Source organism: Corallococcus sp. NCSPR001, assembly GCF_017309135.1.
Taxonomy (GTDB): domain Bacteria; phylum Myxococcota; class Myxococcia; order Myxococcales; family Myxococcaceae; genus Corallococcus.
Genome location: NZ_JAFIMS010000002.1, coordinates 6343255 through 6453526 on the forward strand (window position 1 = coordinate 6343255; position 110272 = coordinate 6453526).

Genomic DNA, 110272 nt, shown 5'->3' on the forward strand with positions numbered 1-110272 from the left:
GGCGCGCTTCCTCCAGATGGATGCAGGTGTGGGATTCACCTGGCATTCAGGACGCCCTTTGGACCGTTTTGTTACCTTGCTTCATTCAAATAAAAGAATGCCATCAAGCCAACTCCTGTCGCGCCCATCCTGGCGCCAGGCCTCACGCTCATCGCGGAGGGCAATCGCCGCGGGCTGTCCCGCGCGCAGCCGCTCCCGGACCTGGTTGAAGAATGCGTTGACCTCCTTGTCCAACAGGTCAATGGGCGCGGCCAGGACACCTCGTGCTCCTGCGTCAAGGAATGCCGCGGGAATGCTCAGGGGCTCATGGACGGCGTAGGTGGTATGGGCGGCCTTGCACGCGGCCAGCACGACGAATGGCGCGTTTCGGAGCGTCGCTGTTCGGACCTGGGCGGCGTGCAGTTCAGGTCCGTCCGAGTCCTGTGCCAGGAGAAGAAAGGAAGCACTGGACCCGGCGTGGATGTCACCGTGAGTCACCACATCGACCTCCGACGCATCTTCCATCATGGCGAGCACTCGGGCCGGTGTGGCTTGAGCACCCGAAAGAAGGACCTGTTCCTCCATGGGGCCGAAACCGGGTTGCCAGTCATTCAGTCTGGGCAGGTCTCGGCCTGGAGGGAGGGAGACTCCCGCAACCACCAGATGCCGGGCCATGCCGGAGGGGGGCTGGCGCCGGGTTTCGGTGGTCCGCGTGAGGTAACTCCATGCGAACGTGGAAGGAAGGAGCCCTGCACGGCCATGCAGGGGTGCGCGCGCGAGCACGTCCACCTGGGCACATTCGCGCAGCGGGGCGAGCACGGACGCAGGCACCAGGCCATCGAGCCTTGCCGCCAGGGGCTGGCGCCGGCTCGCGTCGTAGTAGCCGGCGAGCGTGCCCTGCGAGTCCAGGGAGAGAACCAGCGTGCGTTCGGAGTCAACGGTGGCCGCGACGAGGCAGCGAGTGGGAAGAGGGGTGCCGCGCTCCCTTGCCATCAATGCGAGTGCTTCCGTGAAGGCACTCCGATGCCCCGCTTCCATGATCAGGGAGGTGAACCCATAGGCCCGCACCCGCCTGGCCGCCGGAAGTCCTTGCATCGCGGCGGGTCCCACCTGGCTCAGGAGGTCGTTCAACAATGCACGCCCACGCGCCGGGTCCTGCTCGATGACGAACCGCCCCATGGCGTGGGCAGTGACCCAACGCTCCCCCTGCTTCACAGGGGGAATCGCGTTTGAGGCCTTTTGAAGTTGTTCTTCATCCCCGGGGCTGCCGCGAAGCCGGGCGACATCCGCCAGGGTGAAGGCGCCACTGGCGGAGAGTGGGAGGCCCGTGGCAAGCGCCGAGTCCAGCTCATTCCTGGCTTCGTCCACGTTCAATTGGTGCCACGCCACGTCCGCGAGCGCCTGGTGGACCCGGCGCCGGGTGTCAGGATCCTCCGGGTCACGTTCCAGGATCTCGCCGTAGTACGCGCGCGAGAGCGGAGCGTCATTCACGAGGCGGGAAATCTGGGCGACGTTCAACAGCAGGTCTCTTTCCAGGTACCAGTCACCGTTTCTGCGGGTGAGGACCAGCCCCTGCTGGGCATGTCGCCGTGCATCATCGAGCCGGTGGAGCTGGGTGTAGAGGGTGGACAGGTCGATGTCGATCTGGATGCAGCGGTAATCCAGACCGGGCGAGGTGCACAATCGCTGGGCTTCCAGCAGCGTCTGGACGGCCTGGTTCCAGTGGGCCGCGGTGGTCCACTCGGTGGTCCCCACTCCATCCTCCGCCGCGCGGCTTCGCTCCTCCGTCGCGCGAGCCCTGGCCGCGGTCAGGGTGAACCAGGGGTCCCCGCTCGCGGTGGCCTTTTGCTCGAAGAGGGACAGGTGCTGGGGGACGGCTCCCATGAAGACGAGTGCGCCAAGGAGCAGGTCATCCTCTCCCGCGGTCTGGAGCCGGGTCAGGAACTGCTCTTGCTGGGCCTGGGTCAGCCGGTCGTGAACCAGGTCCGCGTATGTCTTCGCCAAGGGACCTCGGTGCTGAAAGTCCGATCCAGCAATCCGGGCGACATAGTCCTGAAGCACCCGTCCGCCCGCGCGAGCATCCAGCTTCCTCGCCAGGGGTTCGAACTCCAGGACCCGGGCTCGGCTGGTCGCGGACCGGACCGCGTCGTAGAAGTAGATGCGGGCGCTGGGCCAGAGGCTGAAGTCACCGGGCAGCGCCGCGGGGTCCAGGTCCACGAGTGACCTGCCCAGGGCATCCTGCGCGTCGCGCTGCGTCCTGTCAGGCATCATGTGCCGCAAGGTCCGCGACTTCTGCAGGGCTTCTTCCGACCAACCGGGTTCCTTCAGATTGGCGATGTCCGTGAAGGCCCTGGCCGCCATCCATGGCAGCTGGAGCTCCCGAAGAGCCAGGGCCCGGTTCCAGAGGGCCTGAGGCATCTGGGGGCGTTGCGACAGTGCCTTGTCCGCCGCATTCAAGGCTTCTTCGAAGGAGCCTTGGATGAGCAGGACCGCAGCCCGGTCGGCTTCGCGTTCCGGGGACGGGTGGAGCTTGTCCAGGACGGAAAGGACCTGCTTCGTGGCAGAGGGACCCTCCCGAAGGAGCATGGCCGTGGCCAGTCCCTGGTAGTCCTTCTCCCGTTGAAGCTCACTCAGGACGTCATATGCCGGAGGGCTGGAGGAAGGGCCGGCCTGCGCCGCCATGGGTCTGCTGGTCAGGGGGCGATAGCGGACCATGGACGGATGGCTGAGCCTGGGCTCCAGCGGACGCTCCGGGCCTTCCACAAGGAGCGTGGAATGGGCGGATGGAGGCCCAGAAGGCGTCCATACCAGGAGCAGCAGCACCACGACCACGAGCGCGGATGACGTCGCGGCGAGGATTCTGGGCTGCTTCCACCAGACGGCAGGAGCCTCCGGGGACGGTGGCCGCGGAGCCTTTGATTCCTCGGATGTGCCGACGTGCTCCCTCGCCAGGAACTTGAACTGGAGCAGGGCCGGAATCTCCCGCTGACAGGTCACGCAGTCCGGCAGGTGTTGGCGGAAGTCCTCGGCCTCCTCGGGCGAAAGCTCACCATCGACGAAGAGAGCCACATGCTCGCAGGGGCTGGCCATCAATTCACCTTGTGGCGCGGGCGAAGGAGCGCACCCAGCTTCGCGCGGATGTCATGGAGTCGCTTGGAGACGGTGCCCACCGGGATGTTCAGCGCCAGGCCGATGTCGCGGTACTTCATCCCTTGCGCATACAGGTCGTAGGTGGCCCGCATCGCAGGGCTCAGGGTTTCGACGGCCTTGGCGAGCTGGTCCGGAGTCACGTCATCGAGGTCCGGTAGGGCCACATACTTCGAGGTCGCCTCGGGCTGTCCCTGCCGGGTCGGATCCGGGAGGTGCTTCTTCTGGACCTGCTGTTTGCGGCACTGGCTGAAGAAGAGGTTGCTGAGGGTCGTGTTGAGCCAGACTCCGCAGGTCTTCCTGTCAGGAAGAGACTCGCTACGGCTGAATGCGTCGATGAAGCGCAGGATCGTCTCCTGCACGAGATCCTCGGCGTCCGTTTCGTTCCTGCAGAGGTTCCTCGCCTGGCTCAACAGCCAGTCGCGATGCTGCATGGCGAGTTCGCCCAGGCGCTGGGCACTGGCTTCTGTCCTCATGTTGGGCGGAAGCCTCGCCATCCCCTTTCGGGCAGAAGGAAGGGAGGTGGCAGTACCTCGTGCCTGCCCCCGTGGCTCGGGAGTATGCATTTCCTGGGGCGGATCCGCGTCGGATGGAGGGGCATCGGGTAGGGACATGGGAGCTTGCCTGCGCACCAGACTCCCAGCGGCCGTTTTTGTTACCTCCCCTGATGACTCCAGACATCAGGCCCCCGACTCCAGTCACCAGGGCCGCGGCCTTCGCTTGACGCAACCTCCTGGAATCAGGAGGGGCATGGGCCACCTGGGGCCGTGAAATGGTGGGCACGCGGGGTGCAGTAGGGGTGGTCCGTCGCTGCACTCCGCTCCCGAGGCCCTCCCATGAAGCTGCGCTCCTCTTCGTTCTCCAAGCCCTCTTCGTCGTTCGGCTCCAGCGCCACGTCCCGCCCCCGCGCCGACAGCCTGCCGGCGAAGCCGGAGACCGCGAAGCCGAGGCCGGTGGCGACGCCCGCGCAGCTGCAGGAAGGCAAGAACAACCTCAAGCCCACCGACTACGGCGTGGTGGACCCCAACCTCCAGGGCATCCGGACGCGCCGTGACAGCCGCCAGTCCGGCGCGCAGTTCGCGGACTTCACGCAGGACGTGCGCACCTCCACCAACCGCCTCACGAGCAAGCCCGTGGGCAACCAGATGCTGAACGACATCAACGGCCGCACCCAGGCCGTGAACCCTGGCGCCACGGGCACGCAGCGCAAGCCGCTGACGGCGATGGACATCTACTCGGGCCGCGACTCGGCGATGCCCAACTCGCACGTGCCGCGCAACGACGGCACCCTGTCGTCCACGCGCCCGGCGTACCGCTACGACGGCCAGCCCGGCGCCGGCACCGCCAGCGACGTGAAGTACAACGAGAACGGCGGCGGCCAGCGCTTCAACAGCCTGGGCCACGAGTCGGTCCACGCCTGGCGCGCGTCCAATGGCCTCCAGGTGAGCCCCCTGGCCGCCAGCAAGCACAGCGACGCGGACGTGTTCAAGCAGCACCCGTCGCACTCGGCCAACATGAAGGACACGGTCGACAACCGCCTCCGCCTCACGGAGGAGTTCGAGACCATCGGCCTGCGCCCCACGCCGCACACGAAGAACACTGGGTCCCCGTCCGAGAACGCCATCCGCGCCGAGCACGGCCTGCCCTCCCGCCAGGACTACTCGGGCCTGAAGCCCGACGGGAAGAACAGCAACGACCAGGCCTTCAAGAACTACGACGAAGGCACCGACGCCCGGAACTTCTTCCAGAAGCTGTCCGGCCAGCCGTCGCCCTTCCAGAAGATCGTCGGCGACCTGGAGAAGTGAGGCACAACGGTGAGCCATTCGGCCCTGGAGAAGTTCTCAGGGGCCGTCCCGAGCTAGCATGAGCGCTCCCGAACACGCCCATGCAGGCAGGAGGGCCGCGTGGCCTCCGTTGAGCGCATCAACCCGAAGTCGCAGGCCCTGGAGCTCCAGACATCCATCACGGACGTGATGGATGCCCTCGCGGTCCTGCCGTCCACCCAGAAGGCCCGCCGCTTCCGAAGCCGCGTGGGGTACCGGCTGGCCTCCCTGGCGAGGATCGGGGTCTTCCTCCTCCTCCTGTGGATTGCTGGCACCGCCGACGGCCCGCTGGACGTCGTGGCGGGAGTCCTGGCGTTCGTGATGGGCGTGGTGCTGTGGTTTCGCAACCTGCTGCCCCGCCGCTTTCACGCGGAGGGACATCCGGGCGATGCGCTGGACCGCCGGCCGGAGCTGGTCCGCCGGGTGCTCCTGCGCCTCAAGCCGGACCTCGCCCCCAACACGCCCGTGCGCCTGCGGCTTCGTCCCGACCCGCGTCCGGAGGGCCCGGGTTCGAGCTTCTATGACTTGAAGCTCACCCGGAAGGTCGTGCCGGATGTGCTGGACCCATGGCTCACGCTGGAGACGCGGCTGGCGGATGGCGCGCACCTGCGGCTGAGCGCGGTGGAGCGCCGCAGGGTCAAGGAGCGCGTCCCGGGACCCAACTCGACCTCGCGTCGCAGGAAGACCAAGGAGTACGACACCCTGTTCCTGGAGGCCCGGCTGCGCGTGAAGGCGAAGCGGCACCCGCGGCTCGCGACGCTGTCACTGGACCAAGCCCGGGAGGCGGTGCTCCTTCCGCCCGGTGCGAAGCTTCAGCGGCTGCGCATCACCGGAGAACAACTCCGGCTCCGGATCCGGCTGGAGGAGTCCTGGCTCCCCCATGTCCCGAAGGACGCGGCGGCCGGAACGTCCCCTGCCCCGGACGCGTCCCGCGCGGTGACGATGATGCTGCTGAGCCTCTACCAGGTGCTCCACCTCGCCCGGACGCCCAAGGCCGTCAAGCGCCGCCGCTCCGGTTGAGCCTTCAGAACCCCGGGGGCCCTTGAGGGTTGGGGGTTGGTGACCGCTGAAACACTCCACGTCCCGCGTGTCACCGCCTCGGCTTTGCGCTGGCCCGCCGGACCGCCTTGTCGCGGCGGGACGCCATCCCCACGTTCGGAAGCCCGGTCAGGGGGTCGCGAATGGTGGTGTTCCTCATGGACGGGCATTGCGCGCCATCAAGGGTGGTGCGCCACTCGACCGCGGCGCGCAGGCTGCGCCTCGAGGTCCCCGACCTGCGATGGAACACCTTCCTCGGCAAGCGACTGGAGCGGACCTTCGCCACCTGGCCCGGCGTCGAGGAGGTGAGCGCGCACCCCCGCACCGGACGGCTGCTGGTGCACTACGCCCCGCGGGCCCCGCTGCTGGCCCGCCTGCGAGAGGAGCCTGACGCCCGGCCCGCTCCCACGCCACGCAAGGCACACCCGGCGCAAGGCGCGCGGCGCGGGCCGCGGGAGCCTTGGCACGCGATGACCGTGGACGCGGTGCTGGCCCGGCTGGACGTGAGGGAGCAGGGCCTCGCTTCAGAAGAGGCGGCCCGGCGGCTCAAGCGCTTTGGCCCCAATGTCGTGCAAGAGGAGGCACCGCGCTCGCGTCTGGCCATGATGGGCTCGCAGTTGGCCACCGTGCCCACGATGCTGCTGTTGGGTTCGGCGGGAGCCTCGGCGCTGGCGGGAGACGGGCTGGAGGCGTCCGCCATCCTCACCGTGGTGGGGCTCAACGCGGGCATCGGCTACCGCATCGAGCGCCGCAACCAGGAGCTGCTCGCGTCGTGGCAGAAGCTGGAGGCGGGCGCGGCGCAGGTGCTGCGCGGCGGCGTCCTCCTCACGGTGCCCGCGGCGGAGCTCGTGCCCGGGGACGTGGTGCTGCTGCGCGCGGGCGACGTGTTGCCCGCGGACATGCGCGTGCTGGAGGCGCACCGGCTCTGCGCTGACGAAGCGCCCCTCACCGGCGAGAGCGAACCGCAACCCAAGCAGGCCGCGCCGGTGGATGCGCGGGCGCCGCTGGCCGAGCGGACGTCGCTGTTGTTCGCGGGGAGCTCGGTGGCCTCGGGACATGGGCGCGCCCTGGTGGTGGCCACGGGCGCGGACACGGAGATGGCGCGCGTGCGGGAGCTGGTGGCGCAGGAGTCCGCGCCGTCCACGCCGCTGACGCGCAAGATGGGCCAGTTGGACCGGCGCGTGGCGGCGGTCTCCGTGGGCGCGGCGGCGCTCTCCGCGGTGGCGGGCCTGGCCCACGGCCGCTCCGGGCCCCAGGTGCTGCGCGGCGCGGTGGCGCTGGGCGTGGCGGCGCTTCCCGAAGGCCTGCCCCTGGTGGCGACCGCGGCGCTGTTGCGCGCCATGCAGCGGCTGCATGCGCGCGGCATGGTGGTGCGGCGCGTGGTGGCCGCCGAGGCGCTCGGAGGCGTCACCGTCATCTGCGCGGACAAGACGGGCACCCTCACGCGCAACGAGATGCGGCTGGAGGTGCTGGACCTGGGGGATGGCCCCCTGGAGCTGTCCTCGTTGCGTGCGCGCCCCCAGGCCGTGCTGGAGGATCCACCCACGCTGGCGCTGGCGCTGGCGCTGCTCAACAGCGACGTGGACATCCACCACCGCGGCAAGACGCTGGAGATGTCCGGCAGCGCCACGGAGAAGGCGCTGGTGGCCGCCGCGCACGCCGCAGGGCTGGACGAGACCGCGCTGCGCCACGCCTTTCCTCGCCGGCACCTCCGCGAGCGCTCCGAGGCCGTCCACTACGTGCTGAGCGTCCACCATGCTCCCTGCGATGGCAGGGTGGCCTTCATCAAGGGCGCTCCCGAGCAGGTGCTGGGCATGTGCGAGCGGGACTGGAAAGGGCCGCTGGACGCGGGGGCCCGGGAGCGGCTGGCGAGGCGCAACGACGCGCTGGCGGCGGACGGACTGCGGGTGCTGGCGCTGGCATGGCGGCGGCTTGTCCGGGACGAAGGTCGCGTGCCGGAGGACGGGTACACATTCGCCGGCTTCGTGGGGCTGAGGGACCCGCTCCGCGAGGGCGCGGCGGACTCGGTGCGCCAGGCGCGACGCGCGGGCATCCGCACGGTGGTGTTGACGGGAGACCAGCCCCGCACGGCCGAGTCCGTCGCCCGGCAGGTGGGTCTGGAGGGCGACACCCTCACCCCGCATGAACTGGCGGAGTTGCTCGAGCTGTCGGGCGACGTGCTTTCGGACCGGCTCGCCCGCACCGCGGTGCTGGCGCGCGTGACACCGGAGGACAAGCGGAAGCTGGTGAAGGCCCTGCGCGCGCAGGGCGCCATCGTCGCCATGGCGGGAGACGGCATCAACGACGCCCCGGCGCTCCGGGCCGCGGACGTGGGCGTGGCGGTGGGCGTGCGCTCCAGCGACATGGCGCGCGCGGTGGCGGACGTGGTGATGGCCAGCGAGGACCTGCGCAGCATCATGTCCGCGGTGGGCGAGGGCCGCATCGTCCAGGACAACCTGCGCCGGGCGCTGCGCTTCCTCTTCGCGACCAACCTCTCGGAGATGACACTGGTGTTGGGCGCGAGCCTGCTGGGGCTGAGGGAGCCGCTCTCACCGCTGCAGTTGCTGTGGATCAACCTCCTCACGGACACGTTGCCGGGGATCGCCCTGGCGCTGGAGCCGGGAGACCCGGCCATCCTCGACCGGCCTCCGGCGCCACCGGCGATGCCGCTGCTCACGAGACCGGCGGTGTGGCGGGTGGCGCGGGACGGCGCGCTGATGGCGGGCGTCGGAGCCCTGGGAATGGCCCTGGGCGGCCCACCGCTGGCGTTCGGGACGCTCACCGCGGTGCAGCTCGGCTATTCGGCCGTGTGCCGCGCCCCCCGGGAGGCGCGGCGGCATGTCCCCGCGGATGGCGAGTGGCGCATCTACGCCTTCGTTGGCGGTGCCACGGCCCTGCACGCGGCGGCGCTCACCCTCCCCCCGCTGCGGCGGGTGTTGCACCTTCCAGCGCCCACGCCGCTGACGTTCGGCGGGCTGGCCGTGGGCCTGTTCCTACCGGTCCTGGTGGGCGCAACGCCCGCGTGGGGCGCTCAGGTGGTGCGCCGTGCGCGGCGGGTGACGGACTCAACCCCTTCCCTGGAGACACCCTCATGAAGTTCGACCTCCCCTCCTTTCTCATGGGCTACGGCGCGGGCGCGGGCACCGTGCTGGTGACCCGGCATCTGCGGCCGCTCCTCTTGGAGGTGGCCACCTCGGCCTACCACTTCGTCGACATGGTGATGGCGCGTGCCGCGATGAAGCACGAGGACCTCGAGGATCTGCTGGCGGAGGCGAAAGCGAGGGCACGCGGCGGCGACCGCAAGCGGCCCGCGGACGAGGCCCGGGCCTAGGGAGCGCACATGGTGAAGAGCATCCACGTCATCCACACGTCGCCGGGGCGCACGCGCCTGCGGCTGCCGTGGTTGCGGCGCGCCGGGAAGGCGGCCGCGTCGCTGGCGGACGACCTGCTGCGGGTGGAGGGCCTCAACGAAGTGCAGGTGCGGCCCTTCACCGGCAGCGTGCTGTGCATGCACGACCCGGAGGAATTGGACGTCGAGCGCCTGCTGGAGGAGGTGTGCCGGATCACCGGCGTGGACACGGTGGTGCGCCCCGGAGAGGAACTGCCCGACGGGGACGCCCTGCTGCGGTCCTTGAAGGAGGGCAGCGGCCTGGCGCGAGCGGCCACCTCGTTCATCAAGGGACTCAACGTGGACCTGCTCCGAGCCACCGAGGGCCACGTGGACCTGGGCGCGCTGACGGCGATGGGCTTCGCGGCGGCGGGCGTGATGAACGTGGCCGTCAAAGGCAAGCTCGAAGCCCCGCCGTGGTTCAGCCTGGGCTGGTGGGCCTTCCGCACCTTCGCCACCATGGAGGAACAGGCCATCCAGAACACTCCGGCCCAGGTGCGTCACGACAACGGCAATGGCAACGCGGCCCCGGCTGAAGCCGGTCCGCGGTGACGGCCCATTGCAAGGCACCAGACAGCGCGGCGGTTGAACCGGTGAGCCTTTGAGCCCCACGGCCATGTCCCCAAAGTCCTGGGGTCAGGAGGGGTTCATGACAGACATAGGAAGCAGCGCAAGGTGGAGGAAGAGGTGGTGCGGGCCCATGCTCGCCCTGTTCCTCGGAGCGACTCCCCTGCTCGTGGGCGCACAACCGGAACCAGCCGCCGCCGAGCGCACCGGGGCCGATGCCCAAATCGATCCCAAGGCCCAGCGCATCCTGCGCCAGATGAGCGACTTCCTGGCGGAGCAGCGTGAGTTCTCCGTCCGCACCGAGGGGACGCTCGATGAAGTGCTCGACTCGGGGCAGAAGATCCAATTGCAGCGCGCGGGCGACGTGCGTTTGCAGCGGCCCAACCGGCTGCGCGTGGACCGCGCTGGAGACCTGGCCAGGCTCCACCTCTACTACGACGGCCAGCGCCTCACGGTCCACGGCGAGCAGGCCAACGCCTATGCGACGACGCCTGCTCCCCCCACCCTGGATGCCACGCTGGACATGGCCTCACAGCGGCTCGGATTGGATGCGCCCGGCGGTGACCTGCTCGTCAGCAATCCTTACACCGCCCTCACCGAGGACGTGCGCTCCGGGAAGTACCTTGGCCAGGCCAAGGTGAACGGCGTGTCCACGCACCATCTGGCGTTCCGCAACCGCGATGGCGTGGATTGGGAGGTGTGGGTCGAGGACGGCCCGCGGCCCCTGCCGCTCAAGTACGTCATCACCTCGCGGGACCTGCCAGGAGCACCGCAGTACTCGGTGACGCTGTCGGAATGGAACCTGTCGCCCCAGCTCACCCCGGATCAGTTCCAGTTCACGCCCCCACGCGACGCCACGCGGGTGTCGTTCCTCGCACCGGGCTCGCAGGGCGGAGCGCAGCAGCAAGGAGGCTCGAAATGACGACGCATTCGCGCAGGCCCCGCCAGCGGGCGGCGGCGATGTTGCTGGGGCTCTTCTTCCTGGGAGAGGTGGTCCCGGAGGTGGCCCTGGCCCAGTACTACGGCACGTCGCGCCGGGTGGCGCGGCGCACTTCAAGGCGCACGGCCGCACGTCAAGATGCCTACTACGGCAACAACACGACCGTGGTGGCGGCGCCGGTGGGAGCGACCACCGTCACGGCGCTCCCGGCGGGCTGCGTGGCCTCCACGGTGGGAGGGGTCGTCTACCAGCAGTGCGGCAGCGTCCGCTACCGCCCCTTCTACCAGGGGGACACCCTCGTGTACGTGGCCGAGTAACCGCTTTGCGGGCCGGGGCGGCGGCGTGAGAGCCTCGGACGACGGCTGGCAAGGCCGCAATCCCGGAGGCAGAAGCGTTGGGCTTTGGAAATCGGTCAGCGTTGGGTTCGGTGGTCCTCATGTTTCTGGGCATGGCCATTCCTGGGGTGGCCAGCGCCGTGCCTCCGGCCCGGGACGGTCTTGAGCTCAAGCGCTTCAAGGCCAGCGAAACGACCGGGACGATGTTCATCCTGCGCGCCACCGGCTGTCACAAGGCGGGCGACATCTGTCAACTGGAGCTTGAGCTGAGCGATGGGGCGGGCGAGAAGCGCAAGGCGAAGCTCCCCGCCGGCATGGCGTACGGGATCAAGCGCGACCCCGAAGAGCCTGATTCCATCGATAGCTGGTCATCCGGCGACGAGGAGCATGAGGTCTCGACCTGGGTCGAGCCGGTACGGCTGGAGGCCACGGGGTGGGGACTCCTCTTCACCCAGCAGACCGGGTTCGAACATCTCCATCGCCACCACCGCCTCTTCGTGGTCAAGGACGGTGGCGTGGCGGAAGCCTGGAACGGAGATGAGAACTTCGCGGGTCCGGAGGGCTCCACGGTCAGGCCGTACCGGCTGACGCCGGGCTCACCGGTCGAAGGCTTCTTGAGGACGTATCTGCTTCTTTCCGCCGAGCCCGACCAGTGGACGATCGATGCCTACCGCTGGGATGCCGCTGATAAGAAGGTGGTGAAGGAGCTCCGGAACCGGCCGCCGTATTACGCGGCCATCATCGGGAGCTTCAAGACGGTCCAGGAAGCCGTCGCATCCCGCGACGCCGCGCAGTTGGAGAAGGCCTGCGCGAAGAACTTCCTGGTCCTCGAGACCACGCCGCACAAGCGCCTGACGCCAGGGCTGTTCATCGTGGCGAGCATCCAGCCGGAGAAGAAGGCAGCCGAGGCCGAGCTGAAGACGGTGGCCGCCTGCAATCCCAAGGTCTCCGGCTACGTCAAGGCGCTCTGAGCAGCCTCAAAGATGAGGGAAGGGAGCGTCGCTGCTGCCGCCCAACAGCACGGGGAGCTTCAGGCTCAGGACGACGGCCCCTTCAAAGCCATACCGGGGCCGGTGGTCCTCCGTGCCTGCGATTGGAATGCTCAGGCGGAGGCCCACCGAGCCGAAGATGAAGGAGAAGTAGGGCGCGACGTGGAGCCCTGTCGTGGCCACATTCGTCCGGGTCTGTGTTTCGTGCATCACGCCCAGCTCCAGCCCCAGCAGGATGAGGCTGCCCTGGATGCCCGCGCTCAGCCGGTTGTGCGAATCCTCGATGCGCTGCGCCTGGCCGAACACGCCCAGGGCATGGATGTCATCCACGAGATTGAGGGACGCCTCCAGGCCCACCCCGGCCCCCCGCGACGAGCTGCTGAACAAGGGGCCAATCATGAGCCACGTCTCGTCCTTGGGCAGGGAGGGATCCGCCCGGGCCACGGACGCGGTGAGGACGCACAGAAGAAGCAGGAGGCGGTTGGACATCCCCGCACGCGTTAGCAACCGGCATGCCCCAGGCCGCCTCCTCTGGGAGCCATGCCGTGTCGTGTGCAGCGGGCTGCACGGTGTGCACCGCAGGGCACGTCTTCGCTCAGGTCGCGCGCTGCTTCAACGTGGACGCGGAGCGCAGCAGGCCCGCGCCGCTCACGATGAGGATCCCGGTGAGGACCAGCACCGCGCCCACCGCGAAGGAGAGGTCCGCCTGTTCATTCAGCACGAGGATGCCCGCGCTGATGCCGAACAGGGGCGTCATGAACGAGAACACCGACAGGTTGGAGGCGAGATAGCGGCGCAAGAGCCAGAACCACGCGAGGTAGCTGGCGAAGCAGACGATGACGCACTGGAAGAACAGGCTCGCCCAGGCCACGGGGACCATCGTGATGGGGCCGGCCTGGCCCGTGAGCAGGGCCACGGGGAGCAGCAGCGCGGCGCCGCCCACCAACTGATACAGCAGGGTCTGCGTGGGCGGAGCGTCGGACAGTGACGAGTTGCGAATGACCACCGTGGTGGCGCCCCAGGACAGGCCCGCGAGCAGCCCCATCGCGTCGCCCCGGAGCACGCCCGGGCCGAGGCCGCCTCGCAGCCAGCCGCCGCCGAACGCCAGCGCGATGCCCGCGAACGCCACGCCAATCCCCAGCCACTGCGTCCGCTTCAGCCGCTCGGAGGGCACGAGCCAGTGCAGGCCCAGCGCGGAGAAGACGGGCGCGGTGTAGAGGAAGACGCCCATGTGCGAGGCGTTCGTGTGCCGCAGCCCCTCCGCCACGAAGAGGAACTCCAGGGAGAAGAGCACCCCCACGAGCATGCCGGCGCGCCACGGCCCGCGGCGCAAGAGCCCCCGCTCGCCTCGCACCCAGCACAGCAGCGCCACCAGCAGCGCGGCCACGGCCGAGCGCAGCGCCATCTGCATCAGGTTGGGGACGTAGGGCGCGGCCAGTTTTACGGCCACCTGCTGGAGGCCCCAGATGGCGCACAGCACGACCATGGTCGCGAGCGCGAAGCCATCCGCGGGTTTTCGTTGGGAGCTCATGACTTCATCCTGCGGCTGACGGGGCGGATGGATATAGCGAGATTCCGACAACCCATCCCGAGAAGCCGCCATGGCGAAGCAGCTGCCAGTTCCCTTCACCTCAAAGCTTCCACACCCCGTGTATTTCCGCGCGGCGAACCTGCCCGCGGCGGCGGCGTATCCGCGTCACCGCCACCCCTGGGGTGAGTTCGTCTACGCGTACAGCGGGGTGATGGAGCTCAAGCTGGCGGGCAGCCACTACCTCGCCCCACCGCAATACGGCATCTGGCTGCCGCCCGACCTGGAGCACCGGGGCATGAACCGGTTCGAGGCGAGCCACTGCTCGCTCTACCTGGACCCCGCGTGGTGCCGGGGCCTGCCCAGGACGGCGTGCGCGATGGCGGTCAGCCCGCTGATGAAGTCCCTGATGGAGCACCTGCGCACCCACGGGCTGGCGCAGCCACGCACCAGCGCCGAGCGGAGGTTGTTCCGGGTGCTCATCGACCAGTTGGCGCTGGCCCCCGCCCATGGAAGCTACCTGCCCATGTCCGATGATCCGCTCCTGCGGCCGGTCCTCACGGCGCTCGAGCAACACCCGGAGGATGAGCGCTCCCTGGCGGAGTGGGCCAGGGAGCTGCACACCACCGAGCGCACGCTGGAGCGGCGCTGCCAGCAGCGCCTGGGGCTGTCGTTCAGTGAATGGCGCCAGCGGCTGCGCGTGGTGAAGGCGCTGGCGATGCTGGAGCAGGGGCACGCGGTCGAAGCCATCGCGCTCGACCTGGGCTACAGCAGCGCCTCCGCCTTCATCGCGATGTTCCGGCGGATGACAGGCACCACGCCGGACAAGGTCCGCGGCCACGGCTTCGTGGCGTCGTGAGAAGCCGGCTCAGGGGACGGCGCTCACGTCCACGTCGATGACGCGCGGCTCCTCGGTGCTCGTCGTGCTGGTGACGGCGGGCATCGCGGCGGAGACCTTGAGCGTCAGCGCCCATGCGCCCGTGGCGAGCCGGGTGGGCACGTACTTCCAGGAGAGGCGCACGGGGCCCGTGGTCTCCCCCTCGGCCTGGAGCGCCGCGCGCGCCCGCTCTTCAATCTGCGCCGTCGTCAGCCGCGTCCGGAGCAGGTGGCCCGAAGTGCCCAGGGCGGGCCAGCTGATGAGCGCGCGCTGGAAGCCGCCATCCGGCCCGTGGGAGACCACCGCGCGGTGGCCCTCCACGCGAATGCCGTTGATGGCGCGCATCACGAAGGTCTTGTGGCGGTGGAGCGCGGGCGTTTCGAGGCCCGCGGGGTCCTCGCTCTGGGTGAACGACTTCACCTGCCGCACCGCCCCGATCTCCGACGTGGGGATGCCCCAGCGCTGCAGGCGGGCCAGGGCGGTGCGCTGCAGGATGGCGGGCTCCTGCGGCGTCTCCGGGCCACTGGCGACCTTGTTCAGCACCAGCACCTGGCCTTCGGACGGGTCGCGCTCCAGCTTCCAGGACTGGGACTCCAGGTCCGCGCGGGGGCCCAGCGTCCCCGTCTGGGTGAAGGGCTCCGTCGTCCCCACCAGGGAGCCCTGCAACGCGGCGTCACCGAAGGCGGTGCTGGGAAGCAGCGTGGTGGGGAGGCCTCCGGTGGGCGGCGTGGCGATCCGCGAGGAGTCGAAGATGAAGCCGAGGGTCGCCCGGGAGGACTGGGTGGTGACGGCGGCGGGATCCATGAAGGCGCCTTCATCGCAGCCAGACATGGCGGCGAGCGGCAGGACGGTCAGGAATCGGATGAGCAGATGGCTTTTCATGGCGGTTCGTTCTTTCGGTTCGAAGTCGTGGGTGGCGTGGGTCACTCGGGCAGCTTCTGCCCGCCGGAGGGGTCGCAGCCCCCCACGTAGAAGATGGTGGAGGCGACCTTGCGCCCGGTGCTCTTGCGGTCGCGCCAGCCACCGGCCTCGAACATCGCCACGCGCTGCGCCTTGGTCTCACCGAAGACGATGGACACCGGGCAGTCGTCGTTGTCGGTGCCCTTGTCCCAGTCGTAGGCCTCGTCGAGCCAGTTCTCGCCCGCGCCGTCGCCCCGCGAGTTCGCCACGTAGCGCTGCACGTAGCTCGTCACGAAACTGCCGCATGACGAGTCGCCGTGAAACGCATTCCACATGCTGAAGCCGCTGGTGGGCGTCACGAGCGCCGTCCGGTACCCGCCCTGCTTCCACACCTGGTAGTCGCCGGACTGGCAGGCCTTCACGACGGCGATGTTCAGCTTGCCGTTGCCCAGGCTCATATGGGTGTCCGTGACGGCGGAGCACGCATCCGCGTTGGTCCCCATCACGAGCCAGCTGCGGAGGTTCGCCTCGCTGTGGCCGCCGTGGGTGTGCACGAAGAGGACGTCCGCGTCGTCCACGCCGGCGTTGAGCTGGGTGTCCTTCGCGTCGGCCAGAGCCCCCTTCGAGGCGTCGGTCCAGAGGTCCGTGCGCGCGCTCGAGTTGTTGATCGCGCGGACATCCGTCCAGAGGCCGGCGCTGACGAGCTGGTTGAAGTAGTTCGCGAACGCCCCCGCCGTCGTCGTATGCACGGAGTGCGATTCGGCATTGCACTGACCCGCGCCGCCGAAGTTGGCGATGCCGTAGACATGGGTTTCGTTCGCCAGCGCCGCCGCGGGCAGGAGCAGCGCGAGCGCCGCGCCCGTCCACAGGTGAGTCTGCATCCGGAGTTTCATGGTCCGTCTTTCCCCCCGTCTGGGGTGTGGGTGACGGCCCATCAACGAAATCCGGGCGGAATTTCCCTCACCCCCTTCGCGCGAAAGTTCCGCGGGGACTCTGCGCGAATCCACACACGAAAATACGGCGGACGGTCTTGTATGCCCGGTCCAATGGTTGTTCCGTCATTTCGCATCTATCCATTCTCCCAGCTCTCAGGGAGACCACATGCAGACACCCCCGATGCAGCCTCACGACGTGCGGGCCGCCATCCGCGCTGCTGTCCTGGAACTGTGGTGGGTCGCGGATTGTGTCGTGTTTCCGGCGTCGGTTGACGCGGCGCGCGCGGCGGAAGGCTTCCGGGTCTACGTGGCCACCCGGGGCCACCTGACCGAGCCGATGATCGTCCAGCACATCCGCACCCACTGTCCCCACAAGGTGGGACCGCTGCACGTGGTCCTGGTCCCGACCCTTCCTCTTTCGGACACGGAGGCGGCCCTGCGGACCTCCGGGATGGGGACGCTGGATGAGGCGGTGGTCGACACCTGGCAGAAGGTCGTCGACGGCCTCCTCGGCGCCGAAGCGTGGCAGGTGTCCGTCGAGGACCGGGCATTCCCGCCCGGAGCCCTCCGGCTGCGGCGGCCGCCCCAGGCGTCACCGGTGACCGGGGGCCGCACGACGTCCGCGAGGAGGCCTGACGCCAGCACCCGGCGGGCCTTCACCGACGGAGGGCCCGCGCTGACAGGTCCGGAGAAGACGCTGGTGGACGTCCTCCTGTCCGCGGTGGAACAGGCCCCCGGTCAACGGATGATCCACCTCGAGGGTGACGGCCTGGAGCTGCCTGACACCTACCAGGAGCTGCTCCAACGGGCCCGGAGGGTCGCGGGCGGCCTGCGTGCCGCGGGGCTGCGTCCTGGCCAGACGGTGCTGCTCCAGCTCGCGGGCACCTTCGACTTCATCACCGCGCTCTGGGGGGCGCTGCTCGCGGGCGTGGTACCCGCCCCCGTGGCGGTCCCCGCCGAATACGTGGACGGCGTTCCCGGCATCAGCAAGCTGGTCGCCGCCTGGACCGCGCTCCACCGGCCGCTCGTCATCACCCAGCTGTCGCGGCTGGACTCCCTTCGCTCGTTCGCCCGGGACGCCGGCCATGCGCTGAAGGCCACCCCCATCGAGGAGCTCACGCGCCAGGTCCCGGTCGAGCCCTACCGCGACGCGGACCCCGACTCCGTCGCGCTGCTGTTGTTCACGTCGGGCAGCACGGGGATGCCGAAGACGGTGCCGTTGACCCACCGGGCCATCCTCACCGAGGCCCGGGGCAGCGCCCACGTGAAGAAGATGGGACCCGAGGACGTGTCCTTCAGCTGGATGCCGCTGGAGCACGGCGGCAGCATCGCGATGATGCACACGCGCAACCTGCTCTCACGCTGCGCGGAGGTCCACGTCCCCACGCAGCTCATCCTGGGGGAGCCGCTGCGCTGGCTCGACTGGATGGAGCGCTACCGCGCGAGCCTGAGCTGGGCGCCGCACTTCGCGTTCGGCCTGATTGTCGGCGAGCTGTCCCGGATGACCGGCGAACGGAGGTGGGACCTGTCCCGCGTCCGGATCCTGATCAACGGCGGCGAGGCCATCTCCGCCCGGGTCGCCCGTCAGTTCCTGAAGGCCCTGGCGCCCCATGGCCTGCGGGGATCCGCGCTCTGCCCCGCGTGGGGCATGTCCGAGACGTCCTCGGGCGTCACCTATGGCCTCGACTTCCGCCTCGACACCACGTCCGACGAGGACGAGGTCGTCTCGCTCGGGCCGCCCATCCCCGGCGTGCGGCTGCGCATCGTCGATGACAGCGACGCGGTGGTCGCCGAGGGTGAGGTGGGCTCCTTGCAGATCCACGGGGACACGCTGCTGCGGGGATACGTCGAGAACGACGTGGCCAACCGGGAGTCCTTCACGTCCGAGGGGTGGTTTCGCACCGGAGACCAGGGCTACCTGCTCGACGGCCGGCTCACGCTGACGGGGCGCTCGCGCGACACCATCATCATCAACGGCGCCAACCACTTCGGCCACGAAATCGAGGCCACCGTCGAGTCGCTCCCCTTCATCGACCGCTCCTTCACCGCGGCGTGCGCGGTTCGCGTGGAAGGCGCGGTGACGGATGAGCTCGCCCTCTTCTTCCACCTGCTGCCGGGCACGAGCGAACAGGAGGCCCTGCCACGCATCCGCTCCGCCGTGGCGCGTGTCCATGGCGTCAACCCCGCCTACCTGCTCCCCGTGGAGCGCGCGGACATTCCCAAGACGGACCTGGGGAAGATCCAGCGGCCCGCGCTCGCCCGGCGCTTCGCCTCGAGGTTCGCGGCCCGGAATCCGGAGGCCGGGCATGACACCCTGCCCGCCTGGTTCTTCCACCGCGTCTGGCGCGCCTCGCCCCTGGCGCCCGCCCTGCCCGCGAATGAGCCCGTGCTGCTCGTCGCGGACAGCGGGGGGCTCGCCGAGGCCGTGCGGCGCGAGCTGTCCCGCCGTGGGCAACCCTGCGTCACCGTCCTCCCGACCGTGGGGCCCGACGTCATCCGCGAGGGCCCGCACCGCTTCCGGATGGACGTGGAGAACCCGGCCCACCACCGCGACCTGCTCCAGGCCCTGCGGACGGCGGGCTTCACTCCCAGACATGTCCTCCACCTGGCAGGCTCCGCCACGCCGGACCTGCCTCGAACGCCCGAGGCCCACCGCGACGCCTGCCTTCGTGTCTGCGGCGGGATCGTCCCCATGCTCAAGGCGCTGGACGCGCTCGCGCCCCGGCAGGTCCTGCTGAAGGTCATCACCCTCCAGGGACAGCGCGTCAACGACGAGGAGCCGCTCTACCTGCCTCACGCGGTAGCGCGCGGCCTGCTAGCGGGGGCCTCGCTGGAGCTGCGCTGGCTGCGCGTCACCCACCTGGACCTGCCTCGCGAGCGCCCCGAGGCGAACGCACGGCGCATCCTGTCGGAGGTCGATGCCCTCACCGTCGAACCGGAGGTGGCCTGGCGGGGGGATCAGCGGTTCGTCACGAGAATGGTCCCCAGCTTCCCCGAGGGGTCGGTCCTCGATGCCTCCATGAATGAGCAGGGAGGGCTCGTCGTCCTCACGGGCGGCCTGGGCACCGTGGGACGGCAGGTCGCGGATTGGCTCATCCGCCAGAAGCCCTCTCGCATGCTCATCCTGGGCCGCACGCAGGAGGCGGCGCTGTCCGATGAACAGCAGGCGGCCCTGACCGCGCTGCGTGAGCAGGGCCGCGTCGATTACCAGGCCGTCGACGTGCTCGACGCGCAGAGCGTCCTGGCCGCCATCGAGCAGGCGGAGTTCCTTGCGTCCCAGCCGGTGAGCCGGGTGTTCCATCTGGCGGGCCACTACGAGGAGCGGCCCCTCCTCGAGACCACGCCCCAGACCCTGGCCACCGCGCTGGGACCCAAGCTCGCGGGGGCGTGGAACCTCTGGCAGGTGGTGCGCCAGCGGCCGGACGCGCAGCTCGTGCTCTTCTCCTCCGCGGTCGCGACCCTGGGTGGCGCGTTCCAGGCGGCCTACGCCGCCAGCAACGCCGCGCTCGACGCCTTCGCCGAGCAGTGTCAGCAGGAGGTCCAGGGGGAGCCGTGTGCCCCGGTGTGCCGGAGCATCGGCTGGAGCTACTGGCGTGGCGACGGCACCCGGGAGCTGGAGGTGACGGGCCAGGCCACGGCGCGCGGCTATGCCCTCATGGAGCCCGCGCAGGCCCTGGCATCCCTCCCCTTCGCGGTCCGCGCGCCTCGGGCCTCCGGGCTCGTCGGGGTGCTTCCTGGCGGGCACCTCCTGCGCTCCCGCGTGGAGCGCCCGCCCGCTCCGCTGCGAGACGTGGTCGCCCGGGGGCCCGGGCGGCTCAAGGACGCGGCGCGGGCCACGGTCGCGCCCATCCGCGTCACGGATGCCCTGGGTGTGGCCGTGCCCCTCTCGGTCGAGGAGACCACCGGCGCCGCGCGGCCCGCCTCCGACCCGACCGCGTCGACGCGGCGGCTGCGCCAGCTTTTCGCGGACGTGCTCGGACAACCGGACGTCGGAGACGAGGACGACTTCTTCGACCGCGGTGGCAACTCCATCCAGCTCGCGCGGCTGCATCGCGGCATGGAGGCCCTCTTCCAGCGCGAGATCCGCTGGGCGGACGTGCTGCGCTGCCGCACCGTGAAGGCGCTCGCGGACCTGCTCGCGGGTGGAACGGCCCAGGAGACCCGCTTCCTGACGAAGGACGGCCTGCGCTTCGCCTACCGCGTCGTGGCGGGCCCCGCGCGGCCGTTGATTGGCTCGCCCATCATCATCGCCAGCGGCGCCTTCCAGGACATGTACGCCATGCCCAAGCTCGAGCGGCTGCTGCATCCGCTGGGCGAGTTGATCATGGTCGACCTGCCCGGCTCGGGCGTGGCGGACGACCTGCCCCCGGAGCGGGGCTTCGATTTCCTGGCGGACTGCATCGAACACCTGCGCGAGCATCTGGAGGTCCCCAGGGTCCACCTCGTCGGCATCTCCTACGGGGGCTCGACCGCGTATGAGTTCGCCCACCGCTACCCGGACCGTGTCGACCACCTGGTCATCGTCGGCGCCTCGACGGAGCTTCCCGAGGATTCCCTTGCCCGCTTCGACGTCAACGCGGAGGTGATCCTCGAAGGTCAACTGGAGTCGTTCGTCCAGAAGCTGGTGGCCGCGACGATGACCCAGGATCCCTCGCACCATGTCCGGGAGGCGGAGTCCACCCGGCAACTCGTCGAGAAGGCCTTCCACCAGGTCACACCGAGAGAGGCGCGCCGCTACACCCACGTGCAGAACCGGCTGCTGGCCAGGGCGCGCGATCCCGAGGACAGCCCCATGCACCGCCCCGCCCTGGTGTTCACCGGCGAGTACGACCCCATCACGCCGCCGGGCTACGTCCGGAGGCTGGCGCAGACCCTGCCCGGAGCCCTGTTCACCACGGTGCGGGAGGCCGACCACCTGGTCCTCATGGAACGTCCCGAGGAGATGGCCGACCTCATCCGCCGCTTCCTCCAGGACCAGGACCTGGGAGGGCTCGACTACACCACCGCCATCGAGCACCCTACGCCCCCCAGGGCCGCGCTCACTTCACGCGACAAGCCTCGCGGCGGGATCGCTGTCTGAACAATGGGGAGGGGCAGAAGGATGCCGCGCAAGCAGCAGGAGCACGGTCTCAGTCACGCGGACCGCGTCGCTGAGATCGAGCGGAAGTTCGGACGCGCCCAGGTGGAACCCGTGCTCCAGCAGTTGAGCCGGGTCTCGAACCCCACGGAGAAGCTGCTGGGCGCCATCGTCTTCCTCGCGCGGGAGGGCCACGTCGAGGACATCGCCCTCACGGTGGCGGACGCCAACACGAACCCTTCCAGGATCCTGAACGCCGCGACGGTGAAGGACGAGCGCGGTTAGGGGTTCCATCGTGCACGACGGGCAGTGACGGTCGTGTTCCACTGCTCGACCATCAGGTCGATGAAGCGCCGCACCTTCGCCGGCAGGTGACGCTTGCTCGGATAGAGCGCCATGATCGGGACGTGCTCGGTCTCACAGGACGGGAGCAGCGCCTTGAGCCGCCCGCTCGCCAGGTCTTCGTCGACCAGGAAGCCGGGGAGATAGGCGATGCCCAACCCCGCGACGGCCGCGTCGCGGATCGCCTCGCCGCTGTCGAGCCGCAGGCGGCCTCGTCCTTCCACCTTCACCGTGGCGCCGCCCTTCTGGCGCAGGTGCCAGGGCTGCCGCCGGGTCCGGCTGCTGAAGACCAGACACTCATGCGCTGACAGGTCCTCCGGCGTGCGGGGCTCTCCGCGCGCCTTGAGGTAGGCGGGCGCCGCGCAGACGTACACCGGGTAGCGGGCCACGGTCCGCGAGACCAGGCGCGTATCGGTGCTGGAGGCGTTGATGCGCACCGCCAGGTCGTAGCCCTCCTCGATGATGTCCGAGACGCGATCGGAGAAGCTCACCTCCGCCTGCACCTCGGGCCAGGTCCGCAGGTAGTCCCGCAGCAGGGGAAGGACATGCAGCCTGCCGAACGCGGCGGGCAGCGTGAGCCGCAGCACGCCCCGTGGAGTGCCCGTGCGCTGTCCGACGCTGGCCTCCGCGTCGTCCAGGGCCGCGAGGACCTGCAGGCAGTGCTCGTGGAAGACACGGCCCTCGTCGGTGAGGCTCAGTTGGCGTGTCGTGCGATTGAGCAGGCGCACCCCCAGACGGGACTCCAACCGGGCCAGGGCCTTGCCCGCCGCCGAGCGCGTCAGGCCGAGCGCCTCTCCGCCGCCCACGAAGCTGCCCGCGTCCACGACGGACATGAAGGCGAAGATCTCATCCAGGTGGGCGCGTTTCATCGAGAGGGCTCGATTGTAGCGACCGCGTCGCTGGAGAGGGGAACGCCGTTCGTCAATGGGCCCGGTATACGAGCCCGGCACTCACCTCCCCTCTGGAGATCCTCCATGCCCGTGACCCTGCTCAACCCCGACGGAATCATGAAGCCCGACGTCTACCGGCAGGTGGCTATCGCCACCGGCACCCGGCAGGTGCACATCGCGGGACAGGTCGCGTACGACGCGGACGGCAAGCTCGTCGCGCGCGGAGACCTGGCCGGACAGGTGGCGCAGGCCTACCGCAACGTCGCCATCGCCCTCGCTGCGGCGGGCGCAACGTTCGACGACGTCGTCCGTCTGACCCTCTACGTGGTCGACTGGAAGCACGAGCGAATGCCTGAGTTCCTCGCCGGCATCGAGCAGGCCGCCAGGGAGCTGAAGCTCACTCCGGCGCCAGCATCGCTGATCGGGGTCTCCGTGCTCTTCGAGCCGGACGTCCTGGTCGAGATCGAGGCCACGGCCGTCGTGGGCTGAGCCGCGACGCAGGGCATATGCTGGGGCCCATGAGCCCCTCTCCCCTCCCGGATGAAGCCGCGCCCCACCGCGACGGCTACGCTCGACGCGTCGGCTTGTTCTCGGGGGTGATGCTCGTCATTGGCGGCATCATCGGCTCGGGCATCTTCCTCAACCCGGCCATCGTCGCGCAGCGCGTGCACACGCCCGCGCTCACCCTGGCCGTGTGGATGCTCGGCGGCGTGGTGGCGCTCATTGGCGCCTTCATCTACGGGGAGCTGGGACAGCGCACCCCCAAGGCGGGCGGCAGCTATGTCTACCTGCGCGATGCCTTCGGCCCGCTGCCCGCGTTCCTCAACGCGTGGGGCCTGATGCTGATGATCGCCACCGGGGCCATCGCCGCGGTGGCCGTCACGTTCGCCAACTACACGCTCGCGCTCACCGGCCTGGGGCCCGGGTTCCGCTTCCCCCTCGCCGTCGGCGCCATCCTCCTGCTCTCCGGGGTGAACTACTTCGGCGTGCGGCCCGGGGCGCTCACGCAGAACATCTTCACCGTGCTGAAGCTGCTGGCGCTCGCCGTGCTCGTGGGCGCGGGGCTCCTGCTCGAAGGCGTCCGGCCCGCCGCGGTGGAGGCCGTGGCCGCTCCGGTGGCGCCTGACTCCCTCGTGCTCGCGCTGGGAGCGGCGCTCGTCCCGGTGCTGTTCAGCTATGGCGGGTGGCAGCAGACGAACTTCGTGGCCGAGGAGCTGGTCAACCCCGAGCGCAACCTGCCACGCGCTCTGTTGCTCGGCGTCATCGGCGTGGTGACGGTGTACCTGCTCGCGAACCTCACCTACCTGCGCACGCTCGGCGCGGCGGGGCTCGCGGCGAGCAGCGCTCCGGCGGCGGACGCGCTGGACCAGCTCATCGGGCCTGCGGGCCGCACGTTCATCACCCTGGGGGTCGCCCTCTCCACCTTCGGGTTCCTCAACCTCGTCATCCTCGTGTCGCCGCGCGTCTACCAGGCCATGGCCGCGGATGGACTGTTCTTCCCGTGGATGGCCCGGCTGCACCCGCGCTTCCGCACGCCCTCCAACGCCATCCTCTTCCAGGCGGCCTGGGCCATCCTGCTCACGGGCACGGGCACGTACGGCGAGCTGCTCGATTACGTCGTCTTCGCCGACTGGCTCATCTTCGGCGCCACGGCCGCGACGCTGTTCGTCTACCGCGCGCGCGAACGGCAGGGCCTGGTGCCCCGCGCCGCGTACCGGGTGCCCGGATATCCCGTCACCCCGCTCCTCTTCATCGCGGCGGCGCTCTACGTGATCCTGGGCTCGACGGCCTCCAACCCGCTCAACGCGCTCAAGGGAACGTTGCTGTTTGGCGCCGGCGTCCCCGTGTTCCTGTTCTGGCGCCGGCGCACCCGGCGTCCCGAGACCCCGCCCGCCCTGGGCACGCCTTGAAGCTCCGAGCGCGACTGCCAGCGATTGAAGCCATACACAGTCACGTATGCCTTTGGCCTGCTCGCCCGCCTACCCGGCGAGCGGGGGTGCTCCGGCCCCAGGCGGCGTGTATGGGCAGACCCGTGGAAACCCCCTAGCCACCACCCCCAACGCGATGTGCAACACGGCCCGGATGCAATCATCCGTGCTCACAGGAATCACACGTTTTGCTCGTTCTGATTTGCAGTTAAATCAAGACCAGTGTTAGGAATGCCTCGGCTTCGGCCAACCCCACACAAATCAACTCAGGAGTAGTCCATGACGAGGAACGTGAAGCGTTTCCTGGCCGCCTCCCTGTTGTCCCTCGCGCCGTCGGTTGCCTTTGCCGCTCCGGCCGATCTCGGGTTCCCCGACTTCCTCTCCCAGCGCAACGAGTACGTCAGCGTTCGCGAGGGCGCGTTCGAAGTTCCGCAGGTGAAGGGCGGCGCGGCCATTGGCCCGGCCCTGGAGAACTTCTTCGTCTCCAACCAGAGCGGCGCCAACATCTACCTGGGCCTCCAGACCATCAACGGCACGTTCAACGGCGTGTACTCGCCCTATCCCGTGCCCACCGCCAACCTGGGCGGCTTCCAGGTCAGCGCCCCCGCGCCGGCCCCGTCGTTCTCCCAGCAGTACTACTGGACGGTCGACCCGGCGAACCCGGCCGGCGCGAAGACGTGCATCTGGCGCGTGGACATCGCGGACAACGCCGGGGCCTGCAGCGCGACGGTCTATTACGGGACCTACGGCGGCGCCATCTGCACCCTCGACGCCGTCAACTCCTACATCGACATCAACACCTGCGAGGCGCAGATCGTCACCAACATGCAGTGACGTGAGCCTCACGCCGCCCGGGGCCCTCGAATGAGGCCTCGGGCGGTGCCCGCCCCCGGGAGACGACCCATGAGGCGCAAGCATTGGCATTGGCGTGTCGCCACCACCCAACGTGAGTTGGATGACGCGGCTCGCATCCGCTGGGCTGTCTTTGGCGGAGAGATGGGATTGCTGTCCGAGCAGTCAGCGGTGTCCCGGCGGGAGATGACCTGCATCGACACGCTCGACACCACCGTGCACGTGTTGGTCCATGACGGCGCCGAGCCGGTGGCGACGATGCGGATTGCATTGCCCAACGCGGAGGTGGCGGCGAACCTGGGCGTGCGGGTGGGCCTGGAGATGGAGCAGCGGATGGACCTCTCCGCCTTGCTCCGGCCGGGGATGGTGTTCGCCGAGCCCTCGCGCTTCTGCGTGCTGCCGGAGTGGCGGCGCTCGGAGGCCGTGACCTGGCTGCAGGCGGGCATGTACGCGGAGAGCCGGCGGCGGGGAGTGACCCACTGGATTGCATCCGCGAACCTGGAGACGGATTCGCCCGAGGACGCCCTGCTGTCATGGCAGGTGGTGGCGAGCCGGGGATGGCGCAGCCCGTGCTTCCAGGTGGCGGTGCCGGATCCACGGGAGGCCGCGGCGCAGTCCCGGACCCCCTACTACACGCCGGAGGAGCGGGCGCGGGCGAAGCAGGGGTTGTTGGACGGACTGCGGGTCCCCAGGTCGCCCTCGCTCTTCGCCAGGACGATGGGCGCGCGCTTCATCGCGGAGCCGCTCTACGACGCGTATTTCCAGTGGTTCACGCTGCCGTTGATCATGGCGCTCGACGAGATCCCAGCGGAGACGCTGGCGCGCTTCCATGCGTTGGAGAGCGGTGTGAGCTCCGCCGCCTAGCCTGGGGTTCATCTTCAAAACAGACATCCACCGGGCGCCCGGAATGGCCCCGGACAGGAGACGCACGTGCAAACACAGACGGAGCAGCAGGGAACGGGCTGGTTGGCGGCGCTGGACGCGGAGGCGCGAGCGCTGGTGGCGGCGGTGGATGCGCAGCCCGACGCCCGCCGCATGCTGGAGGGCACCCTCGACGCGGAGGGCTACATCCACTACCTCGTCCAGACGTTCCACTACGCCCGCTGGAGCACGGCGCTTCTGGGCGAAGCGGGCCTGCGGCTGAGGAAGCTGGGGCGGCATCCGGAGCTGGCGGAGCTCCTGGTGCAGAAGGGCGAGGAGGAGCGGGGGCATGACCTGTGGTTGCTGTCCGACCTGAAGAACCTGGGGTGGTCGCAGGAGCAGGTGGAGGCGGCGGCGAAGAGCCCGGCGGTGGATGCCTACACGGGGTGGAACTTCTTCACGTCGCGCGCGGGCGTACCGACGGCCGTGCTGGGGACCGCGTACGTGCTGGAGTACCTGTCGCAGACGCGGGCAGGCCAGTGGGCGGAGCGGATGCGGGCGGCGTCCGCCATCCCCAACATCCACAAGTCGGTGACGTTCCTGCGCAGCCATGGGGCGCTGGACGGAGACCACGTGGCGGAGATGGTGAAGCTTTTGGGGAAGCTGACGGACCCCGAGGATCAGGAGGCCATCCTCTTCTCGGCGCGCGTCGCCCGGAGCGTCTACCCGCGCATCTTCCGTGAGGCTGGCGCCTCCAGCCTTCCCCTCGCGGCATAGGAGCGCCGGAATCGGCTACGCTCACGGAGCGCGGCCGGGAGCATGGGGCCCTGACCGCGACGGGATGGGGGCATCCAGGATGAGCGCGGTCGTCGCCGGAGTGTGTCTGCTGGTGGAGCTGGGGCTGGGCGTGGCGCTGCTGGTGGGCACCTTCTTCACCCTGGCCTTCAGCAGCGAGTCCTACCGGCACTCCGCCACGCCGCTGCATCAGTCGTTGAACGGCCTGGCCTTCGTGCTCGCGGTGCTCCCGCTGCTCCTCACGCTCTGGGTCGGCTGGCGGCGCTTCCTGTCGGACCGCCCGTTCGACGCGGTCCCGCTGGGGATGGGCCTGCCCATGGTGGCGCTGGTCGCATGCGCCGTCACCGCCGCCCTGTCCATCATGGGTGGCGAGTGGTCGACGTCACGTCACCGCGCGCGGCAGGAGCAGGAGGCGCGCTTCGCGCTGCGCGCCGCGGTGGAGGGCGGCGCGGTGGACAAGGCGTGTGACCTGGTGGCCTCGGACCCGCGCGCTTCGGCCGAGGACATGCGCCGTTGCCGCGAACTCATCGAGTCCCGCCCCGACGTCGAGACCCGCTGGGCCGAGCTCTCGAAGTTCGCCGACTCGCGAGGCGGCTTCAACTCCTGGCACCTGGGGCAGACGGGGCTCGCGCCGGACTGGGAATGGGGCAGGACGGTGCCGGTCATCCGGCATGAGCAGGAGTGGTTCCTGCGCACGTTCTATGAGACGTGGCTGGCCCGGACCCAGGACCTGCCGACCCTGGACGACCTGAACGGTCTGCACCAGGCCCTGGTGAGCAGCACCCGCTACCTGGGCTGGGACGCCCGGGCCGTGGAGACCCTCCGCACCCAGGTGCTCCCCACGCTGCGCGCACGGTTGGAGGCCCAGGACGCCCGCCTGCGCGCCACGCCGGGCATGGACCCCTGGGTGCTGGACGCGATCCGGGACCGGATGCAGAGCCTGGAGACGAAGCCTGACGAGGGCGTGGAGCCGCTGCCCCCGTTGCCGGGGACGCCGTCGCCCCGAGACATCGGCGTGGCGCGGCTGGACGACACGGGCGCGCTGGACCTGTGGCTGCGTGCCACGCCCACCTCGGGGAGCTTCGGTGACGTCTATGTGCGCCGGGCCTCGTACGACAGCGAGTACGAGAAGTGGCTGAAGTACCTGGGGCCCCTGCGTCCCGGGGAGCCGCAGTTCATCCCCGCGCCCTGAGCAGCTTCCCGGCGAGCAACTCGCGCATGCTCACCGGCTCACGCTCGAGCAACCGCCGCAGCGTGGGGTCGACGGCGGCGAACTCGCCATCGCGGCTCGCGCGATAGAGGCCGAGCGAGATGCCGACCACCGGCGCGGGCATGCCGCTCGCCACGAGCTTCGCGCGCATCTCATCCTCCGACACGGTGCTTCGACGGATGGGCCGTCCGAGGAGGTCCGACGCGATGTCGCACAGCTCACCGAAGTCGAGTGCCTGCGAGGCCGTGAGCGGCGGCGTCGGCCCGTCGAACCGCCCCTCGTTCGTCAGGACCACCGCCGCCGCCTCCGCGAGGTCGGCGTGCGTGGTCCAGGAGACCTTTCCATCCGCCGGGGCCTCGAAGACTCCCGCTTGCAGGGCTCGCTCCAGCAGGAACGCCGCGCTCGACGCGTAGAACCCATTGCGAAGCGAGGTCCACGCCAGACCGGACCCGGCCAGCATCTGCTCCGTCGCCGCGTGGTCGAGCATGGGAGGAAACGCCGACGTGGGGCTCGCGCCCATGTGGCTCGTGTAGACGATGCGCCGCGCTCCAGCGGACCGAGCGGCGTCGATGGCGGAGCGATGCTGGGCCAGGGGATCGCCCCCGTGCGCGGCCGCGTTCGACGAGACCATCAGCACCTGGGTCGCGCCCTCGAAGGCCTGCGCGAGGCTCGCCGGCTCCGCGAAGTCCCCCCTCCGCACCCGGACGCCCCGTGCCGCCAGGTCCTGGGCCTTCTGGACGTCCCGGACGCTGACGGCGACCCGGTCCACGGGGACGCGGGCGATGAGCTTCTCCACGATGAGGCGGCCAAGCTGCCCGGTTGCTCCGGTCACGACGATCATTGAACGACCCCTGTCCAGTACCATCGGAAACACAATTCCGATACCGGCGATAACGTAGCGACTGCTATCGCCGTTATCAAGTCTTCGTTACCGACGTTCCGGCAGCCGCGTGCTAAGTCGGTCGCATGAAGGATCGCGAGAAGGCCGCCGCCGAAGACGCCGAGGGCCCCGATACGCGCGCGCGCATCCTGGTCGCCGCAGCGGAGCTCATCGCGTCAGGAGGGCCCGACGCCGCGACGACGCGCGCGGTGGCCGCCGCCGCCGGGGTGCAGGCGCCGACGCTCTACCGGCTCTTCGGGGACAAGCGCGGCCTCCTGTCGGCCGTGGTCGAGCACGAGTTGACGAGCTACGTGGCGAAGAAGGCCGCGCGCAAGCCGCACCCGGATCCGCTTCAGGACCTGCGGATGGGCTGGGACATGCACGTCGCGTTCGGGCTCAGCCACCCAGGGCTGTTCGCGCTCATGTGCAGCGACCTGGAGCCGGCTCCCGAGTCCTCCGTGGTCAGCACCGGCAACGACGTGCTGAGGCGCCGCATCCGGAACATCGCGCTCGCGGGCCGCCTGCGGGTCAGTGAGGAGCGGGCGCTCGGCCTCGTGTCGTCGATGTGCAACGGCGCGGTGCTCACGCTCCTGCGCCAGCCCGAAGGGCAACGCGACCCCGGCCTGTCCGATGCCGCGAGGGAGACGGTCATCGCCGCGATCACCAGCGAAGCAGCGCGTCCAGCGAACACGGAGGCCCGCTCAGCGGCCACCACGCTGCGCGCCTCCCTGGACCGGATCACCGTCCTGACCCCGGGCGAAAGCGCGCTGTTGAGCGAGCTGCTGGCGCGCATCACGGACGCCGGGTGACAGCGCGTCGTCAGGCAGGGGCCGGAAGCCGCCGGTCCCCTGCTTGAAGCGAACCGCTACGGCATGGGCCGAGAACCGGAGGAAGGCGCTTCCGGAACCGCGGGCCAGCCGTTGGGCCAGGTGATGGCATCCACGAGCATCACCCGCGCCGTGTGGGCGCTGTTCCACGCGTGGTAGACCATGATGGTGTCCCCGCCGGGGCCGGTGACCACCGAGTTGTGGCCGGGCCCCACCCAACCGCCGCCCGTCTTGAGGATGGGATTGCCCAGCTTCGTGTACGGCCCCAGCGGGCTCGTGGCCCGGGCCACTCCCACGGCGTAGGTGCTGTTGGCGTACGAGTTACCGCTGTAGAAGAGGTAGTAGTAGCCGCCCCGCGCGACGACCCACGGCGCCTCGACGACGCCGCCCTCCCAGCCGAGCGTGTTGCTCATCAGCGTGCGGCGCGTGCCGGTGAGCGACAGCCCATCCGCCGACAGCGTCTGGCCATAGATGGGCGTGGTCTGCCCCACCGCGTTCCCGTCCGCCTTCCACACCAGGTACGGCACGCCCGCGGTGTCGTAGAAGAACGTGGCATCGATCATCCCCATGCCCGTGTCATGCACCAGGGGATGGCCCAGGTCCGTGAAGGGGCCCAGGGCGCTGGTGGCCGTCGCGGCGCCGATGGACAGCTTCCCGTCCTGGTGGCGCGCGGTGAAGTACGCGATGTACCGGCTGCCCACCTTGTGGATCTCCGGCGCCCAGAAGTCACCCGTGGCCCACGTCGGCTTGCGCGTGGAGGGGAAGATGGTGCCGGCGGACGTCCAGGTGACCAGGTCCTTGGACGTGCGCAGCGGGAACGCGTTGGCCGCGCCTCCGGACGTGCAGGCCGCGACGTACTGCGTGCCGTCGAAGATGACGCCCGGGTCCGCGCAGTCCACGGGCACCACGGGGTTCTGGTAGAGCCCGCCACAGCCCGTGTAGCGCAGCGAGATGCCGCACGCGTTGGTGCCGCTGAAGTACGGCGCCCAGTCGTTCGACAGCACCGTGTACGAGTTGGGGGACGCGTTGGTGCAGCCCCGGTCCCACGTCACCCGGCCGCCCACGTCGTCGTACTGGGCCGGGTGCCCCGCCGGATGCAGCCACGCCGGACCGTAGGTGACGCGCGTCGCGCAGGCCGCGGCGCCACCACAGTCCGTCGTGTCGAGCGCCATCACACAGGCGTTGTTGCCGGTGAAGTACGGCTTCCAGCCGTTGGACAACACGGCGTAGGAGTTGGTGCCTTCGTTGACGCAGCTGCCGTCCCACGTCACCAGGCCGCTCGCGATGTCGTACTGCTCCGGGTGCCCGGGGTGGATCCACCGGTCCCCGTAGGTGATGCGCGTGGAGCACGCGAGCGCCCCGCTGGACGTGGCCAGTTCGGGGCCTTCGGGGCGCTCCTCACCACAGCCCGCCGCGAGCGCGGCGAGGACGACAGCGGACAACAAAGGGGGGTTCTTCATCGATGGACCTCCAGGCCTGCGAAGACTTGGAAGTCCTATTTATCAGTTTTTACTTGTTGTCGAGTCCCCATCGCGCCCGCGCGTGGGAAGGGTCGGTCAGCGAACCTCGAGCTCGTAGATGCGCGTCGCCGGGTCGCCGTTCTGGCTGGGGGTGGTGATGTTGAGCCGGACATAGCGCGCGGAGGTGGCGCTGATGGCGTGGGTGGTGGTGTTGGCGGTGTTGTTGGTCACCGTCACCGGGGTGCTCCAGTTGGTGCCGTTGGTGGAGGTCTGGAGGGTGAAGGCCCGGGTGTTCCAGGTGCTCGCCTCGCCGCCCGCGCCGGCATGCTGGACCGTGAAGCGGCTGACCGTCTGCACCGAGCCGAGATCCACCTGCAGCCAGGCGCCCGAGGCCAGCGAGCAGAACTTGTCGGTGGTGCCGCCGGAGACGCTTCCGTTGACCGCCTTGGCCGGTGACTCACTGCTGTTGCAGGCCGTGGATCCGGTCGCCGGTTTGTTGAGCGCCAGGTTGGCGTAGCCCGCGCCGACGGAGACGGCCTGGGTCTTCGTGTGGCTTGCGCCTCCGTTGTCCGTCACGGTCAGGCTGACGTTGTAGTTGCCGGCGGTGGCATAGACGCGGCTGGGATTCGTCGCCGTCGAACCGCTGCCGTCGCCGAAGCTCCAGCTGCGCGAGGTGATGGTGCCGTCGCTGTCGCTGGAGGCGTCGCTGAAGGTCGCGGTGAGTCCGCTCACGGTGACGCCGAAGTGGGCCACCGGCGGGGTGTTGCCGCTGACGGCGGTGTTGATGGCCGCCGCGTACTGCGCGCTCGTGCCCTGCGCCGAGCACTTCTGGATGTCGTCGTACAGCCACATGAAGCCGCCGTGGATGCCGGCGGTGCTCTTCCAGTTGCTCATCTTGCTCTGCACCGTGGCCGGGCTGTCGCCGCTGGCGCAGTTGGTGCCGTGGCGCGACCACAGGCCGGGGTCCACGGTCATGCCCATGGCGGTGTTCCAGCTCGCGGGGTTGTTGCCTGCGCCGCCGTCGTAGACCTGGAGGTAGATGCCGTCGACCGCGCTGCCCAGGTTGTCCTTGAGGCCGCGCCAGAAGGCCTGCTGGGTGTAGGGCGCGAAGGTGATCTTGAAGCCCTGGCCGATGAGCATCTGTCCGAACTGCGTGGTCGGAGCGAGGTCGTAGGCGCTCTCGTCGTCGAAGTTGACCGCGTCCGCGCCGGTGACGGCCTTCAGCGCCTGGAAGTTGCGGTACAGGATGCTGTTGGTGCCGGTGCCGCAGACGAGCGTGCTGCCGCAGCCCGCGGCGGTGCCGTTGACCAGCCGGGCCATGCGCTCGAAGTCAGGCACGCTCCACGCGCCGATGGACACCTCGATGCGATTGACGGAGGTCGGCGCCGTCTTCAGCGTGGCCAGCCGCGTGGGCCAAGCCGGGTCGCCGATATAGGCGCCGTTCCGGACGACCGGGATGTCGTTGTAGACGAGGTCGCCGTTGTCCTCGATGTGGAAGCTCCAGAGGATGACGGTCGTGAAGCCCGAGCCGCGCAGGTCGTTCATCACCGCGGTGCCGCCCGAATAGAACGGGCCGCCGCCGTAGATGGCCGAATCAGCGAGGGCCACTGGCGAGACCGTGGCCAGCGCGAGGGCAAGGCAGGACGCGAGGTGCTTCGACTTCGGCATGGTGTGCTCCCCCTGTCGCCATCGTGGCGACGGCGAGACATTGCGAGCACCAAAACCAGCAAGTCAATTCTATTAAGAAAAACTAGAATATAACGAAATCACCATCACGGCGCGTCGCGGGTTCCTAATCGCGGAAGTGCGGCTCCGCGATGGAGGCCCCCCAACAGCAGGCGTCTTCTCCCGCCTCGCCGGTGGGCAGCGTCGTGTGGAGCGAGGCGCCAGGCTTCACGTCCTCGAAGTAGAAGAGGTTCTTGGGGAGGAGGATGAGGGCGCGGTCCGCCTTGCGCGTGTGCAGGGTGAGTTGCGCCAACGCCGGGTCGGCCACGTCCGCGGGGCCCTTCGGGAAGAACGCCTCCTGTCTCTTTGGAGCACGCTCCCCCTGCGGGCGGCAGCCGCCATCCTCCGTGGAGACTTTCACCTCGCGCACCTGGCAGCCTTCGCCTTCCGCGAAGTGGAACACCGCGCGCACCCGGGTGAAATAGCAGTCGGGGGCGCCGCAATCCTCGCTGTGGACGTCCGCCACCGCCGTCAGGCGCACCTTGTTTCCAGGCAGGGACTCCACCATGCCGCTGCGCGCGTAGCGCTGGAACAGGGGGGCCTGGGCGCACGGAGAGGCCACCGGAGCCGCCGCCCGGGGCGCTTCGCCGGGCACGGACAGCAGGAGCGCGAGGAGAGGCGAGACGTGCTTCAGGAACATGGCTGAAGTCATACCAGACGCCGGGTCCGGCCTGTCGCGCGACACGCCGCGCGTAGCGGGTAGCCACGATTTCCCGCGCCGCGTGTCCCGGGTGAGCATCCGCACTCCACGTCACCACCGGAGTTCCGCATGCGCCTCCCCACTCCGTTCGCCGCTGCCCTCCTCCTGCTCACCTCCGCGCCGGCGCTCGCCGCGGAGCCCCCGTGCAGCACCGTCTGCGCGAGGTATCCGCTCTGCGTCGATGTCTGCAGCGTCAACGGCCAGGACACGAACTGCGGTGACGCAGGCTATCGCTGCGTCGAGTCACTCGGAGTGGGCGCTGAAGCCACGGCCTCGGAGCTGTCCGCCGATGAAGACGCCCGGGTGTGCCGCGAGGGTCACCCGGACGGCGAGCAGCCCCAGACCGTCGAGGGTTGAGCGACCTTCAGGCAAGGGGCTACCTCTTCCCCTTCCCCTTGCCCCCCTTGTGGTGATCATCGTGGTGGTCGTCGTGGTCGTGGCGCCGGTCGTCCGGGCCGCGTTCACGGTACGACGCGGGCACGGCGGCCTTCTTCCCGTGCTTCCACCGCTTGTAGCGCCCGGGGGGCAGCTTGACGACGGTGACGGGGACCCGCCGCTCCTCCACGACCACCCAGCCACCGCGGTAGTCGCGCGCCCGGAACCACCGGCCATCGCGGCGCACCCAGTACGCATCGTCCACGACGTAGAGATCCTCGTCGTAGTCCTCCACCACCTGCACGCCAGGCTGCACGACGACCAGCGGCGGCGGGGTCGTGAAGACGATGTCGGGGAGCTTCACATCGATGTCGACACGCACCTGCCCGAAGGCCATCGCGGGGAGAAGGATCAACGCTGCCAGGAGTCGGTTCATCCGGCGAGCCTAGGGGCGCGCGTGCGCGTCAGACAACCTCCATGACCTGTCGAGCAGATCGCTCGCACCGTGTGTCATTGCGCTCAAAGTCATTGAGCGAATCCAGATTTCATAACACCTGGAAACATGCAGCCGGGGACCGCCCGGCCTCGCCCTCTAGTCGCGGACCACCGCCACGTCATCCACCTGCAGCCAGGTGTCGCCCGCGTTCGCCCAGGTTCCGGCGTACACCTCCACGCTGTGGTTGTTGCCGGAGTTGAAGGTGACGGACTGGAGCGTGTAGCCGCTCAACGGCTGCGTCAGGTGCACCTCGTTGAGGATGGGACCGGCGTTGAGCACGCGCGCGCCGAAGTAGCCGTCGTTCTGGTTGGAGGACGTCTTCACCCAACCCGTCAGCGTGTAGACGGTGTTGGGCATCACCGCGACCTCCTGCTTGAGGGCGTTCCAGCCGGTGTTGTTGCGCACGAAGCCGTTGTTGGCGCCGGTGCGCGCGAAGCCCAGCCCCCGGTCGACGCCGCCGTTACCCTGGACGTACCAGGGTGAGGTGGCGGTGGAGGACGGCTGCTGTTCGAAGCCGCCCTGCGCCACCAGGTTCGCGCCTCGGGTGAGGCTCACGTCATCCAGCTGCGCCCAGGTGTCGCCCGCGTCCGCCCACACACCGCTGTAGACCTCCACGATGGAGTTCGCGCCGGAGTTGAAGGTGACGGTGCGCTCCGTCCACGACGGCAGCGAGCCGTACTGCGTCTCTCCCAGGACGGCGCCGTTGCCCGCGACGCGCGCACCGAAGAAGCCCCGGCTGGAGTTGGACGAGGAGCGCAGCCAGCCCTTGAGCGTGTAGTCCGTGTAGGGCTGAACCACGACGCTCTGCTTGAGCGCGTTCCAGCCGCTGCTCCCCCGCACGAAGCCGTTGTCCTGGCCGGAGTGTGCATTGCCCAGCGCCCGGTCGATGCCGCCCGCGCCCGCCAGGTACCAGGGCGCCATCGTCGGCGTCGCGGCCTGCGTCTCGAAGCCCGGCTCGGACAGCAGGTTGTTTCCGTCCGCGTCGGCCGTGAGCGTCGCGCGCATCAGGAACGTGTTGTAGGGCGTCCACTGCGAGGTGATGAAGTACAGCTCGCTGGCGCTGTTGCCCCACGGGTGGATGAAGCCGTTGTAGATGCCGGGAAACGCGGCACCGGTGGCCAGCGGCTTCTCCCCGCTCCACGGCCCGGTGGGTGTGCCCGCGTCGCGCATCACCACGGCCTGCCGGTGCTCGTTGAGGTACGTCATCAGGAAGCGGCCCAGCGCGGCGTTGTACGCGACGGACAACTCCCCCGCGGCGCCGATGACCACCGGCCGTGCCGCCGCCTGGGACGCGGACCAGCCGTTGCCGTCCCAGTACCGGTACGCGTTGATGTCCAGCAGCGCGCCCTCCGGCACGCGCGCCAGGTGCACGTTGCCGAAGCGCCCGTTGGGCGTGGCGTACAGGTAGACGAAGCCGCCGTTCTTCACGAAGGCGCCCATCTGGAAGGGATTCGTGAACGACGCGTTGTTCACCCAGCGCGCCGTGGGGTGCTTCACCCAGTTCTGTCCGTTGTCATCCGAGTACGCGATGCCCGAGTAATTCGTCGTCCACTGTCCCGGGTCGCCCCAGTGCTTCACGGACATGTAGTGGATGTAGTGGCGCGTCCCCACGCTGACGCCCGCGGTGGGGATGACGGTCATCTCGTCGTTGTCCACCTTCCGGGACGCGAGCACCTCCTTCGCGTGGCGGGTGCGGTCCTGGATCATCGTGGTGAAGGTCAGGCCATTGGACAGCGAGGTGTCCGCCGAGCGCGCCAGCACATTGCTGCGCCAGCCGCCGCCGCACCCGCCGTTGCCGCACCAGCCCACGCCGAAGGTGTCCCCGAACAGGACGAACACCTCACCGCCGCCCTTGTCCCAGACGATGCCCAGGTCCGTGCCGTACACCTCATGGTTGGTGTGCGTCTGGTTCGGATTGGGCAGCGTCTCCCCCGCGGGCGTGGCGCCCGTCACCCGCGCCACCTTCGTCACGTTCGTGGGCGTCACCGCCCCGGCCGTGCCCGCGCTCCCCAACAGACACACCGCCTGCAACACCACCGCGCGCCTCATCATCTGGACTCCTCCGGCAAGGAAATTTGCATTCACCGCGAAAGCTCTAAATCAAGAAATACTCAACCTTGAGTTGAGGACTCCAGTGTCCGGTGGATCAGCGGTAGCGTGGGGGCGCCCAAGGAGACGTGGATGCTCGCCTGCGTGGACGTGGACTACCGCCCCGACGTCACCGTGGCCGCGTGCGTCCTCTTTCGCGCGTGGACGGACGCCAAGGAGGCCGGGCACCTGGTGGACCGGGGGCCCATCGCGGCCCCCTACGAGCCCGGCCAGTTCTACCGCCGCGAGCTGCCGCACCTGCTGCGGGTGCTCGCCGACGTGCAGGAGCCGCTGGAGGCCATCGTCGTGGATGGCTACGTGTGGCTCGGAGAGGGCGTGCCCGGCCTGGGCGCCCACCTGTACGAGGCGCTCTGCCGCACGGTGCCCGTCATCGGCGTGGCCAAGACGCCGTATGTCACCACGGGGTCCGCACTCCCCATCGTGCGGGGGCAGAGCCTGCGTCCCCTGCTCATCACCGCCATTGGGATGGAGACCGCGACCGCCGCGGAGCACATCCGGCGGATGCACGGCGCATCACGCCTGCCAACGATGTTGAAGTTCGTGGACCGGTTGTGCCGTGAGTCCTGACGGAGGGACGAGGACATGCTACCCCAGGGCCATGGATCGTCCCCGCCGCCCCACCGCCTCTCCTTTCGAGTTTCCGCCCGGCGCCGCCTTCACCTGGCACTCGGAGAGTGACGAGCCCGCCCCCACGCGCCTGTCGCCCGTGGATGACGGGCTCAGCGCTGACACCGCGCTCAAGCGCGTCCGCCGGGGCGAGTTCCTGCGCTACACCGGCGACTTCCACAACGCGAAGCAGCTGTTGGGCGCGTTGGGCCGGCGGCTCGAACGGCCCTGGCAGGCCCGCTCACCGCTGGAGGCGTTCCGGGCCGAACGCCGCGCGCGGCAGCAGGAGCACGCGACGCTGTCGCGCATCGTCGTCGCGCTGGACCGTGGCTACCGCATGGAGCTCTCACGCGCGCCGGACGTCGCGGAAGCATGCCGGCAGGTCTGGGGCGAGCCGACGGAGGACTTCACGGTCGTGCCGCTCAAGCAGTTGCTGGGCATGCTCGGGGCCGCGGAGTGGCGGCGCAAGGGTTTGGAGGTCCCGGGGCTGAAGGGCCTGCTGCATCCGCACTACGGCGTCTACCTGCCCACGCGCACGGACTACGTGGAGCTGCTGGCGGCCGTGCCGGACGTGAAGGGCAAGCGCGTGTTCGACGTGGGCACCGGCACCGGCGTGCTGGCCTTCCTCCTCCTGCAGCGAGGAGCGGCGTCCGCGCAGGCCACGGACTGCGACTCCCGCGCGGTGGCGTGCGCACGGGAGAACGCGGAGCGGCTCGGCCTCTCGCAGCGCTTCCAGGTGACGGAGGCGGACCTCTTCCCGGAAGGAAGGGCGGACGTTGTCGTCTGCAATCCGCCATGGATTCCCGAGCCGCCCAAGAACCGGGTGGACCGCGCGGTGTTCGACGAGGACAGCCAGTTCCTGCGCCGCTTCCTGGAAGGGCTCCCCGCCGCGCTGAACCCCGGGGGAGAGGGGCTGCTCATCCTCTCGGACCTGGCGGTGCTGCTGGGCCTGCGTCCGGCCGGGTGGCTGGAGGAGCAGTTCGAGCGCTGCGGCCTGAAGGTGACGTGGCGGAAGTCCATCCCGGCGCGGCACTCCAAGGCGAAGGACAAGGCGGACCCGCTGCACGCCGCGCGCTCCCAGGAGATCACCACCCTCTACGGCCTCGCGCCCACCGGCGGATAGCCAGGGCGCTCCGTTGGAAGGAAGGGCCGTCCCTCCGGGGTGATGGCCGCGGGCTTTCGCGCGTCCCACCCTTGCCTCGACAGGAGGCAGGTTCATGGAGACTTCTCCCTCGGCCCCCGGCTCGCGTCCACGCTTCGCGGTCATCACTCCCAGCATGGACGGGCGCGCGGAGTACCTGGCGGAAGCCAGGGGCAGCGTGCGCGCCACAGTTTGCGCTCCGCTCGGGTTCGACGTGGAGCACCGGGTGCATGTCCAGCAACAGCGCCTGAGCCCGGGCGCGGCGCGCAACGCGCTCATCCGCGAGTCGGATCCGGACGCGTGGATTGTTCCGCTCGATGATGACGACCTGCTGTTGCAGCGGACACTGCACCACTACGCCGAGCTCATCCTCCAGCATCACGCCCGGCGCTGGTTCGTCGCGGACTTCGTGCGCGTGGACGAAGAGAGGCGCTACCTGCCAGGCCAGGACTACGCGGCCTGGACGTTCCCGACGCCCGTGCGGATGCTGATCGCCATCTTCCGGGCGGAGCACTTCCTCCAGGGCAACGTCTGCTTCCACCGGAGCCTCTTCGAACAGGTCGGCGGCTACGACGAGTCGCTCTGGATGGCGGAGGACCTGGACCTCTATGTGCGCTTCCTGCTCGCGGGACACCTGCCCGTGAGAGGCGCCCACCTGAGCCACCTGCACCGCGTCCACCCTGGCAACAGCAGCCGGGGAGTCGACGTGGGGCGGCACCACGCGGACCTGGAACAGCTCTACCAGCGGTATGCCCCACGCCTCCTCGCGCTGGGCGTGCCACCTCCGGCGCCACCCGCGGTCCCAGGCCGTTGATACGCCCGCGGCCCGGCTCATCCCGTGCGCGTGGCCACCGCGAGGGCCGCCGGAATCCTCTCGCGCATCCATGCCACGAACCTGCGCAGCCTCGCCGGATGGAAGCGCGCGGAGGGGTAGAGCAGGTACATGGGCAGCGGCGCGGCCTGCCATCGCGGCACCAGGTGCAGGAGCCGGCCGCGCCGGAGTTCCTCCTGGAGCACCCAGGACGAGCCCACGCAGACGCCCAGGCCCTTCACCGCGGCGCTGCGCAGGGCGTAGAGGCTGTCCGTGCTCACGCGCGGCTGGAAGGCGATGGGCTGGACCTCGCCGGTGGCCACGTGGGTGAGTGAGATTTCGTTGCGATAGAACGTGCGCAGGGACAGCCAGGGCAGCCTCGCGAGCTCGTCGGGATGCGCCGGTGCGGGCCTTCCCGCCAGCACCGAGGGCGCGGCCACGACGATGCGCGGCACCTCCGCCACGCGGATCGCCACCACGCTGGGGTCCTGCACCTCGCCCACGTGGATGGCGCAATCGATGCCGTCCGCGATGAAGTCCACCGCCCGGTCATGCAGCAACCATTCGACGGAGACCCGAGGGTGACGGCCCAGGTACTCCGTCAGCGGGTCCACCAGCAGCTTCTGCCCGAACGCGTGAGGCACCACGACGCGCAACGTGCCCTCCGGTTCGTCGCTCGCGCCGCGCAGGTCGGACTCGAACAGGGCCCAACTGGCCAGCAGCTCCTTCGCCCGCTCGTAGCAGCGCGTCCCGTCCTCGGTGAGCTTCATGGCGTGGGTGGAGCGCTGGAGCAGCCGCAGCCCCAGGGAACGCTCCAGCGCCTGGAGCCTGCGGCTCACCGTCGGCTGCGTGGTGCCCAGCTGCGCGGCGGCGGAGGACAGGCTCCCGGCGTCGACGATGCGAATGAACGTCTGCATCAGCTCCAGCCGGTCGGCATTGGCGGACGCGGGGATTCCCGGCGGGGACCCGCGCCGCCGGGCCGGCTTCGAAGCGTTGGGCATGTGAGCCTGCTCCCAGAGGAGTGATACGCCACGCGTATAACCGCTGTACGGAGCGCGCGTCTACCGTCTCCCCTTCCTCTGACGCACTGTCACCTCGTCGCGCAGCACCCGAGGTGAACATCATGTCCTTCATTCGCGCCGTACATGGAACCGCCGGAACCGGCGTCCTCCCCTCACCCGCCTCCGCCACCCGGGCCTCCCTGTCGCACGGCCTGCGGCTGCTGCTGGCCACGAGCGCCGGCCTGTCGGTGGCGTCCATCTATTACAGCCAGCCGATGCTGGGGGTCATGGGGGGCACGCTCGGCGCCTCCGACACCGCGGTGGGCCTGGTGCCCATGCTCACGCAGTTGGGCTACGCGCTGGGCATCCTGCTGCTGACGCCGCTGGGCGACCGCTTCGACCGGCGCCGCATCATCCTCATCAAGGCCGCGCTGTTGAGCGTGGCCCTGCTGCTGGGCGGCCTGGCCCCGGGCATCCAATTGCTGCTGGGGGTGAGCTTCGCCGTGGGCCTGACGGCCACGGTGGCGCAGGACATCGTCCCCGCCGCCGCGACCCTGGCCTCCGAGCACGAGCGCGGCAAGGTGGTGGGCACGGTGATGACGGGCCTGCTGCTCGGCATCCTCCTGTCCCGCGTCATCAGCGGCGTGGTGGCCGAGCGCTTCGGCTGGCGCGCCATGTACGGGGTCGCCGCCGCCAGCGTGGCCTTCGTCGGCGTGGCGGCCTGGCGCGGCCTGCCCCGCTTCCATCCGACGAACACGCTCTCCTACGGCGCCCTGCTCGGCTCGCTGGCGGGCCTGTGGCGCAAGCATGGCGCCCTGCGCCGGGCGGCGCTGGCGCAGGGGCTCATCTCCATTGGCTTCAGCGCGTTCTGGTCCACCCTCGCCGTGATGCTGCATGGCGCCCCGTTCCACCTGGGGAGCGCCGCGGCCGGTGCCTTCGGGCTGGCGGGCGCGGCGGGGGCGCTGGGTGCTCCGGTGGCGGGCCGCATCGCGGATCGCTACGGGCCGGAGGTCGTCACGCGCCTGGGCGCCGGCCTGACCGTCCTGTCCTTCGCCACGATGTTCGCGGCGCCGTGGCTCGAACCCCATCACCGGCTGTGGCTGATTGGCGCCAGCGCGATTGGCTTCGACCTGGGGGCGCAGGTGACGCTCGTGGCGCACCAGACGCTCGTCTTCGGCATCGAGCCCGCCGCCCGCAGCCGCCTCAACGCGGTGCTGTTCGTCGGCGTGTTCGCCGGCATGTCCGTGGGCGCTGCGAGCGGCAGCCTGGTGCTCGCCTCGTGGGGCTGGATGGGCGTGACGCTGCTGGCGACGGTCTCCGCGCTGGCGGGCCTGCTGGTCCGCCTGCTCCCCGCGGCCCGCTGACCGGGTGCGGACACCGCGCCCCGTCCCCAATACGGGGACGGGGCGCCCCTGCCCCATCTACTGCACAGCGTGTTCGGACAGCATCCGCACGTTGAGCGCGCCGTTGGCGAAGAACTGGCTGTTCTGGCCCACGCGATGCTGCTCCAGCCGGCGCTGGAGGTTGACGTCGTAGCGGCCCAGCTTCATCAGGCCGTCGTTGAACCAGCCATCCCCCTGCCCGGTGCCATCCACGTACTCCGCATACGCCTTGGGCGCGGGCCAGATGACGGTGTTGAGCGTGGCGACGAACCGGCGCATGTCCGCGTCCGTCCACTCCATGCCCGCGTCGTGGGCCTCCACGATGAAGGCCAGCACGTTGTTCGCGTGCGCCACGTCCTGGCCGGGCTGATCATTCGTGTCCCACTTGTCGTTCCAGAACCAGGCCGCCGGTTGGTCGGGGTTGGGCGACAGCTTGTCGCGCAGCGAGGACGGGAAGTTCGGCATGCCGTGGTTGATGTTGTCGAAGACCTCCAGGTAGCGGGCCCTCCGCGCGGGGTCGTTGGTCATCCGCGACAGGTCCATGGCGATGAAGGCCCAGTGCGCGGCCATGTGCGTGCGGTTGCGGTAGACGAAGTCGTTCGCCCCGCGCTGGTACCACTTGTCGAAGATGTTCCGCTCCGTGAACGTCAGCAGCCGGTCGTACTGCCTGCGGTAGCTGGTGGAATTGTAGAGGTCCGGCGTCTCGCGGATGACGCGCAGCATGCGCGTGACGTAGCGCCAGCAATAGCTCTCATAGAGCGGCACCTCCTGCCCGGCCGGTGACGACAGGGCCGAGGACCAGCCCAGGTACGCGTCCTTGAACTGGCTGTAGGGCAGCGACGAGGAGACGCGGGCGGAGGCCACCAGGTTGTTGACGTAGAGCAGGGCCCGGTCCAGGTACGCCCGCTTCCCGGTGGCGCGGTACATGGCCGTGTTGGCGTCCAGGCCATAGGCGAGGTTGTAGAAGTCCCAGCTGTCGCGTGAGTTGCTCCAGGGCAGGAAGGTCTGCATGTGCTCACGGCCCCACGCGTCCACGAACATCCCCTCCCAGGCCGCGACGGGACGAAGCCCCGCGGGGGCCGGAGGCAGCGCGGGGGGAGCCGGAGCCTGCGCATCGTCTCCGGACGCGGAGGATGGCTCCATGGGAAGGGCCTGCATCTCAGGGGACTCGATCCGTCCCACGGCCTCACATGCACTGCACAGCAACAGTGACAGCATCAAGATGGGGACACGCATCCAGCGAGAGCGGCACGAGCAGCGGGGGTTTGACATCGGGGGTCCTCGCTTCAGGTCGATGTGGCCTGAAAGGGTATGGACGCGAACGGACGCGCCCAATGCCCCCCAGGGAATGGCCGCCCTTCCAGGAGCCGACTCCCGCGTGCCCCGGACGCTTGCCTCCCCTGGCCGTGGCGTCTGGGTCTGGACAGATGAAGCGTCCAGCACCGGCCGCGCACGCCAGGGCAGGTTCGAAAGTCGAGACGGCCTCTTGCGCGGCGGTGATGTCGCGGCACCGAAATGTTTCGAGCCGGCTGTCGCCGCGAGGCACGTAGCGCACCTCCACGGACACACCGGACGCGGGCCACGCGCCTGGATGTGATCGCCCCGGGGTGGTCCGGGTCAGGGAGAGGCTGGAGCGTGCCCGCCTCCAGGGAGAAACTCACCATGTCACACAGGAATCTGGCCGCTCTGGCCACGGCGCTGCTGCTCATGGCCGCAGGCGCGGCCGAGGCGAAGCAGTGGCGGTACGCGGGAATGCACCCGCGCACCGGGCAGCCCGGGGACGGGCTGTGCCACCTCGAATCCATGCACGTGCACTCCGCCGCGCCGTTGTACGCGGACACGCTCTACCGCACGCGGGACAACGTCTACGTCTTCATCGGCGATCCCACGCCCTTCGGCTACGAAGGTCCCCGGCACTCCTACTACGGGCACCATCCGGTGGTGCTCAACGTGCTCATCGACATCGACGTGAATGTGGACGTGGTGGAGTACTGCTATCACGACGGGCCGCACTACCACGCCTATGAGCCGCCGCCGCGCCAGGAGTTCGTGGAGAAGGAGGACGTCCACTACTACGCGGGTGAGTACCCCGAGGCGTATCAGCGGGAGAACCCGAAGCGGGTCCGGGTCAACACGGTGTATCGCGGCTGGAACGTGCCGCGCCCGGTGGTGGCGTTCGCGCCGCCGCCCCAGTACCACGGCCCCATCATCCAGGTGGGCTTGAACGTGGACGTGGACGTGAAGGTCGGAGCACGGCCACCGCCGCCCTCCCGCGAGGTCATCATCATCCGGGAGGACGACGATGATGATCATCACCACGGCCACGGTCATGGCCATGGCAAACACAAGAAGCACAAGCACAAGGGGCGGGACTGAGCATGCGCCGCATGGTTTTCGCGCTGGGGGCGTTGCTGCTGGCGGGGTGCTCCCGCGATGCGAACGACGTGCTGGACGCGTGGAGGGCGGCGGGTGAATCGCCCTCCGGCTTCACCGACGTCGGCGAGAAGCTGCCCGGCGGCAGGTGCCAGGCCGGCAAGGTGAGCGGCCTGGACGCCACGGTGTGCCTCTTCGACGGCGCGGAGCAGGCCCGCAGGGCGGAAGAGGCCGGCTGGGCGCTCATCGGCGACGCCGTCGGCTCCACGGTGGTTTCGGGCAAGTGGGTGCTCGTCGTCGCCGATCCCCGCAAGGAGGATCCGAGCGGGCGGCGCATGAACGCGCTGGTGAAGGCGTACCAGCAGAAGACGCGCTGACGCGGGCGCGTGAGCTTTCGCTGCCTCCTCAGAGGCAGCCCAGCTCCATGGCGCGGAGCACGGCGCGGGTGCGGTCCCTCACGCCCAGCTTGGAGAGGATGCTGGAGGTCTGGTTCTTCACCGTGCCCTCCGCCGTCCCCAGCGCGTCGGCGATCTCCCGGTTGCTGAGGCCCCGCGCGATGAGGCGCAGCACCTCCACCTCACGGCGGGTGAGCCCCTCCGGCAGGTCCGCGTGGGGGAAGTCCCGGGGCAGCTCCGCCATGCCGCGCGCCACGCGCTCCGCGACGCCGGGCGGCAGCAGCGTCTGACCGGACGCGACGCGCCGGATGGCCTCCGCCAGCTCCTCCAGCGACACGTCCTTGAGGAGGAAGCCCTGCACTCCCAACCGGAGCGCTTCGATGAGGACGGCGTCCTCGTCGAAGGTAGTGAGCAGGATTACGCGCCGGTCCACGTCCGTGCGGCGCAGCGCGCGCAGGGCCTCCAGCCCCGTCATGCGAGGCATGCGCACGTCCAGGAGCACCACGTCCGGGTTCAGCTCCGCGACCTTGCGCAGCGCCTCCTCGCCGTCCGAGGCCTCCCCCACCACCCGCAGGTCCGGCGTGAGGTCCAGCAGGCTCCGCAGGCCCTGTCGCACCAGGGCGTGATCATCCGCGAGCACCAGGCGGACCGTGTTCATGTCCCCACCCCACGCTCTTGCGTGGCCGGCAGCCACGCCTCCAGTTCCAGTCCCGTCCCCGCCGCCGCGCGCCACTCCACGCGCCCGCCCAGCCGGGTGAAGCGCTCCTGCATGCCGGTGAGCCCCGCGCCGGGCGTCACCCTCACCGCGCCGCTTCCGTCATCCCGCGCGTGCACCCGCACCCCTCCGTCCTGCGTGGGGGCAATGGCAATCCACAGGTTGCGGGCCCCGGCGTGGCGCAGCGTATTGGTGAGCACCTCCTGCACGCAGCGGAACAGCGAGTGCGCCGCTTCGGTGGACTCCAGGGCCAGCTCACCAGGGACCTCCAGGTGCACGGCGAGCCCCGGGGCGCCCTCCGCGAGCGCGCGCAGCGAGGGCAGGAGCGGCAGGGGCGCCTCGCGCAGCTCCGTCACGGTGCGCCGCACCTCGGACAGGAGCGTGCGGGCGGTCTCTCGTGCGCGGCGCAGGTGCTCGGCGGCGGCCGTGTCCTTCGCGGTGTACGCGGCGGCCTCCAGGTTGAGGCTGAGCGCGGTGAGGTGGTGCCCCACGGAGTCGTGCAGCTCCCGCGCGATGCGCAACCGTTCGCCCTCGCGCTCGCGCGTGGCGAGCAGCACCTGGGTGGCCTGGAGCTCCGCGTGCACCCGGGCCAGCTCGCGGCGGGCCTCGGCCTCGCGGACCATCACCAACGCGGTGCCGAACGTGAAGCCCTGGAAGCCGGCGAAGATGAGCGTCTGCACCAACGCATGGACCGGCGGGCGCTGGATCGCGAACACGACGAGCATTCCCAGCACCTGGGCCCCCACCCACGCCAACGCGCGGCGCTGGGGGAGGATCTCTGGCACCTGTCCGGCGGTGATGGCGAGCAGCGCGCCGTCCAGTCCGCTCCCTCCCGTGGCGATGCAGACGAGCGCCGCGAGCGCCTGCGCGGCGAGCAGCGGCAGCTCCCCCCTGCCCTGCACCCGCGTCTGGAACCAGAAGGCCCCACCGAAGGTGAGGAGCGCGAGTCCCCACAGCAGCGTGTCCGGCGCCGTCCACCGCGTGGGCTCACGCGCCAGGTCCTCGGCGCGCGCGAAGCCGACCACGGCCCAGGTCAGCATTCCGGCGACGAAGAGAAGACGATGGGTGGCGGCGGGCTTCGCCACGGGGGACTGCTCGGGCATGGCTCAAGGACCCTAGGCCAGCCGGGGCGCGGGGGCCATGTGCCGGAAGTCACATGCGGACCGTATGACTTCCGCCAGATGGAGGCACACGCGCCGACGCGTACCTTGCTTTCCGGACTCGCAACACGTCGGAGGCACCCGTGTCGTTCTATCTCTTCGCCCGCTGGCTCCATATCGCGTCGGGAATCATCGCGTTCGTCACGCTCTGGCTGCCCCTGGTGGCGCGCAAGGGAGGCACCCTGCACCGGCGCGTGGGCCAGGCCTACGTGGGCGCCATGATCTCCGCCGCGATCTCCGCGCTGGCCATCTCCGGACCGCGCTTCCTCCAGGCACCGGGCGAGCAGCCCATGGACCTCTTCTTCATCTACATCGCGCTGCTGAGCGCGGCCTCCGCGTCCATGGGGGTGCGTGTGATACGCACGAAGACGCGCACCGGGGCGAGCACGCACCCGCTGGACGTGGGCCTGTCCACGTTGCTCCTGGGCATGGGGCTCTTCACCGAGGCGTACGGACTGCGGATGGGCGTGCCCCTGCTCTGGGGCTTCGCGCCGGTGGGCATCCTCTCCGGGCTGACCGGGCTCTGGTACTGGATGCGTCCGCCGCAGGACCGCATGCACTGGTGGTTCCAGCACATGGGCGCCATGGTGGCCTCGGGCATCGGCACCATCACCGCCGCGCTGGTGGTGAACGCCCGGCATGTCGGCATCGAGGGCCTCCAGCTCGCGCTCTTCCTGGGGCCCACGGTGGTGGGCGTGGTGGGGCTGAACCTGTGGACGCGCTACTACCGCCAGCGCTTCGCCCGGAGTGCTTCGGCTCCCGCTAGCGTCCCCTGGACAGGGGCCGCAGCGCGGCGATAGCCAGGTCCACCACGGTGTCGGCGTACGCGCTCGTGAGGGGCGCGGTGCGCAGCAGCCACCGATGGAAGAGCGGCCCGACGAGCAGCTCCACCGCGACATCCAGGTCCACCCCCTTCGCGACCTGACCCGCGCGCTGGGCTGAACGCAGCCGCTCCTGGATCGCCCTCAGGTGGGGCCGCAGCACGGCCTCCACGAACTGCTGGGCCAGCACGGGGTCCGCCTGCGATTCGGCTGTGAGCGCGCGCGAGGGCAGCTCGAAGCGCGGATCCGTGAGCTCCCGCACCGTGGCGCGCAGCACCTCCCGCAGGTCGGCCTTGAGGTTGCCGGTGTCCGGCAGCGCCGCGGGCTGGTGGCCTCCGCTCAACTCCACGAAGGCGTCCAGCACCACCGCCCCCTTGGAGGGCCACCACCGGTAGATGGTCTGCTTGCCCACCCCCGCCCGCGCCGCGATCGCTTCAATCGTCAGGCGCGCGTAGCCCATCTCACCGACGAGCTCCACGGTGGCCGTGAGGATGGCCTGGCGGGAGCGCTCACTGCGGCGGGACGGTTCCGGGGTCTTCGGTTCAGCCATGGGCGGCCAGCCTACCAACTCACGAGACGGCACGTCTCGTCTTGACATCCAACACCTCCAGACGGATTGTGACGAAACGAGACGGTTCGTCTCGCCACCCTCCGCCAGGAGAGCGCCATGTCTCGCCGTGCCCACATCGCGATGGTCAGCATCCCCGCCCATGGCCACGTCAATCCGAGCCTGGAGCTCATCCGGGAGCTGGTGTCCCGAGGCCACCGGGTGACGTACGCCAACGACACGGACTTCGCGGAAACCATCTCCCGCACGGGCGCGGAGCTTCGCCCCTACCGTTCCCTGCTCCCCCGCGAAGGCGCGCCGGACACCCGCTGGCCCGACGACCTGGTGGGACAGCTGGACATGTTCCTCGATGACGCCATGGCCATGCTTCCGCAGCTGCGCGCGGCGTATGAGCACGACCGGCCGGACCTCTTCCTCTATGACATCGGCTGTTCCACGGCGCGGATCCTCGGAGAGAACTGGGGCATCCCCGCGGTCCAGCTCTCCCCCTCCTCCGTCGCCTGGGAGGGCTACGAGCAGGACATGGCCGCGCTGGTGGAGACGCTGCGCACCGACCCGCGCGCCGTGGCGCATTACCAGCGCTACTCCGCCTGGCTGAAGGAGTGCGGCGTGGCGGAGACCGACGCCATGCTCTTCGTCGGGAAGCCGCCGCGCGGACTGGTGCTGATTCCTCGCGCGCTCCAACCCCAGGCGGACCGCGTGGACCGCAAGCGCTTCACCTTCGTGGGGCCGTGCTTCGGGGATCGCTCGGCGCAGGGGTCGTGGCAGCGCCCCCCAGGCGCGCGCAAGGTGCTGCTGGTGTCGCTCGGCTCGACCTTCACGCGCCAGCCCACCTTCTACCGCGCGTGCCTCGCCGCGTTTGGCGGGCTTCCCGGCTGGCACGTCGTGCTGCAGATTGGCAAGCACGTGGCGCTGGAGGACCTGGGAGCAATCCCAGACAACGTCGAGGTCCACCGCTGGGTGCCGCAGCTGGCGGTGCTCGAACAGGCGGATGCGTTCATCACCCACGCGGGCATGGGTGGCGCACAGGAGGGCCTGTACTGCGGGCTGCCCATGATCGCCGTGCCCCAGTCGACGGACCAGTTCTCCAACGCCGACCAGCTCGTCGCGCTCGGTGTCGCGAAGCGGATCGACACGGAGGACGCCACGGCGGACGCGTTGCGCTCCGCGCTGCTCCAGCTCACGGAGGATCCGGCCGTCGCGACCCGGCTCGCGGCCCTTCGCCAGGAGCTGCGAGCGGAGGCTGGGGCCGCGCGCGCGGCGGCGCTGCTGGAGGAGGAGTTCCGCCTGTAGATGAACCCGGGCCCCTACTCGATCCGGGCAAGGACCTTCGACCAGCGCTCGCGCATGGCCTCGCGGACCTCCGTGTCCGGGAGCTTCTCCATCTGCACGTGGAGGGAGGCGCCCTTCGTCTTCGGCGTCACAGTGAGCTGCAACGTCGCCGGCTTCTTCCAACCGTCCGTCTCCCAGGTCATGCGAAGGCGCTGGCCGGGCTTCACCCCCCGGACCTCGCCTCGCACGGCGGGGACGCCGCGACGCTTGGGCGCCGCATAACGGCCTCCCACTTCGGCCTGCAGCGTCGCGCCAGCGCCCAGCCAGCGCTCCGGCTGCGTCGTGATCCAATCCCACAGTTCGGGGGCGCTCATCCGCAGCGTGCGCACCACGCCCACCTGAAAGCCCGTGGTGGCGGCCTTCTTCTTCGCGGGCGTGGGCTTCTTCGCGCGAGTGGCGATCTCCGCGAGCCTCGCCTCCACCAGCTTCTTCACCAGCTTCGCGGGGAGCGGTTCATCCGGAGGAAAGGTGACGCCGCTCTTCGACGTGGCGTACCCCTCCAGCTCCGACGCCATCGCCGGCACCACACCGCCGCTGAAGGGGTAGTAGCCGCAGTGGTTCTTGAAGAAGGCGAAGCCCGCGACGGCGCTCCCATCCACCTTGAAGGCGGGCATCTGGTAGCTGATGGTCTCCGTGGCCTTGGGGAGCAGCTTCCGCAGCTGCGCGCGAAGGGCGCTCAGGGTCTTCTTCGCCGCCGGGTCGGGCACGCTCGCCAGATAGGCGTCGATCGTCTGTGGGACTCGGGTCTTCTTCGTCGCCATGGCGGCTCCTGTCTGTCCGGAAGCGTGGGTGCAACGGGCATGGCATCATCGACGGCCGGCAACCCCAGCGGAAGAGGCCCCGTGAGCGTCGCGACAGTCGATGAAGGTCCGTTGCTGGGCCCGAGCTTCTTCCTCAGCCGGACGGCGCTCCGCTCACTCGCGCTGGCGCATCGCGACGCCTACGGCGGCGCCCGGCCCCATCCGCACGTCGTCATCGATGGTTTCCTGGGGGAGCGGCTGGCCACGGACCTGGCCGGCGTCTTTCCAGGCGCGACCGGAGCCCCCTGGATGCGCCGGGATCATCCAGAGCAGGCGGCCCGCCTGGGACAGCTTCAGCGCAAGGCCTTCGAGGGCGTGCACGGCGCGCTCCGGCACCTGCTCGCGGAGCTCTCGGGCATGGCGTTCCTCGACTTCCTGGAGACGCTCACCGGCGTCAAAGGGCTCATCGCGGATCCGCACTTCCGGGGCGCCGGATTGCACCTCACGCTGCGCGGAGGCCATCTGGCGCTCCACGCGGACTTCAACCGCGATCGCACCCGCGCGCTCTCACGGCGGCTCACCGTCCTGTACTACCTGAACCCGGGCTGGGAGCCCGCGTGGGGCGGAGACCTGGAGCTGTGGAACGCCGATCTCTCCCGGTGCGAGGCCCGCATCGCGCCGGTGTTGGATCGGCTGGTCGTGATGGCGCATGGCGACACCCACTGGCACGGCCACCCCGCCGCGCTGGCGTGTCCCGACGGACGGGGCCGGGCCACGGTCGCGGCCTACTTCTACACGGCGGAGGAATCCCCGGACGCTCCAGAGGCCCACAGCGCTCTCTGGGCGCCACCGCGCCCCTGAATGGCCGAGCCGTCGCTGTCCACGACGACGGACACACCGACCGGGGCGGAGCATCCTGAAACGCGTTGGCTCTCCACCAGGACGGTCGTTATTCGATCGTGGAGTTCGTCACCCGGATGGGCGTGTCCGCGTGGTTCGAAATCTGGGGATAGGTCTCGTACCAGGACCCTCCCTTGTTGTTCTGGATGACCGAACGGTCGATGCGGATGTCGCCCGAGTGGTCATTGCTCACGAAGAAGATGGCGCTGCCGTGCGCGTTGACCTCGTTGTGTTCGATGCGCGTGCCACAGAGCGACAGCGTCATCGTATTGCCGTCGTTGTAGATGGCCCCGCCGCTGCCACCGCCCGGCGTGCCCGGCTGCGCGGGATTGGCGCCGTTGCCGATGGCCCGGTTGTGGGAGAAGAGGCTGTTGATGATGGTCCACGACACGCCAATGCTGCTGATGCCGCCGCCGTTGGAGCAGACCCCGCCGTAGCCCTCCTTGCCGCCGAAGGTCGTGTTCACCACGTAGACCGGCTGGTCGTCATACTGGTCGAACACGCGCAGCGCGGCGCCGCCGACGTCCGGGCCGGTGTCCGCGCACACGTTGTTGAAGAAGCGGGAGTTGATGACCTTCACCCGTCCGCCGCGCACCCAGACCGCGCCGCCGCCGTCGTACTCCTTCTCACTCTTGGAGCTGGCGTCCACGAAGGTGAGGTTCTGGAGCGTCAGCCGCGGGTGGTCCTGATCCTGGCAGTGGGAGGTCGTCCACACCTGGGCCTGGTCGCAGGTGTTCATGTAGAGGATGCGGTGCTTGCCCGCGCCGCTCAGCGTCACCAGCCCCTTGCCGTCGATGACGATCTCCGGCCCCTTGTCGTTGAAGACCTTCGCCGTCCGCTCCAACGTGATGACGACGGGCTCCGGACCGCAGTCGAAGGTGATGACCCCGCCCTTCGCCACGGCATTGACGAAGGCCTCCGAGGTACAGCTCGCCGCCGTCCCCGTCCCGACCACGGTGGTGGGCCGGGACACATCCGCGAGCCCCGCCTCGGCGGGCACGGGGCACGTCGCCTCGGCGTTCGGGTTGCCGGCCGGTGGCCCGTCCTTCGGATTGGTCAGCGGGTTGGGCACGTCCACGCCCTCATCGTCCGAGCAGCCGGCGGCGCACATCAGCGCGGCCCCCACGGCCAGCGAGCGCAGCGTGGACACGGGGAACCGGTGAAGTCTCTTCGGGTGCATTCAGCCTCCAGGAGGGAGGCAGTCTAGGGCGGCACGCTTGCGACAGGCGCGGATTTGGGGCACGAGACGCGCCGTGATCGTTCGTCCCCGCCCTGGCTTCTTCAAGCTCCTGTTCGTCGTGCGCGGCACCATCCTGCCGCGCGTCCTGCCCCACGTGCTGGGGGTCGCGGCACTCGCCTCCCTGGTCGTCCTGACGCTCAAGCAGGGCTACATCCGGCTTCCGGTCACCTCCCCAGCGCCGCTGTCGCTGCTCGGCATCGCGCTCTCCATCTTCCTCGGCTTCCGCAATAACGCCTGTTACGACCGCTGGTGGGAGGGACGGAAGCAGTGGGGCGCGCTCATCATCGAGGTGCGCGCCTTCACCCACGCGACCATCGCGCTGCTGGACGACGGGCGCGCCGAGTTGCCCGACGCCGGACGGCAGGCGGCACGGAGGCTGGTGCACCGCACCATCGCCTTCCCCTACGCGCTCGCCGCGCACCTGCGTTCGCAAGACGCTTCAGAGGCCATGGGCCGCCACCTGGAAGAGCCCGAGCGCTCGCGCGTCCTGGGCAGCGGCAACCGCCCCAATGCCCTCCTCCGTGAGCACCAGCTGGAGCTGGCCCGCCTCCTGCGGGAGGGCCGGCTCACCGACATCACCTGGGCCACCTTGAACGAACGGGTGCACGCGATGATGAGCATCTTCACCGCCTGCGAGCGCATCCGCCTCACACCCCTGCCCTTCGCCTACACGGTGCTCCTGCACCGCACGGCCTACCTCTTCTGTCTGCTACTGCCCTTCGGCCTCGCCGAGTCGATGGGTTGGTTCACGCCCGTGCTCACGGCCATGATCGCCTACACCTTCTTCGGCCTGGACCTCCTCAGCGAGGAGATGGAAGAGCCCTTCGGAGAAGCGCCCAACGACCTGCCGCTGCTCGCGATGTCCCGCACGGCGGAGATCAACATGCTGGAATCGCTGGGAGAGCCTCAGCCGGAGCCGCTGCGCCCCAGGGACTTTGTCCTCGGCTGATAGAAACATTCCTGTTCGTATTTTCTGTAAATACTGCTTTTGCTAGCTTGCCTCGGACGCGCCAGGAATGGCCTGCCGCGCCTTCCGAGGGAACCATGCTCAAGCTCCTGTCCTCAGCCGTCCTCAGTCTGCTGCTCTCCCTGGGCTTGTTGCCCGCTTCATCCGAGGAGACGGAAACGGCGGCGCTCGCCAGCACCACGACCACGGTCGCGACGCACAACACGTGGTACGGGCAGGCGAACATGAAGCCGCTCGCGGACATCATCGGATGGCAGGAGGTGTCCACCGCGGAGGGCCACTCCAAGCTGGGGGAGTTGGAGTACTACGCCCACTTCCGGCCCGGTGAGGACCGGCTGGACGCGCGCAACTCCATCGCCATCTCCTGGCGCAAGAACAAGTTCGAGAAGACGGGCGACGGTTCCCGGCTCACGCACGGCGGGGAGGCCGGGGTGACGCCGTCGCGCTTCGTGAACTGGGTCGTGCTGAAGAACCTCGCGACCGGCGAGAAGCTGGCGTTCGTCAACACCCACTACATCTCCGGTGCCTGGAACGGCGAGCACCCGGAGCGTCAGGAGCGCTGGCGGACGCACAACGCCGTGGTGCGCGAGGTCGTCGCGGAGCTGCGCGGCCGGGGGCTGCCCGTGGTGCTGGTGGGCGACTTCAACCGCGCGCTGTCGCAGGACATCCCCGGGATGAACCACCTGAACACGGCGGGCGTCAGCGGCGTGCCCATCGATCAGATCTACGTCAGCATCGGAATCGGCACCGGCCCCGCCGAGCGGCTGGAGAAGTACGGCTCCGACCACTTCGCCTACACCGCGACCGTCCAGTACTGAGGATGAGGCCGGGGCGGGAGGACCGCCCCGGCCCCCGCGCTACCAGCAGGTGAACTGGAGGTTGTCGTACCGGACCGACGCGGTTGTGAAGACCAGGGTGCGCAGGTCCCCCTGGGCGAAGTTGCTCTCACCGCAGGCGCAGGTCGCACCGGTGCCCGTGCACGACGTCCAGTTGGTGATGTCCCCGCTCGAGTCCTTCCGGTACTCGGCGTTGAAGACCGCTTTGTTCTTGTTCGTGAACCAGGTCTTGTACGTGCCGCACTCGTTGAACCGCTGGCACTCCTCGTTGATGGCGAAGTCGAAGGAGTCCGCGAGCGCGGGGACCTGGTCCACGTCATTCTTGAGTGCGATGCCCAGGCACAGGGAGTGGGCGGTGGTGGCCAGCCAGCGGTTGTAGTCGAGCTGGTTCGCCGCCGTGAGGCCCCAGCAGGCCTGGTCGGTGCAGTTGATTTCGTCGTCGTGCGAGTAGCCGTCGATGTTGTCCGGCTCCACCGCGTCGCAGCCCTTGTTCTTCGCCAGTTGCATGCGCGACGTCATCACCGTGCGCACCGCCGGCTTGCGGTGATCCAACCACCACTCACAGCCGCCGCCACTCGTGCACCAGTCGCCCATGATGTGCACGGACTGCGAGCAGTTCTCCCCTGGGGTGCAGTACGTGTCCTGCGGGAACTGGTTCGCGTCCTCCCGCCAGTCCTCATAGGAGCCCGCGCTGAAGTAGCAGACCACCTTCTTGCCGGCGGTCTTGTACTCCTGGATCTTCGCGGCGGTCGTGTTGAAGAGGTCGACGACGTAGACCTGGGCGTTGAGGTTCGTGGGGATGGACGCGTGCTCCAGGTCCCACATCCAGGTGGTGCCCTTGGGGAAGGCCGCCACCGTGCAGGCGGAGGCCTCACCACAGACGTTCGGGGTGCCACCACCGCCGCAGGTCGCCGGGCTCTGGCAGGTGCCGCAGCTGGAGACCGTGCGCGACTGGCCACAGTTGTCCGTGCCCGCCACCGTGTCGCAGTTCTTGCCCAACCGCGCGCAGAAGGCCGCGTCCGTCTCTGGCGTGCACGACGAGGCGATGTCCCACGACACCTGGAGGCGCAGGCTGTCCAGCTGCGCCGCGTCCGTCCCGGCTCCCTTGATGAGGCGCGCGCGGATCTCCCCGGTGCTCGACACGAAGTTCGACGCGGTCTCCGTGGTGGGCAGCGCGAGCGTCAGGGCTGGCGTCCATACCCAGTCACCGCGCCCCTGTGAGTTGGCGATGCTGACCCAGCTGGAGGTGGAGAACCGGTAGAGCTGCCACTGATAGTAGGACGCGGCGACGCCGGGCCCCTGGTACTTCGTCAGCAGGCTGAGCTGGGAGACTTGAGCCGGGGTGGGCGCGGCCTGGGTGAGGCTGGAGAGATTGAAGGACAGGTAGCCCGTGTAGCTGGGGCTGAACTCGATGTACTGCGCATAGCAGTCCGCGTACGCGCCGACCGTGCAGTTCGCGCTGTTCGTCTTGAGCACGGCCATGCCGCCGCTCTTGCCCGACGCGTCCGTGTTCGCCTGCGTGCTGACCGAGGCGAAGTCGATGACCTCCGAGCCCGGCAGGGCCTGCTGCTGGTCCCCCGGAGCCAGTGCGACCTCCCCTTCCGATGACATACACGCGGACAGCAGCAAGAACAGACAGGCACTCCATTTCGACATTGCGCCTCCAGGGTTTGGGCCGGGCTATCACAAAATCCACGATTTACCGACCGCGGGAGGGATTCAGCTTCTGATGGTCAAGCGTCCAGGACCGCGCGCCGGACCAGTTCACGCAAGTACCGCGCCGCCGGGTCGGCATGGGTGCGGTCGTGCCAGCACAGGGCCAGCTTGACGATGTGCGCGGGGACCGGCGCGTTGACGCCGCGAACCCCCAGGCGCGCGCCCTGCGCCGCGACGAGGGACTCCGGCAACGTCGCGACCAGGTCGGTCGCGGACACGATTGCCGCCGCCGTCAGGAAGGACGGCACCGTCATGGCGACCTCCCGGCGGATGCCCGCGCGTGCGTACGCGGCGCCAACGAGATCCCGGAAGCCCTTGCCCGGGACCATCTCCACGCCCACGTGACGGAGCGCGCCGAGCGCACGCGGGGACAGGCGCCTCGTGAGCGCGGGGTGCTCCTCGCGGGCCACCAGGACGGTGCGCTCGTCCAGCAGCGGTTCGACGTGCAGGCCCGCGCCCCGCCCGGCGAGGCCGATGTGCAGGTCGACCTGTGACGACGTCAGGTCCCCGAGCGCCACGAGCGAGGCGATTCCGACCACGCAGAGGCGCGCGTCCGGCATCTGCTGGGCCATCCGGGCGGCGATTCGCGGTCCCCACGTCACCTGCCCCGCATCAGCGACGGCGAGCGTGAAGGTGCGCGTGCAGCGGGCCGGCTCGAATGGGGCCTCGTGAAGGCCGGACTCCAGTTCGCGCAGGCCCCGGGCGATGGCGGGGGCCAGCGCGAGCGCCCGGGGCGTGGGGACGATGCCGCGGCCCTTGCGGGTGACGAGCGGGTCGCCCAGCACGGACCGCAGGCGCGCCAGGCTGTTGCTGATGGCGGACGGCGTGACGTGGAGCCGCTCGGCCGCGCGCACCACGCTGCGCTCGGTGAGGACGGTGTGGAGCACCAGCAGGAGGTTGAGGTCGAGGGCGGCGATCGAAATGCTCACGGTTGGTGAGCCTAGACCTCACGAACCATCACTACCAGCGAGGTGTCCCCTTCCCCATCATGGGTGCATGCACAGACTGCTCGGCTGTCTCGTCGCGGGCGTGCTCATCGCATGCCACACCTCTCCACCGCTTCCTTCCCGGAGCACGCCCATGTCCATGGTTCACCAGGTCCAGGTCCTGGATTCGTTCATCTCCTACCGTGAGGCTGGGACGGGCTCGCCCATCGTGTTCCTGCACGGCAACCCCACGTCCTCACACGTGTGGCGGAACGTCATCCCGAGGCTCGCCGACCGGGGCCGCTGCCTCGCGCCCGACCTCATCGGCATGGGGGATTCGGGCAAGCCGGACATCCCGTACCGGTTCGCGGACCACGCGAGGTACCTCGATGCATGGTTCGACGCGCTCGGCCTGCGGGACGTCGTGCTCGTCGGCTACGACTGGGGCGGAGTGCTGGCCCTGGATTGGGCGCGGCGACATCAGGAGCGCGTGCGGGGCGTGGCCGTGTTCGAGACGTTCCTCCGCCCCATGCGCTGGAGCGACTGGCCTCCCCAGGGCGAGCAACTGTTCCGCGCCCTGCGCACGCCGGGACTGGGTGAGACGCTCGTGCTCGAACAGAACGCGTTCCTGGAGAGGTCCTTCGCGAATGGCGTCCAGCGGGGCCTCGCGGAGAGCGACCGGGCCGTCTACCAGGCTCCCTATCCAGACGCGGCGTCGCGACGTCCGGTGCTTCAGTGGCCTCGCGAGATTCCTATCGACGGTGAGCCCGCCGACGTCGCCGCGGTGATCGAGCGCTATGACGCGTGGCTCGCGCAGCCCTCCGTGAAGCCGGTGCTCCTGCTGACGTTCGGCGACGCGGGGCTCAACGCACCGCACATCATCGAGTGGGCGCGAGCCCACCTCCCGGCCCTCGAAATCGTTCCGCTGGGACGCGCGGGGCACCATGCGCCGGAAGACGCACCCGAGGACATCGCGCGCGCCCTGAGGCTCTGGCTGGATCGACACGCGGGATGACGCTGCTCCGCACGTCGACATTCGCGGCTCAGCGCCGCCGTCCGCCGCCTCCCGGGCGTCTTCCATTCCTGGGCGGCTTGCCATGGTGGCCCCGCGGCCCTCCACGCCAGGGGGCGCCGCGCTCCCGCTCCTGTTCCGGGGGCTGACGCTCCCGGTTGGCCTCGGCGATCTCGTCCGGCATCCAGGGCTGGTCGAGCAGCTCCTGGAGTTCGAGGAGTGAGCGGGCCTGGAGCACGCCCCGCCGGCCCCGGGCCACGCTGAAGCGCTGGGGCCGGTCGAGCAGCGGCAGCTCCTCCTGCACCAACGTGCGGGCGAGCTTCTCTGGCAGGAGCAGCCGCACCACGCCCCGCAGGGCCCCGTCCGACAGCTCCTCCACGTCGTATTCGAGCGGCACCGCGTGCTCGCGGACCTCCACGGTGTCCGGGAGCGCCAGGAGTTTCTGACGCGTCGTGCGCGGCACGAGCGCGTCCAGGTCCAGCCGCAGCGGGCGCTCCCGGAAGTCGTCGAGCGTGTCCACGCCGTCCAGCTGCGCCTCGTAGAGCGCGGTGAGCTCCGGGTGCCCCAGCGGCGCGGTGATGCCTCCCGAACGGCGCCACAGCTCGCGCACCTCGGCGATGGCGACCCGGTGACGGTCCACCGCGGGATGGGGTGCTTCGCCTCGCGCCAGCGCCTCCGCGAGCGCGTGCCGGGCCGCCTTGGCGAGCTCCGGCCCCCAGGCGCGCAGCACGTCCACTTCCTGCTCCAGCGTGAAGCCGTAGTAGTCCAGCCGCTTGACGAGCACGACCGAGCGGAAGCGCACGTCATACGTGAGCGCCTCCGCGTGACGGCGCGCGTAGCGGCGCAGCAGCGACTGGGGCAGTTGGGTGCCTTCGATGGCGCCCTGCGACTCACCATTGCGGTCGGCGAAGTAGCGCAGCGTGCCCACCACCGCGCCCAGGTTGCCGCACACGCTCGTCTTCGACACGCGGGTGAGCTCACCCCAGGCCGTGCGCTCGTCGATGACCAGGTCGAAGGGCATGAAGCGCGCGAGCAGGTCGCAGAAGTGATGGTGGACGCTGGAGCTCGCGAACGGCATGCGCGCGGGCAGCGCCAACCCCACGCTCCGGTACACGCTCGCCATCGCAAGCGCCGCGTCCTCCAGGGCCTTCACCAGCACCCCGCGCCCCTCCGCCCACACCGCGAGCTTCTCCGGGTTGAAGACGTGGCGCGGCAGCCCCTGCACATCCCCCACAGTGCCCGTTTCCCGGAAGGCCTCGGCGTACAGGTTGTACGCGGTCAGGTGGTCGCTGCCCTGCACGAGCACGCCCTCCAGGTTCCGCTCCTCGCGCGTCATCCGGTGCAGCGACTCCACGGCGCTGCACACCGCGAGGAACGGCAGCAGCGTGTCCTCCGCGTTGACGATGAGCTCCGCCCAGGGACGCTCCACGGGCAGGGCCTCCACCGCGCGGCCGTAGTCGGACAGCCGTCCGTCCGCGTCCACGATGCCGCGCGCCTCCAGCTTCGCGAGCGCCCGCCGATAGGCGGCGCGGTCCAGCGGCACGGGCAGGTCCAGCTCATCCGCCCGCACACCCAGGGCCGCCGCGGTGAGCGCCACCCGCTCCGGCTCGCCCGCGAGCTGGAACTCGGGCTCCGTGGGCCGCAGCGAGGCGAAGTGGATCAACCGGTCGCTGAGGATGAAGACGCGCCCGCCCGCCACCCGCCCGTGCACGCGCCCCGCCATCTGCAACAACTCGTTGTTGCCCAGGTGCACGCGGGTGAGCACGTTGCGGCTGCCCTCCACCACGTTCGAGAAGCGCAGGTCGTCGATGACGACGGTGTCCAGGCCCGGCACGTTGAGCGCGCTCTGTCCCGCCGCCGTCATCGCGAGCACGAAGGGCCGGGGCGCCGTGCCCTCCAGGAAGGGGCGGATGGCGCGCAGCGGTTCTCCGCCGTGATAGTGCGCCGCGTGCACCTCCGGCGCGCGCGCGCGCACGTGGGCCGCCGCCTGCTCCACCCCAGCGCGCGTGGCCAGGAACACGCCCACGCCGCGCCCTCGCTGCTGCGCGTCCCGCAGGAAGGCGTCATCGAGGAAGGACAACGGCTGGCGGCGCTCCACCTCCACGAGGGCCGCCTTGGCCGGGTCGAAGGTGGACACCTGGAGCACGTCCGCGCTGTCCAGGTAGCGCGAGTAGAAGGCCGGATCCACCGTGGCGGACAGCCAGATGAAGCGGCAGCCCACGCGCTTGCCCAGCGCCAGGCACAGCTCCAGCTCCGCGGAGGTCTGGTGGATTTCATCCACGATGAGCGTGTCCTCGCGCCGGATGACGCCGCCCTGGAACCAGCGCCGCGCGATGCCGGTGGTGACGATGGCCACGTCCGCGAGCGGTGTCTCCGCGGTGGCCTCCCGCTCACGGTTGACCACTGTCACCCGCAGGGGCCGTCGGCCCGTGATCTCCTCCGCGATGGGGCGGATGGCGAGCGTCTTGCCCGTGCCAGTACCCGCGACGATGCCGAACCCCTGCCCGCTCCGCGCCAGCGCAAGGAGGCGCTCGCCGTGGTGCTCTTCCAGGTACGTGCGCAGCTCCAACCCGAGCGCCAGCTCGATGGTCTCGCACGCGGCCCGCGTGGGTGCGATGACGACCACCCGTCCGCGCTGGAGCGCCGTGGAGGAGGAAGCGTCGGTGCGGGGCGGCAGGAAGCGGTCGGTGGGCGTGCGCACGAAGGCCAGTGATACGCACAGGAGGTGCCTCGGGGAAGCGTCAGATGCGTCCGGGACCAGGCAGAACGAGGCAGGCACCCGCGCACGCCAGGGTTTCTGGACGTGAAGCCAGTGGAAATGTCGTCCACGGCGCATCCGCGGAAGGCCGCACGCCAGGGCTTCAGGCGCCACACGGACGCCTGGCCCCAGGGCAAGGCCCTCATCGAGAGCCGAGGACGCCCATCGCGCGTCCCCGGCTCGTCAGGGTCAGCGGCTCAGACCGCCTCCGCCTCCGCCTGAGCCGCCCGAGCTCGAGCCCGAGCCCGAGCCGCCAGTGCTCGAACCACCGCCACCGGAGCCGCCACCACCCGAGCCGCCAGTGCTTGATTCGCTGCCCGTGCCACCTCCGCTGGAGGTACCGCCGGAGGTGGAGCCGCCGCCCATGCCGCTGCCGCCCGTGCCGGAACCGCCGGTGCCGCCCGTGCTGGAACCGCCGGTGCCGCCCGTGCTGGAGCCGCCCGTGCTGGAACCGCGAGTCCCCTGGCTTGTCCCCGAACCGGATCCGCCAACGTCGCCAGAGCCGGTCTCGGATCCCTCCGAGTCCTTGGAGCTTCCGACGTTCGTCCTGCCGCCGACGCTTGGGGCCATCCATCCGGCGCCACCCGTTCCGGAGCCACCCGTTCCGGAGCCCCCCGTTCCAGAGCCCCCCGTTCCGGAGCCGCCCGTTCCAGAGCCACCCGTGCCGCTCCCCTCCGCCCCCTCACCTTTCGTGGTCTTGCACCCCGCGCCAACGAGCAGCGCCGACACGAGCGTTCCCAGCAGCACCGCCTTGAATGCCTTCATTGCATGCACCTCCCTCACTGGCCCGGGTGGAAGGTCGAGAAACAGCTCCTCGGGAGCCACTGACCCTGGGGGTGGGTTTGGAGTCGGGTACGCACACCTCGGATGGGACGGGGAGGCTTCATCGAAGAGGCGTCGGCACCCACCCCCGGCCCTCGGTGTCGAGCCTCGTCGAATCGAGGACTCGTCTCTAGAATGGACGGGCTGTTCAACCCGGGAGGTCGTACATGCGCAAGGGAATCGCGAAGTTCGTATTCATGCTGGGCGTCGTGGCCGGTGGCGCCGTCGGGGCGCTGATGCCCACCAACTCCGAGGCCATCGGCCTCTGCTCCAACATCTGCATGAACGAAGACTGCTCGTGCTTCCGCCAGTGTGCCGGCGTGGGCGGTGGGCAGTGCGTGTGTTCGCCTGAGACCATCTGCCAGTAGGCCGCAGCGGATGAACCGCGGCCGGGCCTGCGTGGTGGGCCCGGCCGTACGACCCGGCCACGTGCAGTCAGTCCTGGGGACGTGATGGGCTCAGCGGCCGCAGCTGCATTCCCCGTAGATGCACCTGGTGTGGAGCGTGCTCTCCGCGAGGAGACAGCTCATCTGGCACTTGAGCGTGTGACAGGGCAACCGATACGGCTCTCGCAGCTCCGCCAGCCACGAAACCCCAACCCAGAGCGCAGCGCCCGCTACCAGCAAGGCAATGCCCAGGACCATGACGCGCGCCGGCTTCCGTGTCCGAACGGTCTGGGCCATGGCTACTGCCGGACGTCGTTCACGTGGTTGTACGGCGTGCCCATTTCGATGGTTTCTCCGTTGGCGGCCGTGCGGTTGACGGTGGAGATGCTCCACACGTCCAGCGTGTCATCGTCGTCCACGTTGCCCACGCACGCGGCCGTCACGATGCAGTCCGGACAGGTCCCCTCCACGCCTGGCTTCACACCCGCCTGGGCCAGGGCCGCCTCGATGGCCTCTGGAGCGAGCGCGGGGAAGGCACTCCCCACGGGGATGATCTCCTCCGGCATCCGCAGCACATAGGCATAGCGATTGCGCGGTCCCGCCTCGATGCCCATCGCATCGAGGCTGACCAGGGGCTCATCGTCCACCAGGCTCACCCTGGCCGCGGTGAAGACCGCCTTCAGGTTCATCTTGCACTCCGCCTGCTTCGTGCGCGCCTGGAACTTGATGAAGTTGGGGATGGCGAGGGCGAACTGGATGCCGATGATGAAGGGCCCCAGTCCCGCCACGACGAGCGCCGCGGTGGCGAGCCCCCTGCGTCCGGCATGCTCCGGCTTGCCTGTCTTCAGCATCGCCAGGATGGCCAGCACGAGCCCCACCGGCCACAGGCAGTAGATGCACATGCCCGCGATGGCGAAGCCCAGCGCGACTCCAGGCAGGGCGGTCTTCTTCGGCGGGGCGGACTCAGGCGGGATTCGGGTCGTCACGCCCTTCATCGTAGTGCGTGGCGTATTGCTGACGGAGCACGAATTTCTGGGCCTTGCCAGTGCTGGTCTGCGGCATGGCCGGGAGCAGGACGATGGCCTTGGGCACCTCGAACCCACCCAGGTGCTGGCGGCAGTGGGCGTTGATCTCCGCCTCCGTCGCGGAGGCGCCGGGCTTGAGCACGACGAAGCCCGTCACCGCCTCCGCCCAGCGGGCATGCGGCAGCCCCACCACCGCCACCTGGAGCACCGCCGGATGACGCAGGAGGACCTCCTCGACCTTGATGGACGGGACGTTCTCTCCGCCCGTCTTGATCATGTCCTTCTTGCGGTCCACGAAGAGCAGCTGGCCGTCGGCGTCGAACATGCCCAGGTCGCCGGTGTGGTGCCAGCCGAAGGCGCTCGCCCGCGCGGTCGCCTCCGGGTCCTTGTAGTAGCCGAGCATCACGTTCGGCCCGCGGTGGACGATCTCCCCCACCTCGCCGCGCCCGAGCAGCCGGCCCTCGTCGTCCATGATGGCCGTCTCGTTCGTCACCGCCGAGTCGCCCCAGTACGAGCCGAACCGCTTGAGCTGCTGCTCCGGCTTGAACAGGGTCGTCGCGGGGTACATCTCCGTCTGTCCCGACGCGAGCGCGAAGCCGCCCGGGCAGAAGTGCTCGATGAGCTCCACGAGCATCGTGCGGGCCATGGGCGCCATCACGTAGAGGCACAGGCGCAGGCTGGACAGCTTCGTGGCCGGACGCGCCGGGTGCGCCAGCATCGCGCCGTACATCACCGGCAGGCCCATGAGGAACGTGATGCCGCGCTGCTCGATGGTCGCCAGCATCGCGCCCGGCTCGAAGGCCCGCCGCACGACGACGGTCGCCCCGGCCAGCAGGAAGGTCATCACGATGGCGTGCTGCGCGCAGTGGAACATCGGGAGCACGCAGAGGGTGGAGTCCGACGTGCGCATGCCCAGCTCGAAGAGGTTCCCGCTCAGCGCCGCCTGCACCGACGCATGCGAATGCATGACGCCCTTCTGCAGGCCGGTGGTGCCGCTGGTGTACATGATCTGCGCGAGCTGGCCGCTCTGGATGTCCACTTCCGGCGGCGTGCCGTGCTGCCCCTTCAGCATGTCCAGGAACGCGACCGTGTCCCCGCCCGGCGCCGCCTGCCCCTCCGGCACGCAGACGATGACGCGGGTGCCCAGCGCATCGAGCATCGCCCGCAGCCCGGGCTTCGCGAGGAGCTCGGCGTCGACGACGGCGTGCGTCGCCTCGGCGTGTTCGAGGATGTACCGGACGGCCTCCACGGAGAGGCCGGTGTTGATGGGCACCCAGACGAGCCCTGACTTGTAGATGCCCACGAACGCGGTGACCATCTGCGCGGAGTTGCCGCAGAGCATCGCGATGCGCGACCCCTGGGGCAGCCCCTGCGCGAGCAGGTAGTGCGCGAACGCGCTCGAGCGCCGGTCGAGCTCCGCGTAGGAGAACTCGAGCTCCCCGTCGACGAGGGCCGTCCGCTCCGGCCAGCGCAACGCCGACCGGTGGACGATGTCTCCCAGCGAGACGCGGCTGATGCGCGGGGACCGAGGTGCCTGGATCGCGGACATCGTGTGCTCCATTCCGCCCGTTCGGGCGTCGGGTCGAACCGGGTGCCCCCGCAGCCTATTTCGGCGCGGCCCACGAAGGAGGCCGGCGCTCCAGGAAGGCGAGCATCCCCTCCTGGGCCTCCTCGGAGGCGAACAGCCGGCCGGAGAGCGCGACCATCTCGGCGCCCCCCGCGTCGATGCGCGCGCGCAGACCGGCGGCCACCAACTGCTTCGTCTCACGCAGCCCCTGCGGCGACGACACCCGGAACGTCTCCAGGACCTGCTCGACGGCGCCCTCCAGCGACGCGTCCGGCACCGCGGTGGTGATGAGCCCGATGCGCGCGGCCTCGGCCGCGTCGAAGGCCTCACCGGTGAGGAAGTAGCGGCTCGCCGCCCGGCTGGTCAGGTGCGGCAGCGTGGTGAGCGAGATGACCGCGGGCGTCACGCCGATGCGCGCCTCGGTGAAGGCGAACTTCACGGACTCCGCGACGATCGCCACGTCGCACGCGCCGACAATGCCGATGCCGCCCGCCCTCACCTGCCCGGCGACCTTCGCCACGACGGGCTGGGGCAGCGTCACGATCGTGCGCAGCACGTCGAGCAGCACGCCCGGTGCCTTCGCGGCGCCTCCATCCGCCATCTCCGACAGGTCCGCCCCCGCGCAGAACGCGGGCCCCGTCGCCGCGAGGACGACCGCGCGCACGCCCGGGTCGGCGCCCACGGCGTTCAGCCGCTCCAGCAGCTGCGTGACGAGCGCTCGCGACAGCGCGTTGCGGTTGCGCGGCGAGTCGAGCGTCAGGGTCGCGACGCCACGAGAGACTTCGTACCGGACGAGCGGTGCTTCACTCATGCTGCCTCCTTCGCCGCGGGGGAGACGACCGCGACCACATGCCGTGCCGGAACCTGCGCCCCGACCGTGACGTTCACCGCCGTGACCACGCCATCCGTCGGCGCGATGAGGGACGACTCCATCTTCATCGCTTCGAGCACCACCAGCACGTCGCCCTTCTTCACGGTCGCGCCGACCTCGGCGCTCACCCGGATGATGCGGCCGTCCATGGGCGCGCGCAGGCGGCCATCGCTGGCGCGCTCGCGTTCGGAGGGCGGCCGGAAGGACACGTCGCGAAGCTGGCGCGTGATGCCGTCGAGCGTGCACCAGAGCGTGCCGCCCGCCCGGCGGTAGCGGACCGCGCGGCGACGTCCCGCGACCTCCACCTCGGCGCGTTCGGCGGACAGGGCGCGCAAGGACAGCGAGACCCGCGTGTCGCCGACACCGACCTCGTAGGCCTCCGGAGCGACGGGGCGCACCGAGGCGCGGAACTCCGAAGCACCGTCATGCAGGCTGACTGGCACCGGCAGGGCGTAGGAGCTGCTCCAGCCCGTGAGCGTCGCGTCGAAGCCGCCCTTCCGGGCCAGCGCCTGCGCGTCGTCATGGAAGAGCAAGGCGGCCAGGATGGCCTGGTCCTCCGGGGAGGCCTTCCCGAGCGTCTGGAGCGTCTCCGGAGGCGTGTGCGCGCCGACGAAGCCCGTGTCGTACCGGCCGGAGCGGAAGGCCTCGTGCCCGAGGACGTGCTGGATGAACGCGCTGTTCGTCGTGACGCCGAACACCGTCAGCTCACGCAGCGCCGCGGCCAGCCGCTCGCGCGCCGTCTCGCGGTCCGGTCCGTACGCGATGATCTTGGCCTGCATGGAGTCATAGAACGGCGTGATGTCCTGGCCTTCACGCACGCCATGATCCACGCGGACGCCCTCCCCTGCCGGTGGCTCCCACGCGAGCAGCCGGCCCGTCTGCGGGAGGAAGCCCTTCGCCGGGTCCTCGGCGCACAGGCGCGCCTCGATGGCGTGCCCGCGCCAGGTGATCTCCGGCTGCGTCAGCGGGAGCGGCTCACCGTCGGCGACGCGCAGCTGCCACTCGACCAGGTCGAGCCCGGTGATGAGCTCCGTCACCGGGTGCTCCACCTGGAGGCGCGTGTTCATCTCCATGAAGAAGAAGTCGCCGTTGGGCGCCAGGAGGAACTCGATGGTCCCCGCGCCGCGATACCCGATGGCGCGGATGGCCTGCACCGCCACCGCCCCCATGCGCTCGCGCAACTCGGGCGTGACGGCCGGAGACGGGCTCTCTTCAATCACCTTCTGGTGCCGGCGCTGCACGGAGCAGTCGCGCTCGCCCAGGTGCACGGCGTTCCCGTGTTCGTCCGCGAAGACCTGCACCTCCACGTGACGCGCGCCTTCGATGGCCCGCTCCAGGATGAGCTCGCCGCTGCCGAAGGCGTTCGTCGCCTCCGAGCGCGCCGAGCGGATGGCGTCGAGCAGCGCGCCCGGCTCGCGGACGAGCCGCATGCCGCGCCCGCCACCGCCCGCCGCAGCCTTCACCATGATGGGGAACCCGACGCGCTGGCCCTCGCGGACCAGGGCCTCGTCCTCCAGGGACTCGCCAGGGCGCGCGGCCTCGTAGCCGGGGATGCAGGGCACGTCCGCGGCCTGCATGCGCAGCTTCGCCTGCCGCTTGTTCCCCATCAGCTCGATGGCCTCCGCGGGCGGCCCCACGAACACGAAGCCGGCCTCCGCGCACGCGCGCGCGAAGTCCTCGTTCTCCGACAGGAAGCCGTACCCGGGATGGATGGCGTCCGCGCCGGACGCCTTCGCCGCGGCGAGGACCTTCTCGATGGAGAGGTAGGACTCCCTCGCGGGCGGCGGCCCCAGGTGCATGGCCTCGTCCGCGAGCCGCACGTGCGGGGCATCCCGGTCCGCGTCGGAGAAGACCGCGACCGTGCGCAGCCCGAGCCGGCGGCACGTGCGCAACACGCGCACGGCGATCTCACCCCGGTTCGCCACCAGCACCTTGTGGATGCGTTTCATGATTCCCCTCGCTACAGCCGGGCGACGCCGAAGGAGTTGGGCGACAGCGTGCGGCGCGAAGCCTCGTCGCACGTGGCCAGGATGAACCCGAGCACCCGCCGCGTGTCGCGGGGGTCGATGACGCCGTCGTCGAACAGCCGGGCGCTGCAATTGAAGGCATCCGACTCGCGGTCGAACTGCTCGATGAGCGGCTTCGCCATCCCGTCCAGGAACTCCTGGTCAGGCGGCAGCCCCGCGCGCCGGGCCTTCTCCGTGGCGACGATGGTCAGCACCTTCGCCGCCTGCTCGCCGCCCATCACCGCCGTGCGCGCGTTGGGCCAGGCGAAGATGAAGCGCGGGTGGAACGCGCGGCCGCACATGCCGTAGTTGCCCGCGCCGAAGGCACCGCCCATGAGGAGGGTCATCTGCGGCACGGTCGCGTTGGCCACCGCCTGGAGCATCTTCGCGCCGTGCTTCACGATGCCGCCCTGCTCCGACTGCGTGCCCACCATGTAGCCGGTGGTGTTCTGCAGGTAGATGATGGGCGTGCGAGCCTGGCAGCAGAGCTGGATGAACTGCCCCGCCTTCGTCGCGCCCTTCGCCGTGATGGGCCCGTTGTTGCCGATGAGGCCCACCGCCCGGCCCTCGATGCGCGCCCAGCCGCAAACGGTGAGCGCGTCGTAGTCGTCCTTGAAGGGCGAGAAGTCCGAACCATCCACGAGCCGGGCAATCACCTCGCGGCAGTCGTAAGGCTTGCGGTGGTCCATGGGCACGACGCCGCACAGCTCCTCCACCGGGTAGCGCGGAGGCTCGAAGGCGGGACGCGCGGACGCCGGCAGGGCGTCATTCCATCCGAGCGAAGCGACGATCTCCCGCGCGATGCGGATGCCGTCCGCGTCATCCTCCGCGAGGTGGTCCGAGGTGCCGGCCACGGTGGTGTGCATCTCCGCGCCGCCCAGGTCCTCGTCCGTGGCGACCTCGCCCGTGGCCGCGAGCAGCAGCGGCGGGCCGGCGAGGAACACCTTCGCCTTGCCGCGCACCATGACGACGTGGTCGGACAGACCCGGGATGTACGCGCCGCCCGCCGTGCTGGAGCCGTGGACGACGGTGACCTGGGGGATGCCGGCCGCGGACAGCTTCGCCTGGTTGTAGAAGGTCTCCCCACCCGGGATGAAGATCTCCTGCTGGTAGAGCAGGTTCGCCCCGCCGCTCTCCACGAGCGACACCACGGGCAGCCGGTTCTGAAGGGCAATCTCCTGCGCGCGCAGCGCCTTCTGGACGCCCCAGGGCGTCGCGGTGCCGCCCTTCACGGCGGAGTTGCTCACGAACACCAGGCAGCGCACGCCGGACACGAAGCCGATGCCGATGAGGGTGTTTCCACCCGCCAGCGAGCCGTCGGTGTCGTCGTGGTGCTTGTAGCCACAGAGCGTGGAGAGCTCCAGGAAGGGCGAGCCCCGGTCGAGCAGCAACGCCAGCCGCTCACGCGGGAGCAACTGCCCCCGCTGCTTGAACTTGTCCCGGGCCAGTTGCTCGGTGTCGCGCGACTTCTGCTCGATGGCGCGCAGCTCCGCGACGCGGGCGAGCATCTCCTGACGCTGCGTGGTGAAGGTGGCGGAGGCCGGTTCGACCTGGGAGACGAGCGTGGGCACGTCACTTCTCCTTCGGGCCGTCGAGGATGGCGGGCCCCTTGGCCAGGTGGAACCCGTCGTAGGGCTTCGAGTTGTCGTGCTCCGACAGCGGGAACGCCTTGGTGTTGCAGGACGCGCCGCCGTCGATGCGGATGACCTCGCCGGTGATGAACGCCGCGACGTCGGAGAGCAGGAACACGATGGCGCCGCTCACCTCCGCCTCGGTGGCCAGCCGGTGCAGGGGCACCTGCTTGCGCAGGAAGGGGATCATCTCGCGGACGAAGGGGTCCTCGTAGGTGTCCAGCCCGCTGGAGGCGACCCAGCCGGGCGCGACGGCGTTGACGCGCACTCCGGAGGCGGCCCACTCGACGGCGGCCGTCTGCGTCAGGTTGAACATGCCGGCGCGCGCCGCGCCCGAGTGCCCCATGCCGGGCATGCCGTTCCAGGCGTCCGCGAGCATGTTCACGATGGCGCCACCGTGCTCGCTCATGGACTGGGTAAACACCTCGCGCGCGACCAGGAAGCCGCCGGTGAGGTTCGTGGAGACGACCGCCTCGAAGCCCTTCTTGGAGATCTGCGACAGCGGCGACGGGAACTGCCCACCGGCGTTGTTCACGAGCCCGTGGATGCGGCCGTGCTCCTGGACGACGGCGGCGACCATGGCCTTCACCGCGGCCTCGTCCCGGATGTCCACGGCGTGCTGCGTGGAGGCGTAGCCCTCGGCGGAGAGCTCGCCAGCGACCTTCGCGAGCTTCTCCGTCTTGCGGCCCACCAGGACGATGTGCGCGCCGAGCGACGCCAGCTCATGCGCGGTGCACCGGCCAATGCCACTGCCGGCGCCGGTGACGATGATGGTGCGGCCCGCGAAGGAATTCGGGGCGAAGACTGAACGGTATCCCATCGTGTTGCTCCTCAACCGCGCGCCTTGCGGGGCAGCGTTCCCATGGCCTTGCTGATGATCCCGAGCATCACCTCGTCGGCGCCGCCGCCAATGGAGCCCAGCCGCAGGTCGCGGTAGGCGCGGGCGACGGGGTTGTCCCAGGTGAAGCCCATGCCGCCCCAGTACTGGAGGCAGCCATCGACGAGCTCGCGGGCCAGCCGGCCCGACTTGAGCTTGCACATCGAGGCGAGCTTCACGACCTCCGGGTCGTCCTTGTTCTCGATGTACATGCCCACGGTCCGGTAGATGAGCGCCCGGAGCGCCTCCACCTCCGTCTGCAACTCCGCCAGCCGGAAGTGCACGCTCTGGTTGTCGAGGATGGACTGGCCAAAGGCCTTGCGCTGCCGCGTGTACTCCGCCGTCTGCGCGATGAGCCGGTCGAAGGTGACCAGCGTGCTGGCCGACACGAACAGCCGCTCCTCCTGGAACTGCTGCATCTGCATCGCGAAGCCGCGCCCCTCATCTCCGATGCGGAAGCGCGCCGGGACGCGCACGCCGTCGAAGAAGAGCTGCGCCGTGTCGGACGCCCACATGCCGAGCTTGCGGATCTTCGACCGCGTGATGCCAGGGCGGTCCATGGGCACGATGATGAGCGACTTGTTCGCGTGCGCGGGCCCATCCCCCGTGTTGGCGAGCAGGCAGATCCAGTCCGCCTGCATGCCGTTGGTGATCCACATCTTGCTGCCGTCGATGACGTAGTCGTCGCCGTCGCGGCGCGCCGTGGTCGTCACGCTCGCCACGTCGGAGCCGGCGCCGGGCTCGCTCACCGCGATGGAGCAGACGCGCTCACCCGTGAGCGTGGGCGCCAGGAACTCCCGCCGCAGCTCGTCGTTGCCAAAGCGCGCGAGCGCGGGCGTGGCCATGTCCGTCACGACGCCGATGGCCATGGGCAGCGCGCCACACGTGCAGTGGCCCAGCTCCTCCGCGAAGGCGACGGAGAACGACGCGTCCAGTCCCAGCCCGCCGAACTCCGTGGGCTTGGTGATGCCGAGCAGCCCGAGCTCCCCCAGCTTCTTGAAGACCTCCCGCGCCGGGAAGATCTCCGCGGCCTCCCAGGCGTCGACGTGCGGGTTCAGCTCCTGTTCCACGAACTTGCGGACGGTCTGGCGGATGGCGCGGTGTTCCTGGGTCTGCTGCATGGGCTTCCTCGGTGGGCTCGGGCGCGTGCGAAGGCGCTACAGAAGCGATTCAGGGATGTCGACGTGGCGCGAGCGAAGCCACTCGCCGAGCGCCTTGGCCTGTTGATCGAACCGGGTGGAGGACGACACGCCCTCGCCGAGCAGGCCCTCGATGATGAAATTCAGCGCGCGCAGGTTCGGGAACACGTGCCGCTGCACCTTGAGGTCCCGAGCCTCCGGAAGCAGCGTGCGCAGCCGCTCCTCCGTCAGCGTGTGCGCCAGCCAGCTCCAGGCCGCGTCGGTGCGGACCCAGACGCCGATGTTCGCGTCTCCGCCCTTGTCACCGCTGCGGGCCAGGGCCACCTGGCCGAGCGGCACGCGCCGGGTGGGGCCCCCCAAGAGCGGCGCGGGCAGCGACGGCGCGGGGACGGGTTCGAGCCGCCGCGTCTCCTCCGTGGGATGCACGTCGATGCGCCGGCCATCCGGGAGCACCGCGACGTGCGGCACCTTGCGCGCATCCACATAGCCCGGGGTGTAGACGCCGAAGGGCGAAGCGTCGCTGGGCAGCGCGGGCAGGAAGAAGCCGGGGTAGCTGGACAGGGCCAGCTCCACCACGGCGCCGCTGAAGGAACGGCCCGCCACCTTCGGGTCGGCGTCCTTCACGGCGACCCGCAGCGTCGCCGACGCCTGCTCCTCGCTCGGAGCGTCGGCGTGGTCGGTGCGCGCGAGCGTGTAGAGGACCTCCGCGGGCCGGGGCTTGAGCGTCGCGTCGAGTTGCGCCCGCACGAGCGCGGCCTTCTCTTCGATGTCCAGTCCTACGAGGATGAACCAGGCTTCGTTGCGGAAGCCGCCGAGCCGGTTCAGGCACACCTTCACGTCCGGAGGAGGCGGCTCGCCGCGCACGCCCGACAGGCGCACGCGGTCCGTGCCGTCCGCGTCCACCACGATGGTGTCGAAGCGCGCCGTCGCGTCCGGGCCGGCGTAGCGGGCACCGCCAATCTCATAGACGAGCTGGGCCTTCACGGTGTCGACGGTGACGGCGCCGCCGGTGTGTGGATGCTTGGTGATGATGCTGGAGCCGTCCGCGAAGATCTCCGCCAGTGGGAAGCCGGGCCGGCGCACGTCGATTTCGCCGAAGCGCGCGAAGTTACCGCCGGTCGCCTGGGCTCCGCACTCCAGGACGTGGCCCGCGACCATGGCGCCCGCGAGCCGGTCCCAGTCGTCGCGCTTCCAGCCGAAGTGGGCGGCCGCGGGGCCCACGACGAGCGAGGCGTCCGTCACGCGTCCCGTGACGACGATGTCCGCGCCCGCGTCCAGGCACGCGGCGATGCCCCAGCCACCGAGGTACGCGTTCGCCGTGAGCGGCTGATCGAAGCCCAGCTCGTCCGCTCGTCCGACGAGGTCATCGCCTTCGACGTGCGCGACGTTGACGGTCAACCCGAGCTTCGTGGCGAGCGCGCGAAGGTCGCTCGCGAGCCCCGCCGGGTTGAGGCCACCGGCGTTCGCGACGATGCGCACCTTGCGCTCCACCGCGAGGCCGAGCGTCTCCTCCAGCTGGCGCAGGAACGTCTTCGCGTACCCGCTGGCCGGGTTCTTCAGCCGGTCCCGCCCCAGGATGAGCATGGTCAGCTCCGCCAGGTAGTCGCCGGTGAGGACGTCCAGCGGACCGCCCTCCAACATCTCCCGGAACGCGGAGAAGCGGTCGCCGTAGAAGCCGGATGCATTGCCGATACGCAGCGAACGCGCGTCCATCGCACCTCCTGAGCCAGGGAGCGCCGAGTCTGTCCCCCACGTCCAAATAAAGCAATCACGATTGCTTTTTTCTTCCCGCCGCAACACTGTGGCTCCATGAGCGGCACGGCGAGCGGAACGACACGGCAGGAGCAGGAGCGCAGCCGGGTGACGCGGCAGAAGCTGATGACGGCCGCCATCGAGGTGCTGGTGGAGAAGGGCTGGGCGGGGGCGACCATGGGCGCCATCGCGGAGCGCGCGGGAGTGTCACGCGGCGCCTGCCAGCACCACTTCCCGACGCGCGGGGCCCTGGTCGCGGCGGCCGTCGAGCACGTCTTCCGTCAGCAGGTCGAAGAGCTGGTGCGGCGCGCGAACGGCCTGCCGGAGAGCCGGCGGCGCGTCGAGCCGCTGTTGAACCTGCTCCACGACGTCTACGCCGGCCCGCTCTTCACCGCCGCGACGCACCTCTGGGTGGCGGCCGTGGCGGATGAAGAGCTGAAGGCCATCCTGATTCCGTTGGAGACGCAGGTAGGCCGCGAGGTGCACCGGCTCACCGTGGAGCTGCTGGGGCTCGATGAGCGCGACCGCGACGTCCGCGACGCCGTGCGTGCGACGCTGGACCTGCTGCGCGGGCTGGCGTTGGCGAGCCTGCTCCACGACGACACGGCCCGGCGTCGCAAGGTGCTGGCCCACTGGGCGCGCACGCTCGAAGCGCAGCTTGCGCCCAAGCGCGCGGCGCAGGCGGACTGAGCGCCCTCAGCAGCGGTAGAGGTACGTCAGCGCGGTGATGTCCGTGCTGGTGAACTCACCGGTCGGGTTCGGCGGGAGGCAGGCGTTGAAGATGGACCCGTTCACATAGGACGTCGCGGGCGTGCCGGGGATGAGGATGGCGCCCACGCCCGCCGTGCCCTCGCTGCCGCCCGTGCCGCAGCTGATGACCTGGGAGTAGTAGTCCGAGTGGCGCATGCCGAGCGCGTGCCCCAGCTCGTGCGTGACGATGTGCTCGACCGTGTCGAGCGGCGCGGTGTTCCACCCCGTGCCGATGGTGATGGTCCCGTAGGGCAGGCCCCCCGACGGGTAGCCCGAGTTGTAGCTCGTGCCCGCCGCGGTCGCCGCGGTGATGGTCGCGTTGCAGCCGGTGGACGGGCCCCGCACCATCGTGAAGCAGAGGCCCAGGGCGTTGTAGTTCTGGATGGCCAGGTCCAGGCCCTGGCTGAGGCGGCTGTACGAGTTGAACGCGGACGTGGGGTTGATGCAGATCTTCCTCACGAGCGACTTGTTGACGACGTTCGTCGTCCGGTACTGCTCCTCGCTGTCCCCAGGGGCCTGGAGCATCTCGCGGGAAGCCTCGACGCTCACCTCCGCGTCACCGCCCACGTAGACGGCGTCGCCCACGACCTGGATGTCGCGGGCCTGGAACCCCGCTTCCATCAGGTTGGAGATGATCTCGGGGTGCGCCTCCCCCAGGTCGGCCCCGCAGCCGGACAGCCACGCGCCACAGCCCACCGCGAGCACCGCCGCTCTCTTGAACATGGTCGTCTCCCCTCTTCCGTCTGGCTTCAGCGCGCGACGATGTCGGCGTCCACTAGGTACGGCGACGCCGCGACAATCGCTTCCGTCGTCCAGCCCCGGTTGGCGCCACGGCCAGCCGTGTCGCAATCGCCGTCGGTGTGGACGCCCACCAGCTGGCCCTGACGGTTGAGCACGCCCGCGCCGGAGCTGCCGACCAGGGTGTCCAGGTCCACGTAGTAGACCTGCGAGTCGCAGGCATCCAGGTAGTCGCCCTCGGCGATGGATTTGGGCTTGCCCCGGGGGTGCTGGATGATGGCCAGCCGCTCGCTGGGGACGGCCGACAGCAGGACCGGCGTGACCTGGGGAATCACGTCCAACTGGATGAGGGCGTAGTCGGGTTCGAGCGACTGCTCGATGACGGTGCCCTCGGTGATGAGCGGGTCTCCGTCCGGCTGGTCCTCGAAGTTGAAGACGATGAGCGGCCGGTCACCGAGCGCGACACAGTGCCCCGCCGTCACCACCACGGGCCCCGCGCTCGCTTCAATCAGTGTCCCGGTGCAGCGCCCGTCAATCAGGACGACCGCGTCTTCCGCCGCCTGCGCGACGTCCGCGAACTCGCCCTGGTAGCTGTTGATGGGGGTGAAATCAGCGGTCGGGCCACACTGCGTCTGGCCGCGAACCTCCGGAGGCGGACGCACCCGCGACGCCGCGGGGCTCTCACACACCAACGGATGGGAAGCCGCGGGCTCCTCCTCCTTTCCACAGGCCGCAAGGCCCAGGAGGAAGAAGGTGCCCGCGAGGACGCGACCCCTCGGACTCATGAAGGACTCAAGGGGTCGCGACGCCATCGCCTAGTAGAGGGCGTTCAGCGCGGTGATATCGGAGCTGGTGAACTCGCCGGACTCCGTCGAGCGGAAGCAGGAGTTCATGATGGAGCCGCCCACCGTCGCGGTGCTCGGCGTGCCGCTGATGAGGATGGCGCCCACGCCCGCCGTGCCCTCGTTGGAAGCGGAGCCGCCGCAGCTGATGGCGCGGTTGTAGTAGTCCGAGTGACGGAAGCCGATGCAGTGGCCGAGCTCGTGCGTGATGACGTGCTCGTTCACGTCCACGCTGTAGCTCTGCAGGCCGGTGCCGATGTTGATGGTGCCGTAGGGGTTGCCGCCCGACGGGAAGCCCGCGGAGCCGCCGGCGCCGGACATGACCGTCGCGGTGATGTTCGCGCTGCAGCCCGTGGTGGGGCCACGCGCCATCGTGAAGCTCAGACCGCGCTGGTTGTAGTTCTGGATCGCCAGATCCAGGCCCTGGCTCAGGCGGCTGTAGCTGTTGAACGTGGACGTGGGGTTGATGCAGATCTTCGTCTTGGTGGAGCTGACGAGGTTCGTCGTGCGGTACTGCTCCTGGGTCTCCTGGGTGGCCGGCTGGAGCATCTCGCGCGAGGCCTCCAGGCTCACGTGCGCGTCACGGCCCACGTACACCTGACCGTCAGCGACCATGATGTCGTCCGCGGGGAAGCCGGCCTCGATCAGGTTGGAGACGATCTCCTGGTTCTCGCTCTCCAGGTCGGTACCGCAGCCAGACAGCAACGCACCACAGCTCGCCACGAGGACTGCCGCCTTCTTGAACATTCGTCGTTCCTCTGGTTCGGGGGAGATCCGCCGCCGCCTGACCTTCCCGTCAGCCGCGGACAGCTTGCCCAGCCACTGAGCAACTGCCGGGCCAACCGTGCCCCAGAGGGAATAACCGGCTTTTGTTGAATTGCTTGGAGCACCGGCACTCCAGCTTCCAAGAATGTGAGCGTAACAAAGCGTAACGTTTTGAGTCGCAAGTGCTTGTTGTGACGTGGTTTTTACCTGCCACCCCGCAACCCACCGATTTTCGGACAAGGGTGTCTTCTCATCAGTCACCCTCCCCGGGGTCGCATTTACTCCCACTATTCAGGGAAATCGCACTGGTCGTGCGATAGCTGCGAATTGAATCCACTCCCGGTATTTCCCGTCCCCATGACCATGCGCCCTTCCCTCCCCATCGCCGCGCTGTTGGGTGCGGCCCTGTCGTTCCTCCCCGGCTGTGAGAGCACGAAGTCGAGCGGCCCTTCCGCATCCGACACGCGAGCCGACACCACGGCGTCCGTGCAGGCCTCCGAGGCCTGGGCGCGTGCCCGCGTGGGCGACCGCGTCACGTATTCCTTCAGCGCGACCCGGGGCCCCGAGCCCCGCGGCGGTGGTACCGCGCGCACGATCCAGGGGCAGCTGACGCTGGAGGTGGTGGCCGTACAGCAACCCTGGGTCTGGGTGCGCGCGGCCTTCAGCGATGAAAGCGGCAAGCCGCAATCCCAGGTGCGGCTGGCGCGTGACCTGATCATCCCGGTGCGCTCGGACCTGTCGCGCCCGCTCGACGTGCCGCATGGAGGCACGGCCACCGCCGAGGTCGCCTCCAGCGCCGGCCGTTCCTGGGAGGCCGTGCGCTACGTCAGCGACCAGCGCTCCTTCGACGGCCCGCTGCGCACGCGCGTGTACGCCAACACGCCGGGCCCGCTGTACCTCGCCCGTGGGCTGATTGAAGCGAGCACCGAGTCCGCCGGCTTCCGCGTGCCGGGTGGACACCAGCTGAAGCTGAAAGAGGTCCGCGAGGGCTCGGCCGAGGCCAGCGCCCCGGCGCCCGCGCTGGACCGGCCCCTGGGCCCGGGCGCGTACTACGAGCGGTATGTGGACGTGGGGCCCTCGCCCGGCGTGCAGCGCGTCTGCTTCACCGCGGAGCGCGGCTACCTGCTGCGCTCCGAGGGCCCCGTCGACGCCAACGCGGCCCCCTGCTCCGACTTCTCCCAGGCCGAGCCGGAGCCCCTGGAGGAGCTGCTGATGGGGCTGCCCTCGGAGGTGGTGTTCACGGAGGACTGGCCGCCCGCCGCCGCGGCCAACGGCACCCGGGGCACGTTCAGCGCGGAGGGCCACGATGTGCCCGCCCTCATCACGCAGAGCACCGAGGACGTCGAAGGCACCCAGCGCGCCTTCTCCGATACCTACGCGGCCGACCCGTGGGCGCCGGGGCTCGCGGGACTGCCGTATGAGGCGCGCTTCCAGCCGCTCGCCAACACCACCGAGCGCGTGGTGACGGGCGGCAAGCGCGAGCCCGAGGGCGGCACGCGGATCGTGCGCTGGGGCTCGTGGCTCACGGGAGCGAAGTAACACGCAAGGCGTTACGAACCGGGTGCGTCGCTCCGTGAGCTGTCATGGCCACGCACCCATTCGACCTGGAGCACCGCGCCGAATGGGCGGTGCGTCCATTCCTGGAAGGACGCGCGGAAGGCCTCCACCGCCGCGAACAGCGGGCTGGACGGATGCCAGGCCAGCGCGGCCGCGTCCCGCGCCTCACGCACGTCCAGACCGATGAGCAGCGCTCCTCCGGCCTGGGCGGGTTGCAGCGGACGCACGGACAGGCGCCGGTCACCCTCCAGCCGGTACACCAGGGCCGTGACATGTCCGAGGATCCAACCCGCGACGGCGTCCCGGTCCTCGGCGGTGGGCGCGTCGACGGACAGGAGCAACGCGGCCGGTGGCGTCTCGTTGGCGCTCAGGGGCTGGAAGAGTTCCGCCCAGGCCGAAGGCGCGCGTGAGGCCCGGGCCCGGGCCACGAGCTCGCGGGCACGGAGCAGTTCCTCCCGGATGACGCGGGAGGTGGACCGCGACACGTTGCGCGCGGTGTTTCGAGCCGGGAGCGAGGGGGCGATGACGGGCAGGAGGTCGCGCTTGCCTTCGGGCCGGTAGCGCGCCGTCTCGGCCGTGAGCGTCACCGGCTGGGGCCACGGCCAGGCGGCGAAGGTCCCGAAGAAGTGCGAGAGCAACGCCGCGTCGGACCGCATGGCGTCCGGGGTCGCGCGGGTGCAGGCCCACGCCGCGAGCAGCGTCCACGACAGCCCTCCGAGGTAACCCAGCGCGTGCGAGTAGATGCCTCGGGCCCGGGCCCAGGCCTTCACCGCGCGCAGCAGGGTCCGGAACCGCTCGGTCCGTCCGGCGTCACGTGTGATGGCGTCCATCACGCCCAGCGTGTCCGCCAGCCCCAGCACGGCGCGGAGGCCCGCGGGGTCGAGCTGCTCACCGTGCCGTTCGAGCAGCGTCAGGGGCTCCCCCGGGGGCGCGCCCTCCGGACGGCTCGCATAGGCGAGGTCGAAGCTCACGCCCAGGAGGGACAGCTTCACCAGCGGGATGGCGGCGTCCGCCACGTAGCGGGCCGTGCCCGGTGCCAGCGCATGGAGGAGCGCTTGTGCGAAGTCATCACGGGACAGGCTCGCCGGCCCGATGGCGACCGCGTCCACGTCACTGCCCGCGCCATCCGTGCCCAGGAGATAGGAGCCGTAGGGATGCAGCGTGGCGCCGATCCGTTCGCAATGCTGGCGCAGCTGCTCCACGGCGGAGGTCCTGGCGGCGCGTCCTTCATGTGACTCGACGGCGTTGATGGAGGCCAGTGCATCGCGCAGCGGAGCATCCTCGTGCTCCGGGGTTGCACGAGGCGCCTGCGTCAGGGGAATGCGCCGGATGACTTCGAAGGGCGTGTCCCCCTTCCTCCGGATGAGGCAGAGCTCGCCCACGCGGAACTTCAGCGGACGCCATGCGCGCTGCCACTCCGCGAGCGTGCGAGCGATGTCCGCCGAGAGCGAGAGCTGGCCCACGGAGAGGTGGGGCGTGAAGCCACCGTGGGCGGACGAGGCGCATTCAGGGAGGGCCGCCACGAGCTTCGCGTGCAGGGCCGCCAGCGCGCCGGAGGGCTGGTCGTCGGGACGGAGCCACGCTGTCGCGTTGGCTCGGTGCTCGAAGTGGCCGAACGAGGAAAGCGTCACGTCGAAGGGTTCGACGCCCTGGAGTGCATCCACGAGGATGGCCTCCGCCGTCTCGAAGTCCTCTTCCGGAACGAAGGGATACAGCAGCGTGATGTGAGGCATCCACCGCTGGAACTTCGCGTCGTGTTTCTTGCGCAGTGCCTGGATGGGGCCCCAGACATCGTCAGGCGGGATGAGCACCAGTGCCGTGTGATGGACCAGCGCCGTGGAGGAGCGCGCGGAGGGCGCCTCGCGAGACCCGATGGCCTCACGGCGCAGGACGCAGCGCAGACCGAAGTGATCCGAAGCGAAGAGGGCCTGCCCGGTGGGCCCAGGCGGTCCCGCCAGGGGCGCTTCACCAAAGAGCTCCACGGACTCAGGAGCGAGCCGGCCCGAAGGAGACATCACCAGCACCCGGTCCAACCGCTGGAGCGCTCCCGAGACGGTGGTGACCGCCGCCAGGCTGTTCAACCGCGGGTTGAACGTCTCCCCTGCTTCCGAAGGTCGCAGCGAGGACCACGCATCCACGAAGCCCGCGCGAGCGAAGGATGCCGCTTCTGGCGCGCCGTCGCCGAAGTTGAAGTCACCGGCCAGCACCAGGTCCAGCGCTTCGGCATCACCCGTGGAACCGAGCACGCGGGTCCATTCGAGGAGGGCCTCGACCTGGACGGCGCGCGCGGAGGCTCCGGAGGCGTCCCGGTCGCTCGTCAGGTGCGGCGTGGCTACCCACAGCGTACCGCCCAAGAGATGCAGTTCGGCGGTGATGACGCGCTTGTCGCGGGAGAAGACGCGCTGCCACACCGAGGCGAGCGGCACGCGCGACAGGAGCACCTGACCGTAGGGCGTCACCGTCCGTGCACCGGGACCGTCGGACATCCAGTAGCGCTCGCGGACCCACGGCTCCGCGAGCAGGGCTTCGAGGAACGACGGAGTGACTTCCTGAAGAGCGATGACGTCCGCGCCCGTTTCACGGAGCAGCGCGAGCGCCGCCGGGGTCCTGCGCCCGGTCGCCAGCAACTGCGCGTCGTACAGGTCGAAGAGGACGTTGAAGGTGGCGATGGTGAGCGGCGCCGCGGAGGAAGACGCGCGGCCCGGCTCACGAGAGGCCTGGGTCCACGCTCCCGAGCGCGCGTCGTACCGCCATGCGGGCAAGGGGGTGAACCCTGGCACCGTGATACTCGGAGGTGGCGCGGGCGCCTCCTCCACGGGCCGGGCGTTGCTCACCAGGTCGATGCGCGCCTTGCGGTCCCACACCACCTGGGTCCCGCGCTTGAAGTACCAGACGCGGTGCCACGGAATCTCGCCGTCGGGGATGAACGCCTCGAAGGGCATCTCCTCCATCGCGCCGCGGTGCGCATCGTAACCGACAACGAACTCGCGGGCGTCGATCCGCGAGTCCCACCGGATCCGGTGATACACCTCGCGGCTGGTCGTGAAGCGTTCCTGGGACATGGCGGGGCTCTTGGCGAAGGGTACTGGAAGGCACGCCCATAAGGGCCGCGCACGCGCCGCGCTGACGCGACGGTTTGAGCCCGCCTGACAGGGCGCTCGTCCCCCGCTTTCGATATACGGCGCCCATGGGTGAATGGGGACAGGTGACGCTCTTCCGGACGGATGACCTCGACTCGCTGGGACGGGCCATCCGGGATAGCTGCCTCGCGGAAGGCCTCGTGACGGCGCCCTACGTGCGGCGCAAGCGCGAGACATGGGATCGGATGCAGTACGGAACCGGCGCGACCTCCGACCGGTGGTCCCTCGCGCTCGGAGCAGGAGTCGGCGGCTGGTCCGTCGTCAAGACGGCTCCGTTGGAGCTGCTCGCGGAACCCGGAGCCTCCGGTGAGCACAGACTGGGACGCATCGCGCGCGTGCTCGGGTGCGAAGCCCTGCATGTCTCTCTGTATGATGGCACGGCGATGGTGATTGCCCAGGCCGCGCCGACGGGTGAAGTCGTGCTGTCCGGCTACTCGATGGACGGCGCGAGCTTCCATGGCGTCGAAATCGAGGAGCACCGGCTCGAGCCCAGGATTGAAGGCCCGGGCATTCCCGATTCCATCCAGGAAGCGCTCGAGCACTCCTCCTCCGATGGATTCGACGCGTTGCTCGAAACGCTCGCCGGACAGCACTGGGCCGACGTCTCGCTGAAGCTCATCGAGGGCGATGAGATTCCCTCCGCACGCGTGTTGTCCTTCATGCGCCCCGCGCTCGAAAAGAAACCTCCGCTTCGGGTGAAGCTCGCGGTGGAGGAGCACCCACTTGACACGCGCTACGTGCTCGACGAGAGCGTATTGATCACCAGCGGAAGCATCGATGCGGCGACCTCCGCATCGGGCGCCGTCTTCGTTGAAAAGGTCGCTCGCTGGCTCGGGGTTCCGGTCGAGCTTGAACCCGGCGTGCCACGCTCCCTGTTCTGCGTACGCGCGCCTCCGAGCGAACACACCCCGCGCGCTGGCTTCGAGACAGAGTTGGTCTCTCGGCGAAGACGGAGGAAGCGAGTTCCTCCTGCACACCGCGAGGGACCTCGGTATCGCGGAACTCGAGGAGCGCAGTCCCCACCAGCGGCGACACCTTGTCACTCGACTCACCCGTGCCCTCGTGGGTGAGCGCGTGAATGGCCATGCGGTGTACCGGGACTTCGAGCGCGTGTTCAATGAACCGACGACGCATGCCGTGGGTGCGTTCGCGGGAGAGCGGCTCGTCACGGCGTGGTGGCGCTTGGGACGGTCAGCGGTCGCGATTGAAGGTCGCGACGTCTTCGAAATGCCGGGGCTCTGCACGGCCATCGCCAGTACGCCGCGGCAGTTGGCACTCGCGCTCGTCACGCCGGGACACGTCAACGGACAATCCCAGGGCTACGGACAGAAGGATCGCTCGGTCATTGTCATCATCGACGTCGGCACGGGCGAAGTACGCGAGGTGCTCCACAGCGACGAACACCTCACGTTCGGTTTCACGCAACTGTGTTTCGCGGGCAATGTGCTTGGCGTCAGTGCCGAACGTGACGGAAAGCCCACCCTCGTGATGATTGAAGGCGCGGCCCGGACGGAGTCTCCCGGTGATTTCATGGCGTGGGCGCGGGACGTGATGCCGCCGCCCCCCGGCATTGACGGCCTGTGCTCATCGCCTGAACCGCGGCGCCCCTGGTGTGATGCGGTGGGCCTCAAGCCTGTCGCGTGCTCCGCGAGCGGCGCACGGTGCCTCGCGCAAGTGGACACGCGCAGGCTCTTCGTCGGGGAGCGCGCGGGGCACGGCGAATAGGCCTTCCTCGGGCGGCGTGCTCGCGAAACACGCTGGCCCGTGTCTTGCCATGGAGCGTTCATGGAGGAAGACACGGAATGGGTATTCGCGCAGGCGTGGTGGGGACGGGGTTGGTGGTCATCTCTTTGTTGTCGGCGGGTTGCAGCGACGAGTCCCCGACAGTTGACCCGCAGGAGGGAACCACCGCGGATCCATCCGATGGAAACGAAGTTCCCTCGCTCCCCCCTCCGGGTTCCATTCCGGATGCCGGCACGCCCCCTCCGGATGAAGATGGCGGGACACCCGATGCCGGCGGAACCCCTGACTCGGGGACACCGCCGCCGGACTCCGATGGTGGCACGGGCCAGACGCCCGGCGCAGGCCCCTGGCCCACGGACGCGGTGCTCGACTACACGCGCACGTTCGGCGTCGAGAGACCCCAGAGCGTCGGGCTCGATGAAGGGCTCAACCTCTGGATCCTCGATGGCCGCCGCATCGGCGTGCTGCGCCCGGGCGACACCCGGCCCACGTGGAGCTCCAACGTCGGGCAGGCGGCGGAGCCCTTCGGTCCGGACGCGCTCGCGACCGACTCCACCGTCATCTGCGGCGGTGAGGCCGGACGCGCCTACGTGGGCTATTCCGCCAACGAGATGAAGCGCGCGGAGGGCATCGAGCAGCGCACGTACATCCCCTGGAGGGGCGAGGCGGGCTACTCCCCCGAGCGCTTCGCCGAGTACCGCAAGGGAGACCTCGACGCGGTCCGCCTCCAGCCGGACGGCACCGTCAAGCTCGAGGAGCACCTCTGGCGGACCACCGGCGCGTCGAACGCGGGCCGCGAGGCGGGCATCCACAACACGAATGACTTCCACTACGAGGAGGACCGCACCGTCCTCAACTGCGCCCGCGTGACGCGCGGCCGCGACCGCGGCGACCTCTACATCACCACCAACCACGGCGTGACGCGCATCCAGGGGCTCGTCTACAACAGCCACCGCCACCCGGGCTGGTACCTCTACGAGAACGGCTCGGAGTGGGGCTCGCTGCAGTGCCCCTACATGCACGGCCTGGGCATCGGGCAGAACGGGGACGTCCTCGTCGCCAACGAGCAGATGGTCGGCGTGCTCGTGCCCAGCCCCAAGCTGGAGGAGTGGGACCGCGAGTTCACATGGGAAGGCCCCACGCCCTGGTCGTTCAAGAGCTTCAACGACGCGCTCAACGGCCAGGCCACCGATGACTACTGGCGCGCCTTCGAACAGGTCCGCTCCGGCCGCTACTACCTGGGCAGCAAGGAGTACGGCGTCTGGGCGCTGACGCCGAAGAACCGCTCCACGGGCAACTGGTCGAAGCTCGCGGGGTTGCCGTCCAACCGCATCCTCTCGCTCAAGGCGACGGACGACGGCGCGCTCTACATCGGCACGGACGGCGCCGGCCTCTGGCGGCTGGAGGCGGACGGCACCACGCTGAGCCAGGTGCGCGACGTGCCCGGCCAGCAGGTGAAACAGCTCGTCTACGAGCCCACCGTGACGCCGAGCATGCTGCTCGTCCTCACCGACAAGGGGCTCACGGTGCTCCGCGGCCCGTAGGCCACGGAGCGCCAGGATGGCGACGCGAGAGGGCGGGCTCAGCCGACGAGCCTGGCCCGCTCTCTCAGTTGCTCCTCATCGAAGGACAGCACGCCCCACGCCTTGAGTTGGCGCAGCAGATCCATGCCGAGGTTCACGTAGACCTGCCGCTCGAAGTGGTAGTACCGGTGAAACACCCAATCGAACACCTGCTCGGGCTCGGAATCCTCGGGCCTGGGCTCCTTCGAACCCAGGAAACCGAACTCCTCGGTGACGTGGGCGTTGATGTCCAGGACAGCCATCTTCCCACGGGAGGCCTTCGCCGCCCTGGCGATGGCGTCATTCACCGCTTGATGCTGGCGCTGCCATTGCCCGAAGCGCTCCGCCACGTGCGCGGACCCGACGGGTACGCGCGCCTGGGACAGGTCCGGCACGGTGAGCACCACGAGGTGGCCGTCGGCGGGAAGGAGCTCACAGATCCGCAGCAGGCAACGCTCGTACTCCTCGGCGCTCAGCAATCCCGCGAAGGTGTAGCGCTCGGAGAAACGCTTGAGGAATTCCTCTGACAGGGAGACGGCATACGTCGTCGCGGAATAGAAGTCCGCCCGTGCCCAGTCGTCAGGGTTCGTCAGGTCGAGCCCTCCCAGTAGCGTGCCGAAGTAGTCGAACGGGACCGTGAACTCGCCACTCACGTGGCGGTAGACAGCGGCCTGCGCGTTGCGCACCGACGAAATCACCACGACCTTGTTTCCCCCTCCGTCCGCCATCCGGCCATCCACGAGCGTCGGGTGGTACCAGGGGAGCATCTCGAGGTCCTCCGCCCACCGCTCCACCAGATGCGGAGCCGCCGCGAGCCGCAGCCAGGACGCATGTCCGAACTGCCGAATGATCCGCCCGTCATCGGCCCGGAACGTCACGGCCAGGGAAGACTCCACGATTCCACGTCCATACGACTCCAAACCCGCGCCGATGATCTCCAGCTCGCAAGGGCCGACCATGAGCAGGCGCCCTCCAGTTCCAGACCTGCCCTCCTTGCCCGGGGCGGCGGCTGCAGCGGCCTCCTCCGGGCTCTGGGCGCGTGCGTCGACGAGCGTCACCCAGTCCACCCCGGGAGCGCGAGCGGCGAGGTTCGTGACCGCATCCTGCTGTCCGGCGGCGGGTTCGATCCGCGGACGACCGAGCCATTGATAGAGGGCCTCCTCGACTCCCATCTGGAGGATCCGGCATGAGAACAGGAAGTGGCTCAGCACGGGCTCTGGAGACTTCTCCAACACGTAGAAGCCACACACGCCGTAATCGCCAAAACGGTCTCGCACGGAGACCGCGCCACACTCGACCGTCGGCTGGGCCAGCAACGCGCGCAGTGCCTTGGCGGAGAGGCGCTTCTGGGTGTAGTTGAGCTGGTTCGTCCGCAAGACGAGCTCGAGGATGCGGTCAAACATCGACTCTGGAATGGACTGCACCGTGCAGACCACATCCGACGCCCTGAGGAAATCCTGCGCGGAGCCCGCACCGTGGGACACGAACCTGGAGCGGGCCTCCTCCTTCGACTCCAGAAGCTTGTAATGCGCGAGGCGCTCGACCCCGGCGCCGGAAGCAACGCGACCCGACGACCAGGAGCGGAACGCAGGGAGGAACGCATCGGCCGTGTCGACCGCGAGAAGCTCGGGCAGTTCGGCGGCGACGGCTTCGCGGAGCCGGAGCTTGTCATCCAAGAACAGCGTGTTGGCCGGCCGAAGCTGGGCGTTGGCGAGGATGGCGCGAACCATCTCCGGCTTGGTGCCCCAATGGATCGCGGGAAAGATGAAGTACTCCCAGAGCCCGTGATGGCGCAGCACCTCTCGGACGGTCTCATGGTCGTTGTTGCTCGCGATGGAGCTCATGATGCCAAGCTCAGCGAGCCGGATCACGGCGTCGTGAAGCTCCTGCTGGTATCGGATCCCCCCTTCCGTCAGGGTCCCCAACCAGAAGGTATCGTCGAGATCCCAGATGACCAGCTTGGTTTCATCCAACGTTCGCGGCTCGATCATGGTGTTTCTCCCCTTTCCCGAAACAACAAGTAGTCAATGACATCCACGACAAGGCATCCTCAGCGGTAGCGGGAGGCCTGAAGCTCGTACATCGTCGCGTAGCGCCCACCCGCCGCCATCAGGTGCTCGTGGTGGCCCTCTTCGACAATCTTCCCGTTCGCCAGGACGAAGATGCGGTCGGCCATCTTCACCGTGGAGAAGCGGTGCGAGATGAGCAGCGCCATCTTCCCGCTGGACAGCTCGCCGAAGCGGTTGAACACATCCAGCTCGGCGCGCGCGTCGAGCGCGGCGGTGGGTTCGTCCAGCACGAGGATCTGCGCGTCGCGCAAGTAAGCGCGGGCGAGCGCGATGCGCTGCCACTCGCCTCCCGACAGTTCGAGCCCACCGTCGAAGCGCCGCCCCAACATCTGCGCGTAGCGGGCCGGCAGCTTGTCGATGACGGTGTCCGCCTGGCTCTTGCGGGCGGCGTCCACGATGCGCTCGTCGTCCTCGTGCTGCTCGATGCGCCCCACCGCGATGTTCTGGCGGGCCGACATCTCATAGCGGGCGAAGTCCTGGAAGATGACCCCCACCTCGTTCCACAGGTCCTCCAGGCGGTAGTCCTTGAGGTCCACTCCATCCAGGAGGATCTGCCCGGAGGTCGGCTCGTAGAGGCGCATCAGCAGCTTCACGAGCGTCGTCTTGCCCTGGCCGTTCTCTCCAATGAGCGCGATGCGCTCGCCGGGAGCGATGTGGAAGTTGACGCCCTGGAGGATGGGCTCCGGCCGGCCCGGATAGATGAATGTCACGTCGCGGAACTCCAGGCCCTTGCGGATGGGCCGGGGCACCGGGAGCGCGTCGGGCCGGGAATGGATGGAGGGCTTGAGGGCAAAGAAAGACAGCATGTCGCGGAGGTAGAGCGACTGGTCCGCGATCCCCGCCCCGGTGATGGAGAGCTCCTGGAGGGTCCGGTTCGCGCCCGCGATGGCGCCCGCCAGGAACGTGAGTTCGCCCACGGACAACACGCCGCTCGCCGCCTGGTGGATGACGAAGGCATAGGCGCCGTAGTAGCCGAACGAGCTCACCACCGAGAGCAGCGAGAGCCCGAAGAGCGCGCGCCCCGACAACCCCACGACGTCCCGCATGAGCTCCTTCGACACGGCGTCATAGCGATGCATCAGGAAGGGGCTGAGCCCGAAGATCTTCAGCTCCTTCGCGTTCTCCCGGCTCGCCCCCAACTGCCGCAGGTAGTCCAATTCGCGCCGCCTGGGCGTGTGCCGGAAGTTCATCGCGTAGCCGCGCGCCCCGAACCAGGCCTCGCCCAGCGCGGCGGGCACCAGGCACACCGCGATGTTGAGGAGCAGCCACGGCGAATACAGCACGATGCCCGCGCACAGGCTCACCGTGGTCAGCCCGAGTTGCAGGAAGCGGGCGATGGCGGCAACCATCATCAGCCGGTCCGTGGCCTGGGCCCGCGCCCGCTCCAGCCGGTCATGGAAGCCCGGATCCTCGTAGGTCGACAGGTCCAGCCGCGACGCCTGGTCCATCAGACGCAGGCTGATGTGCCGCGTGTATTGCTCACGCAGCACCACGTTCATGTGCTCGATGCCCCGGTTCAGCACCGCCCCCAGGATCGCGAGGCCGAACTCCAGCGCGACCAGGCCCCAGAGCCGGGGCGTCATGCCCTGCCCCGTTCCGGCCGTGGCCACGACGCCATCGACGATCCACCGGGCCACGAGCAACACCGCCAGCGGACACAACGCCGCGAGCGAGCGGAGCACTCCGTGCGCCACCACCGTGCGGGGCCCCGCCTCCCACACGATGCGGAGCACGGGAAGGATGTTGCGGAGCGCGGCCAGGCGTCCCTGCTGATCGGACACCTCCTCCGACTTCTCCGTCCTGCTCACCGCCGTCATGGCGCCTCCTTCGTCTCGTACACCAGTGCCTCGAGCCAGGCGGTCCGCCAATGCTGGTGGAACTGCTGGACCAGGATGTCGTCACACGCGGCGTTGGTCAGTGCCAGCAGGGCCATGCCCAGGGAACGGCGCGGGACCTCCGGCAGGGCGCTCAAGCTCCGCTGGAGGCGAGCTCCCGCATCCCGGGCGTTGAAGCGCAGCGTGAGCGCCTGGACATGGACAGGCGTTTCCGCCTCGAGCCTCGCGTCCACGCCCGAGCGTGCCGCGTCCCCCAACAGCGTCGCCGGGGGCGAGTCGAGGAACACGAAGGGCGACAGCTGCTCGTCCGCCGGTGGAGGGGCCCGCGCTGTCCCAGGAGCGCGGACCCGCATGTGCGACTCCAGCAGCGCGCGCCAGTGGCGCAGGGGCACCTGCCGCTGGGCCACCGCGATGAAGCCCGCCAGGAGACCCGCCGAGGCGAGCTCGTCGTGGTGACCGGCGGAGGGAGTGCGCGCCGCCACGTCGTATCCAACGTGGAACAGGCCCATGGACGCGTCATGGAGGAAGGTGAAGTCCATGGCCTCCCGAAGCACGTGCGCCCGGCCCTCCAGGGCCTCCAGGCGCGCAGCGCCTCCCTCATCCAGGGACACCGCTGACGCCCGGCCCGCGAGGCGCATCGCGTGCAGAGCGCTCTCGATGGACAGGAGCGCCGCGGCCAGCATCCCGCTCTCCGAGGTGGAGATGGACGCAGGTTCGAGTGGACGCCGCGTCCGGGCGTCATAGCGGGCGTACAGATGCCCCCGGAAGCGCTCCAGCGACTCGATGAGGGCCAGGGCCTCCGCGAGCCTCGGCTCCAGCTCCGGCGCCTCCAGGCAGCCCAGGTGATACGCGCTCAACGGCGTCAGCAACCCGAGGGCCGCGTCGACGGGGGTGAGCTCCGCGACGCCGTCCGGAGAGGGCGCCACACGTGAGGCGTGCTGTTCATGGAGCGCCCAGCACTGTCGTGCCAGCGCCCGCAGCTCCGCCGTCGCGCCATCCTCCGTCGAGGAAGGGGCCCGGCTCCGGCGGACGAGGAACACCATGGGAATCCATGAGACGAGCACCGGCGCCGCCCACGGAAGCGCGCCCGGGTTCTTCAAGGCGAGCGTACCCGCGATGAGCAGCGCCAGCCCCGCGGCCCGCCAGAGTTCGGGGAGCATCAGCGAGGAGCGGCCGTGCACCTCACGGCTCGACTGGGAGTTCGTGGTCCACTCGAGGCTCCGGGACCGGTCGACGCCGAGCCGGTAGAGGGCGCGGAGGATCGCATCCAGGTTGATGCCAGCCAACGGGAGCGTGCTCGCCAACTCCATTCCAGCGAACAGCACGGTCTGGAAGCCCCCCGCCGCGAAGGCCCGCATGCGCTGAAGCGCGGAGGCGTGGTTCAAGAGCCTGCGCGACACGACCGAGACGAAGAAGAGCAGTGAGCGGCGGCAGAGATACAACACGCCGCCCAGCGTCCAGGCCCAGGGACTGCCGCCACCGGGAGCACACGCCCACCCGTAGGTCAGCAGGACCAGGAACGCAGGCAGGTTCAGGCTGTAGCGCATGTCCGCGAGGATCTTCCACCGGTCGAGGACGCTCAGCGGATTGGACACCCAACGGCCTCCATGGGCCGGGACCCACGGCAGCAGCCAGGGCAGCAACTGCCAGTCGCCGCGAGTCCAGCGGTGCCAGACGCGCGCGTCATTCGCGAGGTCGGACTGCCGTGCTTCGAACAGCAGGATTTCTGGCGCGAAGGCGACGCGCGAGAACTTTCCCTCCAGCTTGTCGTGGCTGAGGACGAGGTTCTCCGGGATGCGTCCTTCCAGGGCTCGGGAGAAGGCCTTGACGTCGTAGATGCCCTTGCCGACGAAGTCGTCCACGCCGAAGGCACTCTGGCTCAAGGTGGAGCGCTGCTTCGGCTTCCTGCGGAGGATGGACATCTTCGGGTGACGCGACGCGCTCCACGCGGACTTCGTGGGCTCACTCTCCATCGCGGGTTGGATCATCGAATAGCCAGACACGACCCGCTGCCCGTCCGCCGCGAACCGGGCCTGGTTCAACGGATGGTGGAGGACGGCGACCAGTTGCGCCGCGGTGCCGGGCAGCAACTGGGTGTCCGCGTCCAGAGTAATCACATAACGGACCGAGCGTAGCACCTGGGGCACGGGCGCCACGTAACTCGTGTCCGCCGCTCCAAGCAGCAAGCGATTGAGTTCCTCCAGCTTGCCGCGCTTGCGCTCCCAGCCCATCCAACGGCGCGCCACCGGATTCCAGCGGCGTTCGCGATGAAGGAGGAAGAAGCGCGGCGCGTTGGAGGCCCCCTGCCGCGCGTTGAGTGCCTGGATGCCACGCTCCAGGTGCTGCAACAAATCCTGCTCCCCAGGCAGGTCCTTCGCTTGCGCATCGGGGAAGTCGGTCAGCAGCGCGAAGAAGAGCTCCGGTGAAACATTGCCCTGGTAGTTGAGCTCCATCCGCCGCAACTGGGCGTCGATGTCCTCCAGGCGTGTCACGAGCAGGGGCGTGACCACCAGGGTGCGCGTCTCAGGGGTGAGGACCCGGTCCGGATCCAGCCGGGGGAGCGGCGGCGGCTCCGCGCACAGGCGCCACACCACGACGTTGATGATCTCCTGGAGGAGCGCGAGGACCGGGAGGATGAGCAGCCCCACCAGGATCAGCCGCTCCAGGAGCACGACGCCGCTCGCCGCGAGCATGCGCTCCACCTGCACCAGCGTGAGCAGCGTCAGCAGACAGAAGGTGCCGACATAGAGGGGCCCCGCGTGTCGCGACATCCAACGTGCGACGCGCGTCTTCGCCGGAATCCGGCACCCGAGCCGGACCTCCAACTCCCGCCGCCCGGTAGAGAGCAGGACCTCACCCACGTGACGGTCCCGGGGATCCACCACCGGGCGTTCCCCGCTCCACTGGACCGCCGCGCTCGCGACCTGGGCGGGTGACTTCCCTGACGCGAGCGCCATCTCCAGACAGGCCGCCCGGTACCGGGCACGCGTGTCTTCATCCAGGAGGACGTAGGCGCCCACCGGGTCGCCCTGAAGAATCGCGTCGAGGGCTTCGGTGCCGACAGAGGCATCCGCCCCGGGATTCCGGGCATGGCTGGAAAATAACATTCCCAGAGCATACCCGGAGTAACAAGGCGGGCGGATTTATCTCGCTTGACGGCTTAGGCGAGCTTCGCCAGGGTGGGCAGCACCTGTCCGCTCATTCCCTGGACGAAGTGATGGAAGCGCTCCGTGTTCGCGGCGGACTCATAGTTCACGAGCCACGTATCCCCGCGCACGGAGCGCACCTCGTCCACGATGCCCGCCGCGGGCCATACCGCTCCGGACGTGCCCGCGGCCAGGAACACCAGCCGCGTGCCGTCGTCGCGCGTGATGAAGTCGCCAATGCGCGCCAGGTCCTTGGGGTCCAGCATCTCCCCGAACCAGACGATGTCCGGCCGCAGCCGGCCCCCGCAGCTGTCGCACTTCGGCACGGTGCCCGACGGATGCACGGTGGTGTCCGCGAAGGGCGCGCGCTGGCAGTCCGCGCACTTCGTGCGGAAGAGGTTGCCGTGCATGTCCACCACGCGCTGGCTGCCCGCCTTCGTGTGCAGGCCGTCCACGTTCTGCGTGGCCAGGAGGAAGCGGTCCCCCAGGTGCTGCTCCCAGTGCACCAGCGCGTCGTGGCCCGGGTTGGGCTTCACGTCCGCGGCCCCCGCCCGGCGCTGCGAGTAGAAGCGCCAGACGAGCGCGGGGTTCGACTCGAAGCCCTGCGGGGATGCCACCGCCTCCACGGGGTGGTTCTCCCAGAGCCCGTTCATGCCCCGGAAGGTGGGCACCCCGCTCTCCGCGGAGACTCCGGCGCCGGTGAGGACGAGCAGGCGGGTTTTCGAATCCAGGACGAGCGGTTCCACACGACCTCCAGAGTGCCAGCCGGCACGGGGGTTGTTAGAAGGGGCGGGTCGTAATTCCTGACAGAGGATCCCATCATGGCCGAAGTCACCCTGGATCTGCGCGGTCAGCCCAAGACCGAGGCATACGCGGAGCTGACGACCCACGCGCTCGCCATCCTCGAAGGCGTGGATGACGACATCTGCGCGATGGCGACGATGAGCTGCCTGCTGCACAACGCCTTCGGCCACCTGTGGACCGGCTTCTACCGGGTGGTGACGCCCGGGAAGCTGCTGCGCGTGGGCCCCTACCAGGGGACGCTCGGGTGCCTGGAGATCACCTTCGGCAAGGGCGTGTGCGGCACGTCCGCGGCAAAGGGTGAGACGGTGGTGGTGCCGGACGTGCACGCGTTCCCGGGCCACATCACCTGCGACGGGCGCTCCGCGTCTGAAATCGTGGTGCCGGTGTACGGGCGAAACCGCGAGCTCATCGCGGTGCTCGACATCGACTCCGAGCACAAGAACACCTTCGACGACGTGGACCGCGCGGCGCTGGAAGACCTGATGTCCTGGTTCCAGCACCGCACGGCCTGAGCGCCGTCCGCGGCGTTCAGCGCTTCGCGAGGCGGGCGTAGGCCACGGCCAGCGCCCCCGCGAAGCGCGCGTTGTTCTCCAAAAGCGCCAGGTTCGTCTTGAGCGTCTTGCCCCCGGTGCGCTTCGCCATCTCGCCCAGGAGGAACGGCGTCACGGCCTTGCCGCGCACGCCCTGCCGGTCCGCGTCCGCCAGCGCCGACGCGATGTGCAGCTCCACGTCGTTGCGGGGCAGCGCGGCCTCCACCGGAGGCGGCACCGTGTAGAGCACGCCGCCCTGCCCCAGCATCTCGAAGCGAGCGTGGGCGATGCGCGCGGCGGTCTCCGCGTCGTCCGCGCGGTGCTCCAGGGAGAGGCCGGACTCGCGGCTGTAGAAGGACGGCAGCTCGTTCGTGCCCACGCCGATGACGGGCACGCCCGCCGTCTCCAACAGCTCCATGGTCTTGGGCAGATCCAACACGGACTTGGCGCCCGCGCACACCACGGCGACGGGGTAGCGCGACAGGGCCGCGATGTCCTGCGAGATGTCCCAGTGCTCGGAAGCGCCCCGGTGCACGCCGCCGATGCCACCGGTGGAGAAGACGCGGATGCCCGCCGCCGCGGCCAGCTCGCACGTGGCGCTCACCGTGGTGCCGCCGCTGGAGCGGGTGGCCACCGCCACGGCCAGGTCGCGCGAGCCCACCTTGAGCAGCTTCTCCTTGCCCTCGGCCAGGCGGCGCAGCGTGGCGTCCTCCAGGCCAATCCACACCTCGCCGTCCACGAGCGCGATGGGCGCGGGCACGGCGCCAGCGCGGCGCACGGCCTCCTCGCACGCGCGAGCGGCGGCCAGGTTGTCGGGGTACGGCAGGCCCTGCGCGACGACGCTCGTCTCCAGCGCCACCAGCGGCTGCCCGGAGTCCTTCGCGCGCCGCACCTCGTCCGAATAACGGAAGTCCATGGGCGGGCATTTACGCCACGGCCCGGGCGGCCGGACAAGCACGGGCGTGGGGAAACGTCGGCCCGGAGCACCGCGCGTGCGTGTCACCTGACAGGGCAGCGGTGCGGGCCTGTGCGTTCATTGCAGCCCCGTCGGTTGCATCCGGACCCGCGCCGCCCTATGCCCCGCCGCCGTGAGCACCTCGTCGCCCGCGGTCGCAGCGCCTGCCCGTCTCCTCTCCGCCTCCGACCTGGCGATGATCGCCGTCGTGGTCGTCTGGGGGACGAACTACACCCTGGTGAAGGACGCCCTGGAGGGCATGCCGGCGCGGGCCTTCATGTCGCTGCGCTTCGGGCTCGCCGCGCTCGCGATGGGGCTCGTGTTGCTCGCGGTGGAGGGCCACAAGCCGATGCCGTGGAAGGCGTTCCTGCGGCTCACCGCGCTGGGGTTCGTGGGCAACACGCTGTACCAGCTGTGCTTCATCGAAGGGCTCGCCCGGACCACGGCGGCCAACAGCGGCATGCTCACGGCGGTGAGCCCGGTGGTGACGGCGGCGCTTGGAGCCGCGCTGGGCATCGAACGGCTGCGGCGCCCGGTCGTCGCGGGGCTCTCGCTGGCGGTGGTGGGCACGCTGCTGGTCGTCGGTGCACGAGGCCCGAACCTGGGCGCGGCGACGTGGACGGGCGATGCGCTGATCGTCGGCAGCTCGCTGTGCTGGGCCATCTACACGGTGGGCACGCGGGCCGTGGGAGAGGGCATCTCCGCGCTGCGCGTCACCGCCATCACCATGCTCACGGGAGCCCCGGGGGTCGTGCTGGCCGGCGCGTCCCAGGTCGTCGGGATGGACGCGTCGCGCGTGAGCGCCGCGGGCTGGGTCGCGCTCGTGTATTCGGCGCTGGTGCCGCTGGTGCTCGCGTACTTCGTATGGTTCCGCAGCGTGCAGCAGGTGGGCACCAACCGCACGACGCTCTATGGCACCGGCATCCCCGTGGTGGCCGCCCTCACCGCCTGGGCCGTCCGCGGTGAGCGCCCCACCCTGCTCCAGGTGCTCGGCGCGGCGCTCATCCTCACGGGCGTGTTGATCAGCCGCCGCAAGGACAGCGCCATCACGAAGGCCTGACCGCGCTCAGCCGCGAGTCCCCCGCTCCAGCGTCAGCCCGTACTCCTCCATCTTCCGGTCGAGCGTGGGCCGGCTGATGCCCAGGAGCTCCGCCGCGCGGACCTTCTTCCAGCCGGACTCGCGAAGCGCCTCCGCGATGGCGTCACGCTCCAGCCGGGCCACCTGCTCCTGCAACGTGCGGGGCGCCTGCCCCACCGCGCCCTCGCGCACCTCCGGAGGCAGCTGCGGGATGCCCACGTGACCCGCCGCGTACACGCGCCCCAGCCGCTCCGCGACCAACTCCAGCTCGCGCACGTTCTGCGGCCACGGATACTCGGCCAGGAGGCGCCGGGCCTCCGGTCCCAGCACTGGCGCCTCCCGCCCGCCCTGCCGGGCTCCGCGCAGCGCGAAGTGCTCCAGCAGTACCGGCACGTCCCCTCGCCGCTCCCGCAGGGGTGGGACCTCCAGCTCGAAGCCCGTGAGCCCCCGGGCCAGCGCCGCGTCGAACTCTCCCCGGGACGCGAGCCGCGACACCGGTGAAGCACTGGTGGCGACGATGCGCACGTCCACCGGCTCTTCTCCGCCCTGCCGTGCCGGAGCCGCGCGACGGGCCAGCATCCGCGCCAGCCGCTCCGCCGCCGGACGGGGCAGCGCTTCCACGTGGCGAAGCAGCAGCGTGCCCGCGTCCGCGCGCAGCACCGCGGACGTCACCGGGGGCTGGCCGGGCGCGCCCGCACGGCCGAAGAGCGCCACCTCCACGGCTTCCAGGGACTGGCGGCACTCCACCGTCACCCAGGGCCCCAGCGCGCGCGGAGACTTCCCGTGGATGAAGTGCGCGAGCAGCGCCTTGCCCGTGCCCGGCTCGCCGTACAGCACCACCGGGGCGGCGCTGCCCGCCGCACGCCGCGCCTCCTCCACCACGCCCCGGAACGCCCGCGATGTTCCCAGCGGCGTCACCCACGGCGTCTCCGCGGCCTCCGCTTCACCGCGCGAGCGCACCGCCGTATAGGCCTCGCCGCCCAGGCGCCCCAGCGATGCGAGCAGTTGCCCCTCACCCTCGGTGAACGGCGACTCCTCGCGCTCCACGTACAGCACGCCGAACGGCATCCCACCCGAAGCCACCAGCGGCGAGCACAGCGCCGTGTCCGTCCGCCCCAATTCCTTGCGCTCCAGCGCCGCCTGCACCAGCGAGCGAGGCACCTCCACGGAAGCAGCGCCGGACACCGCCGCCGTGCGAAGCCCCTCCGGCCCGCTCAGGAGCGCCGCGGCGCGGTCCGCGTTGAGCGCGTGCACCGTCTCCTCCGACAGCCGCCGCAGCACCATGGCCTCGCTGGTGGCCCCCAGCAGCGCCGTCCCCGCCGAGTACATCGCCGCGGCCGCGCCCACGTGCGGCAGCACCTCCTCGATGGGCACGTGCTCCGGCTCCGGAGCGACCACGCCAGAGGGCTCGTCGACGATGGACACCGGCGGCGGCTCATAGACCGCGATGGTGGCGCCCACGCGCATCCGGTCACCCGGCCGCAGCACCGCCTCTTCCTGGAGCGCCAGCCGCTGCCCGTTGAGCAGCGTGCCGTTGGTGGAGCCCAGGTCGCGCAGCCGCACCTGTCCCGCGACGGTGTCCAGGAACAGCTGCGCGTGGCGGCGCGACACCTGGTCGTCTTCCAGCGGGATGTCGCAGGAGGGGCTGCGGCCGAGGGTCAGCTGGGAGACGACCTCGTACCGGCGCCCCGCCGAGGGGCCCGTGAGCAGCAGCAATGCCGGCATGCGGACGAACAGCCTAGCAGTGCCCCGAGGGGCGCCCGCAAGACGCGTCGGGTTGGACGCGCGGCGCTACATGGGGCGTTCGGCGTTCAAAAGAGCGCGCAGCTCGGACTCGTTGAGCGCGCGGCCCTCCCGGGCGATGGCCAGGGCGTTGATCTGCTTCTCCTCCACCTCCACGTGGGCCCCCTTGCGCCACTCCGTGGTGTGCACCGCGCCATCCACCAGCCGGCCCACGACGGAGCCCTCGTCCCGGGTCACCGCCTCCAGCCACAGGTTCTCCACCACCACCTCGCCCTCCGGGTGCGTCTCGAAGGGGGCCCGCACCAGGAACGTGAGGGGCTCCATCAACCCCTTGCGCTGGAAGCGCGCCAGGAACGCGGGCAGCAGCGCCTGCGCCTCCTCGTGCATGGCCTGGGTCTGCTCGGCCGGCTCCTTGGCGAAGCGCTCCCGGTACGTCGCCAGGAGCTCCGCCGTGTTGTGCCGGCCCAGGGGCGACACCACCGTGAGGAACAGCCCCTCGTGGCCCTCGAAGGCATCCAGCGGCACGCCCAGCAGGTTCGCGCGGGCTTCTTCCGATGGCACCAGGGTGAAGCTCTGCCCCTCGCTGGTGGCCACCTCCGAGCGCAGCGCCGGCCCCTGCGCGAACGCCAGGTCCGTGCACAGCTCGTGGAGGAAGCTCTCCGCGGCCAGCAGGTCGCCCTCGCCCAGGTGGAAGATTTCGACGTCGCGCGCGCCGAACTTCTCCATCCCGTGCGAGTGCACCCACAGCGGCGTGTCCCCTTCCGCCAGCTCGATGGCGTGCAGGTGCACGTGGTCGCGGATGTCGAAGTCCAGCTCGGTGATCTCGACCACGTCCTCGGGCTCGTGAAGCTTGAACGCCGTCAGGTCCACGAGCACGCCCGGCGCCTGCTCCATCAGCGTGCGCACGGTCCACAGCGCCTCGAAGACGGGCAGCGTGGGCTGCGCGCCGCCCGGCTCCAGGAGGAACGCATAGCAGGCCTGAGACTTCTCCACGCGAGCGAAGGCCTCCGGGCTGCCGCTGAACAGCTCCTGGGGAACGCGAGGACGGCCGTCGCTCAGGGGCTTGAGCACCACCTTCACCTCCGAGCCGTCCGCCCGCACGGTGAAGCCCCAGTCGCCCTCGTGCGGAACGAACTCCACCTCGTCCGTGGCGAACACCGCGCGCAGCGCGTCAAGAGAGGGCGGCACGGACTGCTCGGTGGCCAGGACATAGACCTCCTTCACAGGTGCTTCTCAATCTGTCGGAAGAGGTCCACGCGGTCCACCAGGTCGGTGAGGTAGTCCAGCTTGTCCGTCCCCAGCACCAGCACCGGTGACAGCGAGTAGCCCTCGAACCACTCTTCGTAGAGGGCATTGAGGCGCTTCAGGTAGGCGGTCGGGATGTCCTTCTCCATGGACCGGCCGCGCAGCCGGATGCGCTCCTTCAGGGTGATGACCGGGCAGCGCAGGTAGATCATCAGGTCGGGCGGCCGGAGCGCCTGGGAGATGGTCTGGTACAGCTCCCAGTAGGTGGACCAGTCGCGCTTGTCGATGAGCCGCTGCCGGTGGAGGTTCTTGGCGAAGATTTCCGCGTCTTCGTAGAGGGTCCGGTCCTGGAGCACGGTGCCCGGCGTGCGCTCCAGTTCCCGGTGCAGGCGGAACTTGTGCGTCAGGAAGAAGAGCTGCGAGCGGAACGCCCACGTCTTCATGTCCTTGTAGAAGTCCGCGAGGTAGGGGTTCTGGTCATTGGGCTCGAAGGACGGCGTGAGGCCGTACTTCCGGCACAGGAAGGACGTGAGCTCCGTCTTTCCGGCCCCGATGTTGCCCGCGATGGCGATGAACTTTTTCCTGGCCACGCCACCCTTGCTTGTAACCCCAGCGAGCGGCATTCACCAGAAACAATGGCGAGGGGAGCCATGGTAGATAAAGTGCATGCCCCCGCCCCGTTCCGCACGTCCAGGAGCCCGAGCCGGCGCCCATGCCGCGCCGCCTGCCTGCACGACGGGGGAGCGGCACCCCCGGGGTCCTTCCGGCACGCAGGTCCCCCGGTAGGAGGAAAGGCGACGCATGCTGCGCAAGCTGTGGTGCATCTTCGTGGTCACGGTCTGGTCCATGGTCTGCTTCCCGCTGGCCTGCCTCGCCATGCTGGTGACGCTCAACCCGTCGCGTTCGGTCGCCGTCGCCCGCAGGCTCTGGTCGCCCGTGCTCCTCTGGGCCGGGGGCGCGAAGCTGGAGGTCATTGGCGGGGAGAACGTGGACCCGAAGCGGCCCACCATCTACGTGGGCAACCACCTGTCCACGCTCGACATCCCGGCCCATTTCCTCGCCGTGCCGGTGGACTTCCGCTTCGTCGCCAAGTCGCAGCTGCGCTTCGTCCCGTTCATCGGCTGGTACCTCTGGCTCGCGGGCCACATCTTCATCAACCGTGGGGACCGCGCGTCGGCCATCGCGTCATTGGAGAAGGCCGCCCGGAAGATCCGCGCGGGCACCAGCATCTTCCTGTACCCGGAGGGCACCCGCTCCCCGGACGGCCGCGTGCTGCCCTTCAAGAAGGGCCCCTTCGCGCTCGCGCTCAAGGCCCGGGTGCCCATCTGCCCCGTCACCATCGAAGGCACCGACAACGTGATGCCCAAGAACTCGTGGAACATCACCCCGGGCCCGGTGCGCGTGAAGATTGGCCGCCCCATCGACACCACCGGCTTCGCGGACAACGACCGCGAGGGCCTGGCCCGCGCCGTGCGCGCGCAGGTCATCGCCGACAGCCTCTCCCTGGGCGGCAAGGGCGGGGATCCGGACACCGCCGTCGCCGCGCCGAACCGCGAGGGCGTCGCGCAGCTTGCCTCCTCCGTCACCTCCAAGGCCTCCTGAGCTCCCCGTGCCCCTGACGCCGCCCTCGAACCGCCTCTGCACGCTCCGCTGGCCCGCCGCCCTCCTGGGCCTGGGGCTGCTCGCCACCGGCTGCGGCCATGGCCAGGCCCAGGCCCCCGCGCTGTCGCCCCAGGCCCAGGCGCGCGCGTACCTGGACGGCAACCAGCCGGATGAGGCGGTGAAGCTCCTGAGGGAGCTGCACGCGCGCACGCCGGACGACGTGGACGTGGCCCGCGCTCTCACCGAGGCCCAGGTGAAGGCCGGCCGCGCGGACGCCTGGACGGAGGAGCTGCGCCAGGCCATCGCGAAGAACGAGCGCGCGGTGGACCAGTACATGCTGGGCCTGACGCTCTTCTCGAGGGCCCGCGACGCCGGCGCCCCCACCGTGGCCGCCTTCGAGCGCGCCATCGCGCTGTCCCCCACCACCGCGGAGTTCCACTACCGCCTGGGCGTGGCGCGCCTGGAGTCCGAGCAGTACGCCGCCGCCCTGGGCCCGCTGCGCAAGGCCGTGGAGCTGGCCCCGGAGCGCGCGGGCTGGAAGCTGCCCCTGGCCAAGGCCCTGGCCCGCACGGGCGACACCGCGGGCGCCGTGGAGGCCCTGGGCACCGTCGTGCGCGGCAACCCCACCCCCGCGGAGGTCGCCACCGCGCGGGCGCTGATGAACCCGCTGGCGGACCCGTTCCAGAACTTCCCCAAGGCGGCGGAGGCGAAGCTCGAGGAGGGCATGCGCTACCTGCACGAGCTGGACGCGCCCCAGCACGCCGTCATCGCCTTCGAGGAGATCCTCCACGACTACCCGGACCTGGCCGTGGTGCACGCCCTGCTGGGGCTGGCCTACCAGCGCCTGGATGACGCCGGCCGCGCCGTGGACGAGTTCAAACAGGCCATCGAGCGCGCGCCCCAGGACGGCAAGAACCAGCTCTACCTGGGGGAGCTGTACCTGACGCGTCAGCGCACGGACGCGGCACGCACCGCCTTCGAGAAGGCCGTGACGCTCAACCCGCTGCTGGACCTGGCCTGGTTCCGCCTGGGTGACCTGCGCCTGGAGGCCCGGGACCTGGACACCGCGAAGGAGGCCTTCCTGGTGGCGGTGACGCTGACGCCGGACTCGGTGGCCGCGCGCGGCAAGCTGTCGCTCGTGTACCAGTTGCAGGGGGACTACGCGGCCGCGCAGCGCGAGCTGAAGGCCGTGGCGGACAAGGACCCGGAGAACACCGAATTCGCCCTGCGCCTGGGCCTGCTCTACACCGAGGAGGCCCAGAAGGCCCGCCGTCCCGAGGACCGCCAGAAGGCCGCGAGCGAAGCGGAGCGCTGGCTGGGGAAGGTGCTGGAGACCCAGCCCGACAACGCGGTGGCCAGCAAGGCCCTGCAGGTGCTCAAGGGCCAGTAGCCACCAGCGCACCGCCCCCTCTACACTCGACTTCCGATGAGCGACGCGCGCAAACCCTCCCCTCCCAGCAACCCCGGCACCCAGCCCCGCGCGGCCACCAGCCCCGGCATGCGCGCCGTGAGCGCCGCCCGCGCGGCCCCCCTGGAGAAGCCGAAGCCGGAAGGTCCCCTGGGCAAGCGTGTCGCCGCGGAGACGTCCAACGTCGTCCTCAACGCCTTCTCCATCCTGAAGGAGCAGTTCGCGGACTTCCGCGCGAGTGACCGCTTCTTCAAGTACAAGGCCGGCATCGTCGCGGGCTGGCTCGTCCTGTCCGTCGCAAGCCTTGGCATCGCGTGCCCGGGCAGCTCCATGGACACCGGTGACATGGACGCGCGCCTGGTGCTCAGCGACAAGCTGGACCGGCCCTCCGTCACCATCTGGAACGAGAGCAAGGACGCCTGGCGCGACGTCATCATCACCGTGAACAACGAGTACAAGGCGGTGGTGGCCGAGGTGCTGCCCGGCAACTTCGTCACCATCACGCCCAAGCAGCTGCTGGGGAAGAACGGCGGCTCCGCGCCCGCGGACCTGCGCTTCCAGGCACTGACGATGAAGAGCGCGGACGACAAGGCCGACCTCACGCCCTCCCTCCAGGAGGAGTGGGAGCGTCTCCGCGCGCCGAAGAAGTAGGCGCCGCGCGCGTCTCCCCAGACGCCGGAAACACGAAGGGCGCCCTCCTGAAGCAGGAAGGCGCCCTTTGTGCTGCTTCAGCCCGGCCGGGCCTCACTCACGTGAGACCCGGGCACGGGGAACGGCTCAACCCTCGGTCTTCGCCTCGGCGGGAGCCTCGGTCGTCTCGGCGGCGGCCGGAGCCTTCGCGGGACGGTCCACCAGCTCGATGAGGGCCATCTCCGCGGCGTCGCCCCGGCGGAAGCCCAGGCGCACGATGCGGGTGTAGCCACCCGGACGGGAGGCGTAACGCTCCTTGTACTCGCTGAACACCTTCTGGAGGACCGTGCGGTCCTTCACGGTGCGGGCAGCAAGGCGCACGTTGGACAGGCCACCGCGCTTGGCGAGCGTGATGATGCGCTCGGCCAGCGGACGGACTTCCTTCGCCTTGGGAACGGTGGTGCGGATGGCCCCGTGCTCCAGCAGGGACGTGACCATGTTGTTCAGCATCGCGAGACGGTGGCTCGTGGTGCGGTGCAGCTTCCTCTGTCCGACCTTATGACGCATGGCGCGTGCTCCGGGGCCTCTCGCTGAGTGCCCCACCACTCCGGCCGTATCAGGTACCGGGTGGGAAGGACGGCCCCGACACCAGGGGCCGCCGTTGAATCGGGCCCTGTGTACCAGGGCCCCCTGCCATCGCGCCACCGTGAAGCCGTGTCAGTGGACAGCCAGGGCAGGTGCTTCAGGAAACGACGACGCTTCTCAGGCCTTGGGGGCCGCGGGAGCCGGCGCGTTCTTCGGCGGCCAGTTCTCCAGCTTCATGCCCAGCGACAGGCCCATCTCCGCGAGGATCTCCTTGATCTCCTTCAGGGACTTGCGGCCGAAGTTCTTCGTCTTGAGCATCTCCGCCTCGGTGCGCTGGACCAGGTCACCGATGGACTTGATATTCGCCTGCTGCAGGCAGTTGGCGGAGCGCACCGACAGCTCCAGCTCGTCCACCGAGCGGAACAGGTTCTCGTTGAGCTTGGCCTCTTCCTTCGGCGCCTCGGCGACGACCGGCTCCTCGGTCTCGTCGAAGTTCACGAACACCGTGAGCTGCTCCTTGATGATCTTCGCCGCGTACGCCACCGCGTCCTGCGGCACCACGGAGCCGTCCGTCCAGACCTCGAGCGACAGCTTGTCGTAGTCCGTGACCTGACCGACGCGCGCGTTGGTGACCTGGTAGTTCACCTTGCGGATGGGCGAGAAGAGCGAGTCGATGGGGATGGTCCCGATGGGCGCGCCCGCCACCTTGTTGGTGGACGCCGGCACGTAGCCCCGGCCCCGGCGGCACGACAGCTCCATGCGCACCTTGCCACCCTCGGACACGGTGCAGATGTGGTGACCCGGGTTCAGGATCTCCACGTCCTGGTCCGCGATGAGGTCGCCCGCCTTCACTTCCTTGGGGCCCTCCACCTCGATGCGCAGCGTCTTCGTCTCGTTCGTGTGCATCCGGAGGAGGACCTCCTTCAGGTTCAACACGACGTCCGTGACGTCCTCGGCCACCTCGGGGATGGTCGTGAACTCGTGGTCCACGCCCTCAATCTTCACGGAGGTGATGGCCGCGCCCTGCAGCGACGACAGCAGCACCCGCCGCAGCGAGTTGCCCAGCGTCGTCCCGAAGCCGCGTTCCAGCGGCTCCGCCACGAACTTGCCGTACGTGGGGCTCAGCGAGTCCTGGTCCACTTCCATGCGGCGCGGCTTGATGAGGTCGCGCCAGTTCTTCGCAACAAACGTGTCGGCCATGGGGACTGCTCCTCTGGTCGTGCGCCATCACCGACTTCCCCGTCAGGGTGACGGGAGGACGGGCACGCGGGGGGACTGCGTAACAGCCTCGCCCGGTGCGCGCAGGACGCGCCCTCCAGGCGATGAAACGACAGGCGACAAAGCGACAACGCCCCGGCCTCGTCGGCCAGGGCGTCCACCGCGGGAGGGGCCCACCGCGAAGCGGGCCCGGCATCCCTGCTTACTTCGAGTACAGTTCGACGATGAGCTGCTCCTGGATGGGCATCGTCAGGTCCTCGCGGTTCGGGACCGTCTTGACCGTGCCCTTGAACGCCTTCTTGTCCAGGTCGATCCACTGCGGAACGCCACGGCGGTCCACCGTCTCCAGCGCCTCGGAGATGCGGAGCACCTTGCGGCTCTTCTCCGCCACTTCCACCGCGCTGCCCGGCTTCACGGCGAACGACGGGATGTTCACCCGGCGGCCGTTGACCTGGAAGTGACCGTGACGCACCAGCTGGCGCGCCTCGTTGCGCGTGTCCGCGAAGCCCATGCGGAACACCACGTTGTCCAGACGGAGCTCCAGCTGCTGCAGCAGGTTCTCACCCGTCTTGCCCTTGGCCGCGGACGCGCGGTGGTAGTACCCGCGGAACTGGTTCTCGAGCAGGCCGTACATGCGCTTGACCTTCTGCTTCTCGCGCAGCTGCACGCCGTAGCCGGAGAACTTCACGCGGCCCTGGCCGTGCTGACCGGGGGGATAGGGGCGGCGCTCGATGGCGCACTTGTCCGTGTAGCAACGGTCGCCCTTGAGGTACATCTTCAGGTTCTCGCGCCGGCAGATACGGCAGGCGCTCGCGGTATAACGAGCCACGGAAACTCTCCTTGCAGATGGTCTGGAGCCGGGCCCGCCGCGAGGCAGGTCCCCGGCCCGAAGCGGTGATTAGACGCGGCGGCGCTTGGGCTGACGGCAGCCGTTGTGCGGGATGGGCGTCACGTCGCGGATGAGGCTGATCTTCAGGCCGGCGGCGGCCAGCGCGCGCAGCGCCGACTCACGGCCCGCGCCCGGGCCCTTCACGAACACCGTCACGGTCTTCAGGCCGTGCTCCATCGCCTTCGCCGCGGCGTCGCCTGCGGCCACCTGCGCCGCGAACGGCGTGGACTTGCGGCTGCCCTTGAAGCCGCGCGCCCCGGCCGACGACCAGGAGATCACGTTCCCGGACACGTCCGTGATCGTGATGATGGTGTTGTTGAACGTGGACTGGATGTGGACCACGCCGTTGAGGATGTTCTTCTTGCCCTTGCGCTTGCTCTTCTTCGCCGCAGGGGTCTCGCCACCCTCGGCACCGGCCGGCGCGGCGGCGGTATTGATCTCGTCAGCCATGTGAATCGCTGCTCCTGGGAGTAGGTGATCAACGCCCGCGCCTCACACGGGGTGAGGCGGCGGGCGCCAGAGGGTTTAGCGGGCCGGAGCGGCCGGCTTCGCGCGAACGATGCCGCGCTTGGGGCCCTTGCGGGTGCGCGCGTTGGTGTGGGTGCGCTGGCCGCGGACCGGAAGACCCTTGCGGTGACGCAGACCCCGGTAGCAACCCAGGTCCATCAGCCGCTTGATGTTCATGGTCACCTCGCGCCGGAGGTCACCCTCGACCTTGTAGTTGGCCTCGATGATCTCGCGGATCTTTCGAGCCTGGTCCTCGGTGAGGTCCTTGGTCCGGGTGGTGAGATCGATGCCCGCCGCCTCGATGATGTCGTGCGCGGTCTTGTTACCGATCCCGTAGATGTACTGAAGCGAGATCACCGCACGCTTGTTGGGCGGCAGATCGATGCCGGCGATACGAGCCATCTTCGGTCTTCCTTCGTTGTGGAGTTGGTCTGAGGCTGAAGAGTCCCTGGGGACTCTTTAGCCCTGGCGCTGCTTGTGCCGGGGGTTGGAGGCGCAAATGATGCGCACGATGCCCTTGCGGCGAACAACCTTGCACTTGTCGCAGATCTTCTTGACGGACGCCCGAACCTTCATGGAGCGAACTTCCTTCCTTCAGCGGTGAAAAGTACGACAGCCGGTCCGCACAGGCGGCCGGCGCGAATTACTTGGCCCGGTACGTGATCCGTCCACGGGTCAGGTCATACGGCGACAACTCGACCTTCACCTTGTCGCCCGGGAGAATACGGATGAAGTGCATCCGCATCTTACCCGAGATGTGCGCGAGCACCTTGTGGCCGTTGTCCAGCACCACGCGGAACATCGCGTTCGGTAGGGGTTCCATGACGGTCCCCTCGACTTCGATGGAATCATCCTTCGGCAAGCGTCAACCTTCTTCCCGGACCACGAACCTTCTGGAAGCGCGGCGGGATAACACTTTGGTCCGTAAGTAGCAAGCGCCGCGCGATCTGAAATCTGGACCTCTATCAACACCCTCTGACATCACCCTATTTCACCCGGGGTCCGGGGGCCCTCATCGACGCCGGGTCAGCACTTCCGGCCCCCGCTCCGAGATCAGGATGGTGTGCTCGAAGTGGGCGGACAACTTGCCGTCCACGGTGACGGCCGTCCACTCGTCCTCCAGGACCTCCACGTCGGGCATCCCCTGGTTCACCATCGGTTCCACCGCCAGGACCATGCCTGGCCGCAGCTTCATCCCGGAGCCCGCCTGCCCGTAGTTGGGCACCTGCGGCGGCTCGTGCAGCTTCCGGCCAATCCCGTGCCCCGTGAAGTCCCGGACCACGGAGAACCCCCGGGCCTCCACGTGACTCTGTACCGCGTGGCCAATGTCGCCAATCCGGTTGCCCGGTTGCATCGCCTGGATGGCCTTCTCCAGGGACTGCCTGGTGACATCCACCAGGGCCTGGGCCTCTGGCGTCACCTTCCCCACCGGGACCGTGCGTGCCGAGTCCCCGAAGAAGCCCCGGAAGACCACCCCGAAGTCCAGCTTCATCAGATCCCCGGCCACCAACCTGCGCTTCCGGTTGGGGATGCCGTGGACGACCTCCTGGTTCACGGAGGCGCACAGAACGCCCGGAAAACCGTGGTAGCCCTTGAACGCTGGCCGGGCGCCCTTCTTGGCGATGAGCTGCTCGGCCAGGGCGTCCAACTCCCACGTGGAGACGCCGGGCGCCACTGCCTTCTCCAGTTCGTCCAGGATTTCACAGACGATCCGCCCTGCTTCCCGCATCAGGGAGATCTCATCCGGACCCTTGAGCGCAACCGGGTTCATTCGCCCCTTTCCCCTATCGGCCCACTGCTCTGTCGGGAACCCGTGACCGGTGGGGTGGCAGTCCTGACCGGCCCTGCCCTCGCCGCGCTGGCTGCCCCAGACTCAGGCAGGACGGCCAGCGGCCTTCTTGATCTCCTCGTAGATGCCCTCCGGAGACCCGACGCCGTCCACGCTCTTGAGCAGCCCCTTCTTCGCGTAGAAGTCCTTCAGCGGGGACGTCTCCGCGTCGTACTTCTGCAGGCGCTTCTCGATGACCTCCGGCGTGTCATCCGGACGCTGCACGAGCTCCGTGCTGCACCTGTCGCACAGCCCCGCGCGCTTCGGCGGGCTCTGGGTGACGTGGTAGACGGCCCCGTCATTGGGGCACACACGCCGGCCGGAGCCACGCTCGACCAGCGTCGAGTGCGGGACCTCGAGCGACACCACGGCGTTGAGCTGCTTGCCCAGACGCTCCAGCATCCGGTCCAGCGCGTCCGCCTGTCCCGGCGTGCGGGGGAAGCCGTCGAGCACGAAGCCCTGGGCCACGTCCGACTCCTTCAGCCGCTCCTCCACGATGCCGATGACGACATCGTCCGGGACGTATTGCCCCGCGGCCATCAGAGGACCGGCCACCTTGCCCAGCGGCGTGCCCTCCTTCACGGCCTTGCGCAGGATGTCGCCGGTGGAGATCTGCGGGATCTGGAAGTCCGCGTAGAGCTTCTTCGCCTGGGTTCCCTTCCCGGCGTTCGGCGGCCCCAAGAGGATGAGGTTCATGTCGCTCCTTTGTACCTACGTCCACCCTTGAACGACGAGGCGCCCCTCCCCACCAATGGAGAGAGGCGCCCGGAACACAACCGACTGCCGTCAGGCCGCCACGCGGACCCGACCACGGATGCGCGGACCGCGAGGACCCGCGAAGCCTTCGTAGTTGCGGCTGATGAGGTGACCCTCGATCTGCTGCACCGTGTCCAGCGCCACGCCCACGACGATGAGGAGCGCCGTACCGCCGAAGGTGAACCGCACACCCAGCACGCTGCTGATGACGGACGGAATCACGCAGATGACGGCCAGGTAGATGGCGCCACCGAACGTGAGGCGGTTGAGCGTGCGCTCGATGAACTCCGCCGTCTGACGGCCCGGGCGGATGCCGGGGATGTAGCCGCCCTGCTTCTTGATGTTGTCCGCCACGTCATCCGGCCGGAACGTGAGCGCCGTGTAGAAGTAGGAGAAGAACACCACCAGCAGCACGAACAGGCCGTTGTAGACCCAGAGGTTGCCCTCGATGCTGCGCTGGAAGCCCTGCAGGAAGGGGAACCACGCGCCCAGCGTCGCCGGGAAGGAAAGCACCGCGCCGGCGAAGATGGGGGGAATCACGCCCGAGGCGTTCACCTTCATGGGGAAGTACGTGGCCTGGCCCGCGAACATGCGCCGGCCCGCCATGCGCTTGGCGTACTGGATGGGCACGCGCCGCATGCCCCGCTCCACGTAGACCACCACGCCGATGATGAGGAGCATGAAGAAGAGCAGGCCCAGCACCGCGGCCACGTTCACCACTTCCTGCGTCGTCAGGTCCAGCAGCGTCTTCGCGCCGGGCAGCACGCGCGCCACGATGCCCGCGAAGATGATGAGCGAGATGCCGTTGCCGATGCCGCGCTCGGTGATGCGCTCACCCAGCCACATGATGAAGGCCGTGCCCGCCGTGAGGCTCACCACCGTCATGAAGGTGAACCAGAGGTTGTCGTTGGGCACCACCACCTGGTTGAAGCCGCCCTGCCCCGCGTCGGAGCGGCCCAGCGAGGCCAGCCACCGCGAGATGCCCACGCCCTGCACGATGGACAGCACGATGCTGCCGTAGCGCGTGTACTGGTTGATCTTCTGGCGGCCCGCGGCGCCTTCCTTCTGCAGGCGCTCCAGGCTGGGCACGACCACCGCCAAGAGCTGGATGATGATGGAGGCGCTCACGTACGGCATGATGCCCAGGCCGAAGATGGACATCTGCTCCAGCGCGCCGCCGGAGAAGAGGTTGAACAGCGATACGAGGCCGCCCGATTGTTTCTGGGCGTCCATGAACGCGTTCATCGCGGAGCGGTCCACGCCCGGCGTGTTGATGAAAATGCCGATGCGGTAGACGGACAGCAGCACGAGCGTGTACGCAAGCCGGCTGCGCAGCTCCGCGATGCGGAAGACGTTGGCGAAGGCGTTCAAGGCCACGGTAATGCCATCCTCTTCAAGAGGTTCTGCCAGCAACAACAAACGCCCCTCTCCGGTTCCGGAAAGGGGCGCGGAAGCCTACACAAGGCTGGGGGCGCGCACCACATCACCGTGATGCGCGCCGGTCACGCCTACGCCCGGGGCTGGCGAGGAGCCTTGACGCCCTTGCCGGCGTGGGCCTTGGCGGCCGCCTCCGGCTTGTGCGCCACCAGGGGGAGCTCCTCCACGGAGCCGCCCGCCTTCTCGATGTTCTCGCGAGCCGCCGCGGACACCTTGTTCACCTTCACGGTGAGCTTCTTGGCGAGCTCGCCGTGAGCCAGGACCTTCACGCCATCATAACGGCCCTTGACCAGGCCCGCCTGCTTCAGCGCGGCCTCGTCCACCGTGGCGCCGGCGTCGAACGTGTGCTCCAGGTCGCCCAGGTTCACCACCGCGTAGACGGTGCGGTTGGGCGGGTTGAAGCCGAACTTCGGCAGGCGGCGCTGCAGCGGGCTCTGGCCGCCTTCGAAGCCCTCGAACCGCATGTTGCCGGAGCGGGCCTTCTGGCCCTTGCCGCCGCGGCCGGCCGTCTTGCCCAGGCCGCTACCCTGGCCACGGCCCACGCGCTTCTTGCGGTGCCAGGAGCCCTCAGGGCGCTTCAGATTGGTCAGGATGCTCATGTTGGATCCTCAGTTCTCAGGCCTTGGCCGTGGCGGCCAGGCGCTCCAGGGCGCGGTCCCGGGCGACAATCTTCCGGGGCTTGCGGCGCTTGGGCGCCGGGGCCTCCTGGCTGACCGTCTCCAGGGAGACCAGGTGCTTCACCTTGAACACCATGCCGCGCACCGCCGGGGTGTCCTTCAACAGCCGCTCGTCGCCGAACTTCTTCAGACCGAGGCCCTTGATGGTGGCCAGCATGTCCTCGGAAGAACCCGAGTAGCTCTTCGTCAGCTTCACCTTGAGCGCCATGACTAACCCCTCGCCTCGCCCGCGAGCTTCTGAGTCTCGACGTCCTTGCCACGCAGCCGCGCGACCTGCTCCGCGCTCCGCAGCAGCTTCAGGCCCGCGACCGTGGCCTTCAGCACGTTGTGAGGATTCCGCGAACCCTGGCTCTTGGTCAGGATGTTGCGGATGCCCGCCGCCTCCAGCACCGCACGCACCGCGCCACCGGCGATGACGCCGGTACCTTCGGAGGCCGGCTTCAGGAGCACCCAGCCGGCACCGAAGTGCCCCAGGATCTCGTGCGGGATGGTGTGGCCCATGCGAGGAACGCGGAACAGGTTCTTCTTCGCGTTCTCGCCGCCCTTGCGGATGGCCTCGGGGACTTCGTTGGCCTTGCCCAGGCCCACGCCCACGTGCCCGTTGCCATCGCCCACCACGACAAGCGCGGCGAACGAGAACCGGCGGCCACCCTTCACCACCTTGGCCACACGGTTGATGTTCACCACGCGGTCGGTCAGGTCCAGATCGTTCGGATTGATCGGAGTTGCCACTTGAGGAATTCCTTTCTGGTACCTAGAACTTCAGGCCGGCCTCGCGCGCGGCGTCAGCCACGGCGGCGATGCGCCCATGGTAAGGGAAGCCGTTGCGGTCGAACACCACCGCATCGACGTTGGCGGCCTTGCACTTCTCCGCGATGAGGGAGCCCACGCGCTTCGCGTCGGCCTTCTTGTCGCCCTCGTCCTTGCCCTTCAGCTCCTTGGACAGGGACGACGCGAACGCCAGCGTGCGACCGGTGGAGTCGTCCACCACCTGCGCGTAGATGTGCTTGAGGCTCTTGTAGACCGACAGCCGCGGACGCTCCGTGGTTCCGGAGAGCTTCTTGCGGATGCGGTTCTTCCTCTTGAGGCGCTGCTCGACAGTCTTGGACATGGCTGCTTCCTTTTCCGTCCGGCGGCGATGCGGCCTTCCGCCGCCGGATGATTCCGCCAGACCTCAAGGTCCGGCGGGGTTGAATGCTCGGCGAAGACGCGGCGACGACTAGGTCGTACCGGTCTTGCCCTCCTTGCGACGGATGCGCTCCTCGGCGTACTTGATGCCCTTGCCCTTGTAGGGCTCCGGCGGACGCAGCGAGCGGATGTTGACCGCCGTGGCGCCCAGGACTTCCTTGTCCGCCGAGCGGAGCGTGAGCCCCACCGTGGGAAGGCTGTCCTCGGTGCGGGAGGTCTTGTCGACTTCCGCCGTCACGCCCTCCGGCAGGTTGAACACCACCGGGTGGGAGTAGCCGAGCGAGAAGTGGATGGCCTTGCCCTTTACTTCCGCGCGGAAACCAACGCCGCGAATGTCGAGGCGCTTCTCGAAGCCCGTGGACACGCCCTTCGCCGCGTTGGCGAGGATGGTCCGCGTCAGGCCGTGCAGGCTGCGGGCCTCGCGCGAGTCATCCTCACGCTGAACCGTCACCTGGCCGTCCTTCACCTCCACCTTCACCTTGGCGGGGAGCTTGACGGACAGCTTGCCCTTGGGGCCTTCGAAGTTGACCTGCTGGTTGGCGACGTTGACCTTCGTCTTGTCGCCAAGCTTGATCGCCAGTTTTCCAATCCGACTC

101 protein-coding genes (1 of these 101 cut by a window edge) are annotated in these 110272 nt (G+C 69.5%); 42 read left to right on the forward strand and 59 right to left on the reverse strand.

All coding sequences use genetic code 11. The features are described from left to right. Nucleotides 1-81: 81 nt before the first annotated feature. Together JYJ93_RS27290 and JYJ93_RS27295 are read right to left on the reverse strand one after the other, a co-directional pair. The gene (locus JYJ93_RS27290; protein WP_206800475.1) at nt 82-3069 is read right to left on the reverse strand and encodes a CHAT domain-containing protein; all 2988 of its coding nucleotides are present in this window, start codon (nt 3067-3069) and stop codon (nt 82-84) included. Next, a complete protein-coding gene (locus tag JYJ93_RS27295) occupies nt 3069-3602 on the reverse strand; it encodes an RNA polymerase sigma factor (protein WP_206796735.1) in 534 nt (177 codons plus the stop codon). Before JYJ93_RS27295 ends, JYJ93_RS27290 begins: the two co-directional genes overlap by 1 nt. 360 nt (nt 3603-3962) lie before the next feature. On the opposite strand from JYJ93_RS27295, the gene JYJ93_RS27300 reads away from it, so the two are divergent. The 8 genes from JYJ93_RS27300 (at nt 3963) to JYJ93_RS27335 (ending at nt 12188) form a co-directional block, all read left to right on the forward strand. Next, nucleotides 3963-4931, forward strand: a complete 969-nt coding sequence (locus tag JYJ93_RS27300) for a M91 family zinc metallopeptidase (RefSeq protein ID WP_206796738.1) — start codon at nt 3963-3965, stop codon at nt 4929-4931. Between the two features lie 99 nt (nt 4932-5030). After that, nucleotides 5031-5969 carry a hypothetical protein gene (locus JYJ93_RS27305; protein ID WP_206796740.1) on the forward strand — a complete coding sequence of 313 codons (939 nt, stop codon included), beginning with the start codon at nt 5031-5033 and terminating at the stop codon, nt 5967-5969. A gap of 161 nt (nt 5970-6130) precedes the next feature. Then, nucleotides 6131-9082, forward strand: coding sequence for a cation-transporting P-type ATPase (locus tag JYJ93_RS27310; protein WP_206796742.1), 2952 nt, complete (start codon nt 6131-6133; stop codon nt 9080-9082). Beyond that, nucleotides 9079-9318, forward strand: coding sequence for a hypothetical protein (locus tag JYJ93_RS27315; protein WP_206796744.1), 240 nt, complete (start codon nt 9079-9081; stop codon nt 9316-9318). The genes JYJ93_RS27310 and JYJ93_RS27315 overlap by 4 nt, the downstream gene beginning before the upstream one ends. A 9-nt stretch (nt 9319-9327) precedes the next feature. Further along, complete coding sequence (locus JYJ93_RS27320) at nt 9328-9927, forward strand: HMA2 domain-containing protein (protein ID WP_206796747.1); 600 nt, start codon at nt 9328-9330, stop codon at nt 9925-9927. 148 nt (nt 9928-10075) lie between these two features. Further along, nucleotides 10076-10864, forward strand: coding sequence for a DUF2092 domain-containing protein (locus JYJ93_RS27325; protein ID WP_206796748.1), 789 nt, complete (start codon nt 10076-10078; stop codon nt 10862-10864). Continuing rightward, a complete protein-coding gene (locus JYJ93_RS27330) occupies nt 10861-11199 on the forward strand; it encodes a hypothetical protein (protein WP_206796750.1) in 339 nt (112 codons plus the stop codon). The genes JYJ93_RS27325 and JYJ93_RS27330 overlap by 4 nt, the downstream gene beginning before the upstream one ends. 119 nt (nt 11200-11318) lie before the next feature. Beyond that, nucleotides 11319-12188 (forward strand): hypothetical protein, encoded by an 870-nt coding sequence (locus JYJ93_RS27335; RefSeq protein WP_206796753.1) that lies wholly within the window; start codon nt 11319-11321, stop codon nt 12186-12188. Nucleotides 12189-12194: 6 nt separating this feature from the next. On the opposite strand, the gene JYJ93_RS27340 is transcribed toward JYJ93_RS27335, so the two are convergent. Both JYJ93_RS27340 and JYJ93_RS27345 read right to left on the reverse strand, forming a co-directional pair. Continuing rightward, nucleotides 12195-12695: a hypothetical protein gene (locus JYJ93_RS27340; protein WP_206796754.1), complete on the reverse strand. Its 501-nt coding sequence runs from the start codon at nt 12693-12695 to the stop codon at nt 12195-12197. Nucleotides 12696-12801: 106 nt separating this feature from the next. Continuing rightward, a complete protein-coding gene (locus JYJ93_RS27345) occupies nt 12802-13737 on the reverse strand; it encodes a DMT family transporter (protein ID WP_206796756.1) in 936 nt (311 codons plus the stop codon). 70 nt (nt 13738-13807) lie between these two features. Between JYJ93_RS27345 and JYJ93_RS27350 the strand changes: the two genes are divergently transcribed. Further along, nucleotides 13808-14593, forward strand: coding sequence for a helix-turn-helix transcriptional regulator (locus JYJ93_RS27350; RefSeq protein WP_206796758.1), 786 nt, complete (start codon nt 13808-13810; stop codon nt 14591-14593). Nucleotides 14594-14602: 9 nt separating this feature from the next. On the opposite strand, the gene JYJ93_RS27355 is transcribed toward JYJ93_RS27350, so the two are convergent. After that, on the reverse strand, nt 14603-15493 hold the full coding sequence (locus JYJ93_RS27355; protein WP_206796759.1) for a hypothetical protein: 891 nt from the start codon (nt 15491-15493) through the stop codon (nt 14603-14605). Between the two features lie 41 nt (nt 15494-15534). Then, complete coding sequence (locus JYJ93_RS27360) at nt 15535-16392, reverse strand: hypothetical protein (protein ID WP_242543942.1); 858 nt, start codon at nt 16390-16392, stop codon at nt 15535-15537. Between the two features lie 220 nt (nt 16393-16612). Between JYJ93_RS27360 and JYJ93_RS27365 the strand changes: the two genes are divergently transcribed. Both JYJ93_RS27365 and JYJ93_RS27370 read left to right on the forward strand, forming a co-directional pair. Then, on the forward strand, nt 16613-21526 hold the full coding sequence (locus JYJ93_RS27365) for an alpha/beta fold hydrolase (protein ID WP_206796772.1): 4914 nt from the start codon (nt 16613-16615) through the stop codon (nt 21524-21526). A gap of 21 nt (nt 21527-21547) precedes the next feature. After that, nucleotides 21548-21808: a hypothetical protein gene (locus JYJ93_RS27370; protein ID WP_206796775.1), complete on the forward strand. Its 261-nt coding sequence runs from the start codon at nt 21548-21550 to the stop codon at nt 21806-21808. Here JYJ93_RS27370 and JYJ93_RS27375 read toward each other — a convergent pair. After that, nucleotides 21805-22734, reverse strand: coding sequence for a LysR family transcriptional regulator (locus tag JYJ93_RS27375; RefSeq protein ID WP_206796777.1), 930 nt, complete (start codon nt 22732-22734; stop codon nt 21805-21807). The two genes, JYJ93_RS27370 and JYJ93_RS27375, sit on opposite strands and share 4 nt — an antisense overlap. Before the next feature lie 105 nt (nt 22735-22839). Here JYJ93_RS27375 and JYJ93_RS27380 point away from each other — a divergent pair, with 105 nt between their 5' ends. The 6 genes from JYJ93_RS27380 to JYJ93_RS27405 all read left to right on the forward strand — a co-directional run bounded on the left by JYJ93_RS27380 (nt 22840) and on the right by JYJ93_RS27405 (nt 28383). Further along, nucleotides 22840-23244 (forward strand): RidA family protein, encoded by a 405-nt coding sequence (locus JYJ93_RS27380; RefSeq protein ID WP_206796779.1) that lies wholly within the window; start codon nt 22840-22842, stop codon nt 23242-23244. Between the two features lie 29 nt (nt 23245-23273). Continuing rightward, nucleotides 23274-24665: an amino acid permease gene (locus JYJ93_RS27385; RefSeq protein WP_242543943.1), complete on the forward strand. Its 1392-nt coding sequence runs from the start codon at nt 23274-23276 to the stop codon at nt 24663-24665. Nucleotides 24666-24962: 297 nt separating this feature from the next. Then, a complete protein-coding gene (locus tag JYJ93_RS27390) occupies nt 24963-25517 on the forward strand; it encodes a hypothetical protein (protein ID WP_206796782.1) in 555 nt (184 codons plus the stop codon). Nucleotides 25518-25586: 69 nt separating this feature from the next. Next, entirely contained in the window at nt 25587-26399 is an 813-nt protein-coding gene (locus JYJ93_RS27395; protein WP_206796784.1) for a GNAT family N-acetyltransferase, read from the forward strand. A gap of 66 nt (nt 26400-26465) precedes the next feature. Beyond that, nucleotides 26466-27173, forward strand: a complete 708-nt coding sequence (locus JYJ93_RS27400; protein WP_206796794.1) for an iron-containing redox enzyme family protein — start codon at nt 26466-26468, stop codon at nt 27171-27173. A 79-nt stretch (nt 27174-27252) separates the two neighbouring features. Next, on the forward strand, nt 27253-28383 hold the full coding sequence (locus JYJ93_RS27405; RefSeq protein WP_206796796.1) for a hypothetical protein: 1131 nt from the start codon (nt 27253-27255) through the stop codon (nt 28381-28383). On the opposite strand, the gene JYJ93_RS27410 is transcribed toward JYJ93_RS27405, so the two are convergent. Beyond that, entirely contained in the window at nt 28367-29242 is an 876-nt protein-coding gene (locus JYJ93_RS27410; RefSeq protein WP_206796798.1) for an SDR family oxidoreductase, read from the reverse strand. The genes JYJ93_RS27405 and JYJ93_RS27410 overlap by 17 nt on opposite strands. A 125-nt stretch (nt 29243-29367) precedes the next feature. Between JYJ93_RS27410 and JYJ93_RS27415 the strand changes: the two genes are divergently transcribed. Beyond that, a complete protein-coding gene (locus JYJ93_RS27415; protein ID WP_206796800.1) occupies nt 29368-30090 on the forward strand; it encodes a TetR/AcrR family transcriptional regulator in 723 nt (240 codons plus the stop codon). A gap of 56 nt (nt 30091-30146) precedes the next feature. Here JYJ93_RS27415 and JYJ93_RS27420 read toward each other — a convergent pair whose 3' ends face one another. The 3 genes from JYJ93_RS27420 to JYJ93_RS27430 form a co-directional block, all read right to left on the reverse strand. Beyond that, nucleotides 30147-31568: a glycoside hydrolase family 43 protein gene (locus JYJ93_RS27420; RefSeq protein WP_206796812.1), complete on the reverse strand. Its 1422-nt coding sequence runs from the start codon at nt 31566-31568 to the stop codon at nt 30147-30149. A gap of 96 nt (nt 31569-31664) precedes the next feature. After that, on the reverse strand, nt 31665-33236 hold the full coding sequence (locus JYJ93_RS27425) for a discoidin domain-containing protein (RefSeq protein WP_206796830.1): 1572 nt from the start codon (nt 33234-33236) through the stop codon (nt 31665-31667). A gap of 124 nt (nt 33237-33360) precedes the next feature. Then, a complete protein-coding gene (locus tag JYJ93_RS27430; RefSeq protein WP_206796832.1) occupies nt 33361-33933 on the reverse strand; it encodes a hypothetical protein in 573 nt (190 codons plus the stop codon). Between the two features lie 129 nt (nt 33934-34062). Here JYJ93_RS27430 and JYJ93_RS27435 point away from each other — a divergent pair, with 129 nt between their 5' ends. After that, nucleotides 34063-34350, forward strand: coding sequence for a hypothetical protein (locus JYJ93_RS27435; RefSeq protein ID WP_206796834.1), 288 nt, complete (start codon nt 34063-34065; stop codon nt 34348-34350). Nucleotides 34351-34369: 19 nt separating this feature from the next. On the opposite strand, the gene JYJ93_RS27440 is transcribed toward JYJ93_RS27435, so the two are convergent. After that, entirely contained in the window at nt 34370-34804 is a 435-nt protein-coding gene (locus JYJ93_RS27440) for a hypothetical protein (protein ID WP_206796835.1), read from the reverse strand. Nucleotides 34805-34960: 156 nt separating this feature from the next. Then, nucleotides 34961-36916: a DUF4185 domain-containing protein gene (locus tag JYJ93_RS27445; RefSeq protein WP_206796837.1), complete on the reverse strand. Its 1956-nt coding sequence runs from the start codon at nt 36914-36916 to the stop codon at nt 34961-34963. Between the two features lie 105 nt (nt 36917-37021). Here JYJ93_RS27445 and JYJ93_RS27450 point away from each other — a divergent pair, with 105 nt between their 5' ends. The 3 genes from JYJ93_RS27450 (at nt 37022) to JYJ93_RS27460 (ending at nt 39534) form a co-directional block, all read left to right on the forward strand. Beyond that, entirely contained in the window at nt 37022-37540 is a 519-nt protein-coding gene (locus JYJ93_RS27450) for an endonuclease V (RefSeq protein WP_269012388.1), read from the forward strand. 31 nt (nt 37541-37571) lie between these two features. After that, a complete protein-coding gene (locus tag JYJ93_RS27455) occupies nt 37572-38702 on the forward strand; it encodes a class I SAM-dependent methyltransferase (protein ID WP_206796839.1) in 1131 nt (376 codons plus the stop codon). 94 nt (nt 38703-38796) lie between these two features. Next, on the forward strand, nt 38797-39534 hold the full coding sequence (locus tag JYJ93_RS27460; RefSeq protein WP_206796841.1) for a hypothetical protein: 738 nt from the start codon (nt 38797-38799) through the stop codon (nt 39532-39534). Between the two features lie 17 nt (nt 39535-39551). Here JYJ93_RS27460 and JYJ93_RS27465 read toward each other — a convergent pair whose 3' ends face one another. After that, nucleotides 39552-40532 carry a LysR family transcriptional regulator gene (locus JYJ93_RS27465; protein ID WP_242543944.1) on the reverse strand — a complete coding sequence of 327 codons (981 nt, stop codon included), beginning with the start codon at nt 40530-40532 and terminating at the stop codon, nt 39552-39554. Nucleotides 40533-40654: 122 nt separating this feature from the next. Here JYJ93_RS27465 and JYJ93_RS27470 point away from each other — a divergent pair, with 122 nt between their 5' ends. Further along, a complete protein-coding gene (locus JYJ93_RS27470; RefSeq protein WP_206796843.1) occupies nt 40655-41896 on the forward strand; it encodes an MFS transporter in 1242 nt (413 codons plus the stop codon). Between the two features lie 57 nt (nt 41897-41953). Here JYJ93_RS27470 and JYJ93_RS27475 read toward each other — a convergent pair whose 3' ends face one another. Beyond that, on the reverse strand, nt 41954-43057 hold the full coding sequence (locus JYJ93_RS27475; protein ID WP_242543945.1) for a hypothetical protein: 1104 nt from the start codon (nt 43055-43057) through the stop codon (nt 41954-41956). A 519-nt stretch (nt 43058-43576) separates the two neighbouring features. On the opposite strand from JYJ93_RS27475, the gene JYJ93_RS27480 reads away from it, so the two are divergent. Continuing rightward, a complete protein-coding gene (locus tag JYJ93_RS27480) occupies nt 43577-44290 on the forward strand; it encodes a hypothetical protein (RefSeq protein ID WP_206796855.1) in 714 nt (237 codons plus the stop codon). A gap of 2 nt (nt 44291-44292) precedes the next feature. Further along, on the forward strand, nt 44293-44664 hold the full coding sequence (locus tag JYJ93_RS27485) for a hypothetical protein (RefSeq protein ID WP_206796858.1): 372 nt from the start codon (nt 44293-44295) through the stop codon (nt 44662-44664). A 28-nt stretch (nt 44665-44692) separates the two neighbouring features. Here JYJ93_RS27485 and JYJ93_RS27490 read toward each other — a convergent pair whose 3' ends face one another. Next, on the reverse strand, nt 44693-45340 hold the full coding sequence (locus JYJ93_RS27490) for a response regulator transcription factor (protein WP_206796860.1): 648 nt from the start codon (nt 45338-45340) through the stop codon (nt 44693-44695). Beyond that, entirely contained in the window at nt 45337-46500 is a 1164-nt protein-coding gene (locus JYJ93_RS27495; RefSeq protein ID WP_206796862.1) for a sensor histidine kinase, read from the reverse strand. Before JYJ93_RS27495 ends, JYJ93_RS27490 begins: the two co-directional genes overlap by 4 nt. 140 nt (nt 46501-46640) lie before the next feature. Here JYJ93_RS27495 and JYJ93_RS27500 point away from each other — a divergent pair, with 140 nt between their 5' ends. Then, the gene (locus JYJ93_RS27500) at nt 46641-47357 is read left to right on the forward strand and encodes a DUF2306 domain-containing protein (RefSeq protein ID WP_206796863.1); all 717 of its coding nucleotides are present in this window, start codon (nt 46641-46643) and stop codon (nt 47355-47357) included. Here the strand turns inward: JYJ93_RS27500 and JYJ93_RS27505 are convergent. After that, entirely contained in the window at nt 47320-47928 is a 609-nt protein-coding gene (locus JYJ93_RS27505) for a TetR/AcrR family transcriptional regulator (protein WP_206796872.1), read from the reverse strand. The two genes, JYJ93_RS27500 and JYJ93_RS27505, sit on opposite strands and share 38 nt — an antisense overlap. Nucleotides 47929-48045: 117 nt before the next feature. Between JYJ93_RS27505 and JYJ93_RS27510 the strand changes: the two genes are divergently transcribed. Beyond that, the gene (locus tag JYJ93_RS27510) at nt 48046-49239 is read left to right on the forward strand and encodes a macrolide family glycosyltransferase (protein WP_206796874.1); all 1194 of its coding nucleotides are present in this window, start codon (nt 48046-48048) and stop codon (nt 49237-49239) included. A gap of 14 nt (nt 49240-49253) precedes the next feature. Here the strand turns inward: JYJ93_RS27510 and JYJ93_RS27515 are convergent, their stop codons facing one another. Continuing rightward, entirely contained in the window at nt 49254-50039 is a 786-nt protein-coding gene (locus JYJ93_RS27515) for a DUF1801 domain-containing protein (RefSeq protein ID WP_206796883.1), read from the reverse strand. Between the two features lie 81 nt (nt 50040-50120). Between JYJ93_RS27515 and JYJ93_RS27520 the strand changes: the two genes are divergently transcribed. Beyond that, nucleotides 50121-50879, forward strand: coding sequence for a 2OG-Fe(II) oxygenase (locus JYJ93_RS27520; protein WP_206796885.1), 759 nt, complete (start codon nt 50121-50123; stop codon nt 50877-50879). An 88-nt stretch (nt 50880-50967) separates the two neighbouring features. On the opposite strand, the gene JYJ93_RS27525 is transcribed toward JYJ93_RS27520, so the two are convergent. Then, nucleotides 50968-52098, reverse strand: coding sequence for a hypothetical protein (locus JYJ93_RS27525; RefSeq protein WP_206796887.1), 1131 nt, complete (start codon nt 52096-52098; stop codon nt 50968-50970). Between the two features lie 73 nt (nt 52099-52171). Between JYJ93_RS27525 and JYJ93_RS27530 the strand changes: the two genes are divergently transcribed. Then, nucleotides 52172-53107 carry a bestrophin family protein gene (locus JYJ93_RS27530; protein WP_206796889.1) on the forward strand — a complete coding sequence of 312 codons (936 nt, stop codon included), beginning with the start codon at nt 52172-52174 and terminating at the stop codon, nt 53105-53107. Nucleotides 53108-53202: 95 nt separating this feature from the next. Further along, on the forward strand, nt 53203-53943 hold the full coding sequence (locus JYJ93_RS27535; protein ID WP_206796898.1) for an endonuclease/exonuclease/phosphatase family protein: 741 nt from the start codon (nt 53203-53205) through the stop codon (nt 53941-53943). Between the two features lie 39 nt (nt 53944-53982). Here JYJ93_RS27535 and JYJ93_RS27540 read toward each other — a convergent pair whose 3' ends face one another. Together JYJ93_RS27540 and JYJ93_RS27545 are read right to left on the reverse strand one after the other, a co-directional pair. Then, nucleotides 53983-55617, reverse strand: coding sequence for an endo alpha-1,4 polygalactosaminidase (locus JYJ93_RS27540; RefSeq protein WP_206796907.1), 1635 nt, complete (start codon nt 55615-55617; stop codon nt 53983-53985). A gap of 77 nt (nt 55618-55694) precedes the next feature. After that, entirely contained in the window at nt 55695-56606 is a 912-nt protein-coding gene (locus tag JYJ93_RS27545) for a LysR family transcriptional regulator (protein WP_206796911.1), read from the reverse strand. A gap of 151 nt (nt 56607-56757) precedes the next feature. Between JYJ93_RS27545 and JYJ93_RS27550 the strand changes: the two genes are divergently transcribed. Further along, nucleotides 56758-57618 (forward strand): haloalkane dehalogenase, encoded by an 861-nt coding sequence (locus JYJ93_RS27550; RefSeq protein ID WP_206796913.1) that lies wholly within the window; start codon nt 56758-56760, stop codon nt 57616-57618. Between the two features lie 28 nt (nt 57619-57646). Here JYJ93_RS27550 and JYJ93_RS27555 read toward each other — a convergent pair whose 3' ends face one another. Together JYJ93_RS27555 and JYJ93_RS27560 are read right to left on the reverse strand one after the other, a co-directional pair. Further along, entirely contained in the window at nt 57647-60316 is a 2670-nt protein-coding gene (locus tag JYJ93_RS27555) for a DEAD/DEAH box helicase (RefSeq protein WP_206796915.1), read from the reverse strand. 246 nt (nt 60317-60562) lie between these two features. Continuing rightward, nucleotides 60563-60943 carry a hypothetical protein gene (locus tag JYJ93_RS27560; protein WP_206796923.1) on the reverse strand — a complete coding sequence of 127 codons (381 nt, stop codon included), beginning with the start codon at nt 60941-60943 and terminating at the stop codon, nt 60563-60565. A gap of 419 nt (nt 60944-61362) precedes the next feature. On the opposite strand from JYJ93_RS27560, the gene JYJ93_RS27565 reads away from it, so the two are divergent. Further along, the gene (locus tag JYJ93_RS27565) at nt 61363-61563 is read left to right on the forward strand and encodes a hypothetical protein (protein ID WP_206796925.1); all 201 of its coding nucleotides are present in this window, start codon (nt 61363-61365) and stop codon (nt 61561-61563) included. 317 nt (nt 61564-61880) lie between these two features. Here JYJ93_RS27565 and JYJ93_RS27570 read toward each other — a convergent pair whose 3' ends face one another. The 8 genes from JYJ93_RS27570 to JYJ93_RS27605 are packed head-to-tail and all read right to left on the reverse strand — an operon-like array spanning nt 61881 to nt 72410. After that, nucleotides 61881-62576 carry a pilin gene (locus JYJ93_RS27570; RefSeq protein ID WP_206796927.1) on the reverse strand — a complete coding sequence of 232 codons (696 nt, stop codon included), beginning with the start codon at nt 62574-62576 and terminating at the stop codon, nt 61881-61883. Beyond that, entirely contained in the window at nt 62545-64155 is a 1611-nt protein-coding gene (locus tag JYJ93_RS27575; RefSeq protein ID WP_206796935.1) for an AMP-binding protein, read from the reverse strand. The genes JYJ93_RS27570 and JYJ93_RS27575 overlap by 32 nt, the downstream gene beginning before the upstream one ends. A 55-nt stretch (nt 64156-64210) precedes the next feature. Then, complete coding sequence (locus JYJ93_RS27580; RefSeq protein WP_206796937.1) at nt 64211-64984, reverse strand: enoyl-CoA hydratase family protein; 774 nt, start codon at nt 64982-64984, stop codon at nt 64211-64213. After that, on the reverse strand, nt 64981-66993 hold the full coding sequence (locus JYJ93_RS27585; RefSeq protein ID WP_206796939.1) for an acetyl-CoA carboxylase biotin carboxylase subunit: 2013 nt from the start codon (nt 66991-66993) through the stop codon (nt 64981-64983). Before JYJ93_RS27585 ends, JYJ93_RS27580 begins: the two co-directional genes overlap by 4 nt. Nucleotides 66994-67004: 11 nt before the next feature. After that, nucleotides 67005-68621: an acyl-CoA carboxylase subunit beta gene (locus JYJ93_RS27590; protein ID WP_206796941.1), complete on the reverse strand. Its 1617-nt coding sequence runs from the start codon at nt 68619-68621 to the stop codon at nt 67005-67007. Between the two features lies 1 nt (nt 68622). Beyond that, nucleotides 68623-69501: an SDR family oxidoreductase gene (locus tag JYJ93_RS27595; RefSeq protein ID WP_206796943.1), complete on the reverse strand. Its 879-nt coding sequence runs from the start codon at nt 69499-69501 to the stop codon at nt 68623-68625. Nucleotides 69502-69512: 11 nt separating this feature from the next. Next, complete coding sequence (locus JYJ93_RS27600; RefSeq protein WP_206796954.1) at nt 69513-70679, reverse strand: acyl-CoA dehydrogenase family protein; 1167 nt, start codon at nt 70677-70679, stop codon at nt 69513-69515. A gap of 36 nt (nt 70680-70715) precedes the next feature. Next, on the reverse strand, nt 70716-72410 hold the full coding sequence (locus tag JYJ93_RS27605; protein ID WP_206796955.1) for an acyclic terpene utilization AtuA family protein: 1695 nt from the start codon (nt 72408-72410) through the stop codon (nt 70716-70718). Nucleotides 72411-72506: 96 nt separating this feature from the next. On the opposite strand from JYJ93_RS27605, the gene JYJ93_RS27610 reads away from it, so the two are divergent. Then, complete coding sequence (locus tag JYJ93_RS27610) at nt 72507-73139, forward strand: TetR/AcrR family transcriptional regulator (RefSeq protein WP_206796958.1); 633 nt, start codon at nt 72507-72509, stop codon at nt 73137-73139. A gap of 6 nt (nt 73140-73145) precedes the next feature. Here JYJ93_RS27610 and JYJ93_RS27615 read toward each other — a convergent pair whose 3' ends face one another. Genes JYJ93_RS27615 through JYJ93_RS27625 form a run of 3 tightly spaced genes read right to left on the reverse strand, consistent with a single transcriptional unit; the run spans nt 73146 to nt 75526 of the window. Beyond that, the gene (locus JYJ93_RS27615; protein WP_206796959.1) at nt 73146-73922 is read right to left on the reverse strand and encodes a zinc-dependent metalloprotease; all 777 of its coding nucleotides are present in this window, start codon (nt 73920-73922) and stop codon (nt 73146-73148) included. A 26-nt stretch (nt 73923-73948) separates the two neighbouring features. Continuing rightward, complete coding sequence (locus JYJ93_RS27620; RefSeq protein WP_206796960.1) at nt 73949-74749, reverse strand: serine protease; 801 nt, start codon at nt 74747-74749, stop codon at nt 73949-73951. Between the two features lie 3 nt (nt 74750-74752). Then, complete coding sequence (locus tag JYJ93_RS27625; protein WP_206796962.1) at nt 74753-75526, reverse strand: zinc-dependent metalloprotease; 774 nt, start codon at nt 75524-75526, stop codon at nt 74753-74755. Nucleotides 75527-75901: 375 nt separating this feature from the next. Here JYJ93_RS27625 and JYJ93_RS27630 point away from each other — a divergent pair, with 375 nt between their 5' ends. Then, on the forward strand, nt 75902-77083 hold the full coding sequence (locus JYJ93_RS27630; RefSeq protein ID WP_206796964.1) for a DUF6068 family protein: 1182 nt from the start codon (nt 75902-75904) through the stop codon (nt 77081-77083). 11 nt (nt 77084-77094) lie between these two features. Here the strand turns inward: JYJ93_RS27630 and JYJ93_RS27635 are convergent, their stop codons facing one another. Continuing rightward, nucleotides 77095-80163, reverse strand: coding sequence for a poly(A) polymerase (locus JYJ93_RS27635; protein WP_206796966.1), 3069 nt, complete (start codon nt 80161-80163; stop codon nt 77095-77097). Nucleotides 80164-80288: 125 nt separating this feature from the next. Between JYJ93_RS27635 and JYJ93_RS27640 the strand changes: the two genes are divergently transcribed. The 3 genes from JYJ93_RS27640 to JYJ93_RS27650 all read left to right on the forward strand — a co-directional run bounded on the left by JYJ93_RS27640 (nt 80289) and on the right by JYJ93_RS27650 (nt 83528). Beyond that, nucleotides 80289-81311 (forward strand): hypothetical protein, encoded by a 1023-nt coding sequence (locus JYJ93_RS27640; RefSeq protein ID WP_206796968.1) that lies wholly within the window; start codon nt 80289-80291, stop codon nt 81309-81311. A 4-nt stretch (nt 81312-81315) separates the two neighbouring features. Continuing rightward, nucleotides 81316-81966 (forward strand): hypothetical protein, encoded by a 651-nt coding sequence (locus JYJ93_RS27645; protein ID WP_206796970.1) that lies wholly within the window; start codon nt 81316-81318, stop codon nt 81964-81966. A 77-nt stretch (nt 81967-82043) separates the two neighbouring features. Beyond that, entirely contained in the window at nt 82044-83528 is a 1485-nt protein-coding gene (locus JYJ93_RS27650) for a two-component regulator propeller domain-containing protein (protein ID WP_206796971.1), read from the forward strand. Nucleotides 83529-83566: 38 nt separating this feature from the next. On the opposite strand, the gene JYJ93_RS27655 is transcribed toward JYJ93_RS27650, so the two are convergent. From JYJ93_RS27655 to JYJ93_RS27670, 4 genes are read right to left on the reverse strand one after another with little or no spacing between them, the layout of a single operon-like run. After that, the gene (locus tag JYJ93_RS27655; RefSeq protein ID WP_206796973.1) at nt 83567-85537 is read right to left on the reverse strand and encodes a hypothetical protein; all 1971 of its coding nucleotides are present in this window, start codon (nt 85535-85537) and stop codon (nt 83567-83569) included. Nucleotides 85538-85596: 59 nt separating this feature from the next. Beyond that, nucleotides 85597-87432 (reverse strand): ABC transporter ATP-binding protein, encoded by a 1836-nt coding sequence (locus JYJ93_RS27660; RefSeq protein WP_206796982.1) that lies wholly within the window; start codon nt 87430-87432, stop codon nt 85597-85599. Next, nucleotides 87429-90557, reverse strand: coding sequence for a hypothetical protein (locus tag JYJ93_RS27665; RefSeq protein ID WP_206796985.1), 3129 nt, complete (start codon nt 90555-90557; stop codon nt 87429-87431). Before JYJ93_RS27665 ends, JYJ93_RS27660 begins: the two co-directional genes overlap by 4 nt. Nucleotides 90558-90610: 53 nt before the next feature. Continuing rightward, entirely contained in the window at nt 90611-91342 is a 732-nt protein-coding gene (locus tag JYJ93_RS27670) for an NAD-dependent deacylase (protein ID WP_206796987.1), read from the reverse strand. A 75-nt stretch (nt 91343-91417) separates the two neighbouring features. Here JYJ93_RS27670 and JYJ93_RS27675 point away from each other — a divergent pair, with 75 nt between their 5' ends. Beyond that, nucleotides 91418-91912, forward strand: coding sequence for a GAF domain-containing protein (locus JYJ93_RS27675; RefSeq protein WP_206796989.1), 495 nt, complete (start codon nt 91418-91420; stop codon nt 91910-91912). 16 nt (nt 91913-91928) lie between these two features. Here JYJ93_RS27675 and JYJ93_RS27680 read toward each other — a convergent pair whose 3' ends face one another. After that, a complete protein-coding gene (locus tag JYJ93_RS27680; protein WP_206796991.1) occupies nt 91929-92846 on the reverse strand; it encodes a pseudouridine-5'-phosphate glycosidase in 918 nt (305 codons plus the stop codon). Nucleotides 92847-93018: 172 nt separating this feature from the next. On the opposite strand from JYJ93_RS27680, the gene JYJ93_RS27685 reads away from it, so the two are divergent. Next, complete coding sequence (locus JYJ93_RS27685; protein ID WP_206796993.1) at nt 93019-93945, forward strand: EamA family transporter; 927 nt, start codon at nt 93019-93021, stop codon at nt 93943-93945. Nucleotides 93946-93951: 6 nt separating this feature from the next. Here the strand turns inward: JYJ93_RS27685 and JYJ93_RS27690 are convergent, their stop codons facing one another. The 3 genes from JYJ93_RS27690 to JYJ93_RS27700 all read right to left on the reverse strand — a co-directional run bounded on the left by JYJ93_RS27690 (nt 93952) and on the right by JYJ93_RS27700 (nt 97541). After that, nucleotides 93952-95688 carry an FHA domain-containing protein gene (locus tag JYJ93_RS27690; protein ID WP_206797001.1) on the reverse strand — a complete coding sequence of 579 codons (1737 nt, stop codon included), beginning with the start codon at nt 95686-95688 and terminating at the stop codon, nt 93952-93954. A gap of 66 nt (nt 95689-95754) precedes the next feature. Beyond that, on the reverse strand, nt 95755-96930 hold the full coding sequence (locus JYJ93_RS27695; protein ID WP_206797010.1) for a DUF2314 domain-containing protein: 1176 nt from the start codon (nt 96928-96930) through the stop codon (nt 95755-95757). After that, nucleotides 96927-97541, reverse strand: coding sequence for a deoxynucleoside kinase (locus tag JYJ93_RS27700; protein WP_206797024.1), 615 nt, complete (start codon nt 97539-97541; stop codon nt 96927-96929). Before JYJ93_RS27700 ends, JYJ93_RS27695 begins: the two co-directional genes overlap by 4 nt. Nucleotides 97542-97752: 211 nt before the next feature. Here JYJ93_RS27700 and JYJ93_RS27705 point away from each other — a divergent pair, with 211 nt between their 5' ends. From JYJ93_RS27705 to JYJ93_RS27715, 3 genes are read left to right on the forward strand one after another with little or no spacing between them, the layout of a single operon-like run. Continuing rightward, nucleotides 97753-98553, forward strand: a complete 801-nt coding sequence (locus tag JYJ93_RS27705) for a lysophospholipid acyltransferase family protein (protein ID WP_206797026.1) — start codon at nt 97753-97755, stop codon at nt 98551-98553. Between the two features lie 7 nt (nt 98554-98560). Next, a complete protein-coding gene (locus JYJ93_RS27710) occupies nt 98561-99943 on the forward strand; it encodes a tetratricopeptide repeat protein (protein WP_206797028.1) in 1383 nt (460 codons plus the stop codon). Nucleotides 99944-99979: 36 nt separating this feature from the next. Continuing rightward, the gene (locus JYJ93_RS27715; RefSeq protein ID WP_206797036.1) at nt 99980-100612 is read left to right on the forward strand and encodes a hypothetical protein; all 633 of its coding nucleotides are present in this window, start codon (nt 99980-99982) and stop codon (nt 100610-100612) included. Between the two features lie 126 nt (nt 100613-100738). Here the strand turns inward: JYJ93_RS27715 and rplQ are convergent, their stop codons facing one another. The 15 genes from rplQ to rplF all read right to left on the reverse strand — a co-directional run. Beyond that, on the reverse strand, nt 100739-101158 hold the full coding sequence (rplQ, locus tag JYJ93_RS27720) for a 50S ribosomal protein L17 (RefSeq protein ID WP_120567144.1): 420 nt from the start codon (nt 101156-101158) through the stop codon (nt 100739-100741). Nucleotides 101159-101353: 195 nt separating this feature from the next. Then, nucleotides 101354-102376 (reverse strand): DNA-directed RNA polymerase subunit alpha, encoded by a 1023-nt coding sequence (locus JYJ93_RS27725; RefSeq protein WP_206797039.1) that lies wholly within the window; start codon nt 102374-102376, stop codon nt 101354-101356. Between the two features lie 220 nt (nt 102377-102596). Further along, nucleotides 102597-103223 (reverse strand): 30S ribosomal protein S4, encoded by a 627-nt coding sequence (gene rpsD / locus JYJ93_RS27730; protein WP_014395885.1) that lies wholly within the window; start codon nt 103221-103223, stop codon nt 102597-102599. A gap of 69 nt (nt 103224-103292) precedes the next feature. Further along, a complete protein-coding gene (gene rpsK / locus JYJ93_RS27735) occupies nt 103293-103733 on the reverse strand; it encodes a 30S ribosomal protein S11 (RefSeq protein WP_014395884.1) in 441 nt (146 codons plus the stop codon). A 75-nt stretch (nt 103734-103808) separates the two neighbouring features. After that, nucleotides 103809-104192 (reverse strand): 30S ribosomal protein S13, encoded by a 384-nt coding sequence (gene rpsM / locus JYJ93_RS27740; protein WP_014395883.1) that lies wholly within the window; start codon nt 104190-104192, stop codon nt 103809-103811. Between the two features lie 57 nt (nt 104193-104249). Continuing rightward, the gene (gene rpmJ / locus JYJ93_RS27745; protein ID WP_043321360.1) at nt 104250-104366 is read right to left on the reverse strand and encodes a 50S ribosomal protein L36; all 117 of its coding nucleotides are present in this window, start codon (nt 104364-104366) and stop codon (nt 104250-104252) included. Nucleotides 104367-104433: 67 nt separating this feature from the next. Beyond that, nucleotides 104434-104652 carry a translation initiation factor IF-1 gene (infA, locus tag JYJ93_RS27750; protein WP_002614803.1) on the reverse strand — a complete coding sequence of 73 codons (219 nt, stop codon included), beginning with the start codon at nt 104650-104652 and terminating at the stop codon, nt 104434-104436. 150 nt (nt 104653-104802) lie between these two features. Continuing rightward, nucleotides 104803-105561, reverse strand: a complete 759-nt coding sequence (gene map / locus JYJ93_RS27755; protein WP_206797041.1) for a type I methionyl aminopeptidase — start codon at nt 105559-105561, stop codon at nt 104803-104805. Between the two features lie 102 nt (nt 105562-105663). Next, nucleotides 105664-106314, reverse strand: a complete 651-nt coding sequence (locus JYJ93_RS27760; protein ID WP_206797043.1) for an adenylate kinase — start codon at nt 106312-106314, stop codon at nt 105664-105666. A 90-nt stretch (nt 106315-106404) separates the two neighbouring features. Further along, nucleotides 106405-107751, reverse strand: coding sequence for a preprotein translocase subunit SecY (secY, locus tag JYJ93_RS27765; protein WP_206797045.1), 1347 nt, complete (start codon nt 107749-107751; stop codon nt 106405-106407). A gap of 131 nt (nt 107752-107882) precedes the next feature. Continuing rightward, entirely contained in the window at nt 107883-108410 is a 528-nt protein-coding gene (gene rplO, locus JYJ93_RS27770; protein WP_206797047.1) for a 50S ribosomal protein L15, read from the reverse strand. Between the two features lie 16 nt (nt 108411-108426). Next, complete coding sequence (gene rpmD, locus JYJ93_RS27775) at nt 108427-108696, reverse strand: 50S ribosomal protein L30 (protein WP_120552129.1); 270 nt, start codon at nt 108694-108696, stop codon at nt 108427-108429. Nucleotides 108697-108698: 2 nt separating this feature from the next. After that, nucleotides 108699-109220 carry a 30S ribosomal protein S5 gene (rpsE, locus tag JYJ93_RS27780; protein WP_014395877.1) on the reverse strand — a complete coding sequence of 174 codons (522 nt, stop codon included), beginning with the start codon at nt 109218-109220 and terminating at the stop codon, nt 108699-108701. A 22-nt stretch (nt 109221-109242) separates the two neighbouring features. Next, on the reverse strand, nt 109243-109599 hold the full coding sequence (gene rplR / locus JYJ93_RS27785; protein WP_120567151.1) for a 50S ribosomal protein L18: 357 nt from the start codon (nt 109597-109599) through the stop codon (nt 109243-109245). Nucleotides 109600-109707: 108 nt separating this feature from the next. After that, nucleotides 109708-110272 carry the 3' portion of a 50S ribosomal protein L6 gene (gene rplF, locus JYJ93_RS27790; RefSeq protein ID WP_014395875.1) on the reverse strand. 2 nt of this gene lie beyond the right edge of the window, so the window shows 565 of its 567 coding nt (coding positions 3-567); the start codon is cut by the window's right edge — 1 of its three bases falls inside, at nt 110272; it ends in the stop codon at nt 109708-109710.

What these genes read in the sequence shown, in the direction of transcription:
- JYJ93_RS27385 (WP_242543943.1), top strand. Translation starts at nt 23,274, where the DNA reads ATGAGCCCCTCTCCCCTCCCGGATGAAGCCGCGCCCCACCGCGACGGC.
- rpmJ (WP_043321360.1), bottom strand. Translation starts at nt 104,366, where the DNA reads ATGAAGGTTCGGGCGTCCGTCAAGAAGATCTGCGACAAGTGCAAGGTT.
- JYJ93_RS27660 (WP_206796982.1), bottom strand. Translation starts at nt 87,432, where the DNA reads ATGACGGCGGTGAGCAGGACGGAGAAGTCGGAGGAGGTGTCCGATCAG.
- JYJ93_RS27675 (WP_206796989.1), top strand. Translation starts at nt 91,418, where the DNA reads ATGGCCGAAGTCACCCTGGATCTGCGCGGTCAGCCCAAGACCGAGGCA.
- JYJ93_RS27480 (WP_206796855.1), top strand. Translation starts at nt 43,577, where the DNA reads ATGTCACACAGGAATCTGGCCGCTCTGGCCACGGCGCTGCTGCTCATG.
- JYJ93_RS27715 (WP_206797036.1), top strand. Translation starts at nt 99,980, where the DNA reads ATGAGCGACGCGCGCAAACCCTCCCCTCCCAGCAACCCCGGCACCCAG.
- JYJ93_RS27330 (WP_206796750.1), top strand. Translation starts at nt 10,861, where the DNA reads ATGACGACGCATTCGCGCAGGCCCCGCCAGCGGGCGGCGGCGATGTTG.
- JYJ93_RS27310 (WP_206796742.1), top strand. Translation starts at nt 6,131, where the DNA reads ATGGTGGTGTTCCTCATGGACGGGCATTGCGCGCCATCAAGGGTGGTG.
- JYJ93_RS27360 (WP_242543942.1), bottom strand. Translation starts at nt 16,392, where the DNA reads ATGCAGACTCACCTGTGGACGGGCGCGGCGCTCGCGCTGCTCCTGCCC.
- JYJ93_RS27575 (WP_206796935.1), bottom strand. Translation starts at nt 64,155, where the DNA reads ATGTCCGCGATCCAGGCACCTCGGTCCCCGCGCATCAGCCGCGTCTCG.
- JYJ93_RS27665 (WP_206796985.1), bottom strand. Translation starts at nt 90,557, where the DNA reads ATGTTATTTTCCAGCCATGCCCGGAATCCCGGGGCGGATGCCTCTGTC.
- JYJ93_RS27470 (WP_206796843.1), top strand. Translation starts at nt 40,655, where the DNA reads ATGTCCTTCATTCGCGCCGTACATGGAACCGCCGGAACCGGCGTCCTC.
- JYJ93_RS27365 (WP_206796772.1), top strand. Translation starts at nt 16,613, where the DNA reads ATGCAGACACCCCCGATGCAGCCTCACGACGTGCGGGCCGCCATCCGC.
- JYJ93_RS27370 (WP_206796775.1), top strand. Translation starts at nt 21,548, where the DNA reads ATGCCGCGCAAGCAGCAGGAGCACGGTCTCAGTCACGCGGACCGCGTC.
- JYJ93_RS27460 (WP_206796841.1), top strand. Translation starts at nt 38,797, where the DNA reads ATGGAGACTTCTCCCTCGGCCCCCGGCTCGCGTCCACGCTTCGCGGTC.
- JYJ93_RS27455 (WP_206796839.1), top strand. Translation starts at nt 37,572, where the DNA reads ATGGATCGTCCCCGCCGCCCCACCGCCTCTCCTTTCGAGTTTCCGCCC.
- JYJ93_RS27595 (WP_206796943.1), bottom strand. Translation starts at nt 69,501, where the DNA reads ATGGGATACCGTTCAGTCTTCGCCCCGAATTCCTTCGCGGGCCGCACC.
- JYJ93_RS27655 (WP_206796973.1), bottom strand. Translation starts at nt 85,537, where the DNA reads ATGATCGAGCCGCGAACGTTGGATGAAACCAAGCTGGTCATCTGGGAT.
- JYJ93_RS27705 (WP_206797026.1), top strand. Translation starts at nt 97,753, where the DNA reads ATGCTGCGCAAGCTGTGGTGCATCTTCGTGGTCACGGTCTGGTCCATG.
- JYJ93_RS27560 (WP_206796923.1), bottom strand. Translation starts at nt 60,943, where the DNA reads ATGGCCCCAAGCGTCGGCGGCAGGACGAACGTCGGAAGCTCCAAGGAC.
- JYJ93_RS27440 (WP_206796835.1), bottom strand. Translation starts at nt 34,804, where the DNA reads ATGAACCGACTCCTGGCAGCGTTGATCCTTCTCCCCGCGATGGCCTTC.
- JYJ93_RS27650 (WP_206796971.1), top strand. Translation starts at nt 82,044, where the DNA reads ATGGGTATTCGCGCAGGCGTGGTGGGGACGGGGTTGGTGGTCATCTCT.
- rpsM (WP_014395883.1), bottom strand. Translation starts at nt 104,192, where the DNA reads ATGGCTCGTATCGCCGGCATCGATCTGCCGCCCAACAAGCGTGCGGTG.
- rplR (WP_120567151.1), bottom strand. Translation starts at nt 109,599, where the DNA reads ATGTCCAAGACTGTCGAGCAGCGCCTCAAGAGGAAGAACCGCATCCGC.
- JYJ93_RS27605 (WP_206796955.1), bottom strand. Translation starts at nt 72,410, where the DNA reads ATGGACGCGCGTTCGCTGCGTATCGGCAATGCATCCGGCTTCTACGGC.
- JYJ93_RS27615 (WP_206796959.1), bottom strand. Translation starts at nt 73,922, where the DNA reads ATGTTCAAGAGAGCGGCGGTGCTCGCGGTGGGCTGTGGCGCGTGGCTG.
- JYJ93_RS27445 (WP_206796837.1), bottom strand. Translation starts at nt 36,916, where the DNA reads ATGATGAGGCGCGCGGTGGTGTTGCAGGCGGTGTGTCTGTTGGGGAGC.
- JYJ93_RS27410 (WP_206796798.1), bottom strand. Translation starts at nt 29,242, where the DNA reads ATGATCGTCGTGACCGGAGCAACCGGGCAGCTTGGCCGCCTCATCGTG.
- JYJ93_RS27690 (WP_206797001.1), bottom strand. Translation starts at nt 95,688, where the DNA reads ATGCCGGCATTGCTGCTGCTCACGGGCCCCTCGGCGGGGCGCCGGTAC.
- JYJ93_RS27680 (WP_206796991.1), bottom strand. Translation starts at nt 92,846, where the DNA reads ATGGACTTCCGTTATTCGGACGAGGTGCGGCGCGCGAAGGACTCCGGG.
- JYJ93_RS27635 (WP_206796966.1), bottom strand. Translation starts at nt 80,163, where the DNA reads ATGTCCCAGGAACGCTTCACGACCAGCCGCGAGGTGTATCACCGGATC.
- JYJ93_RS27580 (WP_206796937.1), bottom strand. Translation starts at nt 64,984, where the DNA reads ATGAGTGAAGCACCGCTCGTCCGGTACGAAGTCTCTCGTGGCGTCGCG.
- JYJ93_RS27395 (WP_206796784.1), top strand. Translation starts at nt 25,587, where the DNA reads ATGAGGCGCAAGCATTGGCATTGGCGTGTCGCCACCACCCAACGTGAG.
- JYJ93_RS27425 (WP_206796830.1), bottom strand. Translation starts at nt 33,236, where the DNA reads ATGCCGAAGTCGAAGCACCTCGCGTCCTGCCTTGCCCTCGCGCTGGCC.
- JYJ93_RS27465 (WP_242543944.1), bottom strand. Translation starts at nt 40,532, where the DNA reads ATGCCCAACGCTTCGAAGCCGGCCCGGCGGCGCGGGTCCCCGCCGGGA.
- JYJ93_RS27300 (WP_206796738.1), top strand. Translation starts at nt 3,963, where the DNA reads ATGAAGCTGCGCTCCTCTTCGTTCTCCAAGCCCTCTTCGTCGTTCGGC.
- JYJ93_RS27725 (WP_206797039.1), bottom strand. Translation starts at nt 102,376, where the DNA reads ATGGCCGACACGTTTGTTGCGAAGAACTGGCGCGACCTCATCAAGCCG.
- JYJ93_RS27345 (WP_206796756.1), bottom strand. Translation starts at nt 13,737, where the DNA reads ATGAGCTCCCAACGAAAACCCGCGGATGGCTTCGCGCTCGCGACCATG.
- JYJ93_RS27620 (WP_206796960.1), bottom strand. Translation starts at nt 74,749, where the DNA reads ATGGCGTCGCGACCCCTTGAGTCCTTCATGAGTCCGAGGGGTCGCGTC.
- JYJ93_RS27355 (WP_206796759.1), bottom strand. Translation starts at nt 15,493, where the DNA reads ATGAAAAGCCATCTGCTCATCCGATTCCTGACCGTCCTGCCGCTCGCC.
- JYJ93_RS27515 (WP_206796883.1), bottom strand. Translation starts at nt 50,039, where the DNA reads ATGGCGACGAAGAAGACCCGAGTCCCACAGACGATCGACGCCTATCTG.
- JYJ93_RS27570 (WP_206796927.1), bottom strand. Translation starts at nt 62,576, where the DNA reads ATGAAGGGCGTGACGACCCGAATCCCGCCTGAGTCCGCCCCGCCGAAG.
- JYJ93_RS27380 (WP_206796779.1), top strand. Translation starts at nt 22,840, where the DNA reads ATGCCCGTGACCCTGCTCAACCCCGACGGAATCATGAAGCCCGACGTC.
- JYJ93_RS27495 (WP_206796862.1), bottom strand. Translation starts at nt 46,500, where the DNA reads ATGCCCGAGCAGTCCCCCGTGGCGAAGCCCGCCGCCACCCATCGTCTT.
- JYJ93_RS27625 (WP_206796962.1), bottom strand. Translation starts at nt 75,526, where the DNA reads ATGTTCAAGAAGGCGGCAGTCCTCGTGGCGAGCTGTGGTGCGTTGCTG.
- rpsK (WP_014395884.1), bottom strand. Translation starts at nt 103,733, where the DNA reads ATGGCTGACGAGATCAATACCGCCGCCGCGCCGGCCGGTGCCGAGGGT.
- JYJ93_RS27290 (WP_206800475.1), bottom strand. Translation starts at nt 3,069, where the DNA reads ATGGCCAGCCCCTGCGAGCATGTGGCTCTCTTCGTCGATGGTGAGCTT.
- JYJ93_RS27325 (WP_206796748.1), top strand. Translation starts at nt 10,076, where the DNA reads ATGCTCGCCCTGTTCCTCGGAGCGACTCCCCTGCTCGTGGGCGCACAA.
- JYJ93_RS27390 (WP_206796782.1), top strand. Translation starts at nt 24,963, where the DNA reads ATGACGAGGAACGTGAAGCGTTTCCTGGCCGCCTCCCTGTTGTCCCTC.
- JYJ93_RS27420 (WP_206796812.1), bottom strand. Translation starts at nt 31,568, where the DNA reads ATGAAGAACCCCCCTTTGTTGTCCGCTGTCGTCCTCGCCGCGCTCGCG.
- JYJ93_RS27375 (WP_206796777.1), bottom strand. Translation starts at nt 22,734, where the DNA reads ATGAAACGCGCCCACCTGGATGAGATCTTCGCCTTCATGTCCGTCGTG.
- JYJ93_RS27350 (WP_206796758.1), top strand. Translation starts at nt 13,808, where the DNA reads ATGGCGAAGCAGCTGCCAGTTCCCTTCACCTCAAAGCTTCCACACCCC.
- JYJ93_RS27505 (WP_206796872.1), bottom strand. Translation starts at nt 47,928, where the DNA reads ATGGCTGAACCGAAGACCCCGGAACCGTCCCGCCGCAGTGAGCGCTCC.
- JYJ93_RS27315 (WP_206796744.1), top strand. Translation starts at nt 9,079, where the DNA reads ATGAAGTTCGACCTCCCCTCCTTTCTCATGGGCTACGGCGCGGGCGCG.
- JYJ93_RS27430 (WP_206796832.1), bottom strand. Translation starts at nt 33,933, where the DNA reads ATGTTCCTGAAGCACGTCTCGCCTCTCCTCGCGCTCCTGCTGTCCGTG.
- JYJ93_RS27540 (WP_206796907.1), bottom strand. Translation starts at nt 55,617, where the DNA reads ATGTCGAAATGGAGTGCCTGTCTGTTCTTGCTGCTGTCCGCGTGTATG.
- JYJ93_RS27435 (WP_206796834.1), top strand. Translation starts at nt 34,063, where the DNA reads ATGCGCCTCCCCACTCCGTTCGCCGCTGCCCTCCTCCTGCTCACCTCC.
- JYJ93_RS27295 (WP_206796735.1), bottom strand. Translation starts at nt 3,602, where the DNA reads ATGAGGACAGAAGCCAGTGCCCAGCGCCTGGGCGAACTCGCCATGCAG.
- JYJ93_RS27475 (WP_242543945.1), bottom strand. Translation starts at nt 43,057, where the DNA reads ATGGAGCCATCCTCCGCGTCCGGAGACGATGCGCAGGCTCCGGCTCCC.
- JYJ93_RS27525 (WP_206796887.1), bottom strand. Translation starts at nt 52,098, where the DNA reads ATGCACCCGAAGAGACTTCACCGGTTCCCCGTGTCCACGCTGCGCTCG.
- rpmD (WP_120552129.1), bottom strand. Translation starts at nt 108,696, where the DNA reads ATGGCGCTCAAGGTGAAGCTGACGAAGAGCTACTCGGGTTCTTCCGAG.
- JYJ93_RS27760 (WP_206797043.1), bottom strand. Translation starts at nt 106,314, where the DNA reads ATGAACCTCATCCTCTTGGGGCCGCCGAACGCCGGGAAGGGAACCCAG.
- JYJ93_RS27565 (WP_206796925.1), top strand. Translation starts at nt 61,363, where the DNA reads ATGCGCAAGGGAATCGCGAAGTTCGTATTCATGCTGGGCGTCGTGGCC.
- JYJ93_RS27610 (WP_206796958.1), top strand. Translation starts at nt 72,507, where the DNA reads ATGAGCGGCACGGCGAGCGGAACGACACGGCAGGAGCAGGAGCGCAGC.
- rplO (WP_206797047.1), bottom strand. Translation starts at nt 108,410, where the DNA reads ATGAGCATCCTGACCAATCTGAAGCGCCCTGAGGGCTCCTGGCACCGC.
- JYJ93_RS27340 (WP_206796754.1), bottom strand. Translation starts at nt 12,695, where the DNA reads ATGTCCAACCGCCTCCTGCTTCTTCTGTGCGTCCTCACCGCGTCCGTG.
- JYJ93_RS27320 (WP_206796747.1), top strand. Translation starts at nt 9,328, where the DNA reads ATGGTGAAGAGCATCCACGTCATCCACACGTCGCCGGGGCGCACGCGC.
- JYJ93_RS27640 (WP_206796968.1), top strand. Translation starts at nt 80,289, where the DNA reads ATGGGTGAATGGGGACAGGTGACGCTCTTCCGGACGGATGACCTCGAC.
- JYJ93_RS27490 (WP_206796860.1), bottom strand. Translation starts at nt 45,340, where the DNA reads ATGAACACGGTCCGCCTGGTGCTCGCGGATGATCACGCCCTGGTGCGA.
- JYJ93_RS27485 (WP_206796858.1), top strand. Translation starts at nt 44,293, where the DNA reads ATGCGCCGCATGGTTTTCGCGCTGGGGGCGTTGCTGCTGGCGGGGTGC.
- JYJ93_RS27550 (WP_206796913.1), top strand. Translation starts at nt 56,758, where the DNA reads ATGTCCATGGTTCACCAGGTCCAGGTCCTGGATTCGTTCATCTCCTAC.
- JYJ93_RS27335 (WP_206796753.1), top strand. Translation starts at nt 11,319, where the DNA reads ATGTTTCTGGGCATGGCCATTCCTGGGGTGGCCAGCGCCGTGCCTCCG.
- JYJ93_RS27585 (WP_206796939.1), bottom strand. Translation starts at nt 66,993, where the DNA reads ATGAAACGCATCCACAAGGTGCTGGTGGCGAACCGGGGTGAGATCGCC.
- JYJ93_RS27415 (WP_206796800.1), top strand. Translation starts at nt 29,368, where the DNA reads ATGAAGGATCGCGAGAAGGCCGCCGCCGAAGACGCCGAGGGCCCCGAT.
- JYJ93_RS27600 (WP_206796954.1), bottom strand. Translation starts at nt 70,679, where the DNA reads ATGCAGCAGACCCAGGAACACCGCGCCATCCGCCAGACCGTCCGCAAG.
- map (WP_206797041.1), bottom strand. Translation starts at nt 105,561, where the DNA reads ATGAACCCGGTTGCGCTCAAGGGTCCGGATGAGATCTCCCTGATGCGG.
- JYJ93_RS27630 (WP_206796964.1), top strand. Translation starts at nt 75,902, where the DNA reads ATGACCATGCGCCCTTCCCTCCCCATCGCCGCGCTGTTGGGTGCGGCC.
- JYJ93_RS27405 (WP_206796796.1), top strand. Translation starts at nt 27,253, where the DNA reads ATGAGCGCGGTCGTCGCCGGAGTGTGTCTGCTGGTGGAGCTGGGGCTG.
- rplQ (WP_120567144.1), bottom strand. Translation starts at nt 101,158, where the DNA reads ATGCGTCATAAGGTCGGACAGAGGAAGCTGCACCGCACCACGAGCCAC.
- JYJ93_RS27510 (WP_206796874.1), top strand. Translation starts at nt 48,046, where the DNA reads ATGTCTCGCCGTGCCCACATCGCGATGGTCAGCATCCCCGCCCATGGC.
- JYJ93_RS27535 (WP_206796898.1), top strand. Translation starts at nt 53,203, where the DNA reads ATGCTCAAGCTCCTGTCCTCAGCCGTCCTCAGTCTGCTGCTCTCCCTG.